Source organism: Actinomadura sp. NPDC048955, from assembly GCF_040649435.1.
Lineage (GTDB): Bacteria > Actinomycetota > Actinomycetes > Streptosporangiales > Streptosporangiaceae > Spirillospora > Spirillospora luteofluorescens.
In genome coordinates, this window is record NZ_JBEZJI010000040.1 from 1 (window position 1) to 82,332 (window position 82,332).

At 71.8% G+C, this 82,332-nt stretch carries 71 protein-coding genes, 4 tRNA genes and 2 pseudogenes; 55 read left to right on the forward strand and 22 right to left on the reverse strand.

Features of this window, described 5'->3' with window-relative positions:
• From AB0C84_RS30425 to AB0C84_RS30480, 12 genes and pseudogenes are all read left to right on the forward strand, one after another.
• A partial coding sequence (locus AB0C84_RS30425; RefSeq protein ID WP_361065897.1) for an integrase core domain-containing protein occupies nucleotides 1-86 on the forward strand: 86 nt, incomplete at its 5' end.
• A gap of 193 nt (nucleotides 87-279) precedes the next feature.
• Nucleotides 280-669, forward strand: coding sequence for a tyrosine-type recombinase/integrase (locus AB0C84_RS30430; RefSeq protein WP_361073381.1), 390 nt, complete (start codon nucleotides 280-282; stop codon nucleotides 667-669).
• Nucleotides 670-927: 258 nt separating this feature from the next.
• The gene (locus AB0C84_RS30435) at nucleotides 928-1,398 is read left to right on the forward strand and encodes a hypothetical protein (RefSeq protein WP_361073228.1); all 471 of its coding nucleotides are present in this window, start codon (nucleotides 928-930) and stop codon (nucleotides 1,396-1,398) included.
• A 172-nt stretch (nucleotides 1,399-1,570) separates the two neighbouring features.
• Nucleotides 1,571-2,818 (forward strand): IS701 family transposase, encoded by a 1,248-nt coding sequence (locus AB0C84_RS30440; protein WP_361073231.1) that lies wholly within the window; start codon nucleotides 1,571-1,573, stop codon nucleotides 2,816-2,818.
• Between the two features lie 92 nt (nucleotides 2,819-2,910).
• Nucleotides 2,911-3,219: a hypothetical protein gene (locus AB0C84_RS30445; protein ID WP_361073234.1), complete on the forward strand. Its 309-nt coding sequence runs from the start codon at nucleotides 2,911-2,913 to the stop codon at nucleotides 3,217-3,219.
• A 44-nt stretch (nucleotides 3,220-3,263) separates the two neighbouring features.
• Nucleotides 3,264-3,692, forward strand: a complete 429-nt coding sequence (locus AB0C84_RS30450) for a PIN domain-containing protein (protein WP_361073237.1) — start codon at nucleotides 3,264-3,266, stop codon at nucleotides 3,690-3,692.
• Between the two features lie 172 nt (nucleotides 3,693-3,864).
• Nucleotides 3,865-4,083 carry a hypothetical protein gene (locus tag AB0C84_RS30455; protein ID WP_361073240.1) on the forward strand — a complete coding sequence of 73 codons (219 nt, stop codon included), beginning with the start codon at nucleotides 3,865-3,867 and terminating at the stop codon, nucleotides 4,081-4,083.
• 227 nt (nucleotides 4,084-4,310) lie between these two features.
• Nucleotides 4,311-4,682, forward strand: a complete 372-nt coding sequence (locus AB0C84_RS30460) for a hypothetical protein (RefSeq protein WP_361073243.1) — start codon at nucleotides 4,311-4,313, stop codon at nucleotides 4,680-4,682.
• Between the two features lie 459 nt (nucleotides 4,683-5,141).
• Complete coding sequence (mobC, locus tag AB0C84_RS30465; RefSeq protein ID WP_361073246.1) at nucleotides 5,142-5,561, forward strand: plasmid mobilization relaxosome protein MobC; 420 nt, start codon at nucleotides 5,142-5,144, stop codon at nucleotides 5,559-5,561.
• 805 nt (nucleotides 5,562-6,366) lie between these two features.
• Nucleotides 6,367-6,948, forward strand: a complete 582-nt coding sequence (locus AB0C84_RS30470; protein ID WP_361073249.1) for a hypothetical protein — start codon at nucleotides 6,367-6,369, stop codon at nucleotides 6,946-6,948.
• A 194-nt stretch (nucleotides 6,949-7,142) separates the two neighbouring features.
• On the forward strand, nucleotides 7,143-7,619 hold the full coding sequence (locus tag AB0C84_RS30475) for a hypothetical protein (protein WP_361073251.1): 477 nt from the start codon (nucleotides 7,143-7,145) through the stop codon (nucleotides 7,617-7,619).
• A gap of 1,043 nt (nucleotides 7,620-8,662) precedes the next feature.
• Nucleotides 8,663-9,049 (forward strand): annotated as a pseudogene (locus AB0C84_RS30480) (tyrosine-type recombinase/integrase); the annotation flags it as partial.
• 197 nt (nucleotides 9,050-9,246) lie between these two features.
• Here AB0C84_RS30480 and AB0C84_RS30485 read toward each other — a convergent pair.
• Nucleotides 9,247-9,317 (reverse strand) — tRNA-Gly (locus AB0C84_RS30485).
• A 135-nt stretch (nucleotides 9,318-9,452) separates the two neighbouring features.
• Here AB0C84_RS30485 and AB0C84_RS30490 point away from each other — a divergent pair.
• Nucleotides 9,453-9,526 (forward strand) — tRNA-Pro (locus AB0C84_RS30490).
• A gap of 475 nt (nucleotides 9,527-10,001) precedes the next feature.
• Nucleotides 10,002-12,038, forward strand: coding sequence for a hypothetical protein (locus AB0C84_RS30495; protein WP_361073254.1), 2,037 nt, complete (start codon nucleotides 10,002-10,004; stop codon nucleotides 12,036-12,038).
• Here the strand turns inward: AB0C84_RS30495 and alaS are convergent.
• On the reverse strand, nucleotides 12,029-14,665 hold the full coding sequence (gene alaS / locus AB0C84_RS30500; protein WP_361073257.1) for an alanine--tRNA ligase: 2,637 nt from the start codon (nucleotides 14,663-14,665) through the stop codon (nucleotides 12,029-12,031). The two genes, AB0C84_RS30495 and alaS, sit on opposite strands and share 10 nt — an antisense overlap.
• 129 nt (nucleotides 14,666-14,794) lie before the next feature.
• Nucleotides 14,795-15,175, reverse strand: a complete 381-nt coding sequence (locus AB0C84_RS30505) for a helix-turn-helix domain-containing protein (protein WP_361073259.1) — start codon at nucleotides 15,173-15,175, stop codon at nucleotides 14,795-14,797.
• A gap of 123 nt (nucleotides 15,176-15,298) precedes the next feature.
• On the opposite strand from AB0C84_RS30505, the gene AB0C84_RS30510 reads away from it, so the two are divergent.
• Nucleotides 15,299-15,877: a YceI family protein gene (locus AB0C84_RS30510; protein WP_361073262.1), complete on the forward strand. Its 579-nt coding sequence runs from the start codon at nucleotides 15,299-15,301 to the stop codon at nucleotides 15,875-15,877.
• A 48-nt stretch (nucleotides 15,878-15,925) separates the two neighbouring features.
• Here the strand turns inward: AB0C84_RS30510 and AB0C84_RS30515 are convergent, their stop codons facing one another.
• The 3 genes from AB0C84_RS30515 to AB0C84_RS30525 all read right to left on the reverse strand — a co-directional run bounded on the left by AB0C84_RS30515 (nucleotide 15,926) and on the right by AB0C84_RS30525 (nucleotide 18,058).
• Nucleotides 15,926-16,444, reverse strand: a complete 519-nt coding sequence (locus tag AB0C84_RS30515) for an HAD family hydrolase (RefSeq protein WP_361073384.1) — start codon at nucleotides 16,442-16,444, stop codon at nucleotides 15,926-15,928.
• A gap of 162 nt (nucleotides 16,445-16,606) precedes the next feature.
• The gene (locus AB0C84_RS30520) at nucleotides 16,607-17,371 is read right to left on the reverse strand and encodes an alpha/beta hydrolase (protein WP_361073264.1); all 765 of its coding nucleotides are present in this window, start codon (nucleotides 17,369-17,371) and stop codon (nucleotides 16,607-16,609) included.
• An 87-nt stretch (nucleotides 17,372-17,458) separates the two neighbouring features.
• Entirely contained in the window at nucleotides 17,459-18,058 is a 600-nt protein-coding gene (locus tag AB0C84_RS30525) for a TetR family transcriptional regulator (RefSeq protein ID WP_258942585.1), read from the reverse strand.
• Between the two features lie 82 nt (nucleotides 18,059-18,140).
• Here AB0C84_RS30525 and AB0C84_RS30530 point away from each other — a divergent pair, with 82 nt between their 5' ends.
• Nucleotides 18,141-18,938, forward strand: coding sequence for an SDR family oxidoreductase (locus tag AB0C84_RS30530; RefSeq protein WP_361073268.1), 798 nt, complete (start codon nucleotides 18,141-18,143; stop codon nucleotides 18,936-18,938).
• Between the two features lie 92 nt (nucleotides 18,939-19,030).
• Here the strand turns inward: AB0C84_RS30530 and AB0C84_RS30535 are convergent, their stop codons facing one another.
• Both AB0C84_RS30535 and AB0C84_RS30540 read right to left on the reverse strand, forming a co-directional pair.
• The gene (locus tag AB0C84_RS30535) at nucleotides 19,031-20,866 is read right to left on the reverse strand and encodes a glycosyl hydrolase family 18 protein (RefSeq protein WP_361073271.1); all 1,836 of its coding nucleotides are present in this window, start codon (nucleotides 20,864-20,866) and stop codon (nucleotides 19,031-19,033) included.
• A 194-nt stretch (nucleotides 20,867-21,060) separates the two neighbouring features.
• Nucleotides 21,061-21,546, reverse strand: coding sequence for a MarR family transcriptional regulator (locus AB0C84_RS30540; RefSeq protein WP_361073274.1), 486 nt, complete (start codon nucleotides 21,544-21,546; stop codon nucleotides 21,061-21,063).
• 61 nt (nucleotides 21,547-21,607) lie between these two features.
• Between AB0C84_RS30540 and AB0C84_RS30545 the strand changes: the two genes are divergently transcribed.
• Entirely contained in the window at nucleotides 21,608-22,024 is a 417-nt protein-coding gene (locus AB0C84_RS30545) for a cupin domain-containing protein (protein WP_179847052.1), read from the forward strand.
• Nucleotides 22,025-22,040: 16 nt separating this feature from the next.
• Here AB0C84_RS30545 and AB0C84_RS30550 read toward each other — a convergent pair whose 3' ends face one another.
• Nucleotides 22,041-22,685, reverse strand: coding sequence for a response regulator transcription factor (locus tag AB0C84_RS30550; RefSeq protein ID WP_179847053.1), 645 nt, complete (start codon nucleotides 22,683-22,685; stop codon nucleotides 22,041-22,043).
• Complete coding sequence (locus AB0C84_RS30555) at nucleotides 22,637-23,923, reverse strand: sensor domain-containing protein (RefSeq protein ID WP_361073279.1); 1,287 nt, start codon at nucleotides 23,921-23,923, stop codon at nucleotides 22,637-22,639. Before AB0C84_RS30555 ends, AB0C84_RS30550 begins: the two co-directional genes overlap by 49 nt.
• Before the next feature lie 196 nt (nucleotides 23,924-24,119).
• Between AB0C84_RS30555 and AB0C84_RS30560 the strand changes: the two genes are divergently transcribed.
• A complete protein-coding gene (locus AB0C84_RS30560) occupies nucleotides 24,120-26,684 on the forward strand; it encodes a Tex family protein (protein ID WP_361073282.1) in 2,565 nt (854 codons plus the stop codon).
• A 51-nt stretch (nucleotides 26,685-26,735) separates the two neighbouring features.
• On the opposite strand, the gene AB0C84_RS30565 is transcribed toward AB0C84_RS30560, so the two are convergent.
• Entirely contained in the window at nucleotides 26,736-27,890 is a 1,155-nt protein-coding gene (locus AB0C84_RS30565) for an EamA family transporter (RefSeq protein WP_361073285.1), read from the reverse strand.
• Nucleotides 27,891-28,184: 294 nt separating this feature from the next.
• On the opposite strand from AB0C84_RS30565, the gene tig reads away from it, so the two are divergent.
• The 4 genes from tig to clpX all read left to right on the forward strand — a co-directional run bounded on the left by tig (nucleotide 28,185) and on the right by clpX (nucleotide 32,742).
• A complete protein-coding gene (gene tig, locus AB0C84_RS30570) occupies nucleotides 28,185-29,684 on the forward strand; it encodes a trigger factor (RefSeq protein WP_361073288.1) in 1,500 nt (499 codons plus the stop codon).
• A gap of 253 nt (nucleotides 29,685-29,937) precedes the next feature.
• A complete protein-coding gene (locus tag AB0C84_RS30575) occupies nucleotides 29,938-30,570 on the forward strand; it encodes an ATP-dependent Clp protease proteolytic subunit (RefSeq protein WP_141587275.1) in 633 nt (210 codons plus the stop codon).
• A 118-nt stretch (nucleotides 30,571-30,688) separates the two neighbouring features.
• The gene (locus tag AB0C84_RS30580; protein WP_361073388.1) at nucleotides 30,689-31,294 is read left to right on the forward strand and encodes an ATP-dependent Clp protease proteolytic subunit; all 606 of its coding nucleotides are present in this window, start codon (nucleotides 30,689-30,691) and stop codon (nucleotides 31,292-31,294) included.
• Nucleotides 31,295-31,467: 173 nt separating this feature from the next.
• Nucleotides 31,468-32,742, forward strand: coding sequence for an ATP-dependent Clp protease ATP-binding subunit ClpX (gene clpX, locus AB0C84_RS30585; RefSeq protein ID WP_361073291.1), 1,275 nt, complete (start codon nucleotides 31,468-31,470; stop codon nucleotides 32,740-32,742).
• A gap of 86 nt (nucleotides 32,743-32,828) precedes the next feature.
• On the opposite strand, the gene AB0C84_RS30590 is transcribed toward clpX, so the two are convergent.
• Nucleotides 32,829-33,425, reverse strand: coding sequence for a WHG domain-containing protein (locus AB0C84_RS30590; protein WP_361073294.1), 597 nt, complete (start codon nucleotides 33,423-33,425; stop codon nucleotides 32,829-32,831).
• A 64-nt stretch (nucleotides 33,426-33,489) separates the two neighbouring features.
• On the opposite strand from AB0C84_RS30590, the gene AB0C84_RS30595 reads away from it, so the two are divergent.
• A complete protein-coding gene (locus tag AB0C84_RS30595; RefSeq protein WP_361073297.1) occupies nucleotides 33,490-34,653 on the forward strand; it encodes an SGNH/GDSL hydrolase family protein in 1,164 nt (387 codons plus the stop codon).
• Between the two features lie 36 nt (nucleotides 34,654-34,689).
• On the opposite strand, the gene AB0C84_RS30600 is transcribed toward AB0C84_RS30595, so the two are convergent.
• Nucleotides 34,690-35,814 (reverse strand): class II histone deacetylase, encoded by a 1,125-nt coding sequence (locus AB0C84_RS30600; protein ID WP_361073300.1) that lies wholly within the window; start codon nucleotides 35,812-35,814, stop codon nucleotides 34,690-34,692.
• Nucleotides 35,815-36,104: 290 nt separating this feature from the next.
• On the opposite strand from AB0C84_RS30600, the gene AB0C84_RS30605 reads away from it, so the two are divergent.
• Complete coding sequence (locus AB0C84_RS30605) at nucleotides 36,105-37,133, forward strand: LuxR C-terminal-related transcriptional regulator (protein ID WP_361073302.1); 1,029 nt, start codon at nucleotides 36,105-36,107, stop codon at nucleotides 37,131-37,133.
• 56 nt (nucleotides 37,134-37,189) lie between these two features.
• On the opposite strand, the gene AB0C84_RS30610 is transcribed toward AB0C84_RS30605, so the two are convergent.
• Both AB0C84_RS30610 and AB0C84_RS30615 read right to left on the reverse strand, forming a co-directional pair.
• Nucleotides 37,190-37,843, reverse strand: coding sequence for a response regulator transcription factor (locus AB0C84_RS30610; protein WP_179847060.1), 654 nt, complete (start codon nucleotides 37,841-37,843; stop codon nucleotides 37,190-37,192).
• Complete coding sequence (locus tag AB0C84_RS30615) at nucleotides 37,840-38,640, reverse strand: sensor histidine kinase (protein WP_361073306.1); 801 nt, start codon at nucleotides 38,638-38,640, stop codon at nucleotides 37,840-37,842. Before AB0C84_RS30615 ends, AB0C84_RS30610 begins: the two co-directional genes overlap by 4 nt.
• 376 nt (nucleotides 38,641-39,016) lie before the next feature.
• Here AB0C84_RS30615 and AB0C84_RS30620 point away from each other — a divergent pair, with 376 nt between their 5' ends.
• Both AB0C84_RS30620 and AB0C84_RS30625 read left to right on the forward strand, forming a co-directional pair.
• Nucleotides 39,017-41,638 (forward strand): valine--tRNA ligase, encoded by a 2,622-nt coding sequence (locus AB0C84_RS30620; protein WP_361073309.1) that lies wholly within the window; start codon nucleotides 39,017-39,019, stop codon nucleotides 41,636-41,638.
• Between the two features lie 137 nt (nucleotides 41,639-41,775).
• Nucleotides 41,776-42,720, forward strand: a complete 945-nt coding sequence (locus tag AB0C84_RS30625; RefSeq protein ID WP_361073312.1) for a hypothetical protein — start codon at nucleotides 41,776-41,778, stop codon at nucleotides 42,718-42,720.
• Here the strand turns inward: AB0C84_RS30625 and AB0C84_RS30630 are convergent.
• On the reverse strand, nucleotides 42,692-43,894 hold the full coding sequence (locus tag AB0C84_RS30630) for a hypothetical protein (RefSeq protein WP_361073315.1): 1,203 nt from the start codon (nucleotides 43,892-43,894) through the stop codon (nucleotides 42,692-42,694). The genes AB0C84_RS30625 and AB0C84_RS30630 overlap by 29 nt on opposite strands.
• A gap of 139 nt (nucleotides 43,895-44,033) precedes the next feature.
• Between AB0C84_RS30630 and AB0C84_RS30635 the strand changes: the two genes are divergently transcribed.
• From AB0C84_RS30635 to AB0C84_RS30720, 18 genes are all read left to right on the forward strand, one after another.
• Complete coding sequence (locus AB0C84_RS30635) at nucleotides 44,034-45,404, forward strand: folylpolyglutamate synthase/dihydrofolate synthase family protein (RefSeq protein ID WP_258942679.1); 1,371 nt, start codon at nucleotides 44,034-44,036, stop codon at nucleotides 45,402-45,404.
• Between the two features lie 5 nt (nucleotides 45,405-45,409).
• Nucleotides 45,410-45,754, forward strand: coding sequence for a DUF4233 domain-containing protein (locus AB0C84_RS30640; protein ID WP_361073318.1), 345 nt, complete (start codon nucleotides 45,410-45,412; stop codon nucleotides 45,752-45,754).
• A 125-nt stretch (nucleotides 45,755-45,879) separates the two neighbouring features.
• Entirely contained in the window at nucleotides 45,880-47,382 is a 1,503-nt protein-coding gene (locus AB0C84_RS30645) for a hypothetical protein (RefSeq protein WP_361073321.1), read from the forward strand.
• A gap of 46 nt (nucleotides 47,383-47,428) precedes the next feature.
• On the forward strand, nucleotides 47,429-47,836 hold the full coding sequence (ndk, locus tag AB0C84_RS30650) for a nucleoside-diphosphate kinase (protein ID WP_179847067.1): 408 nt from the start codon (nucleotides 47,429-47,431) through the stop codon (nucleotides 47,834-47,836).
• Nucleotides 47,837-48,523: 687 nt separating this feature from the next.
• A complete protein-coding gene (locus AB0C84_RS30655; protein WP_132197821.1) occupies nucleotides 48,524-49,558 on the forward strand; it encodes a rod shape-determining protein in 1,035 nt (344 codons plus the stop codon).
• Nucleotides 49,559-49,715: 157 nt separating this feature from the next.
• The gene (mreC, locus tag AB0C84_RS30660) at nucleotides 49,716-50,711 is read left to right on the forward strand and encodes a rod shape-determining protein MreC (protein ID WP_361073324.1); all 996 of its coding nucleotides are present in this window, start codon (nucleotides 49,716-49,718) and stop codon (nucleotides 50,709-50,711) included.
• Nucleotide 50,712: 1 nt separating this feature from the next.
• Nucleotides 50,713-51,312, forward strand: a complete 600-nt coding sequence (gene mreD / locus AB0C84_RS30665) for a rod shape-determining protein MreD (protein ID WP_179847069.1) — start codon at nucleotides 50,713-50,715, stop codon at nucleotides 51,310-51,312.
• A complete protein-coding gene (mrdA, locus tag AB0C84_RS30670; protein WP_361073327.1) occupies nucleotides 51,309-53,381 on the forward strand; it encodes a penicillin-binding protein 2 in 2,073 nt (690 codons plus the stop codon). Before mreD ends, mrdA begins: the two co-directional genes overlap by 4 nt.
• Nucleotides 53,378-54,562, forward strand: a complete 1,185-nt coding sequence (gene rodA, locus AB0C84_RS30675) for a rod shape-determining protein RodA (RefSeq protein WP_361073330.1) — start codon at nucleotides 53,378-53,380, stop codon at nucleotides 54,560-54,562. Before mrdA ends, rodA begins: the two co-directional genes overlap by 4 nt.
• A gap of 60 nt (nucleotides 54,563-54,622) precedes the next feature.
• Nucleotides 54,623-56,545: a TIGR03960 family B12-binding radical SAM protein gene (locus AB0C84_RS30680; RefSeq protein ID WP_179847072.1), complete on the forward strand. Its 1,923-nt coding sequence runs from the start codon at nucleotides 54,623-54,625 to the stop codon at nucleotides 56,543-56,545.
• A gap of 149 nt (nucleotides 56,546-56,694) precedes the next feature.
• Nucleotides 56,695-57,552 carry a TIGR03936 family radical SAM-associated protein gene (locus AB0C84_RS30685; protein WP_361073334.1) on the forward strand — a complete coding sequence of 286 codons (858 nt, stop codon included), beginning with the start codon at nucleotides 56,695-56,697 and terminating at the stop codon, nucleotides 57,550-57,552.
• Between the two features lie 202 nt (nucleotides 57,553-57,754).
• Nucleotides 57,755-60,793, forward strand: coding sequence for an Rne/Rng family ribonuclease (locus tag AB0C84_RS30690; RefSeq protein ID WP_361073337.1), 3,039 nt, complete (start codon nucleotides 57,755-57,757; stop codon nucleotides 60,791-60,793).
• A gap of 289 nt (nucleotides 60,794-61,082) precedes the next feature.
• Nucleotides 61,083-61,400 carry a 50S ribosomal protein L21 gene (rplU, locus tag AB0C84_RS30695; RefSeq protein WP_089309479.1) on the forward strand — a complete coding sequence of 106 codons (318 nt, stop codon included), beginning with the start codon at nucleotides 61,083-61,085 and terminating at the stop codon, nucleotides 61,398-61,400.
• A gap of 15 nt (nucleotides 61,401-61,415) precedes the next feature.
• Nucleotides 61,416-61,673: a 50S ribosomal protein L27 gene (gene rpmA / locus AB0C84_RS30700; protein ID WP_179847075.1), complete on the forward strand. Its 258-nt coding sequence runs from the start codon at nucleotides 61,416-61,418 to the stop codon at nucleotides 61,671-61,673.
• Between the two features lie 93 nt (nucleotides 61,674-61,766).
• Complete coding sequence (gene obgE / locus AB0C84_RS30705; RefSeq protein ID WP_361073341.1) at nucleotides 61,767-63,164, forward strand: GTPase ObgE; 1,398 nt, start codon at nucleotides 61,767-61,769, stop codon at nucleotides 63,162-63,164.
• A gap of 295 nt (nucleotides 63,165-63,459) precedes the next feature.
• Nucleotides 63,460-64,566 carry a glutamate 5-kinase gene (gene proB / locus AB0C84_RS30710; protein ID WP_361073344.1) on the forward strand — a complete coding sequence of 369 codons (1,107 nt, stop codon included), beginning with the start codon at nucleotides 63,460-63,462 and terminating at the stop codon, nucleotides 64,564-64,566.
• Between the two features lie 13 nt (nucleotides 64,567-64,579).
• Nucleotides 64,580-65,839 carry a glutamate-5-semialdehyde dehydrogenase gene (locus AB0C84_RS30715; protein WP_179847078.1) on the forward strand — a complete coding sequence of 420 codons (1,260 nt, stop codon included), beginning with the start codon at nucleotides 64,580-64,582 and terminating at the stop codon, nucleotides 65,837-65,839.
• Between the two features lie 64 nt (nucleotides 65,840-65,903).
• Nucleotides 65,904-67,658: a TIGR03767 family metallophosphoesterase gene (locus tag AB0C84_RS30720; RefSeq protein WP_361073347.1), complete on the forward strand. Its 1,755-nt coding sequence runs from the start codon at nucleotides 65,904-65,906 to the stop codon at nucleotides 67,656-67,658.
• A 54-nt stretch (nucleotides 67,659-67,712) separates the two neighbouring features.
• On the opposite strand, the gene AB0C84_RS30725 is transcribed toward AB0C84_RS30720, so the two are convergent.
• Nucleotides 67,713-68,747: a M48 family metallopeptidase gene (locus AB0C84_RS30725; RefSeq protein WP_361073349.1), complete on the reverse strand. Its 1,035-nt coding sequence runs from the start codon at nucleotides 68,745-68,747 to the stop codon at nucleotides 67,713-67,715.
• Between the two features lie 134 nt (nucleotides 68,748-68,881).
• On the opposite strand from AB0C84_RS30725, the pseudogene AB0C84_RS30730 reads away from it, so the two are divergent.
• The 10 genes and pseudogenes from AB0C84_RS30730 to AB0C84_RS30775 all read left to right on the forward strand — a co-directional run.
• A pseudogene (locus AB0C84_RS30730) lies at nucleotides 68,882-68,995 on the forward strand (helix-turn-helix domain-containing protein); the annotation flags it as partial.
• 207 nt (nucleotides 68,996-69,202) lie between these two features.
• A complete protein-coding gene (locus tag AB0C84_RS30735) occupies nucleotides 69,203-69,646 on the forward strand; it encodes a transposase (protein ID WP_361073391.1) in 444 nt (147 codons plus the stop codon).
• 192 nt (nucleotides 69,647-69,838) lie between these two features.
• On the forward strand, nucleotides 69,839-71,125 hold the full coding sequence (locus AB0C84_RS30740; protein ID WP_361073352.1) for a phenylacetate--CoA ligase: 1,287 nt from the start codon (nucleotides 69,839-69,841) through the stop codon (nucleotides 71,123-71,125).
• A gap of 52 nt (nucleotides 71,126-71,177) precedes the next feature.
• The gene (gene nadD, locus AB0C84_RS30745; protein WP_179847081.1) at nucleotides 71,178-71,777 is read left to right on the forward strand and encodes a nicotinate-nucleotide adenylyltransferase; all 600 of its coding nucleotides are present in this window, start codon (nucleotides 71,178-71,180) and stop codon (nucleotides 71,775-71,777) included.
• A 145-nt stretch (nucleotides 71,778-71,922) separates the two neighbouring features.
• Nucleotides 71,923-72,336: a ribosome silencing factor gene (gene rsfS, locus AB0C84_RS30750; protein ID WP_179847082.1), complete on the forward strand. Its 414-nt coding sequence runs from the start codon at nucleotides 71,923-71,925 to the stop codon at nucleotides 72,334-72,336.
• Nucleotides 72,329-72,991: a histidine phosphatase family protein gene (locus AB0C84_RS30755; RefSeq protein WP_361073356.1), complete on the forward strand. Its 663-nt coding sequence runs from the start codon at nucleotides 72,329-72,331 to the stop codon at nucleotides 72,989-72,991. The genes rsfS and AB0C84_RS30755 overlap by 8 nt, the downstream gene beginning before the upstream one ends.
• A gap of 77 nt (nucleotides 72,992-73,068) precedes the next feature.
• Nucleotides 73,069-73,141 (forward strand) — tRNA-Ala (locus tag AB0C84_RS30760).
• Nucleotides 73,142-73,592: 451 nt separating this feature from the next.
• On the forward strand, nucleotides 73,593-73,823 hold the full coding sequence (locus AB0C84_RS30765) for a hypothetical protein (RefSeq protein ID WP_361073359.1): 231 nt from the start codon (nucleotides 73,593-73,595) through the stop codon (nucleotides 73,821-73,823).
• A 113-nt stretch (nucleotides 73,824-73,936) separates the two neighbouring features.
• Entirely contained in the window at nucleotides 73,937-74,332 is a 396-nt protein-coding gene (locus AB0C84_RS30770; RefSeq protein WP_361073362.1) for a hypothetical protein, read from the forward strand.
• Nucleotides 74,333-74,416: 84 nt separating this feature from the next.
• Nucleotides 74,417-74,489, forward strand: a tRNA-Ala gene (locus AB0C84_RS30775).
• A 46-nt stretch (nucleotides 74,490-74,535) separates the two neighbouring features.
• On the opposite strand, the gene AB0C84_RS30780 is transcribed toward AB0C84_RS30775, so the two are convergent.
• From AB0C84_RS30780 to AB0C84_RS30790, 3 genes are all read right to left on the reverse strand, one after another.
• Nucleotides 74,536-75,636, reverse strand: coding sequence for a Vms1/Ankzf1 family peptidyl-tRNA hydrolase (locus AB0C84_RS30780; protein WP_361073365.1), 1,101 nt, complete (start codon nucleotides 75,634-75,636; stop codon nucleotides 74,536-74,538).
• A gap of 48 nt (nucleotides 75,637-75,684) precedes the next feature.
• Nucleotides 75,685-76,194, reverse strand: a complete 510-nt coding sequence (locus AB0C84_RS30785) for a DUF1360 domain-containing protein (protein ID WP_361073368.1) — start codon at nucleotides 76,192-76,194, stop codon at nucleotides 75,685-75,687.
• Between the two features lie 62 nt (nucleotides 76,195-76,256).
• A complete protein-coding gene (locus AB0C84_RS30790) occupies nucleotides 76,257-76,514 on the reverse strand; it encodes a Rho termination factor (protein WP_361073371.1) in 258 nt (85 codons plus the stop codon).
• Between the two features lie 67 nt (nucleotides 76,515-76,581).
• Here AB0C84_RS30790 and AB0C84_RS30795 point away from each other — a divergent pair, with 67 nt between their 5' ends.
• Complete coding sequence (locus AB0C84_RS30795) at nucleotides 76,582-79,806, forward strand: BTAD domain-containing putative transcriptional regulator (protein ID WP_361073374.1); 3,225 nt, start codon at nucleotides 76,582-76,584, stop codon at nucleotides 79,804-79,806.
• 92 nt (nucleotides 79,807-79,898) lie between these two features.
• On the opposite strand, the gene AB0C84_RS30800 is transcribed toward AB0C84_RS30795, so the two are convergent.
• Together AB0C84_RS30800 and AB0C84_RS30805 are read right to left on the reverse strand one after the other, a co-directional pair.
• Nucleotides 79,899-80,720, reverse strand: a complete 822-nt coding sequence (locus tag AB0C84_RS30800) for an ABC transporter permease (protein WP_179847090.1) — start codon at nucleotides 80,718-80,720, stop codon at nucleotides 79,899-79,901.
• Nucleotides 80,717-81,694 carry an ATP-binding cassette domain-containing protein gene (locus tag AB0C84_RS30805; protein WP_361073378.1) on the reverse strand — a complete coding sequence of 326 codons (978 nt, stop codon included), beginning with the start codon at nucleotides 81,692-81,694 and terminating at the stop codon, nucleotides 80,717-80,719. The genes AB0C84_RS30800 and AB0C84_RS30805 overlap by 4 nt, the downstream gene beginning before the upstream one ends.
• Nucleotides 81,695-82,332 lie beyond the last annotated feature (638 nt).

The window sequence follows — 82,332 nt, forward strand, 5'->3', positions numbered from 1 at the left end:
CCTGGCTTGAGCACTACAACACCCAACGCCCCCACTCAGCTCTGGGCGGCAAGCCCCCCATCACCCGACTGTCACCAAGATCATGACCAAGTACACCTAGACCTGGACGCCCTCACCTTCGAAGCCCCGAACGGCCGCACCCACACCCACGGAACAATCACGGCCTACAGCCTCGGCAAGTGCAAATGCCACCACTGCCGAGCCGCCTACCGAGCTGAGCGCCGCGCCCAGGGCGAGGACGACCCCCGCAAGCCACGCGTCATCGACGACGACCCCCACATCTCCGCGAACTGGTTCCGCACCCGCTGCTGGCACCCAGCCCGAGCCGCCGCCGACCTCGGATGGTCACCCCGCATCCACGACCTCCGCCACGCCCACGCCTCCTGGCTCCTAGCCGGCGGCGCCGACCTCCAGGTCGTCAAAGAACGCCTCGGCCACCGCAAGATCTCCACCACCGAGCGCTACCTCCACACCCTCCCCACCGCCGACGAAACCGCCTCAGAGGCCCTAGCCAAGATCCGCGCAACCCAGGCCAGCCAGGGCGCACCCGCAGACCTCGAAGCCCCACTCGCCGAAGCCCAAGCAAAGATCACCCAACTTCAGGCCGTACTAGCCGACCATCTGATCGCCCAGCAAACCGAAACAAGACCAAACCTGCGCTCCGTGTAGCGCGCCTCAGGATGGATCCGGGAGCGGAGGAGTTGATCATGATGGGGTCCACGTCCTCGGAGGGCCGAGGATCGCGCGAGTGAGGCCGCGAGCCTGTCTTGTCGTCCCGCAGCGAGGAATTGCGTCAGGCCAAGACCCACTAGTACGACAGCCGGACTTCGTGATCTTGGGCATGGCCACGCGGTATGCACAGACGAGCCCACGGCACAGTGCGGCGATGGCGAGCGGTGACCCAGCTCCGTTCGTATCGTGTGCCGCATGACTGAGTTGGTGGCCGCGCAGGACGACGGCATCCTGGTTGAGTACGGCATCTTCGGGCTGATGGACTTGGATGTCGAGGCGTGCCCGCGCCCGTTCCCGGATGGCGCCTCCTGCGGTGACGAAGTGGTCGCCGTGGTCTGCGACAACCGGCTGGACTTCACCTCGGCCGCTCTCGACCACGACGTGTCGGTCCGGCTGGAGGCATGGTCCGGCGAGCCGCCCGAGCCGGATGGTGACTGGTCGGGGAGTGAGACGGTGTCAGTCCGGCTGTCCAGCGGGGTGGTCCAGCTGTGGTCGGTGACAATGGGGCCATCGCGGATAGGCACCTTCGCGGTCGGCGACGCCGGCCGCCATCAGGTGCGCGTGTGGTGGCAGGGCGCGGACGAGGCGGCTGCGATGCACATGGCGGAGCAGCAGATACCGCGGGGGACGGAGGAGTTCCTGGTGCGGTTCTGGTCGGACTGCTAGTCCAGCCTAGTACTCGAGCCGTAGTTCGTGATCTTGGGCGTGGCGGCGCGACATGGCGCGGCCACCGCTTGATCATCCCGGAGTTGTGTGGAAACCAGTTGGTGTGACGGTGGCCGCGGGCCACAGCATAGACCCGAGTCGATGGCAGGCGGAGTTCGATGGTGTGCTTGACATGATCGCTGCCCGGTTCGCGCGGGTGGAGTCGCGACGGCTGGTCGGGGATGCGGTGTTGGGGTTGATGTCGGATCTGCCGGTGAAGAACTGCTGGACGCTGGCCGAGCACGCCGGTCACGAGTCACCGGACAGGCTGCAGCACCTGCTGCGCAAGGCGAAATGGGACGACGACGGTGTGCGCGAGGACCTGCGTGGCTATGTCGTCGAACGGCTCGGAAGCGACGATGCGGTTCTGGTGGTGGATGAGACCGGCGACCTGAAGAAGGGCGCATGCACGGTCGGCGTGCAGCGACAGTACACCGGTACCGCCGGGCGGATCGAGAATGCCCAGGTCGCGGTCTATCTGACCTACGCCACGGCTGCAGGGCATGCGTTGATCGACCGCGAGCTCTACTTGCCGCAGGTCTGGGCCGGCGATCCCGATCGCCGCGAACAGGCCGTGGTCCCGGCGGAGGTGGAGTTCGCGACCAAACCGGCGCTGGCGACCGAGATGATCACCCGTGCCCTGGGCGCCGGCGTGACCGCGGACTGGGCAGCAGGTGATGAGGCCTATGGCGGCGACCCGAAACTGCGCAAGACTTTGGAGGATCGCGGCGTCGGCTACGTGCTCGCGGTCGCCTGCAGCCACCCGGTCCGCACACGCGTCGGCAAGATCCGCGCCGACGAGCTCGCGGCCTGGTTGCCGCGCAAGGCCTGGCAACGCCTCTCAGCCGGCGAAGGCTCCAAAGGACCCCGCTTCTACGACTGGGCCTGGATCGGCATCGAACCTGATCGCGACGGCATCGACAGCCACTACTGGCTGCTGATCCGCCGCAGCAACACAACCGGTGAACTGGCCTACTACCGCTGCTGGGCACCGCCAGCGGTCCCGCTGCGCGAGCTGGTCCGCGTCGCCGGTCGCCGCTGGACGATCGAGGAGTCGTTCCAAGCGAGCAAGACACTCACCGGCCTGGACCAACATCAAGTCCGGCGCTGGACCAGTTGGCGCCGCTGGACCATCCTCACCATGCTCGCCTACGCCTTTCTCGCCGTCGTCACCGCGACCGAGCGAATCGAGAACCCAGCCCCACAAACAAGTTCGCTGATCGCGTTGAGCTGCAATGAGATCAAGCACCTGTTCAACACCCTCGCCGCGGACCCGATACACAGCCTGCAACACCGTCTGCGCTGGTCGATCTGGAGACGCCGACATCAACACCGCGCCCGAGCCAGTCACTACCACCGCCGGCAAGCCCTCACGGCGTGACGATCACGAAGTCCGGCTGTCGTACTAGCTCGTACGTGAGTTCTGCCCTTCTCGCCGGGACAGTCGACTCCTACCATTGGTAGGATTGAGTCGTGGACGCCAAGCGAACTACCGCCAACCAGCCTCTTCGTGTCGCGAAGCGCCGCAAGGCCGCGAGTGAGCACAGCGCGACCGAGAAGCTGTCGGCCACCATCCGCCGCGGCCGCAAGGCCGAGATCCGCGAACAAGCCCGCAAGCTGGGCCTGTCCGATTCCGCCTACGTTGATGAGGCGATCGCGGCCAAGCTCCAACTCGACGCCCTCGCCGAGTTCGTTGACGAGTTGGAAGAACAGCACGGGCCGTTCAGCGAGGACGAGATCCAGGCCGCCCTCGCCGCCTGGCCGTCTGCGCAAGATCAGTGAGCGCCGCTCGAGGCCGTCGGGCAGCCAGGCTTGGCGGAACTTTGGTGCTTGACAACGATGCCATCAACAAGGCGGCCACGGACCGCGACGTTGCGATCTTCTTCGCTGCCGCGCTGCGCAAGCAGGCACGCTTGGTCACGTCCAGTGTCGTGCTGACGGAGATCCTTCGCGGCTCCGACCGGGACACGAAGCTGAACCATGTGCCGTCCAGCACCAGAACGGTCGTTGAGCCTGTCACCGAGGACCTCGCACGCGCCGCCGGGAAGCTGATCGGGGACGCGGGGTTCGACTCGACGGAGGTTGTTGACGCTCTGGTCGCCGCGACGGCTCACATGTACGCCGACCGTGCGGAGGCGGCAGGGCAACAGCCTGATGTGCTGATCTTGACCGCCGACGCAACCCACCTTCCGGGGTTGGCCGGTGACCGAAAGGGAGTAAGGGTGCAGAATGTGAAGGACATTCGCTCTTCCTGAAGCCACCTTTTCGCGGCCCCCAGGACACTGGAGCATGGCCGGGGCGGGGTGGGCGGACCGCCCGCACCCCGGCGGCCCGGCCGCCGCCCCTGTTCCGGAGACGATCTTCGGAACAGAATGGCAGAGTGGTGCCGATCGGCAAGTGGTCACGGGACAGGCGACAAGCCGTGCAATGGCGGGGTGCGCGGCGCTGGCCTTGTACTTCCTCGCCGTGGCCGTCGTCGGCGAGTGGGACCTGGCGGTCGCCGGAGCCGTGGCCCTGTTCGCGGGCGTGCTGTGCGGCGGGATCGCCTACACCACGGGAGTGATGGCGTGGGAAATGCTGCGGGCCCTCGGCGGAGGGCTCGTCAAGGCCGAGTACAGCAAACCGTCCAGATCTACCGGCCGGTAGGGGGCCGCAACCCCGAATCTCCCTCGCAGCAGCGCTATATCTATATCAACGCCCAGGGGCGAACGCTGACGGGCACGCGCGGTTGCTCCTACGAGAACTCCAAGGCGCGGCCACAGCGCCGCTTCTGGATTGCCAATGGCAGACATCCCATCCTGCGGCCCTACCGTCGTCTCAGTTGTCGTCGTGGCCCGGTTAACAGTCGGGCCGCAGACGCTTATGATCGCGCCATGGCGTCCGATGTCTCCGCTTCGTCCAGCGTTGTCTCTGGCGGGACGCCGCCCGCGGCGGCCGAGGGGCGGGTCATGTCCCGGCTCATCGCGTGGCTGCCCGGGTGGTGGCTCGCCAGCCCGCTCATGTTCTGGGTGGTCACGCTCCAGGGCGAGAACGATCATGACATCGCTCACGATTCCTTCTGGGAACTGGTCGGCAGGGCGCTGGGGTGGATCGGGCTGGGCGGCGTCGTGCTCGCTCCGGTCGTCGGCCTCGTGGTGGCGTCGATCGGACGGCGGCGCCGGGCGTGCGCGCGCTTTGCCCTCATGGGAGCGGTGTCGGTCGTTGGCATTCTCGCCATCCTGTACGTCGTCCTGCACGCCGACTGAGCGTCCGGACGGTCGGACGTCGGCGGGGTGTCCGGGCGATCCGTTCTTGAGCCCTCGGCGGTTCCTTCGCGGACGGCCGTCCGAGGAGGGACCAGCCTGGGGACTCCGCGTTGCTCACTGACAGCACTTAGCGTTCCCGCTAACGTTCGCTCCGCGGCCAACAGGCCGGCCGAATCTGGCATCGGAGACGTTCTCGGCGATTCCTGTTCTTGCCGCGCGGACCGGATAGCGGGGAATTCGTCAGCAAGCTGAAGGATGCGATACTGCCCGGCAGCAAGCGTCAGAACGGCTCGTCAATTGATACGAGTCGACCTCCGTGAATCGACGCATGATCAGCTCAGTGCGGGATGCAAGATAGCTGGTAGAGCGCTACCTGTTGTGGATAACTTCCGCTTGGAAGATCACACTAGCCAGGCATGGGACCGAGCGCGGTCCCTCAAAAGCCAGGAGCGGAAGCATGTGACCACACCAAAACGAGGCAGCGACGGGGCCAAGCCGCTGCAGCGCCGAGCGAAACTCAGCGGAGGGCGGCGGCGAGAGCGGGAACTGAGAATCCGCGTCTGCGACCAGGAGTACGAAGAGTTCTACGAAGCGGCGACGCGAGCCGGACTCGCGTGTAGCGCCTTCGTCGTAACGATGGTTCGCACTGCGATGCGCGAGCAGCGGCCTGTGGACGGGGCGCTCGTCGCGTTGCATGCCGAACTGCGGAATGCCAGCCGTCAGATGAACGCGGTCGGGGTCAACCTCAACCAGCTCGTGCGCCACGCCAACGCCCACGACCAGGTCCCGGAACCGGTGGAGTGGCTGGCGGCGTACTGCTTCCAAGTGGTGCGGCGAGCGGAGGCCGTCATCGTCGAACTCGGCCGACGTCTGCCGTGATCGCCAAGGTCACTCGTGGCGCCGATGTCGGAAACCTGCTGCGGTACCTGTACGGGCCGGGTAAGCGTAACGAGCACACCGACCCTCACCTCGTCGCCGGGTACCGGCACCCGGCCGCACTGGAACCAGTGAGACGCACGGACGGCAAGCGCGATCTTCGGCCGTTGGGCGAGGTGCTGCGTTCGCCGCTGGAGACGCTGCGGCGAGGCCGGCCGGCGGGACCGGTCTGGCAATGCTCGTTGCGGACGGCCCCCACCGATCGGGCTCTCACCGATGAGGAGTGGGCCGATGTCGCCGAGGAGTTGATGCACCAGACCGGCATCGCATCACGCGGAGATCCGGAGGCGTGCCGGTGGGTCGCGGTGCGGCACGCCGACGATCACATCCATGTCGTGGCACGAGCCGAACGCGCCGGGTTGGAGGAGCTGCCTCGTACCGTGCTGCGTCGGCAGGTGGCCACGGTCGCCGCATCGTCCGACAGTGAAGAGGCGTTCTTCGCCGGCTTGCGTGAGCGCGGGCTGGCGGTACGGCTGAGGTTCAGTGTCCGCACGCCTGGCGAGGTGACGGGATATGCCGTCGCGGTGCCCGACTACACCAACTCGAAGGGGGCACCGATCTTCTTCTCCGGGGCAAGCTCGCTGATGACCTCACCTTGCCCAAGCTGCGCCTTCGGTGGACCGACGGCGCGGGCGGTTTGCCGACGGCCCGCTTGCATAGGTGTAAGGCGGGTTCGTCCGGCGACTACCCGGAGCGGGCAGCGGCCTATCGGGAGGCTGCTCAAGTGGCTGGTACGGCGGCGTGGTAGATGCGCGAGTTCCGCGATCCCCGTGTTCGCGCCGATCTGGCAGCGGCGGCCGCTGACGTCCTGCACGTCACCGCGGACATCACCGGTAACCGTGAACTGGCCAAGGCCGCCGACTTCTACGACCGCGGCGCCCGAGAACCGTTCGGCCGCTCGCCAGCGCCCACGCCGTACGGAAGCGCTCTTCGCGCGGTAGCGCGGACGTTCGCGGTCACCAACGTGCGCTGGGGAGACCGACGCGAACACAAGAGGAACCTCACCGTCGATCTGCTGTTCCTCATCGCCAACCTCGCCGATCTCATCGAATCGACAGCCGAGCATCGCCTTGCCCAGCAACGACTCGCACAGGCTGATGCAGCACGCCAGGCCGCAGGACGGCTGCACGCTATCCGGCGGACGGCACCTGGGCCGACCGCACCGGTGCCGCCGCGCGTCGCGGAAACCCGCGACGAGGGCCGGGCGATGGCGAGGCTTGCGGCCGAAGCCTTCCCCGTACCGCTGGCCGAAGGACTGGGCTCGACCGCTGCACTTTCTGCTCGTCCACCTCAGGCGCCCCATCGTCGTAGCGGCGCGCCCAGGCGCTGACCTGCCGAGGCGAGGCTCGCCGGAGCCCTTTGGAGTGCTGGAGTCAAGATCAAGGCACAGGCGCAATTACGGAGCGTAAACAACGTCATGAAGCGGCAGAGCATTTGTCTGCCGCTCCTCACAGGAAGGACGGGCCATGTCCACGAACAACTCTGGCCCTCCCGCAGAGGGTCTGCACCTCAAGGACTGCACCCATGACCTCCAACCCCAGCGCGACCAGCCGTAACGCCCAGATCGATCACGAGCCCGAACAGCTCGCCGAGGATCTGGAACGAGCCGTCCGCTCGCTGAAGCAGTCCGTGGAAGAACCCGGCGGCCTTGCCGGACCCGCGACCGTCTACGCGGTGCTGGACGCCGTCCACACAGCCGCCACCGAGCACGACCAACTTCTACTCCACCTCGAACGCTTCCTCGCGCACCAGCATGCGGACGGACGCCTCGTCCGTGGCCACGGCGGAGCCTCGACGAGGCACTCGACGACTTCGGTCGCGCGATCCTTCACGCCCGTCACCGGGGCGCGGGATGCGGCGAAGCCATCAACCAGGCCCGAAGCGCGATCAACCACGTTCACGGCACAGGATCGCCGCCCGCAACCAGCGCACCACCACACAGCGGCACTGCCACCGAAGCGGCTCCAGCGGCCGCGATCGGACGAGACGCGCCACGGGTGACGCCTCCTGAAAGCCGAAGGGTAAGGGCGAGATGGTTCGGCAGCTCCCGGAAGGGGGCCTGAGCCGTGAAGCAGATGAGCCAGGACGAGCTTCTCGCCCTCCCGACCACGATCAGCGTCGAGACCGCAGCCCGCGCCATCGGACTCGGACGCACGCGCGCCTACCAGCTCGCCCGCCGAGGCGAGTTCCCTGCAAGGTCATCCGCATCGGTGCCCGCTACCGCATCGTGACGGGAGACCTCCGCCGGCTTCTTGGCATCGAGCCGAGCCAGCGGGACGTCCCCCCAACGGGCACGATCAGGGCACGCCCACCCGCTGGGGGATCACGCTCTCACTCCGCAGGCTGGGTGGCCAGGACGAGCTGTTCAGCACGTCATCGGCTAGTGTCCGCGTCGGCGACGACCTTCCGCCGTCCAAGACAGATCCACTCCACTGTTCCCTTGCGAGCCCCTGTCCCAAGCACGCATGTCGCGCCGGCTCTCGCGCATCTCGGCCGTCAGCGCCGCACTGTCCCGGAACCGGTGCCCTCGCCGACGTAGACGCCGGTCGTAAGCCACAGCGAACGTGAGCAGCAGAGCGAAGAACCCGATGATCAGCAATAACCACATGCGATCATCCTCGCCCTTCAAGGTGGATCTGAGTAGGGCGAGTGCCACACATACGGTCTCCGCGGTGTTCGCCTCTCGCGGTGGGAAAATTCGTCTTCCTCAAGTCCGTTCCGCCTGAACGGATGCCCAACGTGCCGGAGTGCTCATTCGCGCGAACGAGCGTACCCCGTGACAGACAGATTCGCGCGAATGAGTGCTTCGGAGCGCGGGGGTCCAGGGGGCGGCGCAGCCCCCTGGTTCGAGCACGCTTTACCGTCCCTGGCTGGGACCGTCACAGCGGCGGCGCGGCCCCTGTGGCGGGCGGAGGGGGCCGGGCTGGCGGGTGCGTCGCGATGCGTGGCCCGGCGCGGCCGTCCGGTGAGCGGCGCCCACGCCGCACGCTCCGGGTGGCCTGGCGCGGGGCCGCGCAGCGGCCTGAGCGCCGCCGCACTTTGACCTGAACTCGGGCGTTGTCCGGGTGGCGGGTTCGCTGGCCGAGTTGGACGGCGGCAAGCTCCTGGAGGGCACGCCCAAGACGCGGGCCGGTCGGCGCATCGTCTCCATCCCGCCGGAGATCATCCCGGATCTGCAAGCGCACCTGGACGAGTTCGCCGAGGACGGTCCGGACGGTCGGGTGTTCGTCGGTCCTCGGGGCGGTCCGCTCCGGCGCTCGGGCTTCCGGCGCATCTGGAACAAGGTGCGGGCGGACGTAGGCCTTCCTGATCTGCACTTCCACGACCTTCGCCACGTCGGCAACACCCTGGCGGCCACCACGGGCGCGAGCCTCAAAGAGTTGATGGTGCGCATGGGGCACGCCTCGTCGCGGGCGGCGCTGATCTACCAGCACGCCAGCCAAGATCGAGACAAGGTGATCGCGGTGGCGCTCGGGGAGGCTTTCAAGGTCGCTCGGGCCAGTGACAAGAGTGACAAGCGCACCCCGAAACGATCGGGCACGCAACGGGCACGGAAGCCTTGGCGATCATGGCAAAAAGCAAGGCCCAGGTGGGGAAACAGAGTTCCTACCTGGGCCTTCGTAGTGGGAGCGGGCGACGGGAATCGAACCCGCGTAGCCAGTTTGGAAGACTGGGGCTCTACCATTGAGCTACGCCCGCGGAGCGTGAAGCCTGGTGGGCCTCGGTCGCCATCCCGTAGCGTACAGGGTTCTCGGGGTGGACGTGCCCGGGGCGGAGCGGGCGGGGGTCGATCGGGACTACACTTCTCGCGTCATCGCGTTCGGCGGTGGCGTGCGGGCTGTAGCGCAGTTTGGTAGCGCACTGGCTTTGGGTGCCAGGGGTCGTGGGTTCAAATCCCGCCAGCCCGACCGTTGACCCGTCTCCCTCGTAGGGGTCGGGGTAGGAGCGGCGGTCCTCCGGTAGGGCACCGTTGAAGGTCTTGAGTCTCCTGGTCCCTGTCGACCGGTGCCTGTGCGGTACTTAGCGGAAATAGCATTATGCATTTGTAGCGTGACGGTAAGTGACGCTTGGGTGTGCTATAGGAAGGTGCGCAGGGGCGAGCGACGTCTGGGGCCGCGTCCGGTCGGCCGCGGGAGCGGATCGGGCCGGGGTGGCGGCGTCCGCGCGTTCGCAGGGGGTCTGCTGCCGGGGCGGGGTTTCCTCGACCGGCTGTCTGACGGTTCCGCCGTCTGCATCCAGGAGGCGTTCGGCTGCGGTGGTCAGCCGACGCCTCGTTCGTTACCTATGGCCTCCCAGGGGGTCTCCATGGCACGGCATACCTTCGGCCGGACGCCGGCCGATCGAACGATGGTTCCAGGCGCCGTCACGTCTCACGGTGGCGTCATGACCGCACCGGCGCTTCTGGCCGGGCCCACCGAGGTCACCTTCTGGTCCGAGGCCGTCAGCGGGGTCCGGTACACCGACCTGCTGGACGGGGCGGGCGTGGCCGTCAGCAGCATCGTGTCCTCCGACGGGACGGACGGTCTCCCGGTCGGCACGATCCCGGAGTTCCAGGGGCCGGACGGTGAACCGTACGGGCCCGCCGACATGTGGGCGGACTTCGGCGGCGCCAGGTTCAAGCTCGTCGCGTCCGACTTGGGCTTCGCGTCGGCCGTCCGGGCCGGGGCAGGCGCCGGGTCTGAGGGTCCCCCCGGAACGGTGTGGGTCGACGCGGCCGGGGCGCCCTACTTCGCGGACGGGACCGGCCTCACCGACTCGCGCGCGTCGATCCAGGCCGCGATCGACGACGTCGCGGCGGCCGGTGGCGGGGTGGTGTCGCTGGCCCGCGGCACCTACCAGATCGGGTACGTCGCCAACGCGGGCGGCACCGGGGCGGCGGGAGGTCTGCAGCTCAAGGACAAGGTGTGGCTGCGCGGGGAGGGCATCGGGACCCGTCTGGAGGCCACGGGGACCTGGTCGACGCTCGCCGGGCTGGTGGGCATCGGTGACCGCGCGGTCAGTCGCGCGGTGCGGGACGCCCGGGTGTCGGACATGTGGCTCAAGGGGACGCCCGGCGCGTCCTTCGCCGGCTCGCCCGCGGCCAACGTCCACGGCGTGCTCCTCAACACGGTCGGCGTCACCGGGGAGCCGGACGCGGTGCATCGGCTCCACGACCTGTGGATCTGGGACACCGAGGTCGGTGTGGCCCTCCTCGGCACCGACGACCAGGCCCTGCAGGTCCAGCGCGTCAGGGGGCGGCACTTCCGCCGCCAGGGGCTGCTCGTCGGGAAGGAGTCCGGCGGGGGAGGGGCGGACGACTACTTCCTCGGCATCGACGTCTCGTCCGCCAACTACAACGGCGGCGTGTACGCGGGCATCGAGGTGTACACCTCGAACAACCATTTCTCGCAGTGCAAGTCCTGGTACAACAAGCGTTCGAGCGCGTTCGCCGCCGGGGCCGCCTACAAGGACGGCGCGGGCTGGTACGTCAACGGCACCCGGAACATCTTCACCAGCTGCGAGGCCCAGGACAACGGCGGCCACGGCTGGGTCGTGAGGCTGGGCAAGAACACGATGGCGGCGTGCGTCGCCGACTCCAGCAACTACTTCGACAACATCTCGGGCAGCGCTCGGGCGAACGAGTGCTCGGGGTTCTACCTCGGCTCGTCCGTCACTGAGATCACGCTGTCGGCGTGCCTGGCGTTCGACCGGAACACGACGAACAAGTACCAGAAGTACGGCTTCGCGCTGGACGCGGCGTCCCGCAACGTCTTCATCACGGGGGTCGCCTGGGACAACCGGGCGACGTCCTCGTCCGCCACCCCGCTCGACGGGGTCGCGTGGATCAACGGTGCGGTCCACCCGTCCCACGAGATCCTGGTCCTGTCGGCTTACGGGAACAACCGCGCCACGATCGCCTATGGCGACCCGGACGAAGGTGGAGGCGCCGTCCAGAAGCGGCAGGACTCCCCAGGCGCCGCGGTCGTCTACACCTCGCCGCGGCTCCAGGACGTGCCCGCCCTGGTCGCTCAGGTTCCGGGTGGTTCGCTGCGGTACCGGTGGGAGGCGCTGATCTTCTACCGTGCGGACGCCGTCCACGACGCGAGGATCGGCGTCCGCACGGGGCGCGACAGTGCCGCCGGAGCGGTGGAGGCCCGATGGCAGGCCGAGTACCCCGGGCCGAACGGCAGCGCGGCTGTCAGTTACTCCTCCTCGGACGTCGGCGACAACCGCTACGTCGTGGCGGGCGGCGCGGGCAACGTCGGCGGTGACGGCTCCAACCGCCAGCGGTCCTGCCGGTTCAGCGGCACCCTCTTCGCCGGCTCCGGTGTCGGAACGGCCACCCTCGCGATCCAGGTCGCCGAGGACGGCGGGACCGGTGACGGCGTGCGGGTGATCGAGGAGTCCTTCCTCGTGATCACTCCTGCCGCCTACACCTGAGCGGCGGCGGAGAGAAGGGCGCGGGCCTCGGTCGCCGCGGTGGTGATCGCCTTGGGGAGGTTCTCCGGGCGGCGGCCGCCCGCGTTCGCGACCGGGCCCTTGCCGCCCGCGCCGCCGCCGACCTCGCGGGCCGCGGCGGTCAGCAGGTCGCGGGCCCGGACGCCGGTGGTCGCGCCGGCCGCCGCGACGAGCACCGCCTTGCCGCCGGACTCGGTGCCGAGGACGACGAGACCGCGCTGGTCGCGGCGGGTGAGGACGCCGGTCGCGATCGTGCGCAGGTCGGCGCCGGTCAGGCCGGGGACGGTGCGCGCCACGAGCCAGCCGCCGGGCACGGGTTCGGCGAGGGACGCTAGGCGGTCGGCGTGCCGGTCGAGTTCGGCGCGGTGCAGCGCCTCCAGGTGGCGCTGGGTTTCCGCGAGGGTGTCCAGGCGTTGCCGGAGGCGGCCCGGGGCCTGGTCGGGGCGGACGTTCAGCAGCGCCGCGAGCTCCTCCAGCAGCGACGCGGTGCGGTCGTGGTGGCGGAGGGCGTCGGCGCCGGTGAGGGCCTCGATCCGGCGCAGGCCGGTGCCGATGGACGACTCGCCGACGATGTGGACGGGGCCCGCCTGCGAGCCGTGGCCGACGTGGGTGCCGCCGCAGAGTTCGCGGGAGGCGTCCCCGATGTCCACGATGCGGACGTCGTCGCCGTACCGCTCGCCGAACAGCGCGATCGCGCCCGCGCGTTCCGCCTCCGCCCGGGTCGCCTCCCAGACGCGCACCTCGGGGTCGTCGAGGAGGTAGTCGTTGACGAGGGTCTGGACGAGGCCGGTGTCGACGGGGGAGAAGTGCGCGAAGTCGAAGCGCAGGCGTCCGGGTTCCACGCGGGAGCCCTGCTGCGCCGCGTGGTCGCCGAGGGTGCGGCGCAGCATCGCGTGCAGGACGTGGGTGGCGCTGTGGGAGCGTGCGGTGGCCGCCCGGCGGTCCGCGTCCACGGTCGCCTCGGCCTCGTCGCCGGGACGGACCTCGCCGTCCACGATGCGGACGGTGTGGACGTGCAGGCCGTCCAGCCCTGGCCGGGTGTCGAGGACGTCGAGGGTCGCGCCGGACGTGCGGATCGTGCCCGTGTCGCCGACCTGGCCGCCCGATTCCGCGTAGAACGGGCTGCGGGTCAGGACCACCTCCAGTTCGTCGCCCGTGGTCGCGGTGGGCACTTCGCCGTCCGGGCCGAGCAGGGCGCCGATCTGTGTTTCGGCGGTTTCTGAAGAGTGGCCGACGAAATCGGTGAGGCCGTGTGCGGCGGCGACGCGGCGGTAGAGGTCCTGCCGCGCGACCGCGCCGCCCTTGCGGCCCTGGCCCGCGTGGTGCGCCTGGCGGCGCTGCTCTTCGAGGAGCTCGGCGAACGCGTCCTCGTCGACCGTGAGGCCTGCCGACCTCGCCGCGTCGACGGTCAGGTCGATCGGGAAGCCGTAGGTGTCGTGGAGTTCGAACGCCGTCCGCCCGGAGAGGGTGGTCGTGGCGCGGCCGATCGCCGCGTCGAGGATCTGGGAGCCCTGGCGCAGCGTCCGCTCGAACGCCTCTTCCTCCGCCGTGACGACCTGCTCGATGAGCTCGGAGCTGCGGGACAGTTCCGGCCAGGTCGAGCCGAGGGTGCCGACGACGCTGGAGGTCAGCGCGGGCAGCGCCGGGCCGTCGATGCCGAGCCGGTGCGCGTGCCGGATCGCGCGGCGCATCAGGCGGCGCAGGACGTAGCCGCGGCCGTCGCGGGCGGGCATGACGCCGTCCGCGATGAGGAACGCGACCGAGCGGGAGTGTTCCGCGACGACGCGGAAGGACGTCGAGTCGTCGCTGCCGTCACGTCCTGGGTAGCCGCGGCCCGCCATCTCCTGGACGAGCTGGAACGTCGGCGCGAGCAGGTCCGTCTCGCACACCGTGTCCACGTCTTGCAGCACCGCCGCGAGACGGTCGAGACCGAGCCCCGTGTCGATGTTGCGTGCGGGGAGTTCGCCGAGGATCGGGTACCCGTCCTTGCCGGGGCCCTCCCCACGGAGGTTCTGCATGAAGACGAGGTTCCACAGTTCCTGGTAGCGCTCGCCGTCCACCGCGGGCCCGCCTTCACGTCCGAAGGACGGCCCCCTGTCGTAGTGCAGTTCGGAGGACGGTCCGCAGGGGCCGGGGATGCCCATCGACCAGTAGTTGTCCTCCATGCCGAGCCGCTGGATCCGCTCAGAGGGGACGCCCACGCGCCGCCAGAGCCGGACGGCCTCGTCGTCGTCCAGGTACACGGTGACCCAGAGGCGCCGCGGGTCGAGGTTGTAGTGGCGGGTGAGGAGCTCCCATGCCCAGGAGATCGCCTCCGCCTTGAAGTAGTCGCCGAAGGAGAAGTTGCCGAGCATCTCGAAGAACGTGGTGTGCCGCGTGGTGCGGCCCACGTTCTCGATGTCGGACGTACGCGCGCACTTCTGCACGGACATCGCGCGCGGGTGCTCGGGCGCGGTCTCGCCGAGGAAGTACGGCTTGAACTGGTTCATGCCCGCGTTCGCCAGCAGCAGCGTGGGATCGGAGGGGATCAGCGGGCTGGACGGCACGACGCGGTGGTCGCGCTCCTGGAAGAAGCCCAGGAAGGTCGAACGGATGTCAGTCGAGCGCATGGGACGGCCTCACGAGGTCGATGGGATGAAGGCGCACGCCGCCGAGCCGGGCCGGGCACGTCTGCGCGTTCCCCAGCTCGGCGCGGCTAGCTCGCCGTCCCACCTCGTGAATGACCATCGCCGTCCACGTTACCGGCGCGCGTCGTCCGCCTGCACGTCGTTTTGGCGGGCGTCGTAGTCGGCGCGGGAGGCGTCGATCTGGGCGAGGTGGGCCTCGGCCCAGGTGACGAGGGTCTCGGCCGCGTCCATGAGCGTCGCGCCCATCGGGGTGAGCGAGTACTCCACGCGGGGAGGGACCACGGGGTAGACGGTCCGGGTGACGATGCCGTCGCGCTCCAGGCCGCGCAGGGTGACGGTGAGCATCCGCTGGCTGATGCCGTCGATCTCGCGCCTCAGCTCGGTGAACCGCTTGGTGCGCTCGCCGAGCACCGCGATGACCTGCAGCGACCACTTGTCGCCGATGCGGTCGAGGATCTCGCGCGCGCGGCAGCCCGCGACGGTGTGCTCCATCGGTTATCTCCAGGTGACCAGGGCAGAAAAAAGTGCCTTCTTGTGCCGGGCGTCGGGGTGTCCGCACCATGGAGGCGGTTCCTGATGGGAACCGCCTTACCTTCCATAACCGTAGGAGACACCATGACGGCCCAGCTTGTCGAGATCCCCGGCTACCTCGCCGGGACCTGGACCATCGACCCCCTCCACTCGGGGGTCGGCTTCACCGTCCGGCACCTGATGGTCAGCCGGGTCCGCGGCCGCTTCGGGACCTTCGAGGGGACGATCGTGACCGGCGCCGACCCGCTCGACTCGTCGGTGACCGCGACGGTCGACCTGGCCTCGGTCGACACCGGCAACGCCCAGCGCGACGAGCACGTCCGGGCCGCCGACTTCCTGGACGTCGCGCGGTTCCCGGCCATGAGCTACCGCTCGACCGGCGTGCGCCGGGACGGCGAGGACTTCGTGCTGGACGGCGAGCTGTCGCTGCGCGGCCTCACCAGGCAGGTCCCGCTCCGGCTGGAGATCGGGGGGTTCGGCCCCGACCCGTTCCGGCAGGACGACCCGTCCAAGGGCGCCCGCGCCGGGTTCACCGCGACCGGCGAGCTCAGCCGCCTGGAGTTCGGCGTGGGCGAGGCGACGACCGTGGCGGGCGGCGGGCTCGCGCTCAGCGACAAGATCCAGATCGTCCTGGAGATCGAGGCGGTCCTCCAGGACGGCTGACCCCGCCGGGCGCGACGGTGCGCACCGCGGAGACCGTGCGCACCGCCGTCAGCCCTTGAGCAGGGGCGCGAGCGCGTCCAGCGTCGTGATGCGCGCGACGTCCAGGGCGCCGGGGGCCGGGCCGCCGGAGCGGTCGAGCCACACGCCGGTGAGGCCCGCGGCGGCGGCGCCCCGCGCGTCGGTGCCGAGGCGGTCCCCGACGTAGGCGGACGCGTGCGGCTCGGCGCCCACGGCCGCGCAGGCCGCCAGGAAGATCTCGGCGGCGGGCTTGGCGGCGCCCGCCTCGCTGGAGGCCACGACGACGGGGAGCCGGCCGGCGAACCCGATCCGCTCGACCTTCAGCCGCTGCTGCGCGGCGTCCCCGTTGGTGATCACCCCGAGCCGCAGGCCCCGCGCCGCGAGGGCGTCGAGCGCCGGTGCCGCGTCCGGGAACGGGCGCCAGGCGGCCTGGTAGCGCGCCACGTACCCGGTGAGCCACGCGTCGGCGCGGGCGTCGTCCCAGACGCCGAGGCCGAGTTCCCGGGCGAGGGTGACGATCCGGAGGCGGCGCTGCTCGGTGAAGCTCAGCTCGCCCCCCCAGGTACCGGTCGACCGCCTCCTCGGTCAGCTCCGCCCAGCGCACGGCGAGCCGCGCCGGGTCGGTGTCGGGGAACATGCCGACGACGGCCCGGCGCGCGGCCCCCTCGTGGTCGAGGAGCGTCCCGTCCAGGTCGAACAGCACCGCCGTGATCATGAGAGGAAGCCGAGGAGCGCGGCGGTCAGCTCGGCGGGCGCGTCCTCCTGCACCAGGTGACCCGCCCCTTCGATCGCACGCAGACGCGAGCCCGGGACGAGACCGGCGAGCTCGCGTCCCTTTTCGATCGGTATCCAGGTGTCTTCGGCGCCCCAGCAGATCAGGACCGGGAGGGCCAGCTCGCCGTAACGCGCCTGGACCTCGTCGGTGTGGCGCTGGTCGGCCTGCGCGATCTGCCGGTAGAACGCGGGCTGCCCGGCTTCTCCCAGCCACGGAGCCACGAGCGCGTCGAGGGTGGCCGGGGGCAGGCCGCGGTGGCTCGCCGACGTCACGTACTCCCGGACGAGGGCGCCGTGCAGCGCGGGCGGCAGCTGCTCGAACACCTCCGCGTTGGCCCCGACGAGGCGGAAGAACGGCGACCCCCACGGGGCGAGCGCGACCGGATCGACCAGGACGAGGTCGCGGTAGCGCGCACCGTGCAGGAGATGGGCCCGCAGGGAGACGGCGCCGCCGAAGTCGTGGGCCACAACGGACGGCTCGTCCAGGCCCCAGTGCGCCAGCAGTTCGGCGAAGACCGCGCCCTGCGCCGCCAGCGAGACGTCCTGCCCCTCGCTCATCTCCGACGTCCCGTAGCCAGGCATGTCCCAGACGTATACGCGGTGGGTCGCCGCCAGAGCGCTCGCGACGCCGCGCCACACGTAGGACGAGAACGGTGTGCCGTGCAGGAGGACGACCGGATCCGCATGCTCGTTCCCGAACACATCCCACCTGACCTCACCACCCTGGCTTCGGTAGATCTGGCGAAGCGTCCAGTCCTGCAAGAAAGCTCCCAATTTCTTCGAACCGGCTCAGCCGAACCCGTGTGATTCGGCGAGTACCCGCGCCGCCTCCATGACCGACGCGCGGCGGCGCGCGACGGAGGCCGCGTCGTCCTCCTCGTCCAGGACCACCCGGCGCAGCTGCGGGACGGCGAAGTTCCACGCGATGAGGCCGAACACGGTGAACATCAGGTCCTGGACGGCCCGCGCGCGGTCCGGGTCCGCGGGGCCGCCGCCCGCGCCGTTCTCGGTGAAGCGCGCGGCCTTGCGCCGGAACTCCTCGCGGCGCTCCGCCTCGCCCTGCACCTCGCCCGGGGTCTCCAGAGCCTCCCAGAGCAGCAGCCTGACCAGCTCCGGGTGCTCCCTGTACCAGTCGAACAGCCGGCCGACGGAGTCCGCCAGGCCGTCCGGATCGATGTCGGTCGCGTTGCCGATCTCCGCCATCTTCGCGCGCACCACGGCGCCGAACAGCTTCTCCTTGCCGCCGAAGTACAGGTAGATGGCCTGCTTGTTGGCCCGCGCCTCGGTGGCGATGCGATCGATCCGGGCGCCCGCGAGCCCGCGCGCCGCGAACTCGGCGGTGGCGGCCTGGAAGATCCGCCGGCGGGTCGCCTCCGCGTCGTAGCCCATACGCGGATTAAACCACCCGGTTGACTTCGGCCGGTCCGGGGGGCACTCTAAAACAACCAGATGGTTTATTTTTGGAGGACGCATGACCACGACCGAAGCACCCGTCCCGGTCCGCTCACCGCTCCCGGAGAGCCTCGCCGGCCGCACGGCGGTGATCCTCGGGGGCAGCTCCGGCATCGGCCTGGCCGCGGGGGAGCTGCTCGCCTCGGCCGGTGCGCGGATCGTGCTCGCGGGCCGCGACAGGACCCGGCTGGACGCCGCCGTGGCGCGCGTGGCCGCGGCCGGGACCGCGGCCGAGGTGCTGGGAGCGGCCGCCGACGTCACGGACGAGAACGCGCTGGATGAGGTCTTCGAACGCGCCGGCACCGTCGACCACGTGCTGGTGACGGCCGGGCGCCCCGCAGGGATGGGGCCGCTCACCGGGCTCACCCGGGACGTCGTGCGCGACGCCGTCGAGGGACCGGCGTGGGCGGTGGTCGCCGTCGCGCGCGCAGCCGCCCGCCGGATGCCCCCGGGCGGGTCGATCACGCTGACCTCGGGCATCCTCGTCACGCGTCCCCGGCCGGGAATGTCCGCGCCGGTCGCGGCGGGCGGCGCCGTCGAGACGCTCACCCGCGCGCTCGCCGTCGAGTACGCGCCCGCGCGCCTGCGGGTCAACGCGATCCGGTTCGGCGCCGTCGACACCCCCCTGCTGCGGGCGGCCTACGGAACCGCCTCCGGCGCGGAGGGTGACGCGGCCATGGCCGAGGCGGGCGGGTCCACGCCGCTCGGACGGTTCGGGACGGCCGAGGAGGCCGCCTCCGCCGCCCTGTTCGTCATGGCCAACACCTACATGAACGGCGAGATCCTCACGGTGGACGGCGGCCAGTCCCTCATCTGAGCAAGGGGCGGGCCCCTGACCGGCGTCCGGTTGGTCAGGGGCCCGAAGTCTCGGCTGTCTGAGGGGCTGGGAGTACCCCTTCTGCGAACAGCTCAGCCGAGACCGCTCTTGATCGCGGTGATCAGCTCACCGCCCGTCGTGTCGCCGCTGAGTTCCCAGAAGAAGGCGCCGCCGAGACCCTGGTCTCCGGCGAAGCCCATCTTCCCGCGGATGGTGGACGGGGTGTCGTAGCTCCACCACTCGCCGCCGCACTTGCCGTAGGCGGTTCCGGCGACCGTGCTCGTCGCGGGGCACTTGCCCTTCAGGACCTTGTAGTCCTCGATGCCGGCCTCGTAGGTGCCGGGCGCGGCGCCGGTCGCGGTGCCGCCCGGCTCGGACTGCGTGACGCCCGTCCAGCCGCGGCCGTAGAAGCCGATGCCGAGCAGCATCTTGTTCGCCGGCACGCCCTTGGCCCTGAGCTTGGCGATGGTGTCGGTGGTGTTGAAGCCCGCGTGGGGGATGCCCGGGTATGACGTGAGCGGCGAGTGCGGCGCCGTCGGTCCCTTGGCGTCCCAGGCGCCGAAGTAGTCGTAGGTCATGGGGTTGTACCAGTCGACGTACTGGGCGGCGCCCCCGTAGTCGGTGACGTCCATCTTCCCGCCGTCGGAGGCGTCCGCGGTGATCGCGGCGGTCACGAGGTTGCCGGACCCGAACTTGGCGCGCACCGCCGCCATCAGCTTCTTGAAGGCGTCCGGCCCACTGGTGTCGCAGGTCAGGCCGCAGGCGTTCGGGTACTCCCAGTCGATGTCGATCCCGTCGAACACGTCGGCCCAGCGCGGGTCCTCGACCAGGTTGTAGCAGGAATCGGCGAACGCGGCGGGGTTCTGGGCGGCCTGGCCGAAGCCGCCGGACCAGGTCCAGCCGCCGAACGACCACAGCACCTTCAGGTTCGGGTGCAGCTTCTTCAGCTTGCGCAGCTGGTTGAAGTTGCCGCGCAGCGGCTGGTCCCAGTTGTCGGCGACGCCGTCGACGCTCTGGTCGGCGGTGTACGCCTTGTCGTAGTCGGCGTAGGAGTCGCCGATCGCGCACCGGCCGCCCGTCACGTTGCCGAACGCGTAGTTGATGTGCGTCAGCTTCGCGGCCGAGCCGCTCGTCTCGACGTTCTTCACGTGGTAGTTGCGCTGGTAGACGCCCCAGTTGGTGAAGTACCCGACGACCTTGTCGCCGCCGCCTCCGGGGTTGCCGCCGCCGCCCTCGTCGGTGGTGACCGACACCGGCGCCGACGCGGGGGAGGTGTTCCCGGCGGCGTCCTTGGCCTTGACGGTGAAGGTGTAGGCGGTCTTGGCCGACAGCCCGCCTACGGTGGTGCTGGTACCGGTCACCGACGCGGCCTTGGTGGAGCCGGTGTAGACGTCGTAGCCGGTGACGCCGACGTTGTCCGTCGACGCGGTCCACGCCAGCGACACGCTGGTGGCGGTCGTGCCGGTGGAGCGGAGGCCGGACGGGGCCGAGGGGGCCTCGGTGTCCTTCTCGGGGGGCGTGGAACCGTCGCAGGTCGCGCCGTTGATCGTGCAGCCGGTGAACCAGCCCGAGCCGGTGCCGCCGAACCCGAAGCTGGTGGTCGCGCCCGCGGCGATCGTGCCGTTCCAGCCGGTGTTGGCGAACGTGTAGTGGTTCCCGGAGACGGTCTTGGTCGCGTTCCAGACGTTGCCGACGGACGTCCCGGACGGCAGGTCCGCCTCCAGCTTCCAGCTGCTGATCGCCGCGCCGGTGCCGTTGGTGATGGTGCAGTTGCCGTCGAAGCCGGTGCCCCAGTCGGAGGTCTTCTTGCAGGTGGCGGTGACGGCCTGCGCCGACGACGCCGGGGGCGCCGTGAGCAGGGCGGTGGCCGCCGCCAGTGTCGCTGCGCCGGCGAGCGCGATGGCCCGCCGCCGGCCCGGTCGTGACATGGTTCTCCGTTCGGTTCGGCCCCCGAAGCAAACAGGAAATCCCCGCCATCTCTTAGGAAAGTTTCCTAAGAATTGCGCCGATCGTAACCGCGCCGAACGGCCCCGACAAGGGCCTGCGGGAGACCCGCGGACGCCGGTGCGAGTGGTCTAAGCGACTGCCTGGACCCATACGGTCACCGGCCGCCGAGAAAAGTTCAGGGCGCGCCGAACCAGCCCGGCATGTCGAGCCGCCACAGGTCCGCGGGCGTCATCCGGCGCAGATCGTCCTCCAGGGCCCGCATCCGCTCGGCGCCGAGCGCGCGGACCCAGTCGCCCCGGATCCGCTCGAAGGCGCCCTCGGACCGGACGAGGGAGTCCACGGCCCGCGGGGTCAGCCGGACGATCTTCCGGCGGGCGTCCCGTGGGTCGGCGCCCCGCTCCAGGTAGCCCGCCCGCTCCAGCGACTCCACCATCTTGCCCGCGGCCTGCTTGGACACTCCGAGCCGGCGGCCGAGCTCCACCGCCGTCGTGCCGTCCGGGCCGATGGCCTGGAAGACGAAGCCGTGCATCGTGCGCAGGTCCGGATGCCCCTCCCGGGCCAGCTCGGCGTGCAGTTCGTCGATGATCGCGCGGAACGCCAGGAAGAGCCGCAGCGGCAGCTCGAAGCCTGGCGCGTCGCGCGGCCCGCCGTCACTTGACATGAAAGACAACCTCGTTGACTATATGGACAACCACATTGTCTAACTTAGGGGATGGAGAGCCATGACGCTCATCCGCGACGCCGAGAGCCGCCGGACCGAGACGCCGAACGGCCTGATGATCACCGCCGCCACGCCGACCCAGGGCGGCACCGAGGGGCTCGCCGTCTGGCGCGTGGAGATGACGCCGGGCAGGACCGGTCCGCTGCACGCCTTCGACACCGAGCAGGTGTGGACGTTCCTCGACGGCGAAGCCACCGTCGACCTGGACGGCCGCGAGCTGGAGGCGGGCGCCGGCGACACCGTCGTCCTGCCCGCCGGCGTCCGCCGGCAGATCACGACGGGCGGCACCGGGTTCACCGCCGTCGTCGCCGCCCACGCGGGCTGCCTCGCCTACGACCCGGACGCGCTGGTGGACGAGACCCGCTGCGCCATCGCGCCCCAGGGGGACGAGCGGATCGTCCCGCCCTGGGCCCGCTGACCCGCCGCCCCGGCGATCAGGCGCCCAGGTAGGCCAGGACGGCGAGCACGCGGCGGTTGTCGTCCTCGGACTGGGGCAGCCCGAGCTTGCCGAAGATGCTGTTGGTGTGCTTGCTGATCGCCTTCTCGGTGACGAACAGCGACGCGGCGATCGCCGCGTTCGAGCGCCCCTCGGCCATCAGCCCGAGCACCTCCCGCTCGCGAGGGGTGAGCTGCTGCAGCGGCTCCTCGCGGGCGTGCCGGGTCAGCAGCTGGGCCACCACGTCCGGGTCGAGGGCGGTGCCGCCGCCGGCGACCCGGCGCACCGCCTCCACGAAGACCTTGACGTCCGACACGCGGTCCTTCAGCAGGTAGCCGATGCCGCCCGTGCTGTCCGACAGCAGCTCCCGCGCGTACAGCTGCTCCACGTGCTGCGACAGCACGAGCACCGGCAGGCCCGGGACCTCCTTGCGCGCCTCCAGCGCTGCCCGCAGGCCCTCGTCGGTGAACGTCGGGGGGAGCCGGACGTCCACGACCGCCACGTCCGGGCGGTGCGTCGTCAGCGCCCGCAGCAGGGACGGCCCGTTGTCGACCGCCTCGACGACCTCGAACCCGAACGCCTCCAGCAGGCGGATCAGCCCGTCCCGGAGGAGGGCGAGGTCCTCGGCGATGACAACGCGCACGGCAGCTCCATGGTCACGACGGTCGGCCCGCCGACCGGGCTCGTCACCGCCATCGTCCCATCGAACGCCGCGAGCCTGCGCTCGATACCGCGCATTCCGCTCCCGGCCGCCGCGTCGGCGCCGCCCGTCCCGTCGTCTCCGACGATCATCATCAGCCGGCCGCCGCCGTGCTCGATCTGCACCCAGGCGCGCCGCGCGGCCGAGTGCTTCACCACGTTGGCGAGCATCTCCGCGACCGCGAAGTAGGCCGCCGACTCCATCGGGGCGTCGCCGCGTCCCGGCAGGTCGATGTGGACGTCCACGGGCAGCGGCAGGGTGAGCGCGAGGGCGCGCACCGCGCCGTCGAGCCCCCGCTCGGCCAGCACCGGCGGGTGGATGCCCCTGACCAGGTCGCGCAGCTCCGTCAGCGCCGTCCCGCTCGCCTCGCGGGCCTCGGCCAGGAGCTTCTGCGCCGTCTCGGGGTCGTGCTTCATCATCTCCTCGGCGAGGCCGATGTTCATGCTCAGCGCGACCAGCCGGGCCTGCGCGCCGTCGTGCAGGTCCCGCTCGATGCGGCGCAGCTCGGCGGCCGAGGCGTCCACCGCCTCCGACCGCGTCTCGGTGAGCCGCTCGACGCGCTCGGCCAGCGCCTCCCGTGTCGGCGCGAGCAGAGACTGGGAGAACTTGGCGTGCGCCTCAAGGAACAGCGGCCCCAGCGGGAGGGACACCGCCGTCAGCGCCGCGCCCAGCACGATGGTGCCGACGACGCCGACCACGCCCCAGTCGTCCAGCGGCCAGAAGGGGCCCCAGCCGTAGTCGACCACCTGCGCCAACCATGGCGCCACGAACACGCCCTCCAGCCCGTACAGCGTGAGACCGCCCGCGAGGACGCCGAGGACGAGTGCGACGGGTACGTTCACGAACGTCCACAGCAGGTCGCGCCACGAGGCCGGATCGGTGAGGATCCACTTCAGCCGGCCGAACACGCCCGCCCCGGCCGGCTCCGCCCTGTACGGGACGGGGATCCGCACCCCCGACCACTCGGCCGCCCACGCGCGCTGCTGGTTGGCGATCGTCCGGATCGCCTGGAACATCACCGGCGCCAGGACGACGCCGAACCCCAGCGGGATGAACGCGATGGACAGCACGGTCACGATGAACAACGGCAGGTTCACCGCGTACGCCAGAACGATCTGGACCACGGCCCGACCGAAGCAGATGAGGGCGCGCCGCCCGTACCCGCGCAGTAGCTCGCTCACCGTTCCTCCAAGGGGTTCGCCGTGGGACCTCCACCATTGTCGTCATTCGCGCCCCTGTGCTCGGTGGTGCTAGACCCCCTCTTCGTGACCGACGCGGTGGGGTTAGGCCTACCGTCATTCGAGCGTGACAAGACAACAGGCCCCGTTCCCTGGACAATGCACAGGCGACACCCAGGGGAGAAAGCGAATCCAAGCTGTGACAGCGACCATCAGCCAGACGTCCGACGGCCAGGGCCCCGGGCCCGCCCTGCGGCCCATCACCGAGCGCATCGCCGAGGAGATCGGCGTCCGCGAGGGGCAGGTGCGGGTCGCGGTGGACCTGCTCGACGGCGGGGCGACCGTCCCGTTCATCGCCCGGTACCGCAAGGAGGCGACCGGCGCGCTCGACGACGCCCAGCTCCGCGCGCTGGAGGAGCGGCTGCGCTACCTGCGCGAGCTCGACGAGCGCCGCGCCGCGATCCTGGAGTCGGTCGAGTCGCAGGGCAAGCTCACCGGCGAGCTGCGGGCGCAGATCATGACGGCCGACTCCAAGGCGCGGCTGGAGGACATCTACCTCCCGTACAAGCCGAAGCGGCGCACGAAGGCGCAGATCGCCCGCGAGGCCGGGCTCGAACCGCTCGCGGAGGCGCTGCTCGGCGACCCGTCCCGCGACCCGCGGGCCGAGGCCGCGGCGTTCGTGGACGAGGAGAAGGGCGTCGCCGACGAGGCCGCCGCGCTGGAGGGCGCCCGCGCCATCCTGGTCGAGCGCTTCGCCGAGGACGCCGACCTCATCGGCGCGCTGCGCGAGCGCATGTGGAACCGGGGCCGCATGGTCTCGCGCGTGCGGGACGGCAAGCAGGAGTCGGGCGCGAAGTTCTCCGACTACTTCGACTTCGCCGAGCCGTTCGCGAAGCTGCCCTCGCACCGCGTCCTCGCGCTGCTGCGCGGGGAGAAGGAAGAGGTCCTCGACCTCGACCTGGAGCCCGAGGACGCGGGGGAGGACCCCGCCGCGCGCAGCTCCTTCGAGGTGGAGATCGCCCGCCGGTTCCAGATCACCGACCAGGGGCGTCCCGCGGACAAGTGGCTGTCGGACGCGGTCCGGTGGGCCTGGCGCACCAGGATCCTCGTCCACCTCGGGATCGACCTGCGCACCCGGCTGCGCCAGGAGGCCGAGGACGAGGCGGTCCGCGTGTTCGCCGCGAACCTGCGCGACCTCCTGCTCGCCGCGCCCGCCGGCACCCGCACGACCATGGGCCTGGACCCCGGCCTGCGCACCGGCGTCAAGGTCGCGGTCGTCGACGCGACGGGCAAGGTCGTCGCGACCGACACCGTCTTCCCGCACGAGCCCCGGCGCAGGTGGGACGAGTCGATCGAGACGCTCGCCCGGCTGGCCCGCGAGCACCGGGTAGACCTGGTCTCGATCGGCAACGGCACCGCCTCGCGCGAGACCGACAAGCTCGCCGCCGACCTCATCGCCCGGCATCCCGACCTCAAGCTGACCAAGGTCATGGTCTCGGAGGCGGGCGCGTCGGTGTACTCGGCGTCGGAGTACGCGGGCCGCGAACTGCCCGGCATGGACGTCTCGCTGCGCGGCGCCGTGTCCATCGCCCGCCGCCTGCAGGACCCGCTCGCCGAACTGGTCAAGATCGACCCCAAGTCGATCGGCGTCGGCCAGTACCAGCACGACGTGTCCGAGGTGAAGCTGTCGCGCTCCCTCGACGCCGTCGTCGAGGACTGCGTGAACGCCGTCGGCGTCGACGTGAACACCGCGTCCGCGCCGCTGCTCACCCGCGTGTCCGGCATCGGCGAGGGCCTCGCGGACAACATCGTCGCGCACCGCGACGCCAACGGCCCGTTCCGCAGCCGCGCCGGCCTCAAGGGCGTCCCGCGGCTCGGCCCGAAGGCGTTCGAGCAGTGCGCCGGCTTCCTGCGCATCCGCGGGGACGACCCGCTCGACGCCTCCAGCGTCCACCCCGAGTCCTACCCGGTCGTCCGCAGGATCCTGGACACGGCGGGCACGGACATCAAGGCCCTCGTCGGCAACACCGCCGTCCTGCGCTCGCTCCGGCCGGCGGAGTTCGTCGACGACACCTTCGGGCTGCCGACGGTCACCGACATCCTCGCCGAGCTGGAGAAGCCCGGACGCGACCCGCGCCCGGCGTTCCGGACCGCCACGTTCAAGGAGGGCGTCGACAAGCTCGCCGACCTCGAACCCGGCATGCTCCTGGAGGGCGTCGTCACCAACGTCGCTGCGTTCGGCGCGTTCGTGGACGTCGGCGTCCACCAGGACGGGCTCGTGCACATCTCCGCGATGTCGGACAAGTTCGTCTCCGACCCGCGCGACGTCGCCAAGCCCGGCGACATCGTCCGGGTGAAGGTCCTGGACGTCGACCTGCAGCGCAAGCGCATCTCGCTGACCCTGCGCCTGGACGACGAGCCGGGCCGCGACCAGCAGGGCGGCGGTGGACGGCGCGGCGAGCAGCGCGAGGGCGGCGCACGTCCGGGACGCGGCGGCCAGGAACAGCGCGGCCGGAACCAGGGCGGCCAGAACCGGCGCGGCCAGGAACAGCGCGGCCAGGAACAGCGCGGCCAGGAACAGCGGGGCCAGGACCAGCGCGGCCGGAGCCAGGGCAACCGGAACCAGGGCGGCGGGCAGCGCCGCGGCGGTCAGGGAGGCGGCGCCGTCTCCGGTGGCGGCGCCATGGCCGACGCGCTCCGGCGCGCAGGCCTGGACAAGGGCCTCCCCAGCGACGGCAAGGGCCGTTCCGGCAAGAAGCGCTGAGACCCGGCGACGCGGAGGGAACGGTGTCCCGGCTTCGCGCCGGGGCGCCGTTCAGCCGTCGCCGAAGCCGCGCCAGCGCCCGTCCGAGCCAGTCTCCGTCGGGCGCTCCGGGCGGACGGGACGGCGCGGCTGCGGCGGCGCCGTCTCGGGCCCGGGAGCCTCGGTCCGGTCGTAGGGTCCCTGGCCGAGCGGGTCCCCCGCGTACGGGGAGCGTTGCGGCGGCACCTGCGGCGCCTGGTGGTACGCCTGGTCGAGCCTCGGCCCGCCCAGCACCGGCCCGCCGACCGCCGTGCCGAACGGGTCCGCCTCGTCCGGCGCCTCAGCGGAGGACGCGTCGGCCCCGTCCGGAACCGGCCGGTGCCGTGGGAACTGCAGGACGGCGACCGCGCCGAGCGCCAGCGCGCCCAGCCGCATCGCCGAGCGCGCCACGTCCTGCGGCCAGGGCTCCGCGTAGAGGAACGTGCCCATCGTGAGCAGGTAGGTCTTCGCGCTCACCGTCATCACGGTGGCCACGATCGACACCCGGCAGCGCTGGAACGCCATGACCATGATCCCGAAACCGATGGCCGCCGCCAGCACCGTCAGGTACGGCCACGGCGTCGCGGCGATCCGCAGGCTCGTGGCGTGCGCGTCGTCGCTCCACCCCTTGATCGCCAGTTCGGCGGTGCCGACCGGGAAGCCCGAGCTCAGCCCGTAGGCGATGCCGGTCACCGGGCGCGCGTGCCGGCCGTCGGGCCGGTGGTCGCCGAGGACCAGGATCAGCACCGGCACCAGCACCGCCGGGGCGACCACCGCGGCGATCTTCCACAGCGGCGCGTCCGCCGAGCCGATCGGCTCGTCCCCCCGCAGCGACCCGGTCAGCAGCAGGATCGCCGCGCCGATCAGCACCAGGCTGAGCCACTCGCGCGGGGTCAGCCGCTCGCCGAAGAACACCAGCGCGATCAGCAGCAGCGGCACGATGCCGGACATGAAGATCGGTACCGCGGTGGACAGCGGGAGGTTGCGCAGCGCGAGGATCTGCAGGCCGAGCCCGCCGAGCACGATCCCGAGCGCGATCAGGAAGACCCAGTTGGTCACGATCGTCCACACCATGTGCGGGATGCGGTTGCCCCGTACCGCGGGCATCCGGTCCGCCGCGAGCTTGAACACGGCGAACCCGAGGTAGTAGAGACCGGTCGCACTGAAGGCCGCGGCTATCCCGTTCATCCCGGACGAGTATGGGGGTCCCGGTGCTCCATGTCACTGCCCGTGCGGCGGCGTTGACGCGGATTCGCCGGGCTTGCGGGCCTCCGATGTCCGCAGACGGCGCCGCTACCCCATAGACTTGGCCGCGCGAAGGCGCGGAGCCGTATTTCGGCGTGCCCGCGCCGCTGAGAGACTGACCGGCCGAGCACCACGGCGCAGCCCGCTGCGTGGAGGCCGAGGGCTCGCACGTAAAGAGGAAGAGAACGCGTCGACCGCCGCGGCCGAGACAGCGCCCGATCAAGGAGACCGACCCCAGTGAAGACCGATGTCGAGGAGCTGACCCCCACGCGGGTCAAGCTCACCGTCGAGGTTCCGTTCGACGAGCTCAAGCCGAACCTCGACAAGGCGTACAAGGAGATCTCGCAGCAGGTGCGGATCAAGGGCTTCCGGCCCGGCAAGGTTCCCGCCCCGCTGATCGACAAGTACGTCGGCCGGGGCGCGGTCCTCCAGGAGGCGGTCAACGACGCGCTTCCCGAGCTGTACGGCCGCGCCGTCGAGGAGTCCGAGATCTTCGTGCTCGGGCAGCCCGACGTCGAGGTGACCGAGCTGGAGGACGGCACCCAGTTCGCCTTCACCGCCGAGGTCGACATCCGGCCGAAGTTCGAGGTGCCCGACTACGACGGCCTGGAGGTCGTCGTCGAGGACGCCGAGGTCGACGACGAGCAGGTCGCCGAGACCATCGACAACCTCCGCGAGCGCTTCGCCTCGCTCACCGGCGCCGAGCGCGCGGCCGAGGACGGCGACTTCGCCACCATCGACCTCGTCGCGCGGATCGACGGCGAGGAGATCGAGGACGCCTCCACCACCGGCTACTCCTACGAGGTCGGCAGCAACTCCGCGATCGAGGGCCTGGACGAGGCCATCGTCGGCCTCGCCGCGGGCGAGGACAAGACCTTCACCGGCACCCTGGTCGGCGGCGAGCACGCCGGCGAGGAGGCCGAGATCACCGTCACCGTGCAGAGCGTCAAGGTGAAGAACCTGCCCGACCTGGACGACGAGTTCGCCCAGCTCGCCAGCGAGTTCGACACGATCGACGAGCTGCGCGAGGACGTGCGCGTCCGGCTCGGCCGCCAGGTGAAGCTGCAGCAGCTGTCCGAGGCGCGCGACAAGGCCCTCGAGGCGCTCCTGGAGAAGGTCGACATCCCGCTCCCCGAGAAGGTCGTGGACGAGGAGATCGACCGCCGCAACCAGCAGCTGGAGCAGCAGCTCCAGATGGCGGGCATGACCAAGGACGACTACCTCAAGGAAGAGGAGAAGACCGCCGAGGAGTTCGACACCGAGGTCGCCGACGCGGCCCGGCTCGCGGTCAAGGGCGGCTTCGTGCTCGACCAGCTCGCCGTCCAGGAGGAGCTGAACGTCGAGAACGAGGAGCTCAGCGAGTACGTCGTCTCGCAGGCGATGCAGATGGGCGTGCAGCCGCAGCAGCTCGCCGAGTACCTGACGCAGAACAACCAGCTCCCCGCGATCGTCTCGGAGGTGCTGCGCAGCAAGGCGCTGAACCTCGTGGTCGAGCACGTCACGGTCAAGGACGAGTCGGGCAACGAGATCGACGTCGACGCCGTGCAGCGCGAGCTGAACGGCGAGACCGTCCAGGCCGAGGACGCCGCCGAGGACGCCGCCGACGAGACCGCCGCCGTGCAGGCCGAGGGCGGCGCGCCGGAGGAGGCCCCCGAGGAGGCGGCTGAGGCCGCCGCTGAGGAGGCCCCGGCCGAAGAGGCTGCCGACGAGCAGGACGGCAAGGGCAAGGACGCCTAGAGCTTTCTCCGGACGTCCGCGAAGCACCGGGCACGCCCCGCATCCGTACGACGGGTGCGGGGCGTGCGCGTTGAGCGGGGGCCCGCCGGGCCGGCTCCGGCGGCGAAGATCGTCCGCAACGTGCGAGTCGCCCGGGCCGCGCCGGGTACGCCCCTGGCGAAAAGCCGGGCCCCTGGGCGTGAGTGGGCCCGTGAGCGCGTTAATGTCCAATCATCCGAACCGATTAAAAGGACCGGAGGAACACCCGGTGAGCATGCCTCCGACTTTCGACGAGTCGTCGCGGATCCAGGCGCGGGTCGCCGAGGCGCCCCTGTTGCCTCTGGGCGACCAGCTGTTCCAGCGGCTGCTGCGCGAGCGCATCGTCTTCCTCGGCCAGCAGGTCGACGACGACATCGCCAACCGCATCTGCGCCGAGCTCCTGCTGCTGTCGGCCGAGGACGGCCGCCGCGACATCACGCTCTACATCAACTCGCCAGGTGGCTCCGTCACCGCGGGCATGGCGATCTACGACATCATGCAGTACGTCCCGAACGACGTCGTGACGGTCGGCATGGGCCTGGCCGCCTCGATGGGCCAGTTCCTGCTGTGCGCGGGCGCCCGGGGCAAGCGGTACGCCCTGCCGCACGCGCGGATCATGATGCACCAGCCGTCCGGCGGCATCGGCGGCACCGCCTCCGACATCAAGATCCAGGCCGAGCAGATGCTGTACGTGAAGAAGACGCTCGCCGAGAAGATCGCCGAGCACACCGGCCAGGAGCTCGACCAGATCGAGCGCGACTCCGACCGGGACCGCTGGTTCACCGCCGACGAGGCCAAGGACTACGGGTTCGTCGACCACGTCGTGCTCAGCGCCAACCAGGTGCCCTCCGAGGGCCCCGTCTCCTGACGACCTCACAACGATTCGGAGGCACACAGTGAGCGACCTCATCCGACCCGGTTTCGGCGATACGGTCCGGCCCGGCGCGTTCGCGGGCGGCTCTCCAAGGCCGGTCGACGACCGCTACATCATTCCGTCGTTCGTCGAGCGCACCACGTACGGGGTCAAGGAGATGAACCCGTACAACAAGCTCTTCGAAGAGCGGATCATCTTCCTCGGCGTGCAGATCGACGACGCGTCCGCCAACGACGTGATGGCCCAGCTGATCACGCTGGAGTCGATCGACCCCGACCGCGACATCAGCATCTACATCAACTCGCCGGGCGGCTCGTTCACCGCCATGACGGCGATCTACGACACGATGCAGTTCGTCAAGCCCGACATCCAGACCGTGTGCATCGGCCAGGCCGCGTCCGCCGCGGCGGTGCTGCTCGCGGCCGGGACGCCGGGCAAGCGGGCGGCGCTGCCCAACTCGCGGATCCTGATCCACCAGCCCGCGACCGAGGGCAGCTACGGCCAGTCCAGCGACATCGAGATCCAGGCGCGCGAGATCATGCGGATCCGCGATCTGCTGGAGTCGATCCTGGCCGAGCACAGCGGCAAGGGCATCGAGGAGGTCCGCCGCGACATCGAGCGCGACAAGATCCTCACGGCGGCCGAGGCCAAGGACTACGGCCTCATCGACGACGTCTTCGCCAGCAGGAAGCGGAAGGCCGAGGTAGTGTCGTCCTGAGACGGCACGAGGACGAGGGAGTCCCCCAGCCCGGTCGTCACACTTCCGGGCGAGGGGCTTTCCAAGTCCGCTGGAGGCGGTAACGTCGAACCCGACGTCGTGAGCCTCCGGGACGCAGACCAGCTGCGCCGCATCCTCCAAGGCTGGCGGCCCCACGAAAAGGAGACGGTTGGGTGGCACGCATCGGCGACGGTGGTGACCTGCTCAAGTGCTCGTTCTGCGGGAAGAGCCAGAAGCAGGTCAAGAAGCTCATCGCGGGTCCGGGCGTGTACATCTGCGACGAGTGCATCGATCTCTGCAACGAGATCATCGAGGAGGAGTTGTCCGAGACCTCCGACCTCAAGTGGGACAACCTGCCCAAGCCGCGGGAGATCTACGAGTTCCTCGACTCCTACGTCATCGGGCAGGAGACGGCGAAGAAGGCACTGTCCGTCGCCGTCTACAACCACTACAAGCGGATCCAGTCGGGTGACACCGGCCGTGACGACATGGTCGAGCTGGGCAAGTCCAACATCCTGCTCCTCGGTCCCACCGGATCCGGCAAGACGCTGCTCGCGCAGACGCTCGCCAAGCTCCTCAACGTGCCGTTCGCCATCGCGGACGCCACGGCGCTGACGGAGGCGGGCTACGTCGGGGAGGACGTCGAGAACATCCTCCTCAAGCTGATCCAGGCGGCCGACTACGACGTCAAGAAGGCCGAGACGGGGATCATCTACATCGACGAGGTCGACAAGATCGCTCGCAAGAGCGAGAACCCGTCGATCACCCGGGACGTGTCGGGGGAGGGCGTCCAGCAGGCGCTGCTGAAGATCCTCGAGGGCACCACCGCGAGCGTCCCGCCGCAGGGCGGGCGCAAGCACCCGCACCAGGAGTTCATCCAGATCGACACCACGAACGTGCTGTTCATCTGCGGCGGCGCGTTCGCCGGCCTGGAGAAGATCGTCGAGTCCCGGGTCGGCAAGCAGGGCATGGGCTTCGGGGCGCAGATCCGCTCCAAGTCCGACTTCGAGGAGTCCTCGGCCGTGCTCGGCGACGTGATGCCCGAGGACCTGCTGAAGTTCGGCATGATCCCCGAGTTCATCGGCCGGCTCCCGGTGATCACCTCCGTGCACAACCTGGACCGCGAGGCCCTGATCAACATCCTCACCGAGCCGAAGAACGCGCTGGTCCGCCAGTACCACCGCCTCTTCGAGCTCGACGGGGTCGACCTGGAGTTCACCGACGACGCCCTGGAGGCCATCGCCGACCAGGCCATCCTCCGCGGTACCGGGGCTCGCGGCCTCCGCGCGATCATGGAGGAGGTGCTCCTGTCGGTGATGTACGAGGTGCCGAGCCGCCAGGACGTCGCCCGCGTCGTCATCACCCGCGAGGCGGTCCTGGAGCACGTCAATCCGACCCTCGTCCCGCGCGACCGCCCCAAGCGCGAGCCGCGGGAGAAGTCGGCCTGACGCCGCACCGGGCCGGCACGGCACGAGCCTGAAAACGCACGAGAGCAGCGGACGCCCCCGGGGCACCGCTGCTCTCGGCGTTCCGGCTAGTTTCGCGTTCCGCCTGAGGTGGTCTTGCGGGACGGGTGGTTTCTGAGGGCGAAGTCGACCGTGTCCAGCGCCCAGGCCCAGGACGCGTCGGCCTCGCGGGGGGTGTGGCCGAACGCGCCCGCCAGTTCCAGGCTCACGTAGCCGTGGAAGACGCTGCCGAGGAAGCGCACCGCGTCCGTCTGGTCGGGTTCGGGAAGGTCGTATCCGCGCAGGATCGCCCTCGTCATCTCCGCGTGCCGGGGCCCGGCGCTCGCCGCGGCCGTCTGCGGGTCGAGGCCGAAGCGGGCCGCCGCGTACCGTCCGGGATGCTCCGCCGCGTAGGCGCGGTAGGCGCCGGCGCACGCCACGAGCGCGTCCTTGCCCGCGCGCCCCGCCACCGCGCCCGCGACCCGGTCGGCCAGCTCCTCCAGGGCCAGCAGCGCGACCCGCACCTTCAGCTCCCGCGCGTTCTCGATGTGCGCGTACAGGCTCGGGTCCCTGACGCCGAGCCTGCGCGCCACCGCCGAGACGGTCAGCCGGTCGAAGCCGATCTCGTCGGCCAGCTCCGCCGCCGTCCGGGCGAGGCGCTCGGCGGTGATGCCCGCGCGTGCCATGGGTCCTCCGAACCTAGAGTAACTTGGTTGCTGCCTAATTGTATTAGGAAACTAGGAGGCGGACATGACCGAGTGGACCACCACCCCCATCGACGCGCGCCTCGTGCGCGGCGCGCTCGAACTGGAGCGGACCGGGCGCGGAGTGCTGCCGCACCGGCTGCCCCTCGCCGCGCGCGCACAGTTCCCGGACGAGTACCTCGCGAGGACGGAAGAGCAGCCGTCCGGCGTCCGGCTGGCCTTCCGCACCCGGGCCACCGCCGTGGAACTGGACGTGCTGCCCACCAAACGGGCCTACGAGGGCACCCCGCCCCAGCCGGACGGCCTCTACGACCTTGTGATCGACGGGCGCCCGGCGGGCCGGGGCAGCGTTCCCGGCGGCAACCTGACCGTCATCGACATGGCGACCCAGAAGGCGGTCACCAGGCCGGGCGAGCCCGGCACCCTGCGGTTCGCGGGCCTGGCCGCCGAGGCCAAGAACGTGGAGATCTGGCTGCCGCAGGTCGAGCCCACCGAGCTGATCGCACTGCGCACCGACGCCCCCGTCGAGCCCGTCCCGGACGACGGGCGCCCCGTGTGGCTGCACCACGGCAGCTCGATCAGCCACGGCTCCACCGCCGCCGGCCCCACCTCCACCTGGCCCGCGGTGGCCGCCACCCGCGGCGGGGTGAACCTGGTCAACCTGGGCTTCGGCGGCAACGCGCTGCTCGACCCGTTCACCGCGCGCGCCATCCGCGACACCCCCGCCGACCTGATCAGCCTCAAGATCGGCATCAATGTCGCGAACGCCGACGCGATGCGGCTGCGCACGTTCGGGCCCGCCGTGCACGGCTTCCTCGACACCGTCCGCGAGGGGCACCCCGACACGCCGCTGCTGCTCGTCTCGCCGATCCTGTGCCCCGTCCAGGAGCACACGCCGGGGCCTCTGGCCCTCGACCCCGAGGCGCCGCGCCTGCGGTTCCGGGCCACGGGCGACCCGGCGGAGGTCGCGAGCGGGCGCCTGACGCTCACGGTCATCAGGGACGCGCTGGCCGGCATCGCCGACCGGCGCGCCGCTGACGATCCCCACCTGCACTACCTCGACGGCCGCGCGCTCTACGGCGAGGCCGACTACGCGGAGCTGCCCCTGCCGGACGAGGTCCACCCGGCCCCCGAGAGCCACCGCCGCATCGGAGAACGCTTCGCCGCGCTGGTCTTCGAAGCCGGTCAAGGAGCCTTCGCGGCCCGCTGAGCGAGCCAGGGAAGGGGCTTGGGCGCTCGCCCGCCGCTAGGCGGCCGGGCCGGGGGCGATGTCGCCGACCAGCGCCGCGACCTCGTCGACGAGGGCCTTCTGGTGCGCCTGGAGGTCCTGGCCCGCCATGCCGGAGACCACCGGCAGGAACGGGTCGTCGAAGGGCTCGGCGCCGGCCAGGGTCTCGATGACCGCCAGACCGCAGAACGGCACGTACACCGGGTTGTAACCGCCCTCGTGCGACATCGCGATCCGGCCGGCGCACACGTCCTCGGCGACGTCCATGAGCCGCCGCGTCATGGTCCGGTAACCCATGGAGGTGAGCAGCTGGCGGGCCAGCGGGTCCATCGCGCTGCCGTCGAAGCCCGAGGCCACGAGGATGAGATCCGGCCGGAACCGCTGCAGGGCCGGCGCCACCACCTGGTCCATGGCGTAGAGGTAGCCTCCGTCACCGGTTCCGGGAGGCAGCGGGACGTTCAGCGCGTACCCGAAACCGGCGTCATCGCCGCGTTCGGTGAGCGCGCCGCTGTCCGGCGGGAAGCAGTTGTCCTGGTGCAACGAGATCGTGAGCACGTCCGGGTCGCCGTAGAAGAAGGACTGCGTCCCGTTGCCGTGGTGGACGTCCCAGTCGACGACCGCGATGCGCCGCACTCCGAGGACGTCGCGGGCGTGCCGTGCGGCGATGGCGAGGTTGCCGAAGATGCAGAACCCCATGCCGCTTCCCGCGACGGCGTGGTGACCGGGCGGGCGGACCAGGGCGTACCCGTTGGCGACGTCGCCGTTGACGACCGCCTCGACCATCGTGATGACGCCGCCGGCCGCCAGGGTCGCGATCTCGTAGCCGCCCTTTCCGAACGGGCTGAAGCCGTCCCCGGCGTCGCCTCCCTTCGGCCACCCGCTCTCGGTCCTGATCCGCTCCAGGTGGTCCCGGGTGTGGACCTTCAGGATCTCCTCCTCCGTGGCGTGCCGCGGCCGCACCCGCTCCAGCCGGTCGATGAGCCCGGACACGACGATCAGTTCGTGGATGCGCCGCTTGGTCTCGGCGTTCTCCATGTGCATGTAGGGCTGCAGCCCGGCCGCCGGGTCCGCCCCGAACAGGCCGGCGTTCGATCCGGTGTCGTGCCAGCCGAAGATCTCGTGGTACAGGTAGCCCGTGGCCATCGCTCGTTCCTCTTCCGGTGACGAGGGCGCATTGCCCAGTGGAGGCACCGGTCGCCGCAGGTCCGCCTGCGGGCCCGGTCGCGTTATGGGATCGCGGGCCGGGCGTCCGGGACATCCGTAGAACTGCGGAGTCGCCCGACCGGCGCGGGGCCGGCCCCGCCCCGGCGCGCCGGGGCGTGCGCGGCTACGGATCGTGATGCCGGCAGATCTTGTCCGGGCACCCGTCCGCACCATAGGTTCGGGACTCTCGTCGTGGCTCGCTGCCCGACCGCGCGCGGCCAGGAGGTGTCATGCCCACGTATCGGCATGTCGCGCTCGCGGCCGAGATCGGCATGCTGGTCCACGAGCCCGACGCGGTCCACGCGCGCCAGGAGATGCTGCGCCTGCTGAACGAGGTGGTGGAAGGCGACGCCGCGTCCCTGATCGCGGTCGATCCGTTCGACGGGGAGCACCGCCAGGTCGCCGGGCTGGGTTACACCGCCGAGACGGCGCGCTCGCTGGCCGTCGACTTCGCCCGCACCCCCTGGTTCGACGACGTGCTCAACTCCGAGACGCCTCCGTCCATCTCCGAGGAGCCGAGCCAGAGCTTCCGCCGCGGCTGGTTCTACGAGGAGCACGTGGAGCCCGCGGGATTCCGGGACGGAATGACGGGGGCCCTGCGGCGCCACGGGCGGTACGTGGGCCTCGTGCACCTCTCCAGCGGACGTCACGGGGCGTTCGACACCCGGGGACGCCGGCTGCTCGCGTCCCTCATGCCCGCGCTGGCCGCGGTGGCGGACGTGGCCGGGCGCGCCGTCCACGCCGGCGGAGTGCGGCCCTCGGATCGGGTCGCCCTCGTGTCCGGCGACCGCGTCGTGCCGGTGCCGGAGCGGAAGCGGCCGCAGGTGCTGGAGGACGGCGCCTTCCGGAAGGTCGTCGGAGAGTTCGGGGGGGCGGGCGGACGACGGCTTCACGCCCTCTGGCCCCTCGACCGGACGTGGCACCGCGTCGGGCTGCTCTCACCCGAGCTTCCCGTCCGCCTGCCGGGGGCGGTGCTCGTCCATACGCGGCCCGCCGTGGTGCCGTACGGCCTGACCTGCCGCGAGGTGGAGGTCCTGACCCGTCTGGCGATGGGGATGTCCAACGACGTCATCGCCCAGCAGTTCGTCCTGTCGCCGCGCACCATCCACAAGCACGTCGAGCACGTCCTGCAGAAGACCCGGACTTCGAGCCGGACCGAGGCCGCGGCGCTCGCCGTGCGCGAGGGCATCCTGCGCCCTGTGCCCGGGCTGCCTCGGCGCGCCGGGGTGCGGGCCTTCCTGACCCGTGCGGGCGGCTGACGCGCCGTCCGCCGGGGACGGTCCGGGCCGGTTCGCGCCGCCCCGCACGGGGGACGTCAGCCGCGGGACTCGCCGAGGCCGGCCTCGCGGGCCAGGACGATGGCCTGGGCGCGGTCGGCGACGTGCAGCTTCATGAAGATGTTCGAGACGTGGTTGCGGACGGTCTTCTGGCTCAGGTAGAGCGTCCCGGCGATCTCGGTGTTGCTGCGGCCCTGCGCGATCAGTTCGAGGACCTCCCGCTCCCGCTCGGTGAGCTGCGGGAACGCGGCCTGCCGCGGGTCGGGCAGCTCGGTGAAGTAGGTGAGCACGCGGCGCGCGATCTCCGGGCCGTAGATGGCCTCGCCCGCCGCGACCGCCTTCACGGCGCGGGCGATCTCCTCCGCGCCCGACTCCTTCAGCAGGTAGCCGCGGGCGCCGGCGCGCATCGCCGCGAAGACCGAGTCGTCGTCGCGGAACATCGTCAGCACCAGCACGCCGATGCGCGGGCTGGTGCGGGTGATGGTGCGGGTCGCCTCGATGCCGTTGCCGCCGGGCATGTGCAGGTCCATGATGACGACGTCCGGCTGCAGCTCCGCCGCCAGCCGCACCGCGCCCGGCCCGTTCTCGGCCTCGCCGACGACCTCCACCCCGAGCGCCTGCAGCAGCCCCTTCAGCCCCTGCCGGAACACCGGGTGGTCGTCGGTGATGAGCACCCGGATGGTCTCGGTCATCGCCGCCCGTCTCTTCCGATCGAGGGACGATGATACCCGGCGGCGATCCGGGCGGCGGCGAGCGGGAGGCGGACGGTGACGACGGTCCCGCCGCCGTTGCGGGACGTGATGGCGCAGCTGCCGCCGACCTCGGCGGCCCACTCCTTCATCGCGGCCAGGCCGCGCCGCGGCCTCGGCTGGCCGCCGTTGCGGGCGGCGTCCGGCAGGCCGGGCCCGGTGTCGGCGACCATCAGGTGGAGGTCGGCGTCGCGGGTCAGCCTGACCGTCGCGGTGCTCTCGGGGGCGTGCAGCCGGACGTTCGTCAGCGCCTCCTGCACGATCCGGTACGCCGCGACCTCCACCGCGGCCGGCAGCCCCGCGGGCTCGCCGTCGAACCGGACGTCCACCCGCTCGCAGCAGCCCTCGGCGAACGACTCGATCGCGGCGACGAGGCCGAGGTCGTCCAGCGCGGGGGGCCGCAGCCCGTGCGCCAGGTCCCGGATCTCCCCGACGGCCGTCGCCAGCCGGTCCCGGACCTCGGCGAGCAGCGGGTCCATCCGCTCCGGCTCGCCGGCGAGGGTGATGCGGGCCGCGTCCAGCGACATGGCGAGGCTGGCGAGCGTCGGCCCGAGCCCGTCGTGCAGGTCGTGCCGCAGCTGGCGGCGCTCCTCCTCCCGGCTGGCGAGGATGCGCTCCCTGGAGCGCTGCAGGTCGGCGGTGAGACGGCGGAGGTGAGGGATGGTCGCGGCACGTGCCGCCACGGCCCCCGCTGTGAACGCGCCGGCCAGCACGGTGGCGCGTGCCAGTACCGCTCGCATCCCGTCCCTCTCCCTCCGCCCCGCCGTCGAGGAGCTTCGCCGCCAGCCTTTCCGGCGGGGCGACCCGGTGTCAGGTGACCAGTGTCCCGACCGCGGCGGGAAAACGCTCTCTGCCCCGTCCGACCGCGTGTCGCGGACGTTGCGCATGACGCTGGCCAGGCCGGTGTCCGGCGGGCGGCAGGCCGGGCCGCGCGGCGATCGCGGCCACGGCCCGGTCACAGGACGGGCGGGCGGGCGGAGGTTCCGGTCGACCGGATCAGGGTGATCTGCATGGACGTGCGGTGCGCGGCGAGGGCCGCCCGGCGCGGGATTTCCTCGGCGCGACCGGCCGTCCCCGGGGCCGTCCACCCCCGGCGTCCCCGTAGAATCGTCAGCCGTGACACAGCCCAGCACTGAGCGCGGCCAGGGCGCCGCCGCGGACGTCGACCTTCCCACCCAGTACCGGCCGGCCGATGTCGAGGGCCGGCTCTACGAGCGGTGGGTATCGGCGGGGCTGTTCACCGCCGACCCCGAGCGCGCGCCGGAGCGTCCCGCCTTCTCCATCGTGATCCCGCCGCCGAACGTGACCGGCTCGCTGCACATGGGCCACGCCCTCGACCACTCCATCCAGGACACCCTCGTCCGGCGCCGCCGGATGCAGGGCCACGAGGTGGCGTGGGTGCCGGGCATGGACCACGCGGGCATCGCCACGCAGAACGTGGTGGAGCGCGAGCTGGGCAAGGAGGGCCTGTCGCGGCACGACCTCGGGCGGGCCGACTTCGTCGAGCGGGTCTGGCGGTGGAAGGCGGAGTCCGGCGGCCGCATCCTCGGCCAGATGCGCCGGCTCGGCGACAGCGTCGACTGGACGCGCGAGGCGTTCACGATGGACGACGACCGCGCCCGCGCCGTCCGGACGATCTTCAAGCGGTTGTTCGACGACGGCCTGATCTACCGCGCCGAGCGCATCATCAACTGGTGCCCGCGCTGCCTGACGGCGCTGTCGGACATCGAGGTCGAGCACGAGGACGTCGACGGCGAGCTGGTCTCGATCCGGTACGGGTCGGGCGAGGACGAGATCGTCGTCGCGACCACCCGGGCCGAGACGATGCTCGGCGACACCGCCGTGGCCGTCCACCCGGACGACGCCCGGTACGCGCACCTGGTCGGCCGGGAGATCGAGCTCCCGCTGACCGGCCGCCGCATCCCGGTCGTCGCCGACGAGCACGTCGACCCCGCGTTCGGCACCGGCGCCGTCAAGGTGACCCCCGCGCACGACCCGAACGACTTCGAGATCGGGCGGCGGCACTCGCTGCCGTCCCTGTCGGTCATGGACGAGCGTGGCAACGTCACCGCGCCCGGCCCGTTCGAGGGGCTGGACCGGTTCGAGGCGCGCCCGGCGGTCGTGGCCGCGCTGCGCGAGCAGGGCCGGATCGTCAAGGAGGTCCGCCCGTACGAGCACTCGGTCGGGCACTGCCAGCGCTGCTCCACGGTCGTCGAGCCGCGCGTGTCGCTGCAGTGGTTCGTCAAGGTCGAGTCTCTGGCGCGGGCCGCGGGCGACGCCGTCCGCGACGGCCGCGTCAAGATCCACCCGCCGGAGATGGCGTCCCGCTACTTCGAGTGGGTCGACAACATGCACGACTGGTGCATCAGCCGCCAGCTGTGGTGGGGGCACCGGATCCCGGTCTGGTACGGGCCGGACGGCGAGGTCGCCTGCCCGGGCCCTGACGAGGAGCCGCCCGCCGGGTGGACGCAGGACTCCGACGTCCTCGACACGTGGTTCTCCTCCGCGCTGTGGCCGTTCTCCACGCTCGGCTGGCCGGACGAGACCCCCGACCTGAAGCGCTTCTACCCGACGTCCGTCCTGGTCACGGGCTACGACATCCTGTTCTTCTGGGTCGCCCGCATGATGATGTTCGGGCTGTACGCGATGGACGGCGTCCAGCCGTTCGGCACCATCGCCCTGCACGGGATGGTCCGCGACCAGTTCGGCAAGAAGATGTCCAAGTCGTTCGGGAACGTCATCGACCCGCTCGACTGGATCGACGCCTACGGCGCCGACGCGACCCGCTTCACGCTGCTGCGCGGCGCGAACCCGGGCGGCGACGTCCCGGTGGCCGAGGAGTGGGCGCAGGGCTCGCGCAACTTCTGCAACAAGCTGTGGAACGCGACCCGGTTCGCGCTCATCAACGGCGCGCACACCCGCGGCGCCATGCCCGCCGAGCTCTCCACGGTCGACGCCTGGGTGCTGTCCCGGCTGCACACGGTGATCGCCGAGGTCGACGCGCACCTGGAGGCGTTCGACTTCGCGAAGGCGTGCGAGGCGCTCTACCACTTCGCGTGGGACGAGGTCTGCGACTGGTACGTGGAGCTGGCCAAGGTCCAGCTCGCCGACGGGCGCGCCGAGGCGACCCGCCGCGTGCTCGGCGAGGTCTTCGACAACCTGCTGCGGCTGCTGCACCCGGTCGTCCCGTTCGTCACCGAGGAGCTGTGGACGTCCCTCACCGGCGCGGAGACGGTCGTCACCGCGCCGTGGCCGGCGGCCGACCCGGCGCGGCGCGACGGCGCCGCCGAGGAGCTCGTCGGCTCGCTCCAGCGGATGGTGACCGAGGTGCGGCGGTTCCGCGCCGACCAGGGCCTCAAGCCGGGTCAGCGAGTCGCCGCGCGGATCGAGTGGAACGGCTCCGCCCTGCACCGCCACGAGGACGGCATCCGCGCGCTGCTGCGCCTCACCGAGCCGGAGGACGGCTTCTCCTCGACGGCGTCCCTGCCGGTCGAGGACGTGAAGGTGCACCTCGACACCGCCGGGGTGATCGACGTGGCGGCGGAGCGCAAGCGGCTGGAGAAGGATCTGGCCGCCGCCCGCAAGGAGGTCGACCAGGCGCGGCGCAAGCTCGGCAACGAGGCGTTCATGGCGAAGGCGCCGGAGGCGGTCGTGGCGAAGAACCGCGACCGGCTCGCCCAGGCGGAGTCCGACATCGGCAGGCTGGAGGCCCAGCTCGCCGCGCTCCCGGCGGGCTGACCCCGGCGCGGCGGGCCGGCCGGGCCGCCCTTGACACCGGTGCTGACACGGCGATCCGTCGGCGCGGCGGTGCCCGCCGCAGTTACGATCCGGTAGGGCCTGTGGGCCTTTGCGGTAGATGAACCTTCGGGAGTGCAATGGCCGATTCACCACCTCGGTCCGGCACGTCGGACTCCGCGTCCGGCGACGACCTGGACGCGGCGCAGGTCATCGAGGACGGTTCCGGACCGGAGCCCGCCCCTTCGCCCTTCGGCGGCGCGCGCCCCTGGTGGTCGGTCGACATCGGCGACGGGACCGGCCCGCACGCGATGGTGAACGGCACCGGCCCGCAGGCCATGCCGAGGAACGGAACGGGCCCGCACGCGATGCCCGTCTCGGCGAACGGGTCGGGGGCGCTTCCGGTCGTCGGCACGGGCCCGCACGGCGTCATCCGCGGCGGCACCGGCCCGCTGCCGCAGGTCACCGGCGCGCCGCCGGGGGCCGGTGGGCGCATGCCGAAGCTCCTGCTGGCCGCGGGCGCCGTCGTGGCCGCCGGTCTGCTGCTCGTCGCGGGCATGCTGGCGTTGCGGACAGGCGGCGTCGTCAAGGAGGCCGGGACTGCGGCCGGCCCCGGGCCGTCCAAGAAAGTGGTCAACGCGGGTCCCACGGCCGGGGGGCTGCACAAGGATCCGCTGACCTCGCCGCAGGCGAGCGTCGCGTACCCCTTCGTCGCGGGCGCGGTCGAGGCGGGCGGCGTCCCGGTGGCCAAGAACGGCCTCGCCGTCTACACCGAGGAACCGGTGCGCAAGGTCAACGTGCTGTTCGTGGGCGGGACGGGCCGGATCGGCGATCCCGCCGACTTCCTTCAGGCGACGCAGCCCAGCACGTTCATCGCCGGTCAGGACGCCGATCCGGGCCGCAAGGGCGGCAAGGCGGTCTGCGGCACGTTCGCCGTCCTCGCCGAGACCCACACCTACTGCGCGTGGGCCACCAAGGACTCCTTCGGCGTCATCGCGTCCAACCGGCCCACGGTGAACCCGCAGTTCCCCCTGATGGCCGATCTGATGCACCGCATCAGGAAGGACGTCGAGAAGTCGAAGTGACGTAGAGGCGCTCTGTGTCGGCGCCTACCGCGTCCAGGACGATCCCGGTGAAGTAGACCGTGCCGAGGACGACGACGCGGTGCCCTAGCGTCGCGAGCGACTCGGGTGTGATGGCGGCTGGCCCGACCACGTCCCAGTGGGGCGGCAGGGCGCGGGTGAACCGCAGGTGCGGCATCGGCAGCCGGACGAACGTCACGGGCAGCGCGCCCAGCGCGGCGACGGCGCCGTACAGGTCCTTGTGGTCGGGGAGGCAGACCACGGCGTGGTCGATCGTCCCCCAGGCCTTCCGGGCGGCGCCGAGGGCGGCGGCGATTCCGGCCCGGTCGATCGCGGAGTCGACCAGCAGCCGCGTGGCCGTCCCGGGCACGGCGTGCCAGGACAGGCGGCCGGGCAGGACGATCGAGGACAGGACGGCCCGCACCGTCCCGGCGGCGGGTTCGCCCGCCCCGGGGAGGCGGCGGGCGGCGACCACGCCGAGTTCGGCCGCCGCGCGCCCGAGACCGGCGGGAAGCAGGTCCGGGGGGAGCCCGCTGCCTCCGGGCCCGACGAACTCCACGGCGCCGAGGACCCGCGCGACCTCGGCCGACTGCGGCGCCGACAGGACGCGCGTGCGCGGCCCGGCGACGCCGACCTTCTCCTCGGCGATCTCCGCCGGGGTGTCGCCGAGCACGCCGGCGTGCTCCCGGAAGACCGGGGTGATCGCGGCGACGTCTGGCGGGAACAGAGCGACCTCGTCCGACCGTCCGCCCATGCCCGCCTCCAGGACCAGCGCGTCCGCACCCACGCGGCGCGCGTGCAGGACGCCCGCGATCGTGAAGAGTCCTGAGGGCGACAGGTAGCCGCCGGACGGGGGCGGGAGCGCGGCGACGGCCTCCCCGAGGACGTCCGCCAGGGAGGCGAGTTCCTCGGCGGAGACGGCGCGGCCGTCCACCCTGATGCGGTCGCGGTTGCTGCGCAGCCCGGGACTCGTGACCGTGCACACGCGGAGCCCTGCGGCCCCGAGGAAGGCCGACGCGTAGGTCGCCGCCGTCCCCTTCCCCTTGGAGCCGACGACCGTCAGGACGGGAACGCCCGGCGCCAGGAGGCCCAGTGCGCTCGCGAGGGCGCGGGCCCGCCCGACGTCGCGGGTCTCGCCCGGGGCGCGCCGCTCCCACTCGCGGAAGAACACCTCCATGTCTCCAGTGTGGGCCGTCCCCAGTGTGAGCCGTCTCCGGTGTGGGCCCGGACGGAGGTGCGCCCACCGCCGAGTAGGCTCTGAGACCGTGAGTCAGGTATCCGAGCCGTCCGATTACAAGGCCACCGTCGGCGCGATCATGGAGCGCGGGGTCGAGTGGGAGATCGACCCGACCCTCGACCGGATCGCCGACCTCGTCGACGTCCTGGGCGGGCCGCACCGCGCGTACCCGGTGATCCACATCGCCGGGACGAACGGCAAGTCCACCACGGCCCGGCTCGTCGAGGCGCTGCTGCGCGAGCGCGGCCTGCGCACCGGGCTCTACACCAGCCCCGAGCTGACGACGCTGCGCGAGCGCATCGCGATCGACGGGGAGCCGATCAGCGAGGAGCGCTTCGTCGAGGCGTTCAACGACGTGTCGCCCTACCTCCAGCTGGTCGACGACAAGCACGGGGCCCGGCTGTCGTTCTTCGAGGTGCTCACCGCGATGGCCTTCGCGGCGTTCGCGGACGCGCCGGTCGACGTGGCGGTGGTCGAGGCGGGCATGGGCGGCGTCTGGGACGCCACGAACGTCGCCGACGGCGCCGTCGCGGTGATCACGCCGATCGGCCTGGACCACACCCGCTACCTGGGCGACACGCTGGAGCAGATCGCCGGGGAGAAGGCGGGCATCATCAAGCCGGGCGCGGTGGCGGTGCTGGCGCAGCAGCCGGTCGAGGCCGCCGAGGTGCTGCTGCGGCGGGTCGTGGAGACCGGCGCGACGGCGGCGCGCGAGGGCGTCGAGTACGGCGTGCTCAGCCGGGACGTCGCCGTCGGGGGCCAGCAGATCTCGCTGCGGGGCCTGCACGGCGTCTACGACGAGATCTTCCTGCCGCTGTTCGGCGAGCACCAGGCGAGCAACGCCGCGACGGCCCTGGCCGCCGTGGAGGCGTTCGCCGGCGGCGCGCCGACCCGGGGCGAGCCGAACCTGGAGGCCGCGACCCGGATCGCGCCCGGCGAGTCCTTCCTCGGCGGCGAGGAGGGGCAGCTCGACCCGGCCCTGGTCCGCAGCGGCTTCGCCAAGTCGGCCTCGCCGGGCCGGCTGGAGGTCGCCCGGACGGGCCCGACCGTCCTGCTGGACTCCGCGCACAACCCCGCCGGGATGGCCGCGACCGTCGCGACGGTCACCGAGTCGTTCGGCTTCACCCGGCTCGCCGGGGTCCTCGCCATCGCCGCCGACAAGGACGTCGCCGGGGTCCTCGACCAGCTCGAACCCGTGCTGGCCGAGTTGGTGGTCACCCGCAGCTCCTCGGCGCGCTCGATGCCGCCCGAGGAGCTGGCCGAGATCGCCGAGGGGATCTTCGGCGCCGACCGCGTCCATGTCGCCGAGCGGCTGGACGACGCCATCGACCGGGCGATCGGGCTGGCCGAGGAGACCGGCGAGTACCGGGGCGCCGGCGTGCTGATCACCGGCTCGGTGGTCACCGCGGGCGACGCCCGCACCCTGCTGCGCGTCGAGGAAGGCCGGTGACGGGCATGAGCGCGCGGACCGCCGCGAACCCGGCGCGCAGGCTGTTCGCCACGGTGCTGGCGTGCGAGGCCATCGTGATCGCGCTCGCGATCCCGGTGGCGGTGACGGTGCTGGACGTCGGCGGGGCGACCGCCGGCGGCGTGTGCGGCGGGCTGGCCGCCGCCTGCGTGGTGCTGGCCGGTCTGCTGCGCTTCCCGTGGGCGGTCCACGCGGGCACGGTCCTCCAGGTGCTGATCATCGCGACCGGGTTCATGGTGCCGGCCATGTTCTTCCTCGGTGTCGTTTTCGGGGCGCTATGGGGCACGGCCATTTGGCTGGGACGCAAGGTGGCGGGCGCTCAGCCGCGCTAGGTTCGCGAGGACGGCACCATTGCGTCCGCCGATTCTCGCGTATCTCTCTCATCGTCTTATTTGGGCATTTTTCCTTTTTTGGGAAATGTGCGTGCGGCGGATGACGACGTCCTAAGGAGCACGCCGTGTCCTCCCACGCACGCGAACACCCGCCCGGCGACCTCACCGGGACGCGGCCCGCCGGGCCCTCGGCGCGCCCCGCCGAAGGGGCCGCCCGGCGGCGGCTCTCGACGCTCGGCACGCTGCTGCTGACGTTCACCGCCCTGCCCGCGGCCCTCCTGGTGGTGCCCGACGCGTCCGGCGGCGTCGTCCCGGCCGCCGCGAGCGCCCTCGCGCTCGGCGACGCCGAGATCCCCGGGCTGCTGCGCGCCACCGGGCTGTCGCTGCCCGCCCTGCTGGTCACGGTGCCGCTCGCCGCCGTCGCCGCCCGCCGCCTCCCCGCGTGGGGCGTGCTCATGGCAGGGTTCGCGGTGCTGCTCGCGGGCATCGGCGCCGCCCGTCTCGCCGACTCGCTGCCCGACATCGGGACGGTCCGCGCCCTCCAGGGCGCAGGGGCGGGCATCGTGCTGCCCGCGAGCCTCGTCCTGGTGTGGGAACGGCGCAACCGCGCCCTGTCGGCCGCCTGGGCCGGAGCCCTCGCGGGCACGCTGATCCTCGCGATGCCGCTGGCGCTGAAGGCCGTCCCCGTCCCCGCCGACGGCGCCGCCGTCCCCGACTGGCGCGTCGCGCTCGCGCCCTACCCGCTGCTCGCCGTCGCCGCCGCCGGAGCCGCGCTCGCCCACCCCCTCCTGCGGGGACGCCGCCACCGGCGGCCGCCCCCGCTCCGGCGCACCGAGCGCGGGCCGCTGCTCCTCGTGCCCGTCCCGGCGGGCGGCTTCGCCTTCCTCGCCGTCGTCGCCGCGCACGGCTGGTCGCCCGGCGCGCGCCTGCTCCTCGCCGGGCTCACGCTGCTCGCCCTGGCCGGCCTCGCCTTCGCCGGCGCCCGGGCCGCGGCCGCCGGCGGGCCGTCCGGCGGCGCGGTCGTCATGATCGCCGTCGGCCTGCTCTGCCAGCCCGTCGCCGGCCCGCTCGCCGGGCTCGCCGCCGCCGGGACGGGGACCGGGGGCCCGCCGGCGCTCCCGTTCGCCGTGGCGGCCGCCGCCGCCCTCGCCGCCGCGCTCGCGGCCACCCGCACCGGAACGCGCGGCGCCGTCCGCGCCGGCTACCTCCTCATGGCCTCCGCCGTGCCGCTCGGCCTCGCGGGCGGCGCCCTCGGCCGCTGGGCGCTGCTCGCCCCCCTCGTCCCCCTCGGCGCCGGCGCGGGGCTGGCCCTCGCCGCCTCGCTGCGGGACGCGAGAGTGGGCGCCGCGCTGTTCGGGCTGTCGCTGTGCTTCCCCGCGGTCCTGGCCGGGCAGCTGCTCGTCCTGTCGCTGCAGGCGGCGCGGCTGCAGCGGTCGCGACCGGTCACCGACGCCCAGCATGTGCACGCGCTCCTCGAGGGCTACCAGATCTGGCTGGCCGTCGCCGGGGTGGTCGCCGTGCTGCTCGCCGGAGCCACCGCCCGCCTGTGCGCCGGACGCGCCGCGACGACGCGCGCACGCGCGCCACGGCTCCCCGGGAATGCCACCGCGGGCCCGGGAGCCGGGTAGGATTCGCGCGCTTACCGATTCCGATAGTCCTTTAGGAGAAACACCCGTGTCCGAGCGCACTCTTGTCCTGGTCAAGCCCGACGGCGTTCGCCGCGGCGTCGTCGGCGAGGTCATCTCCCGGATCGAGCGCAAGGGCCTGAAGCTCGTCGCGCTGGAACTGCGCACCCTCGCCCGCGAGACCGCCGAGGCGCACTACGAGGAGCACTCCAGCAAGCCGTTCTTCGGCGAGCTGGTCGACTTCATCACCGGCGGCCCGCTCGTCGCCATGGTCGTGGAGGGCCCGCGCGCCATCGAGGCGTTCCGCTCCCTCGCCGGCGCCACCGACCCGGTCAGCGCCACCCCCGGCACCATCCGCGGCGACTTCGCCCTGGAGATCGGCGAGAACATCGTCCACGGCTCCGACTCCACCTACTCCGCCGAGCGCGAGATCAAGCTCTTCTTCCCCGAGGTGTAGGGCTGCGCCTGCCCAGGGGGGCGACCCCCTGGAACCCCCGTTGCGAGCCGGGCGATCCTCACGCCACGGTGCGGGTTTCCGTGCCCGTGCGGGTATTCGTCGTGGCGCTGCGGTCGTCCGGCTCGGCGGGTCGGGCGACCTCCAGGCGCCCAGAGCGCCTTCCGGCCGCCCGACCCGCGGCCTCGCTCAGGTCTACTCCAAGAGCGTTGGATGTCGATGGTTCGCATCGCTCTTGAACTGAAATCGCCCTGGCCCTGTCGGGAGCGGGGGACCGTCGCTCGTTCCACAATCGGCTTGTAAGCGGGTAAGGGCTGGGCCTGCGGTGTCCCGGGCGCCTTCATGAGGCGGTAGATCGTCGGCCCGGGTTCGGCTTTTCCGCGGCCGCGCGGAACAGCGGCCCGGGACGAAACGAACCGTGTTGCGGCGTGGGGGTGTGGCGGGCCGGGGGAAACCCCCTAAGATCCTCGGATACCCGGTGGCGTCGGGCCTGCCGTGGGCGCCGCGCGTCCTTGGCCGAACGTGCCGCCGGGTCAGTCCGCCGGGTTCTCTTTATGGAAAACCGGGCTGGTCAGGACGCGTTTTTTTCGCGACGCGCGGCGCGGGGGTGACTGCCCGCGGAGGTACGCGCACGTTACGATGGACGCGCCGCTCAACACGCCCGTCAATCATGAAGGGCTCCCTTTCTTCATGGGTAACAAGCTGTCGTTTCTTGGCCGTGACATGGCGGTCGATCTCGGTACCGCCAACACCCTGGTGTACGTGCGCGGGCGTGGCATCGTCCTGAACGAACCCTCCGTGGTGGCGATCAATACCAATACCGGGAAGATCGTCGCGGTGGGCATCGAGGCGAAGCGGATGATCGGCCGCACACCGGGCAACATCGTCGCGGTCCGTCCGCTGAAGGACGGCGTCATCGCCGACTTCGACGTCACCGAACGGATGCTGCGCTACTTCATCCAGAAGGTGCACAAGCGCCGGCACTTCGCCAAGCCGCGGATCGTCGTGGCCGTGCCGAGCGGGATAACCGGGGTGGAGCAGCGCGCGGTGAAGGAGGCCGGCTACCAGGCCGGTGCCCGCCGCGTCTACATCATCGAGGAGCCGATGGCCGCCGCGATCGGCGCCGGGCTGCCCGTCTACGAGCCGACCGGCAACATGGTCGTCGACATCGGCGGCGGCACCACCGAGGTGGCGATCATCTCGCTCGGCGGGATCGTCACCAGCCAGTCGGTGCGCGTCGGCGGCGACGAGCTCGACCAGGCCGTGATCTCTTTCTCCAAGAAGGAGTACTCCCTGATGCTCGGGGAACGCACCGCGGAGGAGATCAAGATGGCGATCGGGTCGGCCTATCCCGGCGGCGAGGAAGAACCGCACGCCGAGATCCGGGGCCGCGACCTCGTCAGCGGGCTGCCGAAGACCGTCGTGATCTCCGCCGAGGAGGTCAGGCGGGCGATCGAGGAACCGGTCAACGCCGTGGTGGACGCGGTGAAGACCACCCTCGACAAGTGCCCGCCCGAGCTCTCCGGCGACATCATGGACCGCGGCATCGCGCTCACCGGCGGCGGCGCTCTGCTGAAGAACCTCGACGAACGGCTCCGCGAGGAGACCGGGATGCCCATCCACCTGGTGGACAACCCGCTCGACTCGGTGGTGCTCGGCACGGGCAAGTGCGTCGAGGACTTCGAGTCGCTCCGGCAGGTGCTCGTGCCGGAGCCGCGGCACTGATTCGGACATGGCCGGCCAGGGGGCGTGAGGGGTCGCTCCCCGGGCGGGCCGATTCGGACTTCGTCCGCCGAGGGCGGCAGCGCGCGCCGGGACGCGGGGGCGTCCCTCCTCGTGAGGCACCGGGCTCCCGGCGGACCAGGGAACGGGAGGTCGGTGCGTGAAGGACACCCGGCGCACCCGCGTGGTCCTCGGCGCGTTGCTGGTCGTGGCGCTCGCGATGATCACCATTGACTACCGCGGCGGGCAGGACTCGCCGCTGAGCGGCCTGCGCGGCGTCGGCGCGACGGTGTTCGGACCGGTGGAGCGGGCGTCGGCGTCCGTCGTCCGGCCGGTGGGCAACACCTTCGACGCCGTCACCGACGCGCCGGGCGAGCGCCGCCGCGCCGACCGGCTCGCGCGGCAGAACCAGCGGCTGCGCGAGCAGCTGCGCTCCAGCCGCCTCGACCAGGACCGGTCCGCGCAGCTGCGCAGGCTGCTCGGCACCGCCGGGATGGGCGGCTACAAGATCCACGCCGCGCAGGTGATCTCGGCCGGGCAGGGCTTCGAGGACACCGTCACCATCGACGCCGGCAGCCGCAGTGGCGTCAAGCCCGACATGACCGTGATGAGCGCCGACGGCCTCGTCGGCCGCGTCACCCGCGTCGGGCCCGCGACGGCCACCGTCCTGCTCGCCACCGACCAGACCTCCTCCATCGGCTCCCGCCTCGAGGAGTCCAAGGAGATCGGGATCACCCAGGGCCGGGGCCGCCGCGGCCTCGGCCGGGGCGGCGCGACGCCGCTGCGGTTCCAGCTGCTGGACGCCGCCGCGCCGATCAGGGTCGGCCAGCGGATCGTCACGCTCGGATCGCAGGGGCAGAAGCCCTACGTCCCGGGCGTCCCGATCGGCGTCGTCGAACGGATCGAGCGGTCGACCAGCGGGCTGACCCGCACCGCCTACGTGCGGCCGTTCGTGCGGTTCACCAGCCTCGACGTCGTCGCCGTCGTGGTCGCCCCGCCGAAGACCGACCCGCGGGACGCCGTGCTGCCGCCCAAGCCCCCGCCGCCGCCGACCCCGACCCCGACCCCGACCGCGACGCCCTCGGCGAGCAAGAGCCCGAAGGCCAAGCCGCGCCGCTCCAAGAGCCCGTCCACGAATCCGACCCGGGGGGACTGACGTGCTGAACCCGCCCGAGGCGTCGCCGGCCGGCCGCGCCGCGGTGACCGCCGTGGTGATCGTCGTGACGCTGATCCTGCAGGTGTCGGTGGCGAACCGGCTGCCGCTGCCCGGCGGCGTCCAGCCCGACCTGGTGCTGCTGGCCGTCGTGGCGCTCGCGCTCGTCGCGGGCTCGATGACCGGGATGGTGGCCGGGTTCCTCGCGGGCCTCGCCGCCGACATCATCCCGCCCGCCGACCACACCATCGGCCGGTACGCGCTCGTCTACTGCCTCATCGGGTACCTGTGCGGCGTCGCGTCCGCCGAGATGGACCGCCAGTCCGCGGTGCCGTTCTTCGCCGTCGCCGCCGGGGCGCTCGCCGGGACCGTGCTGTACGCGGGCACCGGCATGATCCTCGGCGACCCGCGCGCCGGGTGGGCGACCGTGTCGAGCATGGTGCCGCTGCAGGTGCTCTACGACGTCATCGCGAGCCCCTTCGTGGTGTGGGCGGTGCTGCGCGCCACCCGCCGGTACGAACGCGGGGAACGCGCCCGCGGCGACCGCCTCGCCGTGCCCGCCGCCCGCTACCGCGCGATGTCGGGGCGGAGCGGGACCCTGTGAACCCGAGGACCCACTTCCGCCTCGTCGTCCTGTACGTGCTCGTCGCCGCGCTGCTGCTCGTCCTGATCGGGCGGATGTGGGCGCTCCAGGTCCTGGAGGGCGCGCACTACCGGGCGGTCGCCGCCGAGAACCGCACCCGCGACATCGTCGTCCCCGCCACCCGCGGCATGATCCTGGACGACCGCGGCAGGCCCCTCGTGCGCAACCGCAGCGCGCTCGTCGTGTCGGTCGACCGCACCACGCTGTCGCGGCAGAAGGACGGCGGCCAGACCGTCCTCAAGCGGCTCGCCGCCGTGCTCGGGACGTCCCAGGAGGAGATGTCCAAGCGGATCCGGCTGTGCGGGCCCGGCATCAAGCGGCCGTGCTGGCCCGGTTCGCCGTACCAGCCGATCCCGGTCGAGGACCACGTCGACCCCAAGCGCGCGCTGCAGATCATGGAGCGGCAGGAGGACTTCCCGGGGATCACCGCGCAGGTCCAGGCCGTCCGCGACTACCCCGAGCCGGAGGGCGCGCGTCCCGCGCAGCTCCTCGGCTACCTGCAGCCCGTCACGCAGGACGAGCTCGACAAGCGCAAGGGCCTCAAGGTCACCGGCTACAGCGGCGTCGACCTCGTCGGGCGCGACGGCCTGGAGGCGCAGTACGACTCGGCGCTGAGCGGCGAGCCCGGGTTCCGCAAGGTCCTGGTCGACAGCCAGGGCCGCGTCACCGGCACCGCGCGCGAGCAGCCCCCGATCGCCGGCAGCAACCTCGTCACCAGCATCGACGCGGGCGTGCAGGGCGCGGCGGAGAAGGCCCTCAAGAACGCCGTCGACGGCGCGCGCAAGCAGGGCCGCCCCGCCGACGCCGGCGCCGCGGTCGTGATGGACGTGCGCACCGGCCGGATGATCGCGATGGCGAGCTACCCGACCTACGACCCCGGCATCTGGACCGGCGGCATCTCCCAGGACGAGTACGACGCGCTGCTCGGCAAGAAGCAGGGCGAGCCGCTGATCTCCCGGGTCACCCAGGGGCAGTTCGCGCCCGGCTCCACCTTCAAGATCTCCTCGGTGGCCGCCGCGGTGAAGGACGGCAACAGCCTGACCGGCACCTACGACTGCCCCGGCTCCTACAACGTCGGCAACCGCGCCTTCCGCAACTTCGAGGGCGAGGAACTCGGGGCGATGTCGCTGCACACGGCGCTCGTCAAGTCCTGCGACACGATCTTCTACCGGTTCGCGTACCAGGAGTGGCAGCGCGACGGCGGGATGAAGCCGAAGAAGAATCCCTCTGACCCGATGGTGAAGATGGCCCGCGACTACGGGTTCGGGTCGCGCACGGGCGTCGACCTGCCCAGCGAGAGCGAGGGCCGCATCCCGGACCGGGGGTGGAAGAAGACCTTCTGGGACGCCACCAAGGCCGCCAACTGCAAGGGCGCCAAGACGGGGTATCCGGAGGTCGCCAAGACCGACCCGGCCCGCGCCGCCTACCTGAAGGCCGTCGCGACGGAGAACTGCACCGAGGGCTACGTCTGGCGGCCCGGCGACGCGGCGAACTTCTCGGTCGGGCAGGGCGACGTCCTGGTGACGCCGCTGCAACTGGTCCGGGCGTACGCGGCCATGGCGAACGGCGGCAAGCTGCTGACCCCGCGGCTCGGTGTCGCGGTCGTGCGTCCCGACGGCTCGATCGTCCGCCGGATCGACGCGCCGGCGCCGGGCAGGCTGCCCGTCGAGGGCAAGGTGCTCACCTACATCCGCAAGTCGCTCGCGGAGGTGACCAAGAGCGGCACGGCGTCCGGGGCGTTCACCGGTTTCGACTTCAAGCGCGTCGACGTCGGCGGCAAGACCGGCACCGCGGAGGTCTACGGCAAGCAGGACACGTCCTGGTTCGCCTCGTTCGGCCCGGTGGACAAGCCGCGCTTCGCGGTGGTCGCGATGGTCTCCCAGGGCGGGCAGGGCGCGCAGACGTCCGCGCCGGCCGTCCGGGAGATCTGGGAGGCCATGTACGGCACGAAGGACCGCAAGGCGATCCTCCAGGACGGAAAGCTCCCGTCCGAGCTGCCGCGGATGCCCGCCGAGGGGACCGCCCCATGATCACTGGTTCCGGGGTCGGCAGCGTCGACGCCTACGCCGCGCACCGGTCGTGGACCAGCAGGCTCGCCGGGCTGCGCCGGCTCGACCTGCCGATGCTGCTGGCCGTGCTGGCGCTGTCGGCGGTGGGTGCGCTGCTGGTGCGCTCGGCCACCTTCCACCTGCTGACCGAGCAGGGCAAGGACCCCGAGGGCTTCCTCAAGCGGCACATCCTGAACCTGGTCATCGGGTTCCTGCTCGGCGGCCTGGTCACCGTGCTCGACTACCGGCTCCTGCGCGCCTACGTCCCCATCCTGTACGGGCTGGCGTGCGTGGGGCTGCTGGCCGTGCTGACCCCGCTCGGCTCGACGATCAACGGCTCGCACTCGTGGATCGTGATCGGCGGCGGCTTCCAGGTGCAGCCGTCGGAGTTCGCGAAGGTCGGGCTCGTGGTGCTGCTGGCGATGATCCTCGGCGAGCCGCGCGACGGGGAGATCGGCCCCGGCCGGCGGGACGTGCTGCTCGCGCTCGTGCTCGCCGGGGTGCCCGGCATGCTGATCATGCTGCAGCCCGACCTCGGCACCACGCTGGTGTTCATCGCGGTGGTGCTCGGCATGCTGGCGATCTCCGGGGCGCAGAAGCGCTGGCTCGTCGGGCTGGTCGGCGGCGGTGTCGCCGCGGGCGCCGCCGTGTTCTTCTTCGGGCTGCTGAAGGCCTACCAGATCGCCCGGTTCACCGCCTTCCTGAACCCCGAGGCCGACCCGCGCGGCGCCGGCTACAACGCCCAGCAGGCCCGCATCGCGATCGGCTCGGGCGGGGCGTTCGGCAAGGGACTGTTCCACGGCGAGCAGACCGGCGGCCACTTCGTCCCCGAGCAGCAGACCGACTTCATCTTCACGGTGGCGGGGGAGGAGCTCGGCTTCGTCGGCGCCGCCGTCATCATCGCGCTGCTCGGCGTGGTGCTGTGGCGCGGGCTGCGCATCGCCACCCAGGCCGCCGACCTGTTCGGGACGCTCGTCGCCACCGGCGTCGTGTGCTGGCTGGGGTTCCAGACGTTCGAGAACGTCGGGATGACGATCGGGATCATGCCGATCACCGGGCTGCCGCTGCCGTTCGTGTCCTACGGCGGGTCCGCGACGTTCGCGAACATGATCGCCTTCGGCCTGCTGCAGGCGGTCCACGTGCGCCGCCGCCCGTTCGATTAGCGCCCGGCGACTGCGTAGGCTGGACGTTCATCCCACGTCCCCTGCACGGAGGGTTCCGTCATGCCGGTCGAGTCGCTCTTCCCGCGCCTGGAGCCGCTGCTCCCGAGCGTGCAGAAGCCGATTCAGTACGTTGGCGGCGAGCTGAACTCCCAGCTCAAGGACTGGGACGCGACCACCGTCCGGTGGGCGCTGATGTACCCGGACGCCTACGAGGTGGGGCTGCCGAACCAGGGCGTCCAGATCCTCTACGAGATCCTCAACGAGCGCGACGGCGTGCTCGCCGAGCGCACGTACTCGGTGTGGCCCGACATGGAGGCCGTCATGCGGGAGCACGGCATCCCGCAGTTCACCGTCGACGCGCACCGGCCGGTCGCCGCCTTCGACGTGTTCGGCGTGTCGTTCTCCACCGAACTCGGCTACACCAACCTGCTGACGGCGCTCGACCTCGCGGGCATCCCGCTGGAGTCCGCCGACCGCACCGGCGACCACCCGATCGTGATCGCGGGCGGGCACGCCGCGTTCAACCCCGAGCCGATCGCCGACTTCGTCGACGCCGCCGTCCTCGGCGACGGCGAGGAGATCGCGCTCGCCATCACCGAGGTCGTCCGCGAGTGGAAGGCCGAGGGCGAGCCCGGCGGGCGGGACGGCCTGCTCCTGCGCCTCGCGGCGTCCGGCGGCGTGTACGTCCCGCGCTTCTACGACGTGACCTACCTGCCCGACGGCCGCATCCAGCGGGTCGCGCCGAACCGTCCGGGCGTCCCGTGGCGGATCGAGAAGCACACCGTCATGGACCTCGACCAGTGGCCGTACCCGAAGAAGCCCCTGGTCCCGCTCGCCGAGACCGTGCACGAGCGGTTCAGCGTGGAGATCTTCCGCGGCTGCACCCGCGGCTGCCGGTTCTGCCAGGCCGGAATGATCACCCGCCCGGTCCGGGAGCGGTCGATCACCACGATCGGCGACATGGTGGAGCAGGGGCTCACCGAGTCCGGCTTCCAGGAGGTCGGGCTGCTCAGCCTGTCCAGCGCCGACCACAGCGAGATCGGCGAGGTCGCCAAGGGCCTCGCCGACCGCTACGAGGGCACCAACACCTCGCTGTCGCTGCCGTCCACGCGGGTGGACGCCTTCAACATCACGCTCGCCAACGAGTTCTCCCGCGGCGGCCGCCGCTCCGGCCTGACGTTCGCGCCGGAGGGCGGCTCCGAGCGGATGCGCAAGGTGATCAACAAGATGGTCACCGAGGACGACCTGATCCGCACGGTCAGCACCGCCTACGAGAACGGCTGGCGGCAGGTCAAGCTGTACTTCATGTGCGGCCTGCCCACCGAGGAGGACGAGGACGTCCTCGCCATCGCCGACATGGCCAAGCGGGTCATCAAGGCCGGGCGGGACGCCACCGGCCGCAAGGACATCCGCTGCACCGTGTCCATCGGCGGGTTCGTGCCGAAGCCGCACACCCCGTTCCAGTGGGCCGCGCAGTGCGACCACGAGACCGTCGACCGCCGCCTGCGCGCCCTCAAGGACGCCCTGCGCGGCGACAAGGAGTACGGGCGCGCCATCGGCCTGCGCTACCACGACGGCCAGCCGTCGATCGTCGAGGGCCTGCTGTCGCGCGGCGACCGGCGCGTCGGCAAGGTCATCCGCGCCGTCTGGGAGGACGGCGGCCGCTTCGACGGCTGGAGCGAGCACTTCTCCTACGAGCGGTGGACGGCCTGCGCCGAGAAGGCCCTGGCCGGTGAGCCCGTCGACCTCGCCTGGTACACCGTCCGGGAGCGCGAGGAGGTCGAGGTGCTGCCCTGGGACCACCTCGACGCGGGCCTCGACCGCGAGTGGCTCTGGCAGGACTGGCAGGACGCCGTCGACGAGACCGAGGTCGAGGACTGCCGCTGGACGCCGTGCTACGACTGCGGCGTCTGCCCCACGATGGGCACCGAGATCCAGATCGGCCCGACCGGCAGGAAGTTGCTCCCACTGAACGTGGTGTAGCCGAATTCGACCGCTTCGTCCCTTGAGCTGCAAGGGTTCCGGGCCTACGGGGGCGGTGCCTGGCCGAACCGGGTCCGGCGCCCCGTACTCTATAGGGAGACCTTTATTTCGACTCGACACGAGTAGGAAGGACCAGAACCCTGGCACCCATGCCGGAGGGTCCGGCGCCGGCCCCCGTGACCCAGCGTCTGCGCGTCCGCTACGCCAAGCGGGGCAGGCTGCGGTTCACGAGCCATCGCGACATATCCCGGGCCGTGGAACGCGCCGTACGGCGCGCCGGGATCCCCGTCGCGTTCAGCGCCGGATTCACCCCCCACCCGAAGATCTCGTATGCGGGTGCGGCGGCGACAGGGGTGGCCAGTGAGGCCGAATACCTCGAACTCGGGCTCACCGAGACCCGCGACCCTGCGCGGGTGCGAGCCGATCTCGACGCGGCCCTGCCTCCCGGACTCGACGTCCTCGACGTCGTGCCGGTACGGGCGGGACGCGGCGACGCCCCGGTGAAGCCGGGCGCGTTCACCGATCGGCTCGAGGCGTCCGAATGGCGGATCCGGCTGGACGGCGTCGCCGAAAGCGACGCCGCCGCGGCCGTGGCCGCCTTCATGGGCGCCGAGAACATCGAGGTGGAGCGCCTCACGAAGAAGGGACGGCGCCGTTTCGACGTGCGCGCCGCCGTGTCCGCCTGCGAGCTGGACCGGCGTGCCGCCGAGACGGCGGATGCCCCTTGTGCGATACTTCGAATGGTTGTTCGGCATTCCACACCCGCCGTTCGACCCGACGACATCCTCACCGGACTGCGCCAGGTCGCCGACCTCGCGCCGCCGTCACCGCCGCTGGTGACCAGGCTGGCGCAGGGGCCCCTCGACGCGGACACCGGTGGCCTCGCGGATCCCCTGGATCCCGACCGGGAGACCGGCCAGCCGTCCGGCGACGACGCCGAGGCGGCCCGCGGCCCTGAGCGGCCGCGGTCCGGGGACACCGCGAGCGCGGATGCCGTCAGCGCCTGACCGTGGAACCGAAGCCGTGGAAGCACGGAACCGGTCCCGCAGGGTACGGAAGGCGCACCCCCGACGACTTCGTCGTCATGACCGGGCACCGTCCGGTCACGACGGCACCGACTGACGAGGTGCTCTCGTGCGGCGCACCGCATCGTCCCGCTTCCGGCGGGGCGGGCGGACGCGCCCGGGAGCCTGACGGGAGATTGCCCGGATGCTTGAGAACGAAGCCGACGCGGCCGCGGCCGATGGCGCCGACGACGGGACCGTTGACAACGAGACCACGGAGAGCACGGAGACCGCCGCGCAGAGCGGGAACGCCCAGAGCAAGGGCACGGGCGTGACGTCGCGTCCGCGCCGCGCGAGCCGGCCCGCGGGCCCGCCGCCCGACGTGGACGACACCTCCGCCGAGGCTCCCGCCGCGCAGCCGGAGCCCGCGCCCGCCGAGAAGCCCGCGCCCGCCGAGGAGGCCGCCGAGACGGCCGAGCCGCCGAAGCGGACCCGGACCCGCGCGCGCAAGACCACGAAGGCCGCCGCCGAGACGGCAGAGCCCGTCCCGATGACCGGTGCCGAGACCTCGCCCGAGGCCACCGCCGAGCAGGCCGCAGCACCCGCCGAGCAGGCCGCCGAGCCGCCCGCCGAAGAGGCGCCGGCGCCCCGCACGAGGACCCGCCGCCGCCCCGCCAAGGCCGCCGCCGAGGTCCCGTCCGTGCCGCAGGTCCCGGCCGCCCCGGTCGCCGGGGAGGTGCCGACCCCCGAGCAGGTGTCGGAGACCGAGCCCGCGAGCGGCGTCGGCGTCCCCGGCGTGACGTTCCAGCCGCCGATGGTCGTCTTCCAGCCGCCGCAGCCCAAGGCCGAGCAGCCCGCCCGCGCGAAGGCCGCCGAGCCCGAGCCCGAGGCGCAGGACGCCGGCGAGGAGGACCAGGACCACGGGCCCTCCGACGAGGACGACTCCGAGGACCGCCCGTCCCGCCGCCGTCGCCGCCGCGGCGGCCGCGGCCGGGGCCGGGGCGGCAAGGAGGGCGCCGAGGACGAGGGCGAGGACACCGAGGCCGAGGCCGAGGAGCCCAAGGAGGAGCCGCCCGCCAAGCCCGCCAGGGCCGCCAAGGGCAAGGCGGCGAGGGGCGGCAAGGCGGCCAAGGCCAAGGAGCAGGACAAGGAGCCCAAGGCCGAGGAGCCCGAGCAGGGCGCCGCCGACGGCGAGGAGGACGAGGACGGCGGCACGAGCCGCCGCCGTCGCCGCCGCAGGCGCCGGTCCGGGGCCGACGGTGAGTCCGGCGGCTCCGACGACCCGCCGAACACCGTCGTCCACGTCCGCACGGCCCGCGAGGAGCGTGCCGCCGCCGAGGACGAGGTCCAGTCGGTGCGGGGCTCGACCCGCCTGGAGGCCAAGAAGCAGCGCCGCCGCGAGGGCCGCGAGCAGGGCCGCCGCCGCCCGCCGGTGATCACCGAGGCGGAGTTCCTGGCCCGCCGCGAGGCCGTCGAGCGGGTCATGGTGGTCCGGCAGGAGGGCGAGCGCACCCAGATCGCCGTCCTGGAGGACGACGTGCTCGTCGAGCACTACGTCAACCGCGCGACGCACCAGTCCTACGTCGGCAACGTCTACCTCGGCAAGGTCCAGAACGTCCTGCCGTCGATGGAGGCGGCGTTCGTCGACATCGGCAAGGGCCGCAACGCCGTGCTCTACGCGGGCGAGGTCAACTGGGACGCCTCCGGCCTGGAGGGCCAGCCCCGCCGCATCGAGTCGGCGCTGAAGTCGGGCCAGTCGGTGCTCGTCCAGGTCACCAAGGACCCCCTCGGCCACAAGGGCGCCCGGCTGACCAGCCAGGTCTCCCTGCCCGGCCGCTACCTGGTGTACGTGCCGGACGGCTCGATGACCGGCATCAGCCGCAAGCTGCCCGACAAGGAGCGCAGCCGCCTCAAGTCGATCCTGAAGAAGGTCATGCCGGAGAACGCCGGCGTGATCGTGCGGACCGCGGCCGAGGGGGCGACCGAGGAGGAACTCGCCCGCGACGTCTCGCGCCTGGCCGCCCAGTGGGACAGCATCCAGAAGAAGGTCAAGACGGCCTCTGCGCCGTCCCTGCTCTACGGCGAGCCCGACCTGACGATCCGGGTCGTCCGCGACATCTTCAACGAGGACTTCTCCAAGCTCGTGGTGTCCGGCGACGAGGCCTGGGACACCGTCTCCGACTACGTCCAGTACGTCGCCCCGCATCTGGCCGACCGCGTCGAGCGCTGGAACGGCGACCAGGACGCCCTGTCGGCGTACCGCATCGACGAGCAGATCGCCAAGGCGATGGACCGCAAGGTCTGGCTGCCGTCCGGCGGCTCCCTGGTGATCGACCGCACCGAGGCGATGACGGTCATCGACGTCAACACCGGCAAGTTCACCGGGCAGGGCGGCAACCTGGAGGAGACCGTCACCCGCAACAACCTGGAGGCGGCCGAGGAGATCGTCCGCCAGCTCCGGCTCCGCGACATCGGCGGCATCGTCGTGATCGACTTCATCGACATGGTGCTGGAGAGCAACCGGGACCTGGTGCTGCGCCGCCTCGTGGAGTGCCTGTCGCGGGACCGTACCAAGCACCAGGTCGCCGAGGTCACCTCGCTCGGACTGGTGCAGATGACCCGCAAGCGGGTCGGCCAGGGGCTGCTGGAGGCGTTCTCGGAGACCTGCGAGTCCTGCAACGGCCGCGGCATCCACGTCCACCTGACGCCGGTCGAGCCGAAGGCGGAGAAGGCGGCCGGCAAGGAGTCCGGACGCCGCCGCAAGCGCAAGGGCGAGGTCGAGAAGGCCGTCGAGGAGAAGCTGACCCGGCACGAGGCCAAGGCCAAGGAGCCCGCGGAGGAGCCCGCGAGGGAGCCGGTGAAGGAGCAGGCCGCCGAGACGGCGCCGGTCGTGGAGACCGCGCCCGAGCCGGTCGCCCGCGCGCGGCCGAAGAAGTCCCGGCCCGCCAAGCGCCCGGCCGGCCCGCCGCCCGAGATCGACGAGGCTCCGGCGCAGGCCGCCGTGGAGGCCGCCGACGCCGCCGAGGAGGCCTCCGGCACCGCGCCGGGCGCGCTGGACTCCGCCGAGCCGGTGCAGGTCGGCCCGAACGGCGCCGAACCGGCCGACGGTGAGAGCGCCGACGAGCTGAACGGCGCCGAACTGCACGGCGCCGCCAACGGGGCCGAGCCCGCCCGCCGACGCCGTACCCGGCGTCCCCGGGCGGCGGCGGCGCAGACCGCCGACGGCGCCGAGTCCTCGGACTGACGGGGGCCGGGGCCCTGGCCGGACGCGTTCGCGTTCCGGCCAGGGCATCCGGTACCCTTGACCTTCGGCGCGTCTTCGGCGCGTCGCCCGAATCCGCACCGCGAGCCCCGTCCGGGGAACGTTCGGTGTACACCTCACCGATCCGGTGGGGGCACAGCAGAGAGCGCCAGGGTCCTCCTGGTGTGCCGCCCTCGGCCCGGTGCCGGGGGTAGGCCCCCGTCCGGGGGCTGGTAAGCCACGCGCGGGACCGGTTCACTCCGGAAGCGCGCGCAGACGAAGGGTTTCCGCGGTGTACGCGATTGTCCGCGCAGGCGGCAGGCAGGAAAAGGTCGCCGTCGACGACGTGCTGACCGTCGACAAGCTGGCCGGTGACGTCGGGTCGACCATCACGCTCCAGCCCCTGCTGGTCGTGGACGGCGACGACGTCGTGAGCCGCACGGCCGACCTCGCCGGCTACGAGGTGACCGCCGAGATCCTCGGCGCGGTCAAGGGCCCCAAGATCAACATCATGCACTACCGGAACAAGACCGGGTACAAGCGGCGGATGGGTCACCGTCAGCCGTACACCGAGGTCAAGATCACCGGTATCAAGGCCGGCAAGAAGTAAAGGGAGAGCGGTCTCATGGCACACAAGAAGGGCGCATCGTCCAGCCGCAACGGTCGCGACTCCAACGCCCAGCGCCTCGGTGTGAAGCGCTTCGGCGGCCAGGTCGTCAACGCCGGCGAGATCATCGTCCGCCAGCGCGGCACCCACTTCCACCCCGGCCCGGGCGTCGGCCGCGGCGGCGATGACACGCTGTTCGCGCTGGTCGCGGGCGCGGTGAAGTTCCGCCGCTACCGCGGTCGCAACGCGGTGAGCGTCGTCCCGCCGGCGGAATAGTCCGCCGGGGGCAGCGACTTTTGTTCGAAGGGGCGGACCGTTTCCGGTCCGCCCCTTCGCCGTTCGTACCAAGGTTCACCGAGGAGAGTCACCGTGGCCGCTGGAGCGGGATCGGGCGCGCAGTTCGTCGACCGGGTGGTGCTGCACGTCGCGGCGGGCAACGGCGGCAACGGGTGCGCCTCGATCCACCGTGAGAAGTTCAAGCCGCTCGGCGGCCCTGACGGCGCCAACGGCGGCCGCGGCGGCGACGTCGTCCTCGTCGTCGACTCCAACGCGGCGAGCCTCCTCGAATACCACCGGCGCCCGCATCGCAAGGCGAGCAACGGCAGGCCGGGCCAGGGCAGCCTCCGGACGGGCGCGGACGGCGGCGACGTGATCCTCTCCGTCCCCGACGGCACCGTCGTGAAGTCGGGCGACACCGTCCTCGCGGACCTGGTCGGCGAGGGCACCCGGTTCGTGATCGCCAAGGGCGGCAGCGGCGGCCTCGGGAACGCGGCGCTCGCGACGGCCAAACGCAAGGCGCCCGGGTTCGCGCTGCTCGGCGAGCCGGGGGAGGAGCGCGACGTCGTCCTGGAACTGAAGAGCGTCGCCGACGTCGCGCTCGTCGGGTTCCCCAGCGCGGGCAAGTCGTCGCTGATCGCCGCGCTGTCGGCCGCCAAGCCGAAGATCGCCGACTACCCGTTCACGACGCTGATCCCGAACCTCGGCGTGGTCAGCGCGGGCGACTCGACGTTCACGGTCGCGGACGTGCCGGGCCTGATCGAGGGCGCCAGCGAGGGCCGCGGCCTCGGCCTGGACTTCCTGCGCCACATCGAGCGCTCCTCCACCCTCGCGCACGTCCTCGACTGCGCGACGATGGAGCCGGGCCGCGACCCGGTCAGCGACTTCGAGGTCATCGAGCGCGAGCTCCAGGCCTACGACCGGGTGCTGGGCGACCGCCCGCTGTCGGACCGCCCCCGCGTCGTCGTCCTGAACAAGATCGACGTGCCGGACGGCCGCGACCTCGCCGAGATGGTGCGGCCGGAGTTCGAGGCCCGCGGCCTGCGGGTGTTCGAGGTGTCGGCGGCGACGCACGAGGGGCTGCGGGAGCTGTCGTTCGCGATGGCGGCGATGGTCACCGAGTACCGCGCCTCGCTGCCGCCGGCGGAGCCCACCCGCGTCGTCATCCGGCCCGAGCCGGTCGGCGGGGACACCGACTTCGAGGTCAAGACCCTCGGCGACAACACCTACCTGATCACCGGCGCGAAGCCGGTCCGGTGGCTGCGCCAGACCGACTTCGCCAACGAGGAGGCCGTGGGCTACCTCGCCGACCGCCTCGCCCGGCTCGGCGTCGAGGACGCGCTCGGCCAGGCGGGCGCCAGCGCGGGCGCCACCGTCCTGATCGGCACCATGGACGACTCGATCGTCTTCGACTGGGAGCCGGAGGTCGCGGCGGGCGACGGCACGAGGGGCCCGCGCGGCACCGACCGCCGCCTGGACGGCTGGTCCTAGGCTGTGTTTCGCCGTCCCGGCCCACTCCGCTCGCCTGGCGGCTCGCTACGCGACCGGGCCTGGGCGAACGCGGCATCGCTTCGCGATCTGCCCGGCTCCGCTCGCCTCCGGCTTCGCTGCACCGGCCAGGTCACGCGTTCGCGAGCGTGGCCGAGACCACTTCGAGGCAGGCCCTAGGAACGGAGCGATCCGGGGGTGCGGGAGTCGTTTCCCGCAGGGACAGAATTGAACAAGGAGAACCGGGGTGCGGGGGGCGTCTCCCCTCACCGAGCAGGATCATGAGCGGAGCTTGGGCATGAGTGGGCGTGAGGCGGTCGCGAAGGCGCGGCGGATCGTGGTGAAGGCGGGCTCGTCCTCGCTGACCACGCCGCAGGGCACGATCGACGTGAACCGCATCGACGCGCTGGTGGACGTTCTCGCCGCGCGCCGCGGCGAGGGCACCGAGATCGTGTTCGTGTCGTCCGGCGCGATCGCGGCGGGGCTCGGGCCGCTCGGGCTGACCCGCCGCCCGCCCGACCTCGCGACCCAGCAGGCGGCGGCGAGCGTCGGGCAGGGCCTGCTGTTCGCCCGCTACACCTCGTCCTTCTCCCGTTATGCCCTGACGGTGGGGCAGGTGCTGCTCACCGCCGACGACATGATGCGCCGCTCCCACCACCGCAACGCGCAGCGCACCCTCGCGCAGCTGCTCGCCATGGGCGTCCTGCCGATCGTGAACGAGAACGACACCGTCGCCACCGACGAGATCCGGTTCGGCGACAACGACCGGCTGGCCGCGCTCGTCGCGCATCTGATCCGCGCGGACGCGCTGGTCCTGCTCTCGGACGTCGACGCCCTCTACACCGGGGACCCGCGCCGTCCCGGGACCCGCCGCATCGACGACGTGCGCGGCCCGGACGACCTCCGGGACGTGGAGCTCGGCGGCTCCGGGCGGGTCGGCACCGGCGGCATGGTCACCAAGGTCGAGGCGGCCAGGATCGCGGGCATCCCCGTCGTGCTGACCAACGCCGCGTCCGCGGCGCGGGCGCTTTCCGGCGACCAGGTCGGGACGCTGTTCCATCCGGCGGAGGGCCGCCGCATGTCGACCCGCAACCTGTGGCTGGCGCACGCGACGACGGGCCAGGGCCGCGTCATGCTGGACGCGGGCGCGATCGAGGCGGTCGTGCGGCGCCGCAAGTCCCTGCTCCCGGCCGGAGTGACGGGCGTGGACGGCGACTTCGCCGCGGGCGACCCGGTCGACCTGTGCGACACCGGCGGCGCGGTCGTCGCGCGCGGCCTGGTGAACTACGACGCGTCCGAGATCCCCGAGCTGATGGGGCGCTCGACGCGCTGGCTGGCGCGTGAGCTGGGCGCCGAGTACGAACGCGAGATAATCCACCGCGACCATCTGGTGATACTGCGATGACGGGAGCCTGCTGATGAGCGACGAGCGCGAGGAGTTCCTGCGGGTGGCGCGGCGCGCCAGGGAGGCCGCCGCGGGGCTGGCTCCGCTGCCGCGGTCGGCGAAGGACGCGGCGCTGCACCGCATCGCGGACGCCCTGGTCACCGCCGCACCGGAGATCGTCAAGGCGAACGAGGCCGATGTCGCGCGGGCCCGCGGGAACGGCACCTCCGAGTACATGATCGACCGGCTGAGCCTGTCGGAGGAGCGGATCGCCGCGATCGCCGACGCGGTCCGCAAGGTCGCCGCGCTGCCGGACCCGGTGGGGGAGGCGGTCCGCGGGAACGTGCTGCCGAACGGGCTGGAGCTGCGCCAGGTGCGGGTGCCGCTCGGCGTCGTCGGGATCATCTACGAGGGCCGCCCGAACGTGACCGTGGACGCCGCCGCGCTGTGCCTGAAGAGCGGGAACGTGGCGATGCTGCGCGGCTCGTCGTCGGCGTACGACTCCAACACGGTGCTGGTCGAGGTGATGCAGGGCGCGCTCACCGGCACCGAGGTCCCGCCGGACGCGGTGCAGCTCGTCCCGGGCACGTCCCGCGAGTCGGTGAAGCACCTGATGCGGGCGCGCGGCCTGGTGGACGTGCTGATCCCGCGCGGCGGCGCCTCGCTGATCAACTCGGTGGTGGAGGAGTCGACCGTCCCGGTGATCGAGACGGGCGTCGGGAACTGCGCGGTGTACGTGGACGCCGCCGCCGACGTCGACATGGCCGTGGACATCCTCCTGAACGCCAAGACGCAGCGTCCGTCGGTGTGCAACGCCGCCGAGACGGTCCTGGTGCACGCCGACATCGCCGACGTGTTCGTCCCGCGCGCGCTTGAGGCGTTGCGGAGCGCCGGTGTCACGGTGCACGGCGACGACCGGATCCGTTCCTTCGGCGGCGACGTCGTGGAGGCGACCGAGGACGACTGGTACGCCGAGTACCTCTCGCTCGACATCGCCGCCCGGGTGGTGGACTCCCTGGACGACGCCGTCGCGCACATCCGCCGGTACGGCTCGGGGCACACCGAGGCGATCGTCACGACGTCCCAGCCGGCCGCGAAGCGGTTCGTCGCGCTGGTCGACTCGGCGGCCGTGATGGTGAACGCGTCGACCCGCTTCACCGACGGCGAGGAGTTCGGGTTCGGCGCGGAGATCGGCATCTCGACGCAGAAGCTGCACGCCCGGGGCCCGATGGGGCTGCCGGAGCTGACGTCCACCAAGTACGTGGTGACCGGGGAAGGACACGTGCGCGGCTGAGCTCCGGATTTGTGACATCTTTGCCATTGATGTCACGTGTGCGGGTGTGGTCTGATTCACGATTGTGACTCGTCAGTACAGCCGCCGCCGCGTCCTGAAGGGCGCCGCCCTGGGCGCGGGGATCGCCACCACCGGACTGGCCGCCTTCCCCGCGCGCCCCGCCGCGGCGGCGCCCGCGCTGCGCGGTCCGACCGCCGGCACCACCCTCGACCGGACCTACCTGCTCGGCGCCGCGGGCGCCGGCGGGTACCGCAAGGTGACCACCGGTCCGGGCGAGCCGTACCTGCTGCGCCGCGACCTCGGCGGCGCCGCCTCCGCCCGCCGGGCCGTCACCCGGCGCGGCATCCTGGCGTTCGGCCACCTCACCGACGTCCACATCATCGACGCGCAGTCCCCGGCCCGCGTCGAGTTCGTCGACCGGCTCAAGGACGGCCTGGACGTCCTGCCGGTCGAGGGCGCCTACCGGCCGCAGGAGATCCTGTCCACGCAGGTCGCCGAGGCGATGGTCCAGGCCGTGAACCGGGTCGGGCGCGGACCGGCGACCGGGCTCGGCCTCGCCTTCACCATCAACACCGGCGACGCCGCCGACAACGTCCAGCACAACGAGCTCCGCTGGATCATCGACCTGCTGGACGGCGGGCGCATCCGCCCCGACTCCGGCGACCCGGACCGCTACGAGGGCGTCATGGACTGGGCGTCCTACGACCGCTCGTTCTGGCACCCCGAGGGCCCGCCGCCCGGCGCCGAGGCCGACCTGCCGAGCACCAGGTACGGGTTCCCGCGCGTGCACGGCCTGATCGACGCCGCGCGCCGCCCCTTCCAGGCGACCGGCCTCGACGCGCCGTGGCTGGCCGCGTTCGGCAACCACGACGGGCTCGTCCAGGGCAACCTGCCGGTCAACCCGCTGGTCTCCGGCCTCGCCACCGGCGGCATCAAGATCGGTGCCCCGGCGGACGCCGGCCAGGCCGAGCGGCTCGCCCGCATGATGAGCGGCGGAAACGCCGCCGAACTCGTCCGCCTCAGCCGCGAGCAGGGCGGCGCGGGGGGCCTGTTCCGCCCGGTGACCCCCGACCCGGGCCGGCGGATGCTGTCGCGCGCCGAGGTCGTCGCCGAGCACTTCAAGACCACCGCGTCCCTGCGCGGCCACGGCTTCACCCTCGCCAACCTGCGCGACGGGACGGCCTACTACGCCTTCGACAAGGGCGTCGTGCGCGGTCTCGTCCTCGACACCGTCAACCCCAACGGCTACTCCGAGGGCTCGCTCGACAGGAAGCAGCTCGCGTGGCTGGAGTCGCAGCTCAAGGCCGGTAGCAGCCGCTACACGGCACCCGACGGCTCGGTCGTGAAGCACGCGGTGAAGGACCGGCTGTTCGTCCTGTTCAGCCACCACCCGATCGGCTCGCTGGAGAACCCGCTCGGCGGCGACCGCGTCCTCGGCGACGAGGTCGAGGCGCTCCTGCTGCGCTACCCGAACGTCGTCCTGTGGGTGAACGGCCACACGCACCGCAACCAGGTCATCCCGCACGCGCGCAAGGGCGGCGGCGGTTTCTGGGAGGTCAACACGGCCGCGCACATCGACTTCCCGCAGCAGAGCCGCATCGTCGAGCTGGCCGACAACGGCGACGGCACCCTCTCGGTGTTCGCGACGATCCTCGACTCCGCCGGGCCCGCCTCCCACGGCGGCCGCCTCACCGACCCGGTCGGGCTGGCGTCGCTGTCCCGCGAGCTGGCGGGCAACGACTGGCAGGACCGCGAGGAGGACCGCCGCGGCGAGGCCGCCGACCGCAACGTCGAGCTGCTGGTCCCGTCCCCCTTCTGAGGAACGGCGAAGGGCCGCCGCGTCCGTGTCGCGGCGGCCCGGCTCGATGCCCGGTCAGCTGCCGGACGTGGGCCCGTTGTCGCGCCGGGTGAACCGGTCGAACAGCCCGCCGGCCGCCCCCGCCGCCGCGTCGGCCATGTCGCGGACCTTGCCCACGAACGGGTCGGCCGTCCGCTCCCACGACTCGCGGTACGACTGGGCGGCCTCCTTGATCCCGTCGCGGACCGACGCGTTGCCGTCGTCGTCCCGGCGCGCGTAGTCCCCGGCCAGGATGCGGTCGTACTCGCCGCTGCGCGCCCACCGGTCGATCTCGGCGAACCGGATCACCGCGAACGGGTGCGACTGCCCGAGCAGGTTCATGAACTTCAGCAGCCCGTCCCGCACGTCGCCGGCCGCGTCGTACTCGCGCGCCTGCTGCAGGAACGCCTCGGCGCTCATCTCGCCGAGCCGCGTCCCGCCCGCGAGCTTCATGTTCACCCGCTTGGCCGCGTCGAGGTCCTGCCCGGCGAGCAGCCCGGCCCGGTCCGACGACAGCTCCGCCTTCCGGAACCACTCGCGCAGCCCGATGATGATCGCCGCGATCCCGACGTTGCCGAGCGGCAGCCACGCCAGCCGCGCCCCGAGCTGCAGCAGGATCTGCATCATCGTCTGGTACACCGCGTGCCCGGACAGGATGTGCCCGACCTCGTGCCCGACGACGAAGCGCAGCTCCTCCTCGTCCAGCAGGTCGATCAGGCCGGTGTTCATCACGATGAACGGGTGGTCGGACCCGAGCGCCATCGCGTTCGGCGTCGGGTCCTGCCGGACGTAGAGCTCGGGAACCTCCGGCATGTCCAGGATGTAGGAGGCGTCGCGGACCATGTCGTAGATGTGGCGGAACTGGTCCTCCCCGACGCGCACCGTCCCGCCGAGGAACATCAGCCGCAGCGACCGCTCGTTGACCAGCCCCGACAGCTTGCGCAGCACGACGTCGAACCCGGAGAGCGAGCGCAGCGCCACGAGCGCCGAACGGTCCGCCGGGTGTTCGTAGGCCCGGGAACTGATCCCCGGGAACCGCGTACGTGCTCGATCCGGTGTGTTCTCCGTCATGTCCGACCTCCTGGAGGGTGCAGGGCCTTGTCAACGGGCGGACGTGAGACGGTGCCATGCCCTGGGAACGTCCGGGGCTGCGGGTCCACGCGTCTGTCCGACCTTCGCCGACATGTTCGAATAGTGTTCACAGTGTGACGCACTGTGTTCGCCGGTCCTTCCGGTACCGCTTCTACCCGACCTCGGAACAGGTCGAGCACCTGAGTCGAACCTTTGGTTGTGTTCGTCTGGTCTACAACATGGCCTTGGAGGCGCGCGTCAAGGCTCACCAGGAGGGCCGGAGCATGGCGTACAAAGGTCCAATCCGACCGGCTTATCTGTCGGCGCCAAGGGTTCGACGGGGATCTCGCACAGGAGGGAGGAGGCACGCAGGAGATTTCGTTGAGGAACGAGAGATCGTCTTCCCGCTTCCAGGCCGTCAGAGCCGCAGGCGACTCCTCCTCAAAGCGCAACGCGTGCTGTCGCGAAGAGAGCCGGGGTCCGCCGGCCATGCCGAGGCCCGGCTCCGGCTTGCGCGTGTCCACGCGAGAATCGCCGACCGGCGACGCGACTTCCTCCACAAGCTCACGACTCGGCTCGTCCGCGAGAACCAAGCGGTCGTCATCGAGGACCTCAACGTGGCCGGCATGGTGCGCAACCATCGCCTCGCGCGCGCGATCACGGATGCGGCCTGGCGGGAGAGGCGGTTCATGCTGGAGTACAAGTGCGCCTCGTACGGACGTGACCTCGTGGTCATCGACCGCTGGTATCCGTCGTCCGAACGCTGCTCCGAGTGCGGGGCGGTCCGGCGGGACCTGCCGCTGGGCGTTCGCACCTGGACGTGCTCGTGCGGAGCGGAGCACGACCGGGACGTCAACGCGGCCCGCAACATCCTCGCCGTCGGGCTGGCGGAGAGGTGAAACGCCTGTGGAGCCGATGTCAGACCTCAACGGGAGTCTTCTTTCCGAGCGGGCGATCGGCGACGAAGCGGGAAATTCCTTTCAACAGGGGATAAGCCAAGTCTGGCATGGTAGTTCCGACGATCCACCGTGCCGCAGGGTTCCCCGCCGCGGGTGCCCCGTCCGGCTCTGGCCGCGCCCCTGGAGGCAGCCATGTTCGACCCGAAGGCCGAGGCGATGTCCCTCGACGAGCGCGCCGCGCTGCAGCGGCACCGGGTGTGGGGGCTGGTGGACCGGCTCCTCGCGGCCGGCGGCGTGCAGGGGCGGCGGCTCAAGGAGGCCGGGGTCGGGCGCGGGGCCGACGTGACGCTCGCGGGGCTGCGGGACCTCCCGTTCACCACCAAGCAGGACCTCTGGGACCACTACCCGTTCGGGATGCTCGCCGTGCCGCGCGACCAGGTCGCCGCCGTGCACGGCTCCAGCGGGACGCGGGGGCGCCCGACGCTCGTCGCCTACACCAGGGCCGACCTCGACCTGTGGGCGGCGATGTGCGCGCGCTCCCTGTCGTGCGCCGGGGCGTCGCCGGGCAGCATCGTCCACAACGCCTACGGCTACGGGCTGTTCACCGGCGGGATCGGCATCCACCAGGGGGCCGTCGCGCTCGGGGCGACCGTGGTGCCGATGTCGGGCGGCATGACCGACCGGCAGGTGCGCATGCTCGCCGACCTGCGCCCCGACATCCTGACCTGCACCCCCGCGTACGCGCTCCGGCTGGGGGAGGCCGTCGCCGAGGCCGGGGTCGACGTGACGTCGCTGAAGGCCGGGCTCTTCGGCGCCGAGCCGTGGTCGGAGGAGCTGCGCACCGCCATCGAGGACGTCCTGCCGATCAAGGCGATGGACGTGTACGGCCTGTCGGAGATCATCGGGCCCGGGGTGGCCACGGAATGCCTGGAGCAGGACGGGCTGCACGTCAACGAGGACCACTTCATCGTCGAGGCCGTCGATCCCGCCACCGGCGTCCCCGTCGAGGACGGCGTCCCGGGCGAGCTCGTCTTCACCACCCCCACCAAGCAGGCGCTGCCGCTGCTGCGCTACCGGACGGGCGACATCGCGTCCCTCACCCGCGGCGAATGCCCCTGCGGACGGACCCTCGTGCGGATGAGCAAGATCGTCGGCCGCGCCGACGACATGATCGTCGTCCGGGGCGTGAACGTGTACCCGAGCGAGGTCGAGCGGGTCCTGCTCGGCTCCGGGCTCGTGCGGCCGCACTACCAGCTCGTCGTGGACCGGCGCAGCCCCGCCGCACGGCTCCTGGTCGCCTGCGAGGCCCTCTCCGGCGACCCCGAGGCCGCCCTCGTCCACGCCCTGTACGAGACGCTCGGCCTCACCGCCGAGGTCGCGGTCCTGCCCGAGGGCACCGTGCCGAGGGTCGAGGTGGGCAAAGCCGTCCGCGTCGTGACCTGGGAGGACGGCGACCCGCCGCTGCCCGGCCTCGGCTGAGCCGCCGGGGGCGGACGCTCCGGACGGCGGCCGGCTGGCTATTGTCGTCGCTATGACGCAAAAGCGGCGACTGGGGATCATGGGCGGCACGTTCGACCCGATCCACCACGGGCACCTCGTGGCCGCCAGCGAGGTCGCGCACTTCTTCTCCCTGGACGAGGTCGTGTTCGTGCCCACCGGCATCTCGGCCCACAAGGAGGGGGCCAAGGTCGTCGCCGCCGAGGACCGCTACCTCATGGCCGTCATCGCCACCGCGTCCAACCCGCGCTTCTCCGTCAGCCGCATCGACATCGACCGGCCCGGCGCCACCTACACCGTCGACACGCTCCGCGACATGCGCGAGATCCAGGGCCCCGACACCGACCTGTTCTTCATCACCGGCGCGGACGCCCTGGAGAAGATGCTCACCTGGCACGACACCGACGAACTGTTCGAACTCGCCCACTTCATCGGTGTCACCCGCCCCGGCCACCGGCTCGCCGACCCCGGGCTGCCCGACGGGCGCGTCTCCCTCATGGAGGTGCCCGCCCTGTCGATCTCCTCCACCGAGTGCCGCGAACGGGTCGGCAGCGGCGAACCCATCTGGTATCTCGTCCCGGACGGGATCGTCCAGTACATCAACAAGCGGGGCCTCTACCGCGGTGCCGCCTGACGCGGCGCCCCGGCCACCTATTCTGGACGGAGACCGGGGCCGCATCTGCCATAGCGGTCGAACAACGACAAAGAGGTCGATCGACCGCCTCACATGAGAAGGTGGGAGCGGAGACGACCCCTACAGGGAGGATCGCGAGCGCACCGTGACCGCATCCGAGAGGGCGGCGCAGCTCGTCCGGATCGCCGCCGAGGCGGCGGGCGACAAGCTGGCCGACGACATCCTTGCCTACGACGTGAGCGAGCAACTCGTCATCACCGACGCGTTCCTGCTCTGCTCGGCCCCCAACGACCGGCAGGTCCGCGCCATCGTGGACGAGGTCGAGAAGCGCCTGCGCGAAGAGGCCGAGGCCAAGCCCGTCCGCCGCGAGGGCGAACGCGAGGGCCGCTGGGTCCTGTTGGACTACGCCGACATCATCGTGCACATCCAGCACGAAGAAGACCGCATGTTCTACGCCCTCGAACGGCTCTGGAAAGACTGCCCCCTCATCGACCTGCCGGAAAGCGTCACCGCCCACCAGGCCCAGCGCGCCCGCGCCGTCGGGAGCCCCAGTGAGTGACGCCCGCCCGGCCCGCGAACCGGGCAGACGCCGCCTCGTCCTCTGGCGCCACGGCCAGACCGCATGGAACGTCGAACGCCGCTTCCAGGGCAAGACCGACATCCCTCTCGACGAGACGGGCATCGAGCAGGCCCGGCGCGCCGCCCGGCTCCTCGCCGGCCTCCGCCCCACCGCGCTGCTCTCCTCACCGCTGCGCCGGGCCGCCGACACCGCCCAAGCCCTCGCCGAAGTCACCGGACTGCCCGTCGGCTACGACCGCGACCTCATCGAACGCGACGGCGGCGACTGGGAAGGCCTCACCTCCCGCGAGATCCGCGAACGCTACCCCGCCGAACACGCCGCCTGGCAGCCGCCCGGCGGCGAGACCAGCGCCCAGGTCGCCAAACGGGTCGGCGCCGCCCTCGAACGCGCCCTCGACGACCTGCCGCCCACCGGCCAGCTCGTCGTCGCCTCCCACGGCGCCGCACTCCGCCTCGGCATGTCCCACCTCATCGGCCTCCCCGAAGAAGTCTGGGAACGCCTCGGCGGCCTCTCCAACTGCTGCTGGTCCGTCATCACCGAAATGCGCGACGGCGGCTGGCGCCTCGCCGAACACAACGCCGGCACCCTCCCCGAACCCGTCCTCAGCGACGACCGCCCCGACGCCGGCGCCTGACCCCAAACGATTCGAGTCCAGCCCCGGCCGTCCTATACACTGGCTGGGCGCCGCGGGATGAACGTCCACGCGGCGGCGGGGCTATGGCGCAGTTGGTAGCGCGCCTCCATGGCATGGAGGAGGTCTGGGGTTCGAATCCCCATAGCTCCACGAACGGAGTTGGGAGTCCTGTACCCACGGAAAGCGTGGGTGGGGGCTCCCTTCTTTGTGTCTTCTGGGGGGCGACCCCCAGACCCCCGATGTGGGGGCTCCGCCCCCACGCCCCCTCCCGGCTCAGCTTCCTGAGCACCTGCCGCTCGGCGCGGGGTTGCCGTGCGGGCTTCGCTTGTTTGGGGCTTCGCCCCTTGCCCCCTCTCGGCTCAGCTTTCTGGGCACCTACAAAATGGTGGGGGTTGCCGTGCGGGCTTCGCCCGCGTGCTGGGGCTTCGCCCCTCGCCCCCCTTCTGGCTCAGCTTTTCGGGCATCTGCGAGTGGGTGGGGGCGCTGTGCGGGCTTCGCCTGCGTGGCTTGGGGGCTTCGCCCCTTGCCACCCTTCGGGGCGGGGGGTCTGATTGTGTACGGGTGGGGCTGAGCACGGGCGGGGGATGGTTTCATGCGGGGTATGGGAAGACACCGCAGGGGGGCGAAGCGCGAGGTCACCGTGGCCGACCTCATCGATGAGCTGCGCCGGTTCGATCCCGGGGCCGAGGTGCGGCTGGCGATCCAGCCGCGGATGCCGCAGGAGCACGGCGTCGGGACCCTCACGCAGGCCGACGGGATCGTGTGGATCGGCGACGGCGGGCAGCGGGGGTACGCGCCCGACGAGGTCGGCGAACGCCTCGGCTGGAGCTGACGCAAAGCCTTCACCATGACGGCGGCTACCTTTCCTCCCGCCGCGCTTCGCCGTGTCGATCATGCGGGAAGGCCCTCACGTGGCGATGCATGATCGAGATGAGGGTTGACCCCATGAGAAGCCGGTTCACCGGGAAGAGGCTGCTGCTCGCGGCAGCCGTCGCCGGGGCGTCCGTCGCGGCGACGACCGTTCCCGCGCAGGCCGCTCCGCCGCCCGACGCGCAGGGCTACCAGGTCGACGACTGCGCCAAGGCGCTCGACGTGCTGTCGTCGTTCAAGCTGCTCCCGAACCAGCCCGACCTCGGCCGGACGCTGTGCTCCATCGTGCAGCAGCAGAGGGATCAGAAGGACCAGTACAGCAACGAGGTCCACACCGAGTACACCGACGAGAACGGCAAGAAGGTCGAGAGCGACAAGTCCCTCGGCTCGGTCGAGTGGCTCAAAAGCCTTACCGTCCATGTGCCGACGATCAACGACCGCTGGTACGTCTACACCTCGCGGAACACCTGACCCGGGCGCCGGCCGCGGAGGAGCGACCCTCCGCGGCCCGCGCGTCCCAACCGCTCCCAACGTGCACTAAGCTTTTCCTCGCGAGGGGCTATGGCGCAGTTGGTAGCGCGCCTCCATGGCATGGAGGAGGTCTGGGGTTCGAATCCCCATAGCTCCACAAACGATTCGGGAGTGTCGCCCAGGGCGCCACTCCTTTTCGTTTCTCAGGCGGTGAAGCGCAGGACGGCGCCCACCTGCAGGGCCGGGGCCGGGCCGTCCGAAGGCAGGACGACCAGTTCGCCGTCCGTCGCCGCGGCCGCTCTCACCAGGGCGGCGTCGGCGCGTTCCTCACGGGGGTCGGAGACGCCGAACTCCTCGCGCAGCTCCTCGGCGGTGGTGGCGACCTGGGACGGGTCGGGGCCGACCCACAGCCGGGCCTGCGAGTCCGGTTCGTCCGCCAGCAGGAGCGTCTCCACCCGGGCCTGGCGCACGGCCTCCGTCGTCGCGTCCAGTCCGGAGACGGCGCGCTGCCCGTTCGCGAGTTCCCGGTCGAACCGCTCCGCCACGGTCATGATGCGCTCGGTGGACTTCAGTTGCAGGAGACGCCGCAGTTCGGCGTCGAGGTCCGGGTCGTCGACCGTGGTGTTCTTGTCCGCCTCGACGGTGTGCTCCAGGACGTGGTCCGAGACCTCCTCCAGGACGGCCGTCCGGGCGCGGGTGTCACCGGCGATCACGACGGCCTCGGCGCCGCAGCGTTCCGCGGCCCTGTCGATCTCGTGGGCGACCTTCTTGGCGTTGAGCTTCCAGACGTTCTCCGAGGAGCGCTGGAAACGGGACTGGTTCCAGTCGCCCGCCTTGACCTTGCGGATGGGGTAGTCCTCGTCCCCGTCCACGTCGATGCGCTCGCGCCTGCCGTCGGCGGTGACGCAGTCGATCGTGCCGCCGCGCCGGTCGACGACCGCGAGCAGGTGCGGGAACCGCTCGCCGCGCTCGGCGAGGTAGGGCAGGACGTCGGGGAGCGGGGCGAGGGTGGCGCGCGTGCCGCGGGGCGGGCCGGGAAGGCGCTCGGTGTGCACCACCTCGCCGTCCGCCGCGAAGATCACGATGCCTTCGGAGCGGCGCAGCTCCAGGTCGTCCCGGATGGTCTGCTCGACCGCGCGGAGCGTGGCGTCCGGCGTGTTCCGGGCCTCCAGCTCCGATCGCAGCGCCCGCCACCGCAGCTCCGCGGCCTTGGACGCGTCCTCGGTGGTCCGGGTGAGGTCGGCGTACACCGACGCGTACGGTCCCGGCTTTTGGTACAGCGTTTTGAGGAATGCCAGATCCATGGGTTCGCCGTACCCCCCGTATCTGTGACAAACGTGGCGCTTGGGGCGTCAGCCTTCGGCGGACTTCTGGAGCCGCGCGTAGGCGAGCTGCAACCAGTCCGAGCCGGCGACCGCGGTCATCGTGGCACCGGCGAGACGGGTCGCGTCCGGAGCGAACACCAGGCCCGCCGCGTAGGCCGTCGCGACCCACTGGGAGGTGCAGAACGGGCAGGTGATCAGTTCGCCGACGGCGTGCCGGACCCCCTTGCCGCGCACCTCCTCCGACAGCTCGGCCGGGCCGGCCGTCCCCGAGTAGCGGGTGAACGGGGCGCGCAGGGGGCTCGTCACCGGGTCCTTCGTGATCAGCCGGGACGCCTTGTGCGTCGTGATCGTCATCAGCGCCAGGTCGGCGAGACCGATCGCGGGGGCGCGGTCGCGGAGACGGCGGCCGAGCAGGGACAGCGCCCCCGTGGTGAGGGCGTAGACGGCGAGCGTGCCGAGGTAGGAGCCGAGCGGCCGGTCCTCCCCGGCGGCGTACTCCTCCTTCTGCTTGCGCGCGGTGTCGACGACCCCGTTCATGGGCTCTCCTTCTTTCGGGGGGCGATCAGGCAGGGATCGGCTGCCCTCGGTGCGAAGAGCGCCTAGTGGTCGCGCAGCGCTTTGACCAGATCCGACTTGTTCATCGAGGAGCGGCCCTGGATGCCGATCTCGCGGGCGCGCTTGAGCAGTTCGTCCTTCGTCCACTCGTCGTAGGACGGGCTCTTGCCGCCCCTGCGCCCGACCTTCTTCTCTCCCTGGGCCGCGGAGGCGTTCGCGATCCGCGCGGCCTTCTCCTTGCTCTCGCCCTTCTCGCGGAGCTTCTGGTACTTCTTCTCGTCCTTGATCTGTGCTCTAGGCATAAGGAAGCCGTACCCGGCTCGCGAGATCCACACATCGGGGACAATGGCACCCGGGAAGGGGGCACGCGTGCGCATCGGCATCCTGGGACCGCTCGACGTGCGGGACGCGGCCGCGCGGCCCGTCGAGGTCGCGGGCCGCAGGCTGCGCGCCCTCCTCGTACGGCTGGCGGCCGAGGCGGGCCGCCCCGTGTCGGCCGAGCGGCTGCTGGACGACCTGTGGGAGGGCTCCCCGCCCGGCGGGAACGCGCTCCAGGCGCTCGTGTCCCGGCTGCGCGGCGTCGCCGGGCGGGACATGGTCGAGCACGGCCCGGCGGGCTACCGGCTCGGGATCGACCCCGCCGAGATCGACGCGGTCGCGTTCGAGCGCGCGGTCGCCGCCGCCCGCGCCGAGCCGGACCCCGGCGCCCGGGCGGACGGCCTGCGCGCGGCGCTCGCGCTGTGGCGCGGCCCCGCCCTCGCCGACGTCGCCGACAGCGATTTCGCCCACCCGACCATCGTGCGGCTGGAGGAACTGCGGCTCGCCGCCGTGGAGGACCGCGTCGACGCCGAGATCGCCGCCGGGCTCCCCGTCCCGCCCGTCGCCGAACTGGAGCCCCTCGCCGCCGCGCACCCGCTGCGCGAGCGGCTGCGCGGCCAGCTGATGCGCGCCCTGTACGCGGCGGGACGCCAGGCCGACGCCCTGGAGGTGTACGAGGAGACGCGGCGCGCCCTCGCCGACCGGCTCGGCGTCGACCCGTCCCCGGAGCTCGCCGCCGTCCACCTGTCGATCCTCCGGCGGGAGGCGACGGCCCCGCCGCCCGAACCGGCACCCGCCGTCCCGAGGCCCGCCCGCTCCAACCTGCCCGCGCAGCTCACCAGCTTCGTGGGACGGGAGGAGGAGTCGCAACGGGTCGGCAAGCTGCTCCGCGAGACCCGCCTGGTCACCCTCACCGGCCCCGGCGGCGCCGGCAAGACGCGACTGGCGGGGGAGAGCGCCGCCGCGCTCCTCGACGAGATGCCGGACGGCGTGTGGTTCGTCCCGCTCGCGCCGGTCAGCGACCCGGGCGACGTCGTGCAGGCGGTGCTGTCGGCGCTGGCGGTCCCCGAGAACGTCCGGCCCGCCGAGACCCGCGCGGTGGTGCGGCCCCTCGACCGGCTCACCGACTTCCTCGCCACCCGGCGCACCGTGCTCGTCCTGGACAATTGCGAGCACCTCATCGACGCCGTCGCCCGGCTCGTCGACCACGTCGTCGCGCACGCCGACGGCGTCCGTGTCCTCGCGACCAGCCGCGAACCGCTCGGCATCACCGGCGAGTCGCTGTGCCCTGTGCCGTCCCTCCCGCTGCCCGCCGAGGACGACGCCGACCCGGCCGACGCCCTCGGCTACGCCTCGGTGCGGCTGTTCGCCGACCGCGCCGCCGCCGTCCGCCCCGGCTTCGCCGTGGACGCCGGCAGCGTCGCCGACGTCGTCGCGATCTGCCGCGCGCTCGACGGGATCCCGCTCGCGATCGAGCTGGCCGCCGCCCGGCTCCGCTCCCTCACACCAGGCCAGGTCGCGGCCCGCCTCGGCGACCGGTTCAGGCTGCTGACCGGCGGCAGCCGCACCGCGCTGCCCCGGCACCGGACCCTGCGCGCCGTCGTCGACTGGAGCTGGGACCTGCTGGACGAGACGGAGCGCGCCGTCCTGCGCCGCCTCGCGGTGTTCGCCGGCGGCGCCACGCCGGACGCCGCCGTCCGCGTCTGCGGCCTCGACGCGCCGGACGCGCCCGACCCGCAGGACGTCATCGACGTGATCGCCGCGCTCATCGACAAGTCGCTGGTGATGGCCGACGGCGACACCGACGTCCGCTACCGGCTGCTGGAGACCGTCCGCGTCTACGCGGCGGAGCGGCTGGAGGAGGCCGGCGAGACCCGCCGCGTCCGCGACGCGCACGCCGCCTATCTGATCGAGTTCGCCGAGCGCGCCGAGCCGGAGCTGCGCCGCCACGACCAGCTGGTCTGGTCCGCCCGCCTGGCCGCCGAACGCGAGAACATCACCGTCGTCTTCCGGCACGTCACCGAGGTCGGAGACGTCGAGGCCGCCCTGCGGCTCGTGGGCGCGCTGGTGTGGTTCTGGATCCTGCGCGACATGGAGCGGGAATCGGGCGGCTGGACCGTCGCCGTCCGCGACATGGCGGGCGGCGCCGCGCCCCCCGGCCTGGAGGAGCAGTACGCGATAAGCGTGGTCGCCGCCGCCATGGTCACCGAGATGACCAAGGAGTCGGGCCCCACGCAGGAGTCGCTGCGCCGGGCCATGAGCGACGCGGCGGCCGCGGTGCCCTCGGTGCCCATGCATCCCCTGCTCGCCCTCGCCGAGACGGGGGCCAGCATGTTCGGCGGGGACATGGCGGAGGTCCGGCGGAGCCTCGGCCGCATCCGCGACCACGCCGACCCGTGGGTGCGCGCCGTCGTCCGCGTCATCCTCGCGCACATGGGGATCAACCACGGCGAGATCGACGACGCCGCCGAGCAGGCCGCCGACGGCTACGCGCGGTTCCGCGAGCTGGGCGACCGGTTCGGAATGATCGTCGGGTTGAGCGGGATGATGCAGACCGCCATGGCGCGCGGCGACCTGGCGGAGGCCGTCCGCCTCGGCGAGGAGGCCCACGGCTACGCCACGGGCGGCGTCAGCCCCGAGCAGGGCTCCGCGCTGCTGGCCCAGCTCGCGTGGGCGCGCGCCCGGCAGGGCGAGATCGAGCGCGCCCGAGCCGACCTCGAACGCGCCATGGTGCAGTCCGAGCGCATCGGCGAGCTCGCCGACGCCGCGAACTCGTCCCTCATGCTGTGCGAGATAGCGCTGCTCGAAGGCGACCGCGAGGCCGCCCACAGCCATGCCGACCGCGCGTGCGCGTGGGTCGAGTCGCGTGGGCACCGCCCCGACTTCGCGCAGACCGCTCGCAGGACGTTCAGCCGCCTCGGCTGCCTGGCGGAGGAGGACGGCGACCTGGAGGCCGCGAAGCGCCGGCACGTCCAGGCGCTGGGCGACCTGCCGAACGACGCGCTCATGGGAAACCCGACCGTGGCGGCCCTGGTCGAGGGCGCCGCCGCCTACGCGGCCGCGCGCGGGGAGCACATCCGCGCGGCCGAGTTGCTGGGCACGGCGCACAACCTCCTCGGCTACCGCGACGCGGCGAACTACGAGGTCTGCAGGACGCTCCCGCTCGTCAGCGGCGTCCTCGGCGAGGAGGCGTTCGCCGCGGCGTACGAGCGGGGGCGGCTGGTCACCCGGGACGAGGTCTTCGAACAGGCGGACGGGCTGGTCACCTCCATCTGAGCGCACCCGTTCCCAGGTCGTCATCTTCGGTGCCCGAAAAGGCGCGTCGCCCCGAGAACGGATTCTCCGGGGCGACGCGCGTTCGGGGGACGTCATGCCCTCCGCGAGTACATGCGCATGGCCAGCGGGAACGTCACCAGGACGATCCCCGCGGCCCAGGCGAGCGTGTACCAGGCGTGGTTCCCGATCGGGCCGCCGACGGTCAGCGCCCGCACCGACTCCGCCAGGTGCGTGACCGGGTTGACCTTCGTCCAGGCCTCCAGCCAGCCCGGCATCGTGGACGTGTCCGGCACGAGGATGCTGCTGCCGAACGTCAGCGGCATCACCCAGATGAACGCCAGCCCCTGCACCGTCTCCGGCGTCGGGGCGACCAGCCCCACGAGCACGGAGATCCAGCAGACCGCCAGGTAGAACACGTACGCCAGCGCGAACGCCGCCAGCACCGACAGCGGATCGGTGTGGAACCGGAACCCGAGGACCGACCCGAACCCGACGAGCACCGTCATCACGGTGATGAACCGGACCGTGTCCCCGAGGACCGTCCCGAGCAGCGGCGCCGAACGGGCGATCGGAAGGCTCCGGAACCGGTCGAACACGCCCTTGTGGATGTCCTCGTTCAGCGCCGTCCCGAGCCCCATGGTGGCGAACATCGCCATCTGCGCGACGAGCCCCGGGAGCAGCTTCTGCAGGTAGGAATGCGTGTCGCCGGCCACCGCGCCGCCGAACACGTACAGGAACAGCAGCAGGAACACGATCGGCATGAGCGTCGTGTCCAGCAGCTTCTCCGGCGAGTGCCTCAACTGGGCGACGTTGCGCCACGCCAGCGTCAGGCCGTGCCGCAGGGTCCGCTTCATGCTGATGCGCGCGGGCGGCTCCGCGGCGGACGGACGGCTGTCGACGGTGATGGCGGTCATGCCAGGCTCCCCTCGGAAACGAGCTCGGACGTGGGCTCTTCGGCGTGATGGCCCGTCAGCGTGAGGAACACCTCGTCCAGGCTCGGCATCCGCAACGCCAGCTCCGCCGCGACGATGGACGCCTCGTCCAGCCGCCTCACCAGGACCGACAGCAGGCGCGGATCGTGCACGGGCGCCGTGACGAGGCCCGCGGCCTCCTGCACCTCCGGGCGCTCCCCGGTCAGCTCCGCGACGATCGCGGTGAGCTGCGCCGTGCGGAACGGCTCGGCCGCCCGGACCACCAGCGTCTGCCGCCCGATCCGCCCCTTCAGGTCGTCGGAGGTGCCCTCGGCGATGACCCGCCCGTGGTCGAACACCGCGATCCGGTCGGCGAGCGCGTCGGCCTCCTCCAGGTACTGCGTGGTCAGCAGGACCGTCGCCCCCTCGGCGACGACCTCCCGGACCGTGTCCCAGACCTCGTTGCGCGCCCGCGGGTCCAGCCCGGTCGTCGGCTCGTCCAAGAAAATGATCTCCGGGTGGTTGATCAGGCTCGCCGCCAGGTCCAGCCGGCGGCGCATCCCGCCCGAGTACGTCTTCACGGCGCGCGCCCCCGCGTCGGTGAGCCGGAACCGGTCGAGCAGCCGCCGCGCCCGCGCCTTCGCCTCCGCGCGCCCGAAGTCCAGCAGCCGGGCGATCATCACGAGGTTCTCGAAGCCGGTCAGCTCCTCGTCCACCGACGCGTACTGCCCGGTCAGCCCGATCTTGGCCCGGACGCGCACCGCGTCCTTGACGACGTCGTACCCGCCCACCTCGGCACGGCCGGCGTCCGGCTTCAGCAACGTCGCCAGCACGCGCACCGCGGTGGTCTTGCCCGCACCGTTCGGCCCGAGGACCCCCAGCACCGTGCCGCGGCGAGCCGTGATGTCCACACCGTCCAGGGCCTTGGTGTCCCCGAACCGTTTCCGCAGCCCCTCCGCGCGGATCACATCGTCCATCCGAGTGCCTCCCGTAAGTCTTTCGTTGTGACGGTCACCACCGTGGACGAGGGCGCTGACGCCGCGCGGACAGCGGGGCGCGGACGCTGACGTGACGCTGACGGGGCGCTAACGCCGACGACGTGAACCGCACGTGACCTGGGTGTATCGGCGGACGGGCGAACAGGTGGCCGAGCCCGATTTGACGGGCCTTCCGAGGCTGCCTAATCTCTGTGGTGCCCCAAGGGGATGCGGGACGCCGACAGGCGGACGGCCCCGGGGGACACTGAAAGAGGAAAACGGTTCGCAGCGTTCTGCGCACCGGGGTACTCTGGAAGTACAAGCCCGGACGGGATGCAGGACGCCGCAAGGTGGCCGGCCCGCAGGGCGCCTCCCACGGAACGATCTCTTCCGAGTCTTCGGCTTGGTTGGTGTTCGTCGCGTGGGGGACCGGAAACACCTTCGGACGTCAAAAAGATCTTCGCAGATCGACTTGACACTGAAGATGAGTCTGGTAAGTTAGCAGGGTTGCCCCGGAGCCGGGGGCCGCGAGAGCGGGGTCCGGCGCGGTGGGTGTCCGTTTCTTGAGAACTCAACAGCGTGTTAAAAGCCAGTGCCTTTATCGGCTCGGTCGAGTTCGGCCGGGTCGCCCCGTGCCG

Coding starts and splice junctions, on each gene's coding strand:
- AB0C84_RS30435 (WP_361073228.1), top strand. CDS start 928: ATGACTGAGTTGGTGGCCGCGCAGGACGACGGCATCCTGGTTGAGTAC.
- AB0C84_RS30440 (WP_361073231.1), top strand. CDS start 1,571: ATGATCGCTGCCCGGTTCGCGCGGGTGGAGTCGCGACGGCTGGTCGGG.
- AB0C84_RS30455 (WP_361073240.1), top strand. CDS start 3,865: ATGGCGGGGTGCGCGGCGCTGGCCTTGTACTTCCTCGCCGTGGCCGTC.
- AB0C84_RS30460 (WP_361073243.1), top strand. CDS start 4,311: ATGGCGTCCGATGTCTCCGCTTCGTCCAGCGTTGTCTCTGGCGGGACG.
- AB0C84_RS30470 (WP_361073249.1), top strand. CDS start 6,367: ATGCGCGAGTTCCGCGATCCCCGTGTTCGCGCCGATCTGGCAGCGGCG.
- AB0C84_RS30475 (WP_361073251.1), top strand. CDS start 7,143: ATGACCTCCAACCCCAGCGCGACCAGCCGTAACGCCCAGATCGATCAC.
- AB0C84_RS30495 (WP_361073254.1), top strand. CDS start 10,002: ATGACCGCACCGGCGCTTCTGGCCGGGCCCACCGAGGTCACCTTCTGG.
- alaS (WP_361073257.1), bottom strand. CDS start 14,665: ATGCGCTCGACTGACATCCGTTCGACCTTCCTGGGCTTCTTCCAGGAG.
- AB0C84_RS30505 (WP_361073259.1), bottom strand. CDS start 15,175: ATGGAGCACACCGTCGCGGGCTGCCGCGCGCGCGAGATCCTCGACCGC.
- AB0C84_RS30510 (WP_361073262.1), top strand. CDS start 15,299: ATGACGGCCCAGCTTGTCGAGATCCCCGGCTACCTCGCCGGGACCTGG.
- AB0C84_RS30525 (WP_258942585.1), bottom strand. CDS start 18,058: ATGGGCTACGACGCGGAGGCGACCCGCCGGCGGATCTTCCAGGCCGCC.
- AB0C84_RS30530 (WP_361073268.1), top strand. CDS start 18,141: ATGACCACGACCGAAGCACCCGTCCCGGTCCGCTCACCGCTCCCGGAG.
- AB0C84_RS30535 (WP_361073271.1), bottom strand. CDS start 20,866: ATGTCACGACCGGGCCGGCGGCGGGCCATCGCGCTCGCCGGCGCAGCG.
- AB0C84_RS30540 (WP_361073274.1), bottom strand. CDS start 21,546: ATGTCAAGTGACGGCGGGCCGCGCGACGCGCCAGGCTTCGAGCTGCCG.
- AB0C84_RS30545 (WP_179847052.1), top strand. CDS start 21,608: ATGACGCTCATCCGCGACGCCGAGAGCCGCCGGACCGAGACGCCGAAC.
- AB0C84_RS30565 (WP_361073285.1), bottom strand. CDS start 27,890: ATGAACGGGATAGCCGCGGCCTTCAGTGCGACCGGTCTCTACTACCTC.
- AB0C84_RS30575 (WP_141587275.1), top strand. CDS start 29,938: ATGCCTCCGACTTTCGACGAGTCGTCGCGGATCCAGGCGCGGGTCGCC.
- AB0C84_RS30590 (WP_361073294.1), bottom strand. CDS start 33,425: ATGGCACGCGCGGGCATCACCGCCGAGCGCCTCGCCCGGACGGCGGCG.
- AB0C84_RS30595 (WP_361073297.1), top strand. CDS start 33,490: ATGACCGAGTGGACCACCACCCCCATCGACGCGCGCCTCGTGCGCGGC.
- AB0C84_RS30600 (WP_361073300.1), bottom strand. CDS start 35,814: ATGGCCACGGGCTACCTGTACCACGAGATCTTCGGCTGGCACGACACC.
- AB0C84_RS30605 (WP_361073302.1), top strand. CDS start 36,105: ATGCCCACGTATCGGCATGTCGCGCTCGCGGCCGAGATCGGCATGCTG.
- AB0C84_RS30610 (WP_179847060.1), bottom strand. CDS start 37,843: ATGACCGAGACCATCCGGGTGCTCATCACCGACGACCACCCGGTGTTC.
- AB0C84_RS30615 (WP_361073306.1), bottom strand. CDS start 38,640: ATGCGAGCGGTACTGGCACGCGCCACCGTGCTGGCCGGCGCGTTCACA.
- AB0C84_RS30625 (WP_361073312.1), top strand. CDS start 41,776: ATGGCCGATTCACCACCTCGGTCCGGCACGTCGGACTCCGCGTCCGGC.
- AB0C84_RS30630 (WP_361073315.1), bottom strand. CDS start 43,894: ATGGAGGTGTTCTTCCGCGAGTGGGAGCGGCGCGCCCCGGGCGAGACC.
- AB0C84_RS30635 (WP_258942679.1), top strand. CDS start 44,034: ATGGAGCGCGGGGTCGAGTGGGAGATCGACCCGACCCTCGACCGGATC.
- AB0C84_RS30640 (WP_361073318.1), top strand. CDS start 45,410: ATGAGCGCGCGGACCGCCGCGAACCCGGCGCGCAGGCTGTTCGCCACG.
- AB0C84_RS30655 (WP_132197821.1), top strand. CDS start 48,524: ATGGGTAACAAGCTGTCGTTTCTTGGCCGTGACATGGCGGTCGATCTC.
- rodA (WP_361073330.1), top strand. CDS start 53,378: ATGATCACTGGTTCCGGGGTCGGCAGCGTCGACGCCTACGCCGCGCAC.
- AB0C84_RS30680 (WP_179847072.1), top strand. CDS start 54,623: ATGCCGGTCGAGTCGCTCTTCCCGCGCCTGGAGCCGCTGCTCCCGAGC.
- AB0C84_RS30685 (WP_361073334.1), top strand. CDS start 56,695: ATGCCGGAGGGTCCGGCGCCGGCCCCCGTGACCCAGCGTCTGCGCGTC.
- AB0C84_RS30690 (WP_361073337.1), top strand. CDS start 57,755: ATGCTTGAGAACGAAGCCGACGCGGCCGCGGCCGATGGCGCCGACGAC.
- rpmA (WP_179847075.1), top strand. CDS start 61,416: ATGGCACACAAGAAGGGCGCATCGTCCAGCCGCAACGGTCGCGACTCC.
- proB (WP_361073344.1), top strand. CDS start 63,460: ATGAGTGGGCGTGAGGCGGTCGCGAAGGCGCGGCGGATCGTGGTGAAG.
- AB0C84_RS30715 (WP_179847078.1), top strand. CDS start 64,580: ATGAGCGACGAGCGCGAGGAGTTCCTGCGGGTGGCGCGGCGCGCCAGG.
- AB0C84_RS30725 (WP_361073349.1), bottom strand. CDS start 68,747: ATGACGGAGAACACACCGGATCGAGCACGTACGCGGTTCCCGGGGATC.
- AB0C84_RS30740 (WP_361073352.1), top strand. CDS start 69,839: ATGTTCGACCCGAAGGCCGAGGCGATGTCCCTCGACGAGCGCGCCGCG.
- nadD (WP_179847081.1), top strand. CDS start 71,178: ATGACGCAAAAGCGGCGACTGGGGATCATGGGCGGCACGTTCGACCCG.
- AB0C84_RS30765 (WP_361073359.1), top strand. CDS start 73,593: ATGGGAAGACACCGCAGGGGGGCGAAGCGCGAGGTCACCGTGGCCGAC.
- AB0C84_RS30770 (WP_361073362.1), top strand. CDS start 73,937: ATGAGAAGCCGGTTCACCGGGAAGAGGCTGCTGCTCGCGGCAGCCGTC.
- AB0C84_RS30780 (WP_361073365.1), bottom strand. CDS start 75,636: ATGGATCTGGCATTCCTCAAAACGCTGTACCAAAAGCCGGGACCGTAC.
- AB0C84_RS30785 (WP_361073368.1), bottom strand. CDS start 76,194: ATGAACGGGGTCGTCGACACCGCGCGCAAGCAGAAGGAGGAGTACGCC.
- AB0C84_RS30790 (WP_361073371.1), bottom strand. CDS start 76,514: ATGCCTAGAGCACAGATCAAGGACGAGAAGAAGTACCAGAAGCTCCGC.
- AB0C84_RS30800 (WP_179847090.1), bottom strand. CDS start 80,720: ATGACCGCCATCACCGTCGACAGCCGTCCGTCCGCCGCGGAGCCGCCC.
- AB0C84_RS30805 (WP_361073378.1), bottom strand. CDS start 81,694: ATGGACGATGTGATCCGCGCGGAGGGGCTGCGGAAACGGTTCGGGGAC.